Annotated in this window: 102 protein-coding genes and 2 tRNA genes (2 of these 104 only partly in view); 45 read left to right on the top strand and 59 right to left on the bottom strand. The window is 70.6% G+C overall.

What is annotated here, in order from left to right:
- A protein-coding gene (locus AB0I59_RS04255; protein ID WP_358129867.1) for a tryptophan halogenase family protein crosses the window boundary here: on the bottom strand, window positions 1-545 show its 5' end (the start). It extends 1,219 nt beyond the left edge of the window; 545 of the gene's 1,764 nt are visible here — the first part of the coding sequence; the start codon lies at window positions 543-545; its stop codon lies beyond the left edge, outside the window.
- A 226-nt stretch (window positions 546-771) separates the two neighbouring features.
- On the opposite strand from AB0I59_RS04255, the gene AB0I59_RS04250 reads away from it, so the two are divergent.
- The gene (locus AB0I59_RS04250; RefSeq protein ID WP_358129864.1) at window positions 772-993 is read left to right on the top strand and encodes a hypothetical protein; all 222 of its coding nucleotides are present in this window, start codon (window positions 772-774) and stop codon (window positions 991-993) included.
- A gap of 183 nt (window positions 994-1,176) precedes the next feature.
- Here the strand turns inward: AB0I59_RS04250 and AB0I59_RS04245 are convergent, their stop codons facing one another.
- The 3 genes from AB0I59_RS04245 to AB0I59_RS04235 are packed head-to-tail and all read right to left on the bottom strand — an operon-like array spanning window position 1,177 to window position 3,187.
- Window positions 1,177-2,430, bottom strand: a complete 1,254-nt coding sequence (locus tag AB0I59_RS04245) for a beta-ketoacyl-[acyl-carrier-protein] synthase family protein (protein WP_061257458.1) — start codon at window positions 2,428-2,430, stop codon at window positions 1,177-1,179.
- Window positions 2,430-2,855: a cupin domain-containing protein gene (locus AB0I59_RS04240; RefSeq protein WP_061257457.1), complete on the bottom strand. Its 426-nt coding sequence runs from the start codon at window positions 2,853-2,855 to the stop codon at window positions 2,430-2,432. The genes AB0I59_RS04245 and AB0I59_RS04240 overlap by 1 nt, the downstream gene beginning before the upstream one ends.
- Window positions 2,852-3,187 carry a TcmI family type II polyketide cyclase gene (locus AB0I59_RS04235; protein WP_061257456.1) on the bottom strand — a complete coding sequence of 112 codons (336 nt, stop codon included), beginning with the start codon at window positions 3,185-3,187 and terminating at the stop codon, window positions 2,852-2,854. The genes AB0I59_RS04240 and AB0I59_RS04235 overlap by 4 nt, the downstream gene beginning before the upstream one ends.
- Before the next feature lie 201 nt (window positions 3,188-3,388).
- Between AB0I59_RS04235 and AB0I59_RS04230 the strand changes: the two genes are divergently transcribed.
- Window positions 3,389-4,630 (top strand): cation:proton antiporter domain-containing protein, encoded by a 1,242-nt coding sequence (locus AB0I59_RS04230; protein WP_061257455.1) that lies wholly within the window; start codon window positions 3,389-3,391, stop codon window positions 4,628-4,630.
- Between the two features lie 75 nt (window positions 4,631-4,705).
- Here the strand turns inward: AB0I59_RS04230 and AB0I59_RS04225 are convergent, their stop codons facing one another.
- The 8 genes from AB0I59_RS04225 to AB0I59_RS04190 all read right to left on the bottom strand — a co-directional run bounded on the left by AB0I59_RS04225 (window position 4,706) and on the right by AB0I59_RS04190 (window position 16,857).
- Window positions 4,706-5,047, bottom strand: a complete 342-nt coding sequence (locus AB0I59_RS04225) for a hypothetical protein (protein ID WP_061257454.1) — start codon at window positions 5,045-5,047, stop codon at window positions 4,706-4,708.
- 15 nt (window positions 5,048-5,062) lie between these two features.
- A complete protein-coding gene (locus AB0I59_RS04220; RefSeq protein WP_358129859.1) occupies window positions 5,063-7,021 on the bottom strand; it encodes a TOMM precursor leader peptide-binding protein in 1,959 nt (652 codons plus the stop codon).
- Window positions 7,014-9,698 carry a YcaO-like family protein gene (locus AB0I59_RS04215; RefSeq protein ID WP_358129856.1) on the bottom strand — a complete coding sequence of 895 codons (2,685 nt, stop codon included), beginning with the start codon at window positions 9,696-9,698 and terminating at the stop codon, window positions 7,014-7,016. The genes AB0I59_RS04220 and AB0I59_RS04215 overlap by 8 nt, the downstream gene beginning before the upstream one ends.
- 21 nt (window positions 9,699-9,719) lie before the next feature.
- Complete coding sequence (locus tag AB0I59_RS04210) at window positions 9,720-11,363, bottom strand: SagB/ThcOx family dehydrogenase (RefSeq protein WP_358129853.1); 1,644 nt, start codon at window positions 11,361-11,363, stop codon at window positions 9,720-9,722.
- Window positions 11,360-12,667 (bottom strand): thiopeptide maturation pyridine synthase, encoded by a 1,308-nt coding sequence (locus tag AB0I59_RS04205; protein ID WP_358129850.1) that lies wholly within the window; start codon window positions 12,665-12,667, stop codon window positions 11,360-11,362. Before AB0I59_RS04205 ends, AB0I59_RS04210 begins: the two co-directional genes overlap by 4 nt.
- On the bottom strand, window positions 12,664-13,869 hold the full coding sequence (locus tag AB0I59_RS04200; protein WP_358129847.1) for a thiopeptide-type bacteriocin biosynthesis protein: 1,206 nt from the start codon (window positions 13,867-13,869) through the stop codon (window positions 12,664-12,666). Before AB0I59_RS04200 ends, AB0I59_RS04205 begins: the two co-directional genes overlap by 4 nt.
- Complete coding sequence (locus tag AB0I59_RS04195) at window positions 13,859-16,534, bottom strand: lantibiotic dehydratase (protein ID WP_358129844.1); 2,676 nt, start codon at window positions 16,532-16,534, stop codon at window positions 13,859-13,861. Before AB0I59_RS04195 ends, AB0I59_RS04200 begins: the two co-directional genes overlap by 11 nt.
- Before the next feature lie 140 nt (window positions 16,535-16,674).
- Complete coding sequence (locus AB0I59_RS04190) at window positions 16,675-16,857, bottom strand: thiomuracin/GE37468 family thiazolyl RiPP peptide (protein WP_061257447.1); 183 nt, start codon at window positions 16,855-16,857, stop codon at window positions 16,675-16,677.
- Window positions 16,858-17,408: 551 nt separating this feature from the next.
- Between AB0I59_RS04190 and AB0I59_RS04185 the strand changes: the two genes are divergently transcribed.
- The gene (locus AB0I59_RS04185) at window positions 17,409-17,804 is read left to right on the top strand and encodes a YciI family protein (RefSeq protein ID WP_061257533.1); all 396 of its coding nucleotides are present in this window, start codon (window positions 17,409-17,411) and stop codon (window positions 17,802-17,804) included.
- A 3-nt stretch (window positions 17,805-17,807) separates the two neighbouring features.
- The gene (locus AB0I59_RS04180) at window positions 17,808-19,073 is read left to right on the top strand and encodes an RNA polymerase sigma factor (protein WP_358130594.1); all 1,266 of its coding nucleotides are present in this window, start codon (window positions 17,808-17,810) and stop codon (window positions 19,071-19,073) included.
- 246 nt (window positions 19,074-19,319) lie between these two features.
- Here the strand turns inward: AB0I59_RS04180 and AB0I59_RS04175 are convergent, their stop codons facing one another.
- From AB0I59_RS04175 to AB0I59_RS04145, 7 genes are all read right to left on the bottom strand, one after another.
- Entirely contained in the window at window positions 19,320-19,991 is a 672-nt protein-coding gene (locus AB0I59_RS04175) for a response regulator (RefSeq protein WP_061257445.1), read from the bottom strand.
- Window positions 19,992-20,000: 9 nt separating this feature from the next.
- Complete coding sequence (locus AB0I59_RS04170; RefSeq protein WP_358129840.1) at window positions 20,001-21,308, bottom strand: sensor histidine kinase; 1,308 nt, start codon at window positions 21,306-21,308, stop codon at window positions 20,001-20,003.
- A gap of 10 nt (window positions 21,309-21,318) precedes the next feature.
- A complete protein-coding gene (locus tag AB0I59_RS04165; protein WP_358129837.1) occupies window positions 21,319-22,647 on the bottom strand; it encodes an acyltransferase family protein in 1,329 nt (442 codons plus the stop codon).
- Complete coding sequence (locus AB0I59_RS04160; protein WP_358129834.1) at window positions 22,637-23,614, bottom strand: alpha/beta hydrolase; 978 nt, start codon at window positions 23,612-23,614, stop codon at window positions 22,637-22,639. Before AB0I59_RS04160 ends, AB0I59_RS04165 begins: the two co-directional genes overlap by 11 nt.
- Before the next feature lie 394 nt (window positions 23,615-24,008).
- Entirely contained in the window at window positions 24,009-24,434 is a 426-nt protein-coding gene (locus AB0I59_RS04155; RefSeq protein ID WP_061257443.1) for an NUDIX hydrolase, read from the bottom strand.
- Between the two features lie 71 nt (window positions 24,435-24,505).
- A complete protein-coding gene (locus AB0I59_RS04150; RefSeq protein WP_061257442.1) occupies window positions 24,506-24,835 on the bottom strand; it encodes a cupin domain-containing protein in 330 nt (109 codons plus the stop codon).
- Window positions 24,836-25,128: 293 nt separating this feature from the next.
- On the bottom strand, window positions 25,129-25,575 hold the full coding sequence (locus AB0I59_RS04145; protein WP_061257441.1) for a hypothetical protein: 447 nt from the start codon (window positions 25,573-25,575) through the stop codon (window positions 25,129-25,131).
- Window positions 25,576-25,844: 269 nt separating this feature from the next.
- Here AB0I59_RS04145 and AB0I59_RS04140 point away from each other — a divergent pair, with 269 nt between their 5' ends.
- The 3 genes from AB0I59_RS04140 to AB0I59_RS04130 are packed head-to-tail and all read left to right on the top strand — an operon-like array spanning window position 25,845 to window position 28,719.
- Window positions 25,845-27,809: a sensor histidine kinase gene (locus AB0I59_RS04140; RefSeq protein WP_358129830.1), complete on the top strand. Its 1,965-nt coding sequence runs from the start codon at window positions 25,845-25,847 to the stop codon at window positions 27,807-27,809.
- A complete protein-coding gene (locus tag AB0I59_RS04135) occupies window positions 27,806-28,441 on the top strand; it encodes a response regulator (protein ID WP_358129827.1) in 636 nt (211 codons plus the stop codon). Before AB0I59_RS04140 ends, AB0I59_RS04135 begins: the two co-directional genes overlap by 4 nt.
- Before the next feature lie 11 nt (window positions 28,442-28,452).
- Complete coding sequence (locus AB0I59_RS04130) at window positions 28,453-28,719, top strand: hypothetical protein (protein ID WP_358129824.1); 267 nt, start codon at window positions 28,453-28,455, stop codon at window positions 28,717-28,719.
- Here AB0I59_RS04130 and AB0I59_RS04125 read toward each other — a convergent pair.
- The gene (locus AB0I59_RS04125; protein ID WP_358129821.1) at window positions 28,695-31,481 is read right to left on the bottom strand and encodes an AfsR/SARP family transcriptional regulator; all 2,787 of its coding nucleotides are present in this window, start codon (window positions 31,479-31,481) and stop codon (window positions 28,695-28,697) included. The two genes, AB0I59_RS04130 and AB0I59_RS04125, sit on opposite strands and share 25 nt — an antisense overlap.
- A 784-nt stretch (window positions 31,482-32,265) precedes the next feature.
- Here AB0I59_RS04125 and AB0I59_RS04120 point away from each other — a divergent pair.
- From AB0I59_RS04120 to AB0I59_RS04110, 3 genes are all read left to right on the top strand, one after another.
- The gene (locus tag AB0I59_RS04120; RefSeq protein WP_358129818.1) at window positions 32,266-33,168 is read left to right on the top strand and encodes a VOC family protein; all 903 of its coding nucleotides are present in this window, start codon (window positions 32,266-32,268) and stop codon (window positions 33,166-33,168) included.
- Between the two features lie 209 nt (window positions 33,169-33,377).
- Window positions 33,378-33,785 carry a site-specific integrase gene (locus tag AB0I59_RS04115; protein ID WP_358129815.1) on the top strand — a complete coding sequence of 136 codons (408 nt, stop codon included), beginning with the start codon at window positions 33,378-33,380 and terminating at the stop codon, window positions 33,783-33,785.
- A gap of 620 nt (window positions 33,786-34,405) precedes the next feature.
- The gene (locus AB0I59_RS04110) at window positions 34,406-34,738 is read left to right on the top strand and encodes a hypothetical protein (RefSeq protein ID WP_358129813.1); all 333 of its coding nucleotides are present in this window, start codon (window positions 34,406-34,408) and stop codon (window positions 34,736-34,738) included.
- A gap of 364 nt (window positions 34,739-35,102) precedes the next feature.
- On the opposite strand, the gene AB0I59_RS04105 is transcribed toward AB0I59_RS04110, so the two are convergent.
- Window positions 35,103-35,822, bottom strand: a complete 720-nt coding sequence (locus tag AB0I59_RS04105) for a 2-phosphosulfolactate phosphatase (RefSeq protein ID WP_358129810.1) — start codon at window positions 35,820-35,822, stop codon at window positions 35,103-35,105.
- 197 nt (window positions 35,823-36,019) lie between these two features.
- Between AB0I59_RS04105 and AB0I59_RS04100 the strand changes: the two genes are divergently transcribed.
- A complete protein-coding gene (locus AB0I59_RS04100; protein WP_358129807.1) occupies window positions 36,020-36,574 on the top strand; it encodes a site-specific integrase in 555 nt (184 codons plus the stop codon).
- 79 nt (window positions 36,575-36,653) lie between these two features.
- Here AB0I59_RS04100 and AB0I59_RS04095 read toward each other — a convergent pair.
- The 3 genes from AB0I59_RS04095 to AB0I59_RS04085 form a co-directional block, all read right to left on the bottom strand.
- Window positions 36,654-36,738: transfer RNA gene (locus AB0I59_RS04095), tRNA-OTHER, on the bottom strand.
- Window positions 36,739-36,815: 77 nt separating this feature from the next.
- Window positions 36,816-37,319 carry a DUF4265 domain-containing protein gene (locus AB0I59_RS04090; RefSeq protein WP_358129805.1) on the bottom strand — a complete coding sequence of 168 codons (504 nt, stop codon included), beginning with the start codon at window positions 37,317-37,319 and terminating at the stop codon, window positions 36,816-36,818.
- Window positions 37,316-37,564, bottom strand: coding sequence for a GntR family transcriptional regulator (locus tag AB0I59_RS04085; protein WP_358129802.1), 249 nt, complete (start codon window positions 37,562-37,564; stop codon window positions 37,316-37,318). The genes AB0I59_RS04090 and AB0I59_RS04085 overlap by 4 nt, the downstream gene beginning before the upstream one ends.
- A 294-nt stretch (window positions 37,565-37,858) precedes the next feature.
- On the opposite strand from AB0I59_RS04085, the gene AB0I59_RS04080 reads away from it, so the two are divergent.
- Window positions 37,859-38,257 carry a hypothetical protein gene (locus AB0I59_RS04080; protein WP_358129800.1) on the top strand — a complete coding sequence of 133 codons (399 nt, stop codon included), beginning with the start codon at window positions 37,859-37,861 and terminating at the stop codon, window positions 38,255-38,257.
- 397 nt (window positions 38,258-38,654) lie between these two features.
- Here AB0I59_RS04080 and AB0I59_RS04075 read toward each other — a convergent pair whose 3' ends face one another.
- Genes AB0I59_RS04075 through AB0I59_RS04065 form a run of 3 tightly spaced genes read right to left on the bottom strand, consistent with a single transcriptional unit; the run spans window position 38,655 to window position 40,673 of the window.
- Complete coding sequence (locus AB0I59_RS04075; RefSeq protein ID WP_358129798.1) at window positions 38,655-39,857, bottom strand: RNA polymerase sigma factor; 1,203 nt, start codon at window positions 39,855-39,857, stop codon at window positions 38,655-38,657.
- An 8-nt stretch (window positions 39,858-39,865) separates the two neighbouring features.
- Entirely contained in the window at window positions 39,866-40,207 is a 342-nt protein-coding gene (locus AB0I59_RS04070) for a YciI family protein (RefSeq protein ID WP_358129795.1), read from the bottom strand.
- Window positions 40,208-40,262: 55 nt separating this feature from the next.
- Window positions 40,263-40,673: a VOC family protein gene (locus AB0I59_RS04065; RefSeq protein ID WP_358129792.1), complete on the bottom strand. Its 411-nt coding sequence runs from the start codon at window positions 40,671-40,673 to the stop codon at window positions 40,263-40,265.
- 500 nt (window positions 40,674-41,173) lie between these two features.
- Here AB0I59_RS04065 and AB0I59_RS04060 point away from each other — a divergent pair, with 500 nt between their 5' ends.
- The 3 genes from AB0I59_RS04060 to AB0I59_RS04050 all read left to right on the top strand — a co-directional run bounded on the left by AB0I59_RS04060 (window position 41,174) and on the right by AB0I59_RS04050 (window position 42,943).
- Entirely contained in the window at window positions 41,174-41,377 is a 204-nt protein-coding gene (locus AB0I59_RS04060) for a helix-turn-helix domain-containing protein (RefSeq protein WP_358129789.1), read from the top strand.
- Complete coding sequence (locus tag AB0I59_RS04055; protein ID WP_358129786.1) at window positions 41,374-42,531, top strand: tyrosine-type recombinase/integrase; 1,158 nt, start codon at window positions 41,374-41,376, stop codon at window positions 42,529-42,531. Before AB0I59_RS04060 ends, AB0I59_RS04055 begins: the two co-directional genes overlap by 4 nt.
- A gap of 268 nt (window positions 42,532-42,799) precedes the next feature.
- Complete coding sequence (locus AB0I59_RS04050) at window positions 42,800-42,943, top strand: hypothetical protein (protein ID WP_358129783.1); 144 nt, start codon at window positions 42,800-42,802, stop codon at window positions 42,941-42,943.
- Window positions 42,944-42,999: 56 nt separating this feature from the next.
- Here AB0I59_RS04050 and AB0I59_RS04045 read toward each other — a convergent pair.
- The 7 genes from AB0I59_RS04045 to AB0I59_RS04015 all read right to left on the bottom strand — a co-directional run bounded on the left by AB0I59_RS04045 (window position 43,000) and on the right by AB0I59_RS04015 (window position 46,321).
- Window positions 43,000-43,074, bottom strand: a tRNA-Val gene (locus AB0I59_RS04045).
- 201 nt (window positions 43,075-43,275) lie between these two features.
- Window positions 43,276-44,226: an ROK family protein gene (locus tag AB0I59_RS04040; protein ID WP_358129781.1), complete on the bottom strand. Its 951-nt coding sequence runs from the start codon at window positions 44,224-44,226 to the stop codon at window positions 43,276-43,278.
- Between the two features lie 45 nt (window positions 44,227-44,271).
- On the bottom strand, window positions 44,272-44,583 hold the full coding sequence (locus AB0I59_RS04035) for a hypothetical protein (protein WP_061257428.1): 312 nt from the start codon (window positions 44,581-44,583) through the stop codon (window positions 44,272-44,274).
- 22 nt (window positions 44,584-44,605) lie between these two features.
- Window positions 44,606-45,061 (bottom strand): peroxiredoxin, encoded by a 456-nt coding sequence (locus AB0I59_RS04030; RefSeq protein WP_358129777.1) that lies wholly within the window; start codon window positions 45,059-45,061, stop codon window positions 44,606-44,608.
- An 80-nt stretch (window positions 45,062-45,141) separates the two neighbouring features.
- Window positions 45,142-45,570, bottom strand: coding sequence for a DUF3052 domain-containing protein (locus AB0I59_RS04025; RefSeq protein ID WP_061257426.1), 429 nt, complete (start codon window positions 45,568-45,570; stop codon window positions 45,142-45,144).
- 136 nt (window positions 45,571-45,706) lie between these two features.
- A complete protein-coding gene (locus AB0I59_RS04020; protein ID WP_255707514.1) occupies window positions 45,707-46,108 on the bottom strand; it encodes a secondary thiamine-phosphate synthase enzyme YjbQ in 402 nt (133 codons plus the stop codon).
- An 18-nt stretch (window positions 46,109-46,126) separates the two neighbouring features.
- The gene (locus AB0I59_RS04015) at window positions 46,127-46,321 is read right to left on the bottom strand and encodes a DUF1918 domain-containing protein (RefSeq protein WP_061257425.1); all 195 of its coding nucleotides are present in this window, start codon (window positions 46,319-46,321) and stop codon (window positions 46,127-46,129) included.
- A 556-nt stretch (window positions 46,322-46,877) separates the two neighbouring features.
- On the opposite strand from AB0I59_RS04015, the gene aceE reads away from it, so the two are divergent.
- Window positions 46,878-49,628 carry a pyruvate dehydrogenase (acetyl-transferring), homodimeric type gene (gene aceE / locus AB0I59_RS04010; protein WP_061257424.1) on the top strand — a complete coding sequence of 917 codons (2,751 nt, stop codon included), beginning with the start codon at window positions 46,878-46,880 and terminating at the stop codon, window positions 49,626-49,628.
- A 126-nt stretch (window positions 49,629-49,754) separates the two neighbouring features.
- Here the strand turns inward: aceE and AB0I59_RS04005 are convergent, their stop codons facing one another.
- Together AB0I59_RS04005 and AB0I59_RS04000 are read right to left on the bottom strand one after the other, a co-directional pair.
- Entirely contained in the window at window positions 49,755-50,600 is an 846-nt protein-coding gene (locus AB0I59_RS04005) for a hypothetical protein (protein WP_358129772.1), read from the bottom strand.
- The gene (locus tag AB0I59_RS04000; protein ID WP_358129769.1) at window positions 50,597-51,202 is read right to left on the bottom strand and encodes an RNA polymerase sigma factor; all 606 of its coding nucleotides are present in this window, start codon (window positions 51,200-51,202) and stop codon (window positions 50,597-50,599) included. The genes AB0I59_RS04005 and AB0I59_RS04000 overlap by 4 nt, the downstream gene beginning before the upstream one ends.
- 263 nt (window positions 51,203-51,465) lie before the next feature.
- Between AB0I59_RS04000 and AB0I59_RS03995 the strand changes: the two genes are divergently transcribed.
- Window positions 51,466-53,352 carry a trypsin-like peptidase domain-containing protein gene (locus tag AB0I59_RS03995; protein WP_358129766.1) on the top strand — a complete coding sequence of 629 codons (1,887 nt, stop codon included), beginning with the start codon at window positions 51,466-51,468 and terminating at the stop codon, window positions 53,350-53,352.
- A 118-nt stretch (window positions 53,353-53,470) separates the two neighbouring features.
- Here the strand turns inward: AB0I59_RS03995 and AB0I59_RS03990 are convergent, their stop codons facing one another.
- From AB0I59_RS03990 to AB0I59_RS03975, 4 genes are all read right to left on the bottom strand, one after another.
- Window positions 53,471-53,857, bottom strand: a complete 387-nt coding sequence (locus tag AB0I59_RS03990; protein WP_358129763.1) for a VOC family protein — start codon at window positions 53,855-53,857, stop codon at window positions 53,471-53,473.
- Window positions 53,858-53,944: 87 nt separating this feature from the next.
- The gene (locus AB0I59_RS03985) at window positions 53,945-54,658 is read right to left on the bottom strand and encodes a helix-turn-helix transcriptional regulator (RefSeq protein WP_061257420.1); all 714 of its coding nucleotides are present in this window, start codon (window positions 54,656-54,658) and stop codon (window positions 53,945-53,947) included.
- 174 nt (window positions 54,659-54,832) lie between these two features.
- Window positions 54,833-55,147 (bottom strand): helix-turn-helix transcriptional regulator, encoded by a 315-nt coding sequence (locus AB0I59_RS03980; RefSeq protein ID WP_061257419.1) that lies wholly within the window; start codon window positions 55,145-55,147, stop codon window positions 54,833-54,835.
- Window positions 55,148-55,205: 58 nt separating this feature from the next.
- Window positions 55,206-56,201 (bottom strand): PHP domain-containing protein, encoded by a 996-nt coding sequence (locus tag AB0I59_RS03975; RefSeq protein ID WP_358129759.1) that lies wholly within the window; start codon window positions 56,199-56,201, stop codon window positions 55,206-55,208.
- Between the two features lie 125 nt (window positions 56,202-56,326).
- On the opposite strand from AB0I59_RS03975, the gene AB0I59_RS03970 reads away from it, so the two are divergent.
- The 5 genes from AB0I59_RS03970 to AB0I59_RS03950 all read left to right on the top strand — a co-directional run bounded on the left by AB0I59_RS03970 (window position 56,327) and on the right by AB0I59_RS03950 (window position 59,727).
- The gene (locus AB0I59_RS03970) at window positions 56,327-56,776 is read left to right on the top strand and encodes a hypothetical protein (protein WP_358129755.1); all 450 of its coding nucleotides are present in this window, start codon (window positions 56,327-56,329) and stop codon (window positions 56,774-56,776) included.
- 12 nt (window positions 56,777-56,788) lie between these two features.
- Window positions 56,789-57,952 (top strand): glutathionylspermidine synthase family protein, encoded by a 1,164-nt coding sequence (locus tag AB0I59_RS03965; protein ID WP_358129752.1) that lies wholly within the window; start codon window positions 56,789-56,791, stop codon window positions 57,950-57,952.
- 88 nt (window positions 57,953-58,040) lie between these two features.
- Window positions 58,041-58,490 (top strand): DUF350 domain-containing protein, encoded by a 450-nt coding sequence (locus tag AB0I59_RS03960; RefSeq protein WP_061257415.1) that lies wholly within the window; start codon window positions 58,041-58,043, stop codon window positions 58,488-58,490.
- 218 nt (window positions 58,491-58,708) lie between these two features.
- Entirely contained in the window at window positions 58,709-59,257 is a 549-nt protein-coding gene (locus tag AB0I59_RS03955; RefSeq protein WP_358130591.1) for an ATP-dependent Clp protease proteolytic subunit, read from the top strand.
- 74 nt (window positions 59,258-59,331) lie between these two features.
- Window positions 59,332-59,727: a VOC family protein gene (locus AB0I59_RS03950; RefSeq protein ID WP_358129749.1), complete on the top strand. Its 396-nt coding sequence runs from the start codon at window positions 59,332-59,334 to the stop codon at window positions 59,725-59,727.
- A 20-nt stretch (window positions 59,728-59,747) separates the two neighbouring features.
- Here AB0I59_RS03950 and AB0I59_RS03945 read toward each other — a convergent pair whose 3' ends face one another.
- A complete protein-coding gene (locus tag AB0I59_RS03945; RefSeq protein WP_061257413.1) occupies window positions 59,748-60,437 on the bottom strand; it encodes a helix-turn-helix domain-containing protein in 690 nt (229 codons plus the stop codon).
- A gap of 218 nt (window positions 60,438-60,655) precedes the next feature.
- Here AB0I59_RS03945 and AB0I59_RS03940 point away from each other — a divergent pair, with 218 nt between their 5' ends.
- The 6 genes from AB0I59_RS03940 to AB0I59_RS03915 all read left to right on the top strand — a co-directional run bounded on the left by AB0I59_RS03940 (window position 60,656) and on the right by AB0I59_RS03915 (window position 66,809).
- Complete coding sequence (locus AB0I59_RS03940) at window positions 60,656-61,756, top strand: PucR family transcriptional regulator (protein ID WP_061257525.1); 1,101 nt, start codon at window positions 60,656-60,658, stop codon at window positions 61,754-61,756.
- A 117-nt stretch (window positions 61,757-61,873) separates the two neighbouring features.
- Complete coding sequence (locus AB0I59_RS03935) at window positions 61,874-62,776, top strand: ACP S-malonyltransferase (protein WP_358129746.1); 903 nt, start codon at window positions 61,874-61,876, stop codon at window positions 62,774-62,776.
- Window positions 62,773-63,729, top strand: coding sequence for a beta-ketoacyl-ACP synthase III (locus AB0I59_RS03930; RefSeq protein WP_061257411.1), 957 nt, complete (start codon window positions 62,773-62,775; stop codon window positions 63,727-63,729). Before AB0I59_RS03935 ends, AB0I59_RS03930 begins: the two co-directional genes overlap by 4 nt.
- Window positions 63,730-63,791: 62 nt before the next feature.
- Entirely contained in the window at window positions 63,792-64,031 is a 240-nt protein-coding gene (locus AB0I59_RS03925; protein ID WP_061257410.1) for an acyl carrier protein, read from the top strand.
- Between the two features lie 113 nt (window positions 64,032-64,144).
- Entirely contained in the window at window positions 64,145-65,377 is a 1,233-nt protein-coding gene (gene fabF / locus AB0I59_RS03920) for a beta-ketoacyl-ACP synthase II (protein WP_061257409.1), read from the top strand.
- Between the two features lie 13 nt (window positions 65,378-65,390).
- On the top strand, window positions 65,391-66,809 hold the full coding sequence (locus tag AB0I59_RS03915) for an acyl-CoA carboxylase subunit beta (protein ID WP_358129742.1): 1,419 nt from the start codon (window positions 65,391-65,393) through the stop codon (window positions 66,807-66,809).
- Window positions 66,810-67,079: 270 nt separating this feature from the next.
- Here AB0I59_RS03915 and AB0I59_RS03910 read toward each other — a convergent pair whose 3' ends face one another.
- Complete coding sequence (locus AB0I59_RS03910) at window positions 67,080-67,577, bottom strand: DUF3145 domain-containing protein (protein WP_061257407.1); 498 nt, start codon at window positions 67,575-67,577, stop codon at window positions 67,080-67,082.
- 192 nt (window positions 67,578-67,769) lie between these two features.
- On the opposite strand from AB0I59_RS03910, the gene AB0I59_RS03905 reads away from it, so the two are divergent.
- The 4 genes from AB0I59_RS03905 (at window position 67,770) to AB0I59_RS03890 (ending at window position 72,562) form a co-directional block, all read left to right on the top strand.
- Window positions 67,770-68,834, top strand: a complete 1,065-nt coding sequence (locus AB0I59_RS03905) for a S8 family peptidase (RefSeq protein ID WP_358129739.1) — start codon at window positions 67,770-67,772, stop codon at window positions 68,832-68,834.
- 76 nt (window positions 68,835-68,910) lie between these two features.
- The gene (locus AB0I59_RS03900) at window positions 68,911-69,432 is read left to right on the top strand and encodes an RNA polymerase sigma factor (protein ID WP_061257406.1); all 522 of its coding nucleotides are present in this window, start codon (window positions 68,911-68,913) and stop codon (window positions 69,430-69,432) included.
- Complete coding sequence (locus AB0I59_RS03895; protein WP_358129736.1) at window positions 69,429-69,899, top strand: carboxypeptidase-like regulatory domain-containing protein; 471 nt, start codon at window positions 69,429-69,431, stop codon at window positions 69,897-69,899. Before AB0I59_RS03900 ends, AB0I59_RS03895 begins: the two co-directional genes overlap by 4 nt.
- 5 nt (window positions 69,900-69,904) lie before the next feature.
- Entirely contained in the window at window positions 69,905-72,562 is a 2,658-nt protein-coding gene (locus tag AB0I59_RS03890; RefSeq protein WP_358130588.1) for a CHAT domain-containing protein, read from the top strand.
- Between the two features lie 96 nt (window positions 72,563-72,658).
- Here the strand turns inward: AB0I59_RS03890 and AB0I59_RS03885 are convergent, their stop codons facing one another.
- Genes AB0I59_RS03885 through AB0I59_RS03870 form a run of 4 tightly spaced genes read right to left on the bottom strand, consistent with a single transcriptional unit; the run spans window position 72,659 to window position 77,975 of the window.
- Window positions 72,659-73,477: a sulfurtransferase gene (locus AB0I59_RS03885; protein WP_358129734.1), complete on the bottom strand. Its 819-nt coding sequence runs from the start codon at window positions 73,475-73,477 to the stop codon at window positions 72,659-72,661.
- Window positions 73,474-74,613 (bottom strand): alkaline phosphatase family protein, encoded by a 1,140-nt coding sequence (locus AB0I59_RS03880; protein WP_358129731.1) that lies wholly within the window; start codon window positions 74,611-74,613, stop codon window positions 73,474-73,476. Before AB0I59_RS03880 ends, AB0I59_RS03885 begins: the two co-directional genes overlap by 4 nt.
- Window positions 74,614-74,636: 23 nt before the next feature.
- On the bottom strand, window positions 74,637-75,227 hold the full coding sequence (locus AB0I59_RS03875) for a DUF5998 family protein (protein ID WP_061257403.1): 591 nt from the start codon (window positions 75,225-75,227) through the stop codon (window positions 74,637-74,639).
- A 57-nt stretch (window positions 75,228-75,284) separates the two neighbouring features.
- Window positions 75,285-77,975, bottom strand: a complete 2,691-nt coding sequence (locus AB0I59_RS03870) for a bifunctional acetate--CoA ligase family protein/GNAT family N-acetyltransferase (protein ID WP_435830908.1) — start codon at window positions 77,973-77,975, stop codon at window positions 75,285-75,287.
- A 143-nt stretch (window positions 77,976-78,118) separates the two neighbouring features.
- Between AB0I59_RS03870 and AB0I59_RS03865 the strand changes: the two genes are divergently transcribed.
- Window positions 78,119-79,012 carry a carbohydrate kinase family protein gene (locus AB0I59_RS03865; RefSeq protein ID WP_061257401.1) on the top strand — a complete coding sequence of 298 codons (894 nt, stop codon included), beginning with the start codon at window positions 78,119-78,121 and terminating at the stop codon, window positions 79,010-79,012.
- 64 nt (window positions 79,013-79,076) lie between these two features.
- Here the strand turns inward: AB0I59_RS03865 and AB0I59_RS03860 are convergent, their stop codons facing one another.
- A complete protein-coding gene (locus AB0I59_RS03860; protein ID WP_435830907.1) occupies window positions 79,077-81,257 on the bottom strand; it encodes a RecQ family ATP-dependent DNA helicase in 2,181 nt (726 codons plus the stop codon).
- Window positions 81,258-81,274: 17 nt separating this feature from the next.
- Here AB0I59_RS03860 and AB0I59_RS03855 point away from each other — a divergent pair, with 17 nt between their 5' ends.
- The 5 genes from AB0I59_RS03855 to AB0I59_RS03835 all read left to right on the top strand — a co-directional run bounded on the left by AB0I59_RS03855 (window position 81,275) and on the right by AB0I59_RS03835 (window position 86,881).
- Window positions 81,275-81,862, top strand: coding sequence for a GNAT family N-acetyltransferase (locus AB0I59_RS03855; protein WP_061257399.1), 588 nt, complete (start codon window positions 81,275-81,277; stop codon window positions 81,860-81,862).
- A gap of 195 nt (window positions 81,863-82,057) precedes the next feature.
- The gene (locus tag AB0I59_RS03850) at window positions 82,058-84,589 is read left to right on the top strand and encodes a DNA gyrase/topoisomerase IV subunit A (RefSeq protein ID WP_358129721.1); all 2,532 of its coding nucleotides are present in this window, start codon (window positions 82,058-82,060) and stop codon (window positions 84,587-84,589) included.
- 281 nt (window positions 84,590-84,870) lie between these two features.
- Window positions 84,871-85,371: a beta-class carbonic anhydrase gene (locus AB0I59_RS03845; RefSeq protein ID WP_061257398.1), complete on the top strand. Its 501-nt coding sequence runs from the start codon at window positions 84,871-84,873 to the stop codon at window positions 85,369-85,371.
- Between the two features lie 123 nt (window positions 85,372-85,494).
- Window positions 85,495-86,493 (top strand): SPFH domain-containing protein, encoded by a 999-nt coding sequence (locus tag AB0I59_RS03840; RefSeq protein WP_358129718.1) that lies wholly within the window; start codon window positions 85,495-85,497, stop codon window positions 86,491-86,493.
- 61 nt (window positions 86,494-86,554) lie between these two features.
- Window positions 86,555-86,881: a hypothetical protein gene (locus tag AB0I59_RS03835; protein ID WP_358129715.1), complete on the top strand. Its 327-nt coding sequence runs from the start codon at window positions 86,555-86,557 to the stop codon at window positions 86,879-86,881.
- Between the two features lie 290 nt (window positions 86,882-87,171).
- Here the strand turns inward: AB0I59_RS03835 and AB0I59_RS03830 are convergent, their stop codons facing one another.
- Window positions 87,172-89,265, bottom strand: a complete 2,094-nt coding sequence (locus AB0I59_RS03830) for a DNA gyrase/topoisomerase IV subunit B (protein ID WP_358129713.1) — start codon at window positions 89,263-89,265, stop codon at window positions 87,172-87,174.
- A 232-nt stretch (window positions 89,266-89,497) separates the two neighbouring features.
- Here AB0I59_RS03830 and AB0I59_RS03825 point away from each other — a divergent pair, with 232 nt between their 5' ends.
- On the top strand, window positions 89,498-89,725 hold the full coding sequence (locus AB0I59_RS03825) for a DUF7455 domain-containing protein (protein WP_061257395.1): 228 nt from the start codon (window positions 89,498-89,500) through the stop codon (window positions 89,723-89,725).
- Window positions 89,726-89,828: 103 nt separating this feature from the next.
- Here the strand turns inward: AB0I59_RS03825 and AB0I59_RS03820 are convergent, their stop codons facing one another.
- A complete protein-coding gene (locus AB0I59_RS03820; RefSeq protein ID WP_061257394.1) occupies window positions 89,829-90,539 on the bottom strand; it encodes a GNAT family N-acetyltransferase in 711 nt (236 codons plus the stop codon).
- Between the two features lie 117 nt (window positions 90,540-90,656).
- On the opposite strand from AB0I59_RS03820, the gene AB0I59_RS03815 reads away from it, so the two are divergent.
- The gene (locus AB0I59_RS03815) at window positions 90,657-91,415 is read left to right on the top strand and encodes a YaaA family protein (RefSeq protein ID WP_358129709.1); all 759 of its coding nucleotides are present in this window, start codon (window positions 90,657-90,659) and stop codon (window positions 91,413-91,415) included.
- Here the strand turns inward: AB0I59_RS03815 and AB0I59_RS03810 are convergent.
- The 4 genes from AB0I59_RS03810 to AB0I59_RS03795 form a co-directional block, all read right to left on the bottom strand.
- The gene (locus tag AB0I59_RS03810) at window positions 91,405-92,379 is read right to left on the bottom strand and encodes a hypothetical protein (protein ID WP_061257392.1); all 975 of its coding nucleotides are present in this window, start codon (window positions 92,377-92,379) and stop codon (window positions 91,405-91,407) included. The two genes, AB0I59_RS03815 and AB0I59_RS03810, sit on opposite strands and share 11 nt — an antisense overlap.
- Before the next feature lie 119 nt (window positions 92,380-92,498).
- A complete protein-coding gene (locus AB0I59_RS03805; protein WP_061257521.1) occupies window positions 92,499-94,154 on the bottom strand; it encodes an RNA polymerase sigma factor in 1,656 nt (551 codons plus the stop codon).
- 219 nt (window positions 94,155-94,373) lie between these two features.
- Window positions 94,374-96,464: a SpoIIE family protein phosphatase gene (locus tag AB0I59_RS03800; RefSeq protein ID WP_358129707.1), complete on the bottom strand. Its 2,091-nt coding sequence runs from the start codon at window positions 96,462-96,464 to the stop codon at window positions 94,374-94,376.
- A 341-nt stretch (window positions 96,465-96,805) separates the two neighbouring features.
- On the bottom strand, window positions 96,806-97,372 hold the full coding sequence (locus AB0I59_RS03795; RefSeq protein WP_061257391.1) for an HhH-GPD-type base excision DNA repair protein: 567 nt from the start codon (window positions 97,370-97,372) through the stop codon (window positions 96,806-96,808).
- Between the two features lie 130 nt (window positions 97,373-97,502).
- Between AB0I59_RS03795 and AB0I59_RS03790 the strand changes: the two genes are divergently transcribed.
- A complete protein-coding gene (locus tag AB0I59_RS03790) occupies window positions 97,503-97,748 on the top strand; it encodes a hypothetical protein (protein WP_061257390.1) in 246 nt (81 codons plus the stop codon).
- A 207-nt stretch (window positions 97,749-97,955) separates the two neighbouring features.
- Window positions 97,956-99,455, top strand: coding sequence for a hypothetical protein (locus AB0I59_RS03785; RefSeq protein ID WP_228646735.1), 1,500 nt, complete (start codon window positions 97,956-97,958; stop codon window positions 99,453-99,455).
- 159 nt (window positions 99,456-99,614) lie between these two features.
- Here AB0I59_RS03785 and AB0I59_RS03780 read toward each other — a convergent pair whose 3' ends face one another.
- The 3 genes from AB0I59_RS03780 to AB0I59_RS03770 form a co-directional block, all read right to left on the bottom strand.
- A complete protein-coding gene (locus AB0I59_RS03780) occupies window positions 99,615-101,327 on the bottom strand; it encodes an ABC transporter family substrate-binding protein (protein ID WP_061257389.1) in 1,713 nt (570 codons plus the stop codon).
- Window positions 101,328-101,472: 145 nt separating this feature from the next.
- Window positions 101,473-103,812, bottom strand: a complete 2,340-nt coding sequence (locus AB0I59_RS03775) for an AAA family ATPase (RefSeq protein ID WP_061257388.1) — start codon at window positions 103,810-103,812, stop codon at window positions 101,473-101,475.
- 58 nt (window positions 103,813-103,870) lie between these two features.
- A complete protein-coding gene (locus tag AB0I59_RS03770) occupies window positions 103,871-105,865 on the bottom strand; it encodes a tetratricopeptide repeat protein (protein ID WP_358129702.1) in 1,995 nt (664 codons plus the stop codon).
- A gap of 152 nt (window positions 105,866-106,017) precedes the next feature.
- Here AB0I59_RS03770 and AB0I59_RS03765 point away from each other — a divergent pair, with 152 nt between their 5' ends.
- The 3 genes from AB0I59_RS03765 to AB0I59_RS03755 all read left to right on the top strand — a co-directional run bounded on the left by AB0I59_RS03765 (window position 106,018) and on the right by AB0I59_RS03755 (window position 110,323).
- Complete coding sequence (locus AB0I59_RS03765) at window positions 106,018-107,595, top strand: MFS transporter (RefSeq protein ID WP_358129700.1); 1,578 nt, start codon at window positions 106,018-106,020, stop codon at window positions 107,593-107,595.
- Between the two features lie 317 nt (window positions 107,596-107,912).
- Window positions 107,913-108,962 carry a DoxX family membrane protein gene (locus tag AB0I59_RS03760; protein WP_358129697.1) on the top strand — a complete coding sequence of 350 codons (1,050 nt, stop codon included), beginning with the start codon at window positions 107,913-107,915 and terminating at the stop codon, window positions 108,960-108,962.
- Between the two features lie 170 nt (window positions 108,963-109,132).
- A complete protein-coding gene (locus AB0I59_RS03755; RefSeq protein ID WP_061257385.1) occupies window positions 109,133-110,323 on the top strand; it encodes a low temperature requirement protein A in 1,191 nt (396 codons plus the stop codon).
- Between the two features lie 70 nt (window positions 110,324-110,393).
- On the opposite strand, the gene AB0I59_RS03750 is transcribed toward AB0I59_RS03755, so the two are convergent.
- The 3 genes in view from AB0I59_RS03750 to AB0I59_RS03740 are tightly spaced (each overlapping or abutting the next) and all read right to left on the bottom strand, a layout consistent with a single transcriptional unit that may run on beyond the window.
- The gene (locus tag AB0I59_RS03750; protein ID WP_358129694.1) at window positions 110,394-111,704 is read right to left on the bottom strand and encodes a GH1 family beta-glucosidase; all 1,311 of its coding nucleotides are present in this window, start codon (window positions 111,702-111,704) and stop codon (window positions 110,394-110,396) included.
- Window positions 111,701-112,735, bottom strand: coding sequence for a LacI family DNA-binding transcriptional regulator (locus tag AB0I59_RS03745; RefSeq protein WP_358130585.1), 1,035 nt, complete (start codon window positions 112,733-112,735; stop codon window positions 111,701-111,703). Before AB0I59_RS03745 ends, AB0I59_RS03750 begins: the two co-directional genes overlap by 4 nt.
- On the bottom strand, window positions 112,726-114,483 hold the 3' portion of the coding sequence (locus tag AB0I59_RS03740) for a glycoside hydrolase family 3 C-terminal domain-containing protein (RefSeq protein ID WP_358129691.1). The gene runs 1,080 nt beyond the window's last position; only the last 1,758 of its 2,838 coding nucleotides appear in the window; its start codon lies beyond the right edge, outside the window; its stop codon occupies window positions 112,726-112,728. Before AB0I59_RS03740 ends, AB0I59_RS03745 begins: the two co-directional genes overlap by 10 nt.

The following is a 114,483-nucleotide window of genomic DNA, read 5'->3' as shown; positions in this document are numbered from 1 at the left end:
TCCGCCTCAAGGGCTCCGAGCGCGCCGATCGAATGGTGGTGCCAGTCGAACGTGGCCATGAACCCGTCCGGGTCGGGGCCCCAGTCGAACTTGATGCCGAGCTTCCAGGTGGGCTCCACCTTGCGGTAGAGCTCCATCGGGTCGATGCCGAGGAAGTGGTGGAGGAACATCACCATGTAGGAGACGGTGGCCTCGCCCACCCCGATGATCGGGATCTCCTTGGACTCGACGAGGGTGACGTCGAGCCAGGGGCGCTTGGTCTTCAGCGCGAGCGCCGTCATGTAGCCGGCGGTCCCGCCGCCGATCACCCCGATGCTGCGGATGGCGCGGGGGTCGTCGTCGGACGGGCGGAAGCGGTCGCTCTCGACCTTCTCGTGGTGCTCGGTCAGGGCCTTCGGGGAGACCCCCGCGGGCGCGCCCGGCCAGCCGGGTGTTCCGCCCAGCCATGCCTTCACGCCGGCCGACTCCTGCTCGGTGAGCGTTTCCAGCAGCACGTCCAGCGGAGTCTGGCCCCCTGGCCCCATCGCGCCACTCCAGTGTTGCATCTTGGCACTCCTGACATCGGGAATCTCGGCCGCCCGGTCGGGACGGCCGGGGACATCGGGTGGGTGAGATGTCGCGCGTTCCTCGCCCGCGTCTCACTGTGGTCACCGGGCCTCGGATGCCGCTGGAGAGCCGCTCGGAGAAGGTTCTCGACCGGTCGTCCACTCCGCTCCGAGCGTGTACGGACATCCTTCGGGGACGCGATACCGACCGCAGGAGGCTGCCGCCGTGTCCGAAGGTGACGAGAGCCTGCCGTGGCGCCTCCTGGCCCGGGCTGCCATCGGGGTGATGAAGGCGCTGGCGGCGTACGGCAGGACGGTCTACAGCCTGCCCGTCCCCGTCCCCGTCCCCGCTGACGGCGACGGCGACGGCGACGGCGACGCGGTCACCGTGCCCGACGACCTGTCGGAGCTGGAGGAGCGCTGGCCGGAGGCATGGGTGGATGACTGACCGCCCGTGCCGGCGGTTCCGTGGAGACTCACCGGCACGGGCGGCGCTGTGGGGCAGCCGTACGGCGGGCGTCGCGGGAGCCGTACGGCGGGCGTCGGACGCTGTACGGCGGGCGTCGCGGGGGGCGTGCGGCGAGCCCGGTACGGGACGGCGGTACGGAAGGCGGTATGGGATGGCCCGGACTCAGGCCCTGGCCAGCACCATGGCGCTCTGGAACCCGCCGAAGCCGCTGCCGACGCTGAGCACCGCGTCCATCGTGTGCTCGCGGGCCGTTATCGGCACGTAGTCGAGATCGCACTCGGGGTCGGCGTTGTACAGGTTGGCCGTCGGCGGCACGGCCTGCCGGTCGAGCGCGAGCGCGCACGCCGCGACCTCGATCGAGCCGATCGCCCCGAGCGAATGGCCGATCATCGACTTGATCGAGCTCACCGGGACCTCGTACGCCCGCGCGCCCAGACTGCGCTTGAAGGCCGCGGTCTCGTGCCGGTCGTTCTGCTTGGTCCCAGAGCCGTGGGCGTTGACGTAGTCGATGTCGTGCGGCCCGATCCTGCCCTGGTCCATGGCGACCCTGATGGCCTCGGCCATCTCCCTGCCGTCGGGCTTGAGCCCCGTCATGTGGAAGGCGTTGCTGCGGCTCGCGAACCCGACGATCTCGGCGTAGATGTGCGCGCCGCGGCGACGCGCACGCTCCGCGTCCTCCAGCACCAGGACGGCGGCGCCCTCTCCGAGGACGAACCCGTTGCGCCGGGCGTCGAACGGCCTCGACGCGTGCTCCGGATCGTCGTTGTTCGGCGACGTCGCCTTGATCGCGTCGAAGCACGCGGACGTGATCGGTGAGATGGGCGCGTCGGTGGCGCCCGCGATGACGACGTCCGCCGCGCCCTCGCGGATGATCTCCACACCGTGGCCCACCGCGTCCAGGCCGGACGTGCACCCCGTGGAGATCAGCGCCGTCGGCCCCTCCGCGCCGACCTCCCAGGCGACCTCGACGGCGAGCGTGCTGGGCACCATGTATCCGTACAGATGCGGGACGCCGTGGCGGTGGTCCACCAGCCATTCGCGTCCCTCGTCGGAGAGCACGGCGTACTCGGTCTCGAGGCCCATCGTGCATCCGACCGCGCTGCCGATGCTCACCGCGATCCGGCCGGGGTCCAGCGCCGCAGGTTCCAGGCCGCTGTCCGCCACGGCCTCGCGGGTGCAGACCACGGCGAACTGCGCGGCGCGGTCCATCCGGCGGATCTCCCGTCCGGTGAGACCGGCCGCGCGCGGGTCGAAGTCCACCTCCGCCGCGATCCGCGACCGGAACCCGGAGGGGTCGAACAGCGAGATCCTTCGCGTCGCCGTACGGCCGGCGGTGAGCAGTTCCCAGAACGGCTCCCGCCCGACCCCTCCCGGTGCCACCGTGCCGATCCCCGTGACGGCGACGCTCCGTGACATCACGATCCCCCCACGACCGGATCGGCCAGGTCGGGCCGGGGCAGCGTCTCGGTGTCGACATGGCCGAGCTCGGGCCTCGGCGCCAGCGGGGACAGGTGGAACACCACGTGGGCGGTATCCGCGCCGACGTTGCGCAGCCGGTGCCTGGTGCCGATCGGCACCAGGAGCGAGTCCCCGGCGCCCAGCTTCACCGGCTCGCCGTCCAGAGCCATCTCCAGCTCCCCGGAGACGACGTGGAGGAACTCCTCCGAGTACGGGTGGTAGTGCTCGGCGACGAACTCGTCCGGCGAAAGCCGGAGCACTCCGCCGAATCCCGATGTGCAGCCGACCGTCCTGGGACTGAGCGTCACCCTGATGTCGCCGCCGCGCCGGCGGTTGGCCGCCACGCTCTCCAGATTGATCGGCAGCCCGCGTGATTCGTTCACTGGATCCTCCCCTCGTCCGCCGTCCACACGTAGAACGACGTGGCCATGGCGTCCTTCGGCTCCTTCCAGCCGGGGTCGTACGGCGAGACGAACTCCGTGAGCCTGGTGTTGATGTCCTGGTAGAGCGGGTGGCTCCGTGCCTTGTACAGACGCGGGGAGATGTCCTCGTCGGCCTCCACGAGGTGGAAGTACAGGTCGTGGAAGGCGAAGAGCGAGCGTCGCGACACGCCGATCATGTGGGGCAGCCCCGTCGCGTCCGATTCGGCGAAGACGTCCGCGATCCGGCCGGGATCATCCGTCTTCAGCCTCGCCACTATCAACGTGCGATGCACCGTGACCTCCTGTGGGTCTCTACCAGCGGTGCGGCCAGTGTCGCCACCGCCGCTGGAGACCGGCTCGAACCGGGCTAGACGGGCGATGGAGCGGCGCCGGGGCATCGCCCCACCGGCCGTCAAGCACGCCTCGAGCCGCCGACCCGACCCTCGGAGGACGCCCTCGCGCCGATCGGCGTACGCGCGACGACAGGAGATGTGATGGCCACCCATCTGGTGACGACCCTGCTCATCGGCCTCGCGGCGATCGTCGCCCTCGCCTCCGCGCTGGGCGCCGTGGCCCGGCGCGTCGACCTGCCACCGGTGATCGGCGAGGTGTTCGCCGGGATCCTGCTCGGCCCGACGCTGTTCGGCGGGGCGGTGACGGAGACCTTGTTCCCCACCGACATCCGCCCGTTCCTCGCCGCGCTCGCCAACGTCGGCGTGGTGGTGTTCATGTTCCTCGTCGGCCTCGAACTGAACCACGGCCAACTGCGCCGCGGCCTCGGGGTGGCGGCCACGGTGTCGGCCGGTTCGATCGTGGTGCCGTTCACGCTGGGCGCGGCGCTGGCGCTGGCGCTGGCCGACGGTCACCCGGTCCCCGACCGTCTGGCGTTCGTGCTCTTCATGGGCGCCGCCATGTCCGTGACCGCGTTCCCCGTGCTCGCCCGGATCCTCACCGACCGGAACATGCACCAGACCCCGACCGGCGGTCTCGCCCTGGCGTGCGCGGCCGCCGACGACGTGCTCGCCTGGTCGATCCTCGCCGTCGTCGTCACCGTCGTCGGCACGGGCGGCGAACAGTGGCGGATGCTGCTCCTGGTGCCCTATCTGGCGCTGATGTTCGGCCTGGTCCGCCCGCTGCTCAGGAAGCTGGCGGCCGCGGGCGGATCGCCCGGTCGGCTCACCCCCGCCAAGCTCGGCGCCGTACTCGTCGGCCTGCTGCTGTCCGCGTGCCTGACCGAGTGGATCGGGCTGCACTTCATCTTCGGCGCGTTCCTCTTCGGCGCCGTGATGCCGCGTGAAGCAGCCGAGCAGATGCGTGCGGAGATACTCGACGGCCTCGGGCAGTTCACCGGCGTCCTGCTTCTGCCGATCTTCTTCGTCGTCGGCGGCCTCAACGTCGACCTGTCCCGGATCGGCGCGGCGGGCGTCGGAGAGCTCGGCCTGATCCTGCTGGTCGCGATCGGCGGCAAGTTCACGGGCGCCTTCCTCGGCGCGCGCATCCACGGGCTGCGCGCCCGCCAGTCGGCGACCCTCGCCGCGCTCATGAACACCCGGGGGCTCACCGAGCTCATCATCCTGAGCGTCGGTCTCCAGCTTCACCTGCTGGACCGCACTCTCTATTCGTTGATGGTGGTCATGGCCCTGGTCACGACGGCCATGACCGGGCCGCTGCTGAGGCTGTTCCACCCCGTGCCGTCCACGCCCGAGGTGGCGGACGTCCGCCAGCCCGTGTCGTGACGGCCCTGCGTCACGAGGCCCGGTCAGCTCCCCATGACGTGAAAGCCGGCCGGGCACCCGCGTCGTGAAGGCCGGCTAGATGTCCCCCGACATCGCGCGTCCCAGGCCGGCCAGGGCCTCGTACGCGCTGCGTCCCTCCGCGACGGCCTCCAGCTCGAAGACACCCACCGATGTGGGCGGGTAGCCGATGAGCTCGACCGCCCTGCTCACCCGCGCGGGACCGTCCATGTGCGCGGCGGAGTCCCACAGGTAGATCGCCCCCCACACCTGGCGATCCGGATTGGCGAACCACAACTTCAACCTCATGCCGTCGAGCAGGGAGTACGCGTCCACCGCGTAGTCGCGCAGGTACTCGCGAAGGCTGTCCACGGTCTGGGCGGATCGGCTGAGATCCCACGCGACGATCGAGACGTACATTGCCGTGCTCCTCGCTCAGGGGAAGGGGTGCGGGTGGGGGTTGATACCGGCCGCGCCCCCTGCGGGACGCAGCCTCGGCAGGCCGTGCACCCGCCGGTACGCGTGTCCGAAGGTCATCGGCACCATGCCGGGGATGACGACCTTGACGCAGGAGAGGCCGCCGATCCGGTGCTCGGGCGTGGTCTGGTCCACGACGACCACGTCCAGGCCGCTCGCGAGATAGCGGTCGAGCAGCGCGCCCAGGTCGTCCCGGAGGTCGGCGTTGCGGAAGGCCGCGATGTCTCCCACATCGGCCGTCCGGCGTACCTCCGGCGAGTCGAGGAGGAACCCGAGCCGTGCGGCCGCCCCCGGGTCCCCGTAAAGAGTGGAATGGTGCGCCATGTCCGTCACCAGAGACGGATCGTCCGCCATCCTCCGCGCGAGGTCGCGCTGGGCCGGATGGCGGCGGATCCGGTCGGTGAGGATCGGACCGAGCTCGCTCAGCGCGTTCTCCACCGCGCGTTCGGGATCGAGATGGGCGCCCGCGGCGCACACCGCCGCCGGCCGCTTCCCGTCCCCGATCGGGTCGACCGCCATCGCCCAGACGCACGGGACGCCCTGCTCGCGTGTGGTGTCGAAGGCCATGATCCGGTAGCCGGTCTCATGCTCGATCGCCTCGGCGACCAGGGATGTGGACTGCCCGGCGGAGCCGAGGTCGATCCGGGGCGCGGGCGTGCGGAGATACCACGTCATGAGGAAGGCGTCCCGCTCGGCGACCTCCAGGACGCCGTGCAGGATCGCCTCCTCCAGGCAACCGCCGAGCGCGCACCCGTTGGAGGTCTCGTACACGAAGGGCCCGTCCGGGTCGCCCACGGGACGTGTCCGGTAGTACGCGTAGGACTCGGGGACCAGGATCGGTTCGCGGCGGGCGAAGGAGTACCCCCACACCCACGGGATGGAGGTGGTTTCCCGGAACGGCGGATGGCGAAAGCCAGGCGCCCGGTGCCATTCCTCCGGGTAGAGCCCGAGAAGCCGGGGATCGAGCGCCCGGTCCGCGATGTCGGCGTACGCGGCGCGGACGGCGGTGCGCTTCCCGCCGGGACGCATGCCGCCGTAACGCTCCAGGGCCTCAAGCAGCGCGGTCAACCGGCTGCTGCGATATCCGCGGCTGCGGCCGTAGCCGTGCTCGACCCCGCCGTCCCGCAGCCCCATGGGAGCTCCGGCGACGGGGAGACCGCCGTCGTCGCTCTCGACGACCTTCCGGATGAGGCCCGTCTCCTCGTCGACGTAGAGCGCGAGGAGGTCGTCCAGCTCGTCGGCCACGTCCCGGATCCGGTACGCCCGTGGGCCGAGTTTGGGCCGCGGCACCGACGTGATCTCCGCGAGCGCCGCCGCGTCCATGGGCAGGCCACCGCAGTCCGGGCAGAGCGGATCGGGCAGGACACGGTGCTCCCCGACCCGCAGGGTGTCCAGATCGACATAGAGCAGCGCCCCTCGGGTGCGCATACGCGCCGGATCCACGGCCAGCAACTCCAGCTCGCCCCCGACGAGGGCCGCCACGAGGAAGGCGGCCTGCGGGGTGAGCCACGAGGACGGCCGCTCCGCGAGCTCCGCGCCGTGCCGTTCCCGTACGGCCGCGTGACCGAGGGAATCGGGGCGGGCCAGCCGTCGGCGGAGCTCCGCGCAGCTCCAGCAGCCCGGTACGCCGGGGAGCTCCACGGGACCGAGGACGACCCGGCCAAGCTCGGCATGGACCCCGAGCCACGGCACTCCCACTTGGGCGCAGGCCTTGCGCAGGCCGGGGCGGCCGCCGACGTCCCAGGCGTCGCTCGCCACGACGACCGGAACGCCGACCGGAACGCCGACGCTCGCGACGTCTCCCGGCGCGAGACAGGGATATCGAAGAACCTCACCGGAACCGGACAGCACCTCGGCGATCGCGTCGGCGATGAGCCCGTCGCCGAGCAGGACGGCGCGAGGCCCGTGCTCACTCATGCCCCGGCACCTCACGCCCTGCCATCAGGTGCCCCGGTACCCCACGCCCCTGCGCCTCACGAACTGACACCGCAGGAGCCGGCATCTCAGGCCCCGGCACCACGTGCACGGCGTACGGCATGACGTCGGCGACCTCCGGATCATGGTCGAGCGGGACTGCCACGGGCCGCATGCCCCGGCGCTCCAGCGCGGCCACGATGTCCGCCACGGAGACGGGGGGACGGACCTGCCGCGTGATCCCGCTCGTCGCTCTCTCCGGGAGGCGTGCCCGCGCTCTCTCAGGGAGTCGTGCCCGTGGTGTGGGGGCGTATCCCGGACGTCCGTCGGCCTGGGACTGGGACGTGAGCACCGCCTGTTCCAGCGCGTCGCGTATGGCGTCCTCCATCGTCAACCCGGCGGCCTCGCCCGCCACGGAGCCGTCCAGACTGCACACCACGGCGGGCACCCCGAGCGGCCCGGTGATGTCGTGGAGCGCGACGGCCCGCCCCGTCGCCGCGAGGATGGCCCGATACCGGTCACCCCGCGCGTCCAGGGGCATGGCGGTGAGGTCGAGCCGCGAGCGGAAGGCGCCCAGCGCGGCATCCGGGTCGACCTCGTCCACCCCCAGCTCGCCCGAGGCGAGATGGCCCGAAGCCGATTCCTCCGAAACCAGCTCGTCCGAGGAGAGATCGGGACGGCCTGACGCTGGATCATTCAGAACGAGATGGCCCGACGTGAGGTCACCCAGAGCCAGGTCGCCCGAAATGAGGCCCCCCGGGTTCACGCCGTCCGGGTTCACGCCGTCCGGATGCGGGTCGTCCGAGCGCAGGTCAGCCGAGTGCAGGTCGTCCAGGGTCAGGTTGAGGCACAGACCCAGCAGGCCGGTCACGATCGCCTGCCGCCAGGCGTACCCGGCCGCCACTCCGGAGGTGACCGGGGCGGCGGCGCCGAGCCCAGGGAAGACGGCGAGGGCGTTCACGAGGATCGGCTCTCCGTCAACGAGGCCACTCCCCCATACGTATCCCGTGACCCGGCCGGATCTCAGGTTCGCCATGGCCTCCCAGGGGTCGTCGTCCGGCCCCACGAGCGCTTGTCCGTACGCGTCAACGAGCCGCCGTGGATCGACAGCCAGCGCGCCGTACATCGCGAACGCCTTGAGCGCGGCGGCCAGGCGTGCGGCGGGGAAGTCCACGCCCGCTCCCGTGACCACCGGCCTCGCGGACCGGGCATCCGCGCTCACCCCAGAGACCGCCGACCCCGCCGACCGGACATCCGCGCTCACCCCAGGGGCACCCGGCCTCATGGACCGTACGTCCGATGAGGCGAGGAGGCGGGCCGGGTCCGACACCTCGATCTCGCAGACGTGCAGGGGAATCTGTGCGTACTCGCGTTCGGTCGGCCGGCCGAGCACGCCCGCCCGGGGTCCCACGTAGGCCATCGTCCGGCGGGCGAGCGACTCGGCGTCGAGGGCGGGGCCCCGGACGAGGGCGCTGACGCGCTTCACGAGGTCCTCGGCCGTTGCGGGCTCGACCGGCACGGTGAACGGGTGCGGGACGAACGTGTGCGACTCGGTGCGCAGCGTCATGAGGTCCGTCCGCGTCATGCGCGCCGCCTCGTCCGCGTCGAGAAGGCCGGTGACCGCTTGGAACGCCCGGTGGACGAGCTGGGCGGCCAGGACGGCGGCGACCGGCCCCTCCAGTGCTGGGTACGAGGCGGTGCTGCCGCCCGCGAAGGCCAAACCGCCCTCAGACGAGGCGGTGCCGCCGTCCGCCACGACCGCGCCGCCATCCGCGTTGGCGTGCTGCCGGGACAGGACGCGGAGCCAGCCTGAGGTCCAGCTCGGTCCTCCGGCGGTCACCCGGCCGATGGGCCCCATCCACGCGGCCTCCCCCACGACGACCAGTTGGACCAGCCGCGCTCGCCCGCCCGTACAGATCCGGTCGATTTCCCGCGCACGATCGGGGCGATCGGAGACGTGAACGACCAGGTCGGCATCGCTCAGCCGTGCGGCAAGCGACCCACCACACAGGTCATCTGGCGGCGTCACGAACGACCCGTCACGCGGCCCGCCCAGCCGCGTCATGAACGACCCGCCACGCATGTCGCCCGGCGATGCGGCGAACGACCCGCCGGAAAGGTCGTGCGAGGGTGGCCGGTCGGCTCGCTCACCGGGCTCCGGCGGCACCACACCGGGCTCCGGCGGCACCGCACCGGGCTCGGGCGGCACATCACCGGGAGGAGGATCTCGGAGGTCGATCACCCGTATCGATCGCAGGCCGGACCGGAGCGCCGCCTGGGCCGCGGCTGCGAGCAGAGGGCCCTCACCCACCACCACAACGGACTGATCGCGATAGCCGCGCAGCGTACGGGTGCCGGAGCCGGTGAAATGGTCCAGATACCTGTGGAGCGCCGATTCCCTGTCCGGAGGCGGAGCTGACGGAGCCTCGCGCGTCCTCTCCGTGACCACGTCGCGGGAGATCAGGTCGGTCAGGAAACGCTCGACCATCTGACGCCGTTCCGGCGCCAGATCGGCCGTCAGTTCCGCCATGGTGAACCTGCCGTCCAGGTACGGCGCGAGCCGTACCAGCAGCTGATGGACGGACCCGCCGGTGAAGGAGACAGGACCCCGATGGGTGAGGACGTGGAGCCCCTCGGGAGAAGCGGCGTAGTAGACGTCGGGGCGTAGGAGCAGGCCCATGTTCTCCTCCACAAGGTGTGATCAGGTGAGGGGGCGGCTGCCGAGCGCGAACTCGCCGACGCTGCCCTCGTCAAGGTCCTCAAGCCCGGTGGCGGCGGCGAAGGCCGAGGCGTCACCGCCGCCCAGCGCGCACGCCGCCAGTCCCATGGCGGTGGCCGCGAGGTACATGGTCTGCTGCAGCACGCCGACGTGTTTGAGTACCAGCGAGTACGGCATCTCCTGGTAGGTCAGCATCAGGCGGCCGAACCGCGCCGCCATGATGATCAGCACCTGGGGCCGCGTCTCCGTCCCGGCCGCCCAGCCCGCCGCCATGAGCAGCCGGTCCACTTCAGGACCCGCGGGCCGTACCAGCCGAAGCCGATGTTCCTGCGCGTCGTAGTGGTACATCCCCGGAGTCAGACCGGAGGCCAGGCGGACGACGGGATACAGCTCCAGTTCGTGTGCCGCGCCGCCCGAAGGATAGGGGCGGTCGAGCTTCTCCTCGCCCTCCTCCATGCGGCTCCCCCGGATCCGGGCACAGCGGTAGAGCAGCTCGCCGAGCTGGGCGACCGTGATCGGGTTGTCGTCGTCGTGGACGCGCGTCGATCGGCGGTCCTCGACGACGGCCGCGAGCGGAGGGTCCAGGCGCCGCAGCGCGTCCACGTCCGGCCGGGGAAGATCGACGGAGATACCGGAGTACGCGGTACGACGAGCGGGCAACGGGTCGAAGACGCCCTTTCCCCAGGACGTGCGTCCCCAGCCCCGCTCGGGCGGCAGCCGGTCGCGCATGCGGGTCCGCTCGTGGAACCACAGCTCGTGCGGGGTCCACTGCCGGAGGTTCCTCGCGGTGTCCTCCGAACCTCCCGCCGGTATGACGAGCCCGGCCCAGCGTAGGTCCCGCAGCGTCCGTGCCACCGCCGGAGCGGGCAGCGATCCGACCGCGTCAGCGGCCGTCGGCTGCGCCAGCCCGCCCAGCAACGCCATCACGCGGGGATCGTGCACGCGGACCCGCCCCCACGCCAGCGGCGATTCCAACGTCATCTGCCGCTCATCCCTGCGGATGACCGCGAAGCGTGACAGGACGAGTTCCTCCCCGGCCGATTCCATCGACGACGGAGGCGGTGGAGGCGGGCACAGCGCGCGCAGGGTGTAAAGAGGACGGCCCCGGTAACCGACAGTCGTCTCCAGCCAGCCTCCCCTGAGCAGAACGTCAAGGAGTTCGCGAGTGGTGCCGCCGACATCGTCGAGAGCGATGACGCCGTGGCGGGCGCCCGTGACACCGTGAGCCTCACCGAGGACACCGTGAGCAGTGGAAGCAGCAGCGGAAGCGGTGGTGTCGGTGTCGGTGTCGGTGTCGGTGTCGATGTCGATGTCGATGTCGATGTCGATGTCGATGTCGGTGTCGATGACGGTGTCGATGACGGTGTCGATGACGGTGTCGATGACGGTGACGGTGTCGGTGTCGGTGTCGATGACGTCGTGCCGTGCCGCCAGGTCGAGCAGCTCCCGGAGCGTCGCCGTCTCCGCCGCGAGCCTGCGCAGCAGCGCACGCCGTCCCGCGTCCAGTCGCCCCAGTGACTGCCCGCGGCCCCAGCGCTGCACGAGGTGCACCGTCCCACGATCGTCCACGACGCTCCACACACCGGGTCGCAGTCGCAGCCTCTCCTCGCAGTCGTCTGTCGTCACGAGGACGCCTCCCGGTGAGTGTCGAATCGGGCACTGTCGCCCTGGGCGGTATCCCCGTGGCCGGAGCCGAGCCGGTCCGCGTCCACCTGGCCGGAATCGAACCGGCCAGTGTCGGACCCGGCAGAGTCGAACCCGGCAGAGTCGAAGACGGCAGAGTCGAAGACGGCAGAGTCGAAGACGGGCACCCGCTCGACCGGCACCGAGGCCACGTCGAGCGCCGAGACGCCGAAGTGGTCCTCAACCGTGCCCGCGATCAGATGGCACAGCAGATATCGCTCCACCGGCGTCACCCCCAGCCGGGTCAGGTGGAGATAGGTGTAGTTCGTCATGAGGCGGTACACCGTGAACCAGGTGGCCGAACGGGTCTCGGCCCAGGCCGGGGTGGAGTACAACTCGCGGTGGAACGGGCTGTCATCGGACGTTCCCGTCCAGGTCGACCGCCGGGACGCGCCGTCGGGATCCAGAGAGAGCCGGCCCTCCTCGATGTATCGCGCCGCCCTCGGCCGGAACGGGGCGAGCGCCTCCACCCAGGCACGCGCGTACGGCGTGGCCAGAGCGCTCCGGTCCAGTCTCGCGTCGGGTTCCGGCGCCCACCCATCGGGTGCCTTCGCGTCCAGCGCCGCGAGCACCGCGCGCAGCCGTGCCGCGAGCTGCCCCGCGTTCCTCCGCCGGTGCTCCTCCCAGCCGTGCCGCAGTCCGCGCCCTTCGGGATGCAGTTCGAGGAACGCCTCGGCGTGCGAGCGGAAGGAGACGAACCCATTGGCGACGCCGATCCCGGACAACGCGTGCGCCGTGGCCACCATGAGGTCGAAGGCGATGCCGAGCCGCTGCCCGCCCCTCCTGACGGCATCGGTCATCTGGAAGGCCAGATCCGTCGTGACGGCGTAGAAGTCAGCCAGCAACTCCGCCGCCTCGATGCCGCCCAGCGTGTGCAATCGCCGGTCATACTCGGCGCGCCGTACGGAATTGTCCTGATACCAGGGCAGGAGCGGCCCCGGCTCGTCCTCCAGGTCGGCGAGCCGCCGGTGGAGGGCCAGATATTCCTCGGGGACCAGCCGGGCCGTGGACGGCTGTCTCTTCAGGAAGCCGCCGATCACCTCCTGTACGGCCGGCCACACCAGGCGGTCCACGGTCCGTGCGTCGGCGTATACGTTGACCCGCACATGCGGTCCACGCTTCCAGTGCCGCACGTAGAAGGCGCCTTCGACCTGCCCGCGAAGCCGGGCGAGGAGCGGGCGCACGCCGTCCAGGATCAGGTCGTCCTGGACGCCGTGATAGTGGATGTGGAAGCTCTCCCAGCTCATCGCGGCACTCCATCACCTCGAACGGCCGCGTCGCCCACACTGAGCTCCAGGTCCACGGCGCGTTCTGTCATCCCGGCGGACCCCGTCTCTCCGGCGAGTTCGCTCCTCTCAGCGAACCCCGCCTCCTCGGCTGGTTCTGTTCTCTCGGCCGCCCCCGTCTCTCCGGCGAACGCCACGACGGCGCGGGCGGCCATGCCCCGTACAGCGGCTTCCTCGCCCGGGGAGACGCCGAGCCGGTTGCACACCAGATGGGCGCAGATGTCCGTCACCGCGACCGCACGTACTCGGGGGATCTCGGCCGTGACCTCCCCGGATCCCTCCCATCCGCGCTCCGGGGGGACGAACGCGCGTGCGGCGATCTGCGCCTCGAGCACGTCGGTGAGGGTCCGGACCGACCGGGACCACGAGGCGAGCGACCCACCGTCCGCCAGCTCCGGCGCGTGCCGCGCGAGCCGGGCCAGCCGGGCCATGTCCCGCGCCAGGCTGAGAAGCGGACCACGCCGCGCCTCGAAAGCCGCGTCCGGCCGCCACCCCACCTCCCCCAGCGTCTCGGCGGCACTCGTTTCGCCCGCCTCCCCGAGGCCACTGCCGCCTCCGGCGCGTCCGAAGGCGGGGACGGCGAATTCGGCGACGTCAGCGACGTCAGCGGGATCGGGCCGGCACGCGAACCACGCGAGCAGGATCATCGCGAACGCCGCCGTGGCGCGCCGGGCGGGCGACGCCTCCCTCCGCAGCACCGACATCGCGATCGCGCTGGACTCCGTGAAGTGCCGCTCCACGGCCTCCATCGAGGCTCCGTCGCCGTACCGACGGTGTTCCCGCCGGTACGGCACGAACGCGAGCGTGTCGGTGGGCCACAGGCGCGGCGAGTACGACGACAGCCCCTCCCATTCGGCCAGAGCCCGCGCGAGCCGGCCGTAGTCCGCCTGACCGACGCGCTCCGACGAGGGGTGCACCCGGACGTACGTGTCGAAGCGGGCGGTCAGCAGTCCCTCGATGTCCGAGCGGGCGCGGCCGGGAGCGGGCAGCACCCGTACGCGTACGTGCGGCCCGCCGTCCCAGTAACGCAGGAAGAACCACTGTTCGACCAGGCCGGCTGCCACGAGTTCCGTGATCAGCGGGTCGATCAGGTCCACCAGGAGGCGGTCCAGGTCGCCCTGGTAGAAGGCGTGCGCGCTGATCCAGTCCCGTTCAGGCCGCACGGCGATCCCCCCGCTCCGAGATCTCCAGCAGGAACTCCGAGACGCTGGGGTCGGCCGGATCGCCGCCGACGGCGTCCTCCGGCGCCGGCAGCGCCTCCTCGAAGATCACGGCACCGCCCGCTCCGGCCACCGCGCGCTCGAACACCATCACCAGCAGCCAGTTGGTGAAGTCCACGTAGAACGGCTTGCGCGACCGGTCGAGATACCACGCCGCCCCGGCCCCTCCGTGCTCCTGAACCCGTACGAAGCACCGTGCCGGAATCCGATGGTCCGCCAGCCACTGCGCCATCCTCAGCAGATAGCCGGCGTCGGACTCGCCCTTGCCCCGCACCGGAACCTGTTCGATCGGCGCCGTCCATCGTGCCCGGCGTACCACCAGACGGCCGATCTCGACGCGCGGGAGGGCGACGACCGGGCCGGACGGCGCCTCCGCCCCGTCAGCCAGCGGCGAGACGCTGGGGTGGAGGTAATAACTCCCGCCGAAGCCGAGTGCGAGCAACCGGGCGAGCGGCGGCAGCAGCGCCTCGGTCATCATGCCGACGTGCAGCGGCCGCACCTCGGCATCCAGCCTGTCGGAGAACAACCGCGCCAGGCCGGTCAGCGGGTCGTGCGCCACCGTGAGCTCGCCCGGCGCCACGCGTTCGGCCTCGGGCCGGGCACTGACCGTGAACGGATAGTCGATCTCGTACGGCAGGCCGGCCCGGCGCACGTTGAGCGGAGTGCCGAACAACCCGCCCAGCTCGGCGGGAACCGGCTGCTCCGCACTCCAGCCGCCCTCGGACGGCACGGCGCCGCCCGCCTGCTCAAGCAGGTGCGTCAACCGGGTACGGCCCCTGCCGTACCCGGAGTAGGCCACGTTGAGCACCAGCCGCAGCGGGTCCTCCGCCCGGACGATCTGGAGGTAGCAGGCGAGCGACCGGGTGGGCTCGATCCATTCCGGCCAGGATCGGGCGGCACCGGCCATCGCCGCCGGATCGACGCGGACGACCCCGTCCGCGTCCGGCGCTCCGTTGATCACTCGGAGAGCCTCGCGCCGGAGCCGGTCCAGTTCCCGGAGCCGCGGCAGGCGCCCCTCCGCCCGCACCGCCGTACGGGGAGACGCGTTCTGGAGCAGGCGACGCATGTCCCACGCGGCCGCGCCGAGGTCCACGCCGTCCCGCACCCCCGCGCCGAGGTCCACGCCGTCCCGCGCGGCCATCTCTTCCTGGACCACCCGGTGGAAGGTCAGGAGGGGCACCCGCGCGCCCGGGCCGAACCGCTCCTCGCAGAACGCCCCCAGGGCGACCCGCAACGGCAACATGCCGTCGAAGACGGCGAGCCAACGCCGTACGGCGTCCAGGTCCTCCAGTGCCGGCCGCCAGCGCGGTAGCGAGCACGTCACCCGAGGCCCGACGTAGACGGCGTTCTCATGAAATATGTGCTTATCGGGTTCGACGCCGGGATCGTCGATCATGCCCGTGCGAACCGCGAGGTCGCCCACGGTCCGCCGCAGTGCGCGCTGCCGGTCGTCGTGTCCCACGACGTCGTGCACCGGGACGGGCCGGCGCAGCTCCGCCCTGGCCCGGTCCACGAGACCGACGACGTCGATCCGGGCGCCGGCGCGCGCGGCCAGCCAGCCGCTCCATTCGCCGAGCGGGTCCCCGGAGAGGTCGGGCACCGGCGACTGCTGTTCCAGCAGGCCCACCCGTACCAGCCCGGCGAGGAACCGCTCGACCCGCTCGCCCGCCCCGTGCCGGGTGGTCAGGTGGTCGCGGAGGCCGGTCAACGTGCATCGGGGATTCTCCGCGACGGCGGCGAGGCACGCCTCGATGGCCGGGGTGACCGGCAGCGTCACGATCGGCTCGTCCGGTGGACGGCCGACGAAGCTCAGCGTCTCCCCCGTCACGGTGACGCTCGGGTTGACACGCAGCCGCAGCGAGGCCGCGAGCGCGGCGTCGGCCCCCACCACCCGGCCGAAGCCCTGAGTCACGAGAGCGCTGAGTTCCAGCACGCCGCTGACCTCGGTCGGCCCCTCGAACCGCAGCGGCGCGTCATCCGCCGCCCAGCCGGCCGCGCCGCTGACGGTGAAGGTGCTGTATGGGCTGGTCCTGGCGGCCGCCCGCGCCACGTACTTGGCCAGGCGGACCAACGACTGCCGGCGCGGACGGTCGTTCCCGTCCGCCAGCCACTTGGTCAGTTCCACGAACAGCGCCGGGCTGGCCTGCGACAACGCCCGGCGGAACGCGGGGCTGGCGGCGGCATCTCTGATCACGGCCATCGCGTCCGCCGCCTCGGCCGCCAGCACGTCAGGCAGTCCGGCTCTGAGCCGTTCGCTCTCGTCCAGAGCCGCCAGCCACGTGGTCACCCTCCGGCCCACGTCCTCCGGCAGACGCGCCGCCACGCTCTCGTTCCATTCACCGGCCCCGGGCCTGCGCCCCCGGTGCAGCGCCCGGCGCAGGCCGACCAGCCGGGGTTTCAGGTCGCCGTCCAGCGGCGCGCCGATGATCTCGTACAACGCCGCCGCGAGTGCCTCGCCCTCGCTCCCGGTCACTCTCCTCAACCGGATGAACCGCTCAATCCGCGTGGACAGCGCCGTGGACCGCAGCCGGGTCAGGACCGACGCCGGCAATCCCGCCGTCCGTATCACCAGCGACGGTTCCACCCGTACGCCATCGGACAGCCTCAAGTCGATGCTCATTATGTTCCGCCCAGGCCTCTCCGCTCATGCCCGCCCGCGTCGCCCCGACCGCGGGAACGGCCCCGCACGGCGTCAGGGTGCCGCACGGCGTGAACGGTGCCGCCGGATCTCCCCGGCGGCACCCACGCTCAGCTGCTGCTACTGCTGCTGCACGCGATGCTGCACGAGCAGAGAGCGCACCCGGAGGCTCCGCCCTCGACCAGGCCGTGTCCGGCCGTCAGCGACTCGATCGTGAGACCGCTGTCGGCCAGTTCGAACACGTCCATCGGCAGATTCTCGAGATCGAAGTCGAGCGCCTTGGAAGCACCCATTCCGGTTCCCCTTTCGTAGCCGGCTGCCAACGACCTGGATCGTGACCCGGCGTACTCAAGCTCCGCTCAACCCCCGCTGAACGCGGACCCCCACCTGGAAGGGCGCTTCTCGTGTCGATCAACCGGCATGACGGCGCCGCGGGCGGCTTCGTCCATTCGGTCAACGACGAGGTGGTCCTGCGGTTTACGCCGTTGGCGCGACGGCGTCGGAAGGGCGCCGACCCCGAGCGGTGGAAGGCCGTGATGAAGAAGGTCGGCCTGTGGCGTCACACGTCCGATCCTCCGATCTGTGCGCGTTCGCCCTGGCCGAGAAGATCATCGGTGTCGCCCTCTCCGAGGACGTGCTCGGCATGCGGTTCCTCGTCGCGAGGACCGTCGCGGACGAGCACCGACCGTTCTTTTTGGTGCGCGTATGCCCTCTCACCTGCGCATACGACGAGCGGGCCCGACCGATCAGAATTTTCTTTTCCGAAAGGCCGCCGGGATGTCGAGAATGGGACCACGTGCTTCGACCTGTGGGTGAAAGTGTCGAGGAACGTGAGGAGCGAGACATGAAATACATGCTGCTGATGCAGTTCAGCGAGCAGACCGACCTTCCGCCGATCCACACCTGGCCCCCGGAGGACGTCAAGGCCCACATCGAGTTCATGCAGGCCACGAACAGCAAGTTCGTCGCGGACGGCGTGTTCGTGGACGCCCAGGGACTGGCGGGTCCGGACCAGGCCAGGATCGTGCGGGCCGGCGACAACGCCCCCGTGGTCACCGACGGCCCCTTCCCCGAGACGAAGGAGTTCCTGGTCGGCTACTGGATCGTCGACTGCGAGAGCCCGGAGCGGGCGGTCGACCTCGCCGCGTACGTCTCGGCCGCGCCCGGCCCCGGCGGCAAGCCGCTGAACATGCCGATCGAGGTCCGCCAGGTGATGTCGGGCCCGCCTGAGGAGCTGTGACCCCTGGCTAGCCCCACCGTCGACGACCTGCTGCGCGAACTGGCGCCGCAGGTCGTCGGTGTGCTCACCCGCCGTTTCGGGGACTTCGACGCCGCCGAGGACGCCGTACAGGAGTCGATGCTGGACGCCGTGGCCCAGTGGCCGGAACAAGGCGTTCCCGACAATCCACGGGGCTGGCTCATCCAGGTCGCCCACCGCCGGATGGCCGATCAGGTGCGCAACGAGCAGGCGCGCCGCCGCCGGGAGGAACTGGTGGCCGCGCAGGCGCCCCCGGAACGGCGTACCGCCCCACCGGCCGAGGACGCACGCGAGGCGGAACGGGACGACACGCTGATCATGTTGTTCCTGTGCTGCCATCCCGCGCTGACCTCGGCCTCCGCGATCGCCCTCACCCTCAGGTCCGTGGGCGGCCTCACCACCGCCGAGATCGCCAAGGCGTTCATGGTGCCCGAGGCGACGATGGCCCAGCGGATCAGCCGGGCCAAGCAGCGCATCAAGGCGTCCGGCGTCCCGTTCCGGATGCCGGACCCCCAGGACCGGGCGAAGCGGCTCGGCTCGGTACTGCACGTGCTGTACCTGATCTTCAACGAGGGCTACGCCAGCAGCGTCGGTCCCGACCTGCACCGCGTGGAGCTGTCCCGCGAAGCCATCCGGCTGACCAGGATGGCCCACCACCTCCTGCCCGACGACTGCGAGGTGGCCGGCCTTCTCGCGCTGATGCTGCTCACCGACGCCCGGCGCCCCGCGCGGACCGACGCGGCAGGCACCCCCATCCCGCTCACGGAACAGGACCGGAGCCTCTGGGACGGCCAGGCCATCGCCGAGGGGATCGCACTCGTCACCCGCACTCTGGCCAGGGGCGCCGTCGGGCCGTACCAGCTGCAGGCGGCGATCGCCGCGCTCCACGACGAGGCGGCGACGGCCGAGGAGACCGACTGGCCGCAGATCCTGGCGCTGTACGGCCTGCTGGAGCGGATGTCCGACAACCCCGTGGTCACGCTCAACCGCGCCGTCGCCGCCGCCATGGTGCACGGCGCCGCGGCCGGCCTCGACATGCTCAGGGCGCTCGACGGCGACGGCCGCCTCACGGGGAACCACCGCTTCTACGCCGCACGGGCCCACCTACTGGAGATGGCCGGCGACCGCCGAGCCGCCGTCGAGGACTACCGCGCGGCGGCCGGCCGGACGACCAGCATCCCCGAACGCGACTACCTGACCACCCGCGCCGCCCAGCTCGCCCGCGACGCCGCCGCCAGCGGATCCCCTTGAGCAGGTGACACCCGCCCCCGCTTCGGCGATCGCAGACCGATCAGCGATCAGTGGGCCATGCTGACGGAGGTGGGGATGCTCCAGGGACCGCAGTCGGAACTGAAGGTGCCGCGATCACAGCTTGTCGGGGTAGCCGAACTCCTTGGTGACCGGGCGGCCGTAGACGCTGTTCTCACCGCCGTTGGAGCGCCACAGGCCGCCGATGAGGCTCCCGTTCGGCGCCACCTGGGAGGGGTCGCAGGCGGCCTACTGTCCGGACGGGCGCACCAGTCCCGTCTCGTACGCGAAGACCGCGGCCTGGGTCCGGTCACGTAGGCCCAGTTTGACCAGGATGCGGCTCACGTGTGTCTTCACTGTCTGTTCCGCCACCACCAGCCGCTCAGCGATCTCCGCATTGGACAGGCCCTGCGCGATCAGGGACAACACCTCGGACTCGCGTTCCGTCAGGTCGCCGACGCGCTCCTTGAGCGGGGCGCGGGGGGCACCGGTCATCCGCGAGAACTCGGCGATGAGGCGCTTGGTGATGTTCGGGGCGAGCAGGGCGTCGCCTGCCGCCACCACCCGTACCGCCTGGGCGAGGTCGGCGGCCGAGGCGTCCTTCAGCAGGAAACCGGACGCCCCAGCGCGCAGCGCCTCGTACACGTACTCGTCGAGGTCGAAGGTGGTCAGGACGAGGACCTTGACGGCGGTGCCGGCCGGGTCCGTGATGCGGCGGGTCGCCTCGATGCCGCCGAGTCGAGGCATCCGGATGTCCATCAGGACAACGTCGGGCGCGAGTTCGGCGACCTTGGTGACGGCGTCGAGGCCGTCCACGGCCTGGCCGACGACCTCGATGCCGGGTTCGGCGTTGAGCAGTACCGTGAAGCCTTGGCGGACCATTATCTGGTCGTCGGCGATCAGTACGCGGATGTTCCTCATGGGGAGTCCTCAACCGGGGTCGGCGGGCAGTTTGGAAGGGGTGGCGGGCATGATCGCGGTCACCTCGTAGCCTCCGTCGGGTGTGGGACCGACGGCCAGTTCGCCGCCCAGCATGGCCGTGCGTTCACGCATGCCCAACAGTCCGTGTCCGGCGACCGGGGAGGACGGCGCGGGCTCGTCCGGCGCAGTGTTGGTGACCCGGATGGTGAGGGCGTCCGGCTGGTACCCGATCTCCACCCGTGCCTCCGTTCCGGACGCATGCCGCATCACGTTGCTGAGCGCCTCCTGAACGATGCGGAACGCCGACAACTCGACGCCCGGTGACAGCGGACGCGCTTCACCGGTGGTCCGGGTGGTGACCGTCTGCCCGGCGTCGCGCACATTGCCGACCAGCTCGTCCAGCCGGTCGAGGGTGGGCTGCGGGGTGTGCCGCGCCCCTTCCGACTGGGGGTCCTCCGACCGCAGCACACCCAGCACCCGGCGCAGCTCGGTCAGCGCCTCCACCGCGTTCTCACGGATCCCCGCGAGGTTCTCCTTCAACTCCTCGGGCGGGTCCTCGACCAGGTGCGGAGCGACCTGCGCCTGGATGGAGATCAACGACATGTGGTGGGCGAGCACATCGTGCAGTTCGCGGGCGATCCGGTTGCGCTCCTCCAACAGGGTGCGCCGGGCCCGCTCCTCGGCGGTGAGCTCCTCCTGGATGACCAGTTCCGTACGGGCCACCCGGCTGCCGCGCAGCGCGGCGCCGACCACCACCACGGCGGTGAGGATCGCGGCGGCGACACCGGCGTCGTAGTTGTGCGGCCCGGACACGAACGCGCCGCAGGCCAGTCCCGCCAGGATACTGATCGTCAGCGCCTCGACCGCGGCCCGGGGGCGGACCCTCAAGGCCAGCAGGAGCAGCACCCCGGCCTGCAGCGCGAGCCCGGGGCCGGTCCATGGGAACAACCCGTCTGGGGTGCGCGGCTCCCCGACCACCGCGATGATGACCATGGCGATCGTCACCGCCCACCACGCCGGCACCGGCCGGAAGAGCGCGAGGACGAGCGCCACCCCCTGGAGCCCGCCGAGCAGCACGGCGTACGACGTGTCCAGCCCGTAGAGCGAGACGAGCTGGTTGACGGCCGGGATGACGATGGACGCCGCGGTCATCACCAGCAGCATCACGAACGCCGGCATCCAATCCAGCCAGCTGGGCCGCCCCGTACGCGGTAGCGGGTCGTTCGCCGTCGTCCACAGGTCGTCGCGCAGGTTACGCGGCACCGCCCGCAATGCCGCCACCAGCCGCGTCTTGGCGCCCATCTCCTCCTTTTGCACGGGAATCACCCTAAGCACGCCGCACCCCCAGCTCCCGGGCGGCCCGACGCTCGCGTTCGGCGCCGCCGGGACGCCCACGCTCGTGGGCGTGGAACGCGGCCCAGCACACCAGCAGGGCCAGCATGAAAGCCGGTAGCCAGGCCAGCCGGGCGAGTAGCCAGCCGTAGCCGTCGGGGACGGTGTGCAGGCCGGGCAGGGGCCTGTCCGCGAGCAGGCCGAGCGCGGTCACCGCCATCATGGCGGTCTGGTGCCAGAGGAAGATCGTCATCGCGGACAGGTTGACCATGGCCACGACCGCCCAGACGGCGGGGCGGCGCAACATCCGCCGCAGCGGCCCGGCCAGCAGCAGCGCCGCACCGCACTGGGCCAGCCCGAAGGTGACGGCGGCGAGGGTGGGCGGATTGAGGTTGGAGACGGCGGCGCCGGGCACCCCGACCATGGCGGCCGGATAGCCCGCCCACAGGACGAGCGCGGAGGTGGCTGCGGCGCCGCCGAGGAGTAGCGCCCATCCGGCCCCGCGACCCCGCGGCCCGCGCAGCCTGTGCGGGCCGCGCAGCGCTCCTCGACCGGGCAGACCGCGCAGGTCGCCGCGCCCGTTCAGGTCGCCGCGCCCGCGCAGGTCGCCGCGCCCGTTCAGGTCGTTCCGGGCCCAGGCCGCGCCCAGGCAGTACGGCACCAGCCACCCCGCCACGACATTGATCCAGCCGAGCCAGGTGGGCCCGCCCAGCCCGAACCGGGCCAGGTCCACCAGCGCGACGACGGCGAGTGGCCACAGCGGACGCAACCGGACCGCCAGCGGGGTCACCGCCGTCAACACCGCGAAGACCAGCAGGAACCACAACGGGGAGTACACCAGCTTGACGAACACCCGCACGGTCTCCAGACCGGCCCCGGAGGCGAGCATCGCCACCGCCGCCACGCTCCAGACCACCAGCACGGCCGCGACCGGTCGCGACAGGCGGGTCAGCCGCCCACCCAGCCACCGTCCGTAACTCACCCCTCGACCGCGCGCCGAGGCGTACCCCCTCGCCCCCGTCCGCCCGCCCACCAGGAAGAACACCGCCAGCGTCTGGAACACCCAGGACAGCGGAGCAAGCTGGGGCAGGTACCGCAGCGGGCTCGCCCCGTGCACCGCGCCACTGTCGACCACCAGGCCGGTCACCAGCCAATGACCCACCACCACACCACCGATGGCCAGGCCACGCAGCGCGTCCACCGCACGGTCGCGCCCGGCGGGAGTCACCGCGTCGATCCGCGCGACCAGACCGCGTAGCACCTCCACCGCACGGCCACGCCCGGCGGGAACCGCGCCCCTCCACACGACCAGGTCACGCGGCACGACCCACCCCCGACGGGAGCTGCCCGCGCACGATCCTGGCGATGTTCACCAGCGCCGGTGACCCCGCCCTCAGGTAGTCGCTGTGCCCCCCGTCACCCGCCGCGAACACCCGCGCACCGAACTCCGCGGACACCGGATCGGCCCCCAACCCGACCGTGACGAAGCCAAGCCCCACCTGGACATGCGGCACTCCCGCGATCCAGTCCCCGGCCCCCCGACCGGCCCACACGCTCGCCCGCGTACCCAACGCGGCGACACTGCCGACCCCCATCCCGGCACTGCCGTACACGACGATGTCCGCCACATCCAACCCCGGCGCCGCCCGGCCGCAGACCGCACTCCCGTAGGAGTGGCACAACAACGACACCCGCGCACCGGGCCGGGCCGCCCGCAACTCCCGCACGAACCCACGCAGCCCCGCGGCCGCCTCCTCCGCACGACCCGACGTCAACGCCTGAAGACTCACCGTGCTGGGCGTGCGATACCCCAGCCACGCGATCACCGCCGACCCCGCACCGAGCTCGCGCAGCAGCCGCAACGCACCACCACGCAGCAGCCCGTACTTGTCGAGATTGGTGCCGGAGCCGGGAACCAGCACGGCGACCCGCTCCGCCACCGACAGGTCACCGTAGACCTCGACCGTACGCCCCCCGTCACGGCCGTCGAAGGACAGGAACTGCCGCCCCGGATCGGCCATGCCCCGCAGCATCGCGGCCCGCCACCGGTCACCGTGACCGGCGGCCACCCGCTCAGCCGCCCGAATGGCCGCACGCCCGGCCGCGTACCGCCCGGCCAGCGCCGCGAACGTCACCACCCGCAAGGGAACCGAGGCGGCGGAGACGGCGGGGACAGGCGCGGGAACAGCCGCGGAACAGGCCGCACCCGACACCGGCACCGCCACCGCCCCGGCGACGAACGCGGCCAGCAGCGTACGGCGCAGGCGACTCCCGCGCAGGTTGGGCACCATGGGGGATGGTCCTTCCGTAGTGGATCTCTTTCACGCCTCGGGTACCGAAGCTATGGATCACCCCTCGTGGTCGGCGTCCTGCCAGGGAATGCACTTCTCGCGTAGCTCTGAAGTACTACGGGTAGGGGTGCCGGGTCTGGTCGGTCGCTCGCGTCGACATCCTGATCAGCGCACACCCGTGGAAAAGTCGACGCCGCTTCGCCGACGCCCGCGCTCTGAAGGCTTACGCCGGTTCAGCGCCCATCGCCCGCGCCTCCGGCGAGAACCTGTTCGTCCACCATGGCAAGGAGGTCAAAGACCAGCGCCCGGCCGCCGACGGCCATGTGTGAGGCGTCGCCTCCCTACGAGCACCCGGCCCCCGAGCACACGACGACCGCCGCCCACCGGCCCATCGTCAATCGATGCGACTCAGCCACGCGTCCTGAGCGTCGGCCAACCGCCCTGCCAGCGGCATCGGGACGAAGCGGCACGCGAACTCGAGACCGGCGTCCTCGCCGTCACCGCGAACGTGGTGGTGCCATGCATCGGCGCCATCTGTGTGGACCGTGAGCTGGAAGAACGTCGTCCGCCGCGGCTGCCCGGTATCGGGGTGAGGACTGTCATCCACCGCGATGGGTCGGACGATGGAGACGTCGGTCAAGCCGGTCTCCTCTACGACTTCTCGCAGGACGGCCTGTTCCAGGCTTTCATGTGGCAGGACCCCTCCCGCCGGCACTTGAGTGCCGGAGTCGGGCATTCCGACGTGATCGAAGACCAGGAGCTCCGGGACGGATCGGTAACGGATCACGTAGGCGGCGACGCGGATTCGCGGACGAGACATCCCTCGATCAATCCCGAATGATCTTGAAGGCATTCGCGTCCAGTGCGCCTCGCTCGCAGCGCGACGGCATATCAGGCTCGGGAGCCGTAGGCCGGGCCGAACACGACCAGCAGTGCCAGATTCTCAGAGATGTCCACGAAGCGGTGCTCCTCACCTGCCGGGACGAAGATCACCGCTCCGGGGCCGACCTCCGCCTCACCGCTCGCCGCCACGATCCGGGCTCGCCCCGCGGTCACCACGTAGATCTCGTCCTCGGTGTGGGGCCTCTGGTTGTCGACCCCGCCCGCCGGGATGCAGTACGTCCCGACGGACAGCTCGGGCACCCTGAGTTGCTCGGCCCAGTCGTTGGCGGCTCCGGCGGCGGGCTGCGCCCACTCTCCCGCCCCCTTGATGATCTCCATGACGGCCAGCGTACTGTCAGCCCGGCCCCCGGGGGCGCCGGCAGTGGTATCGCGATCCCAGATCGGGCCGGCGGGTCGCGGCACATGGGACGTTCGTTGCGGGCGCGGCCGGGTGGCGGGGGAGGCCGGCCAAGGTGGTCCCGTTGGAGGTGACCAGCACGCGGATGTCCACGGCCCCGCCCTCCCGTCCGCTCACGCGGTTCGGGCCGGCCGGAGCAGGAAGGGCCGCGGCCGTCGCGGCCACCGGCACGAGATCAGTCACGACGACCTCCAGTTCGACGAATCCGCGAATCTCACCTGCGCAGGAGCGTGACCAGGCGGAGCCCGGCGAACACGCCCATGGCCAGATGTCCCGCGACGAGCACGACCTGGAACACCCTCTGGGCGGCGGTGAGGTCGGCGGCGTAGCCGCCGTCGGAGAACCCGGACAGGAAAGCCAGGATCCCGGCGATCATCAGCAGGACGGCGGCCGGAGCGGCGACGGCGCGGCGCCGCCGGCTCACGGCGAAGGCGAGGACCACCTGGGCGATCATCATCGGGATCGGCGCCGACAGCCGCGCCTGCGGCCCGAGGGCGTCCAGGAAGGTGGGGCTGAGCCCGGCCGACAGCGATATCAGCGCGCCCGCCACGTCCATGACGAGCAGGATGCCGACGGTGGCGACGACGGCGCGGGCGAAGGGGCGGCCGGCGGACGCGGACGTGGCCGGCGGGGTCAGGGAAGGGGACGGTACCGATGACATGGGTTCTCCTCGAAGGGTCGGATCCCGGCGGAGGACGGCCGTGTACGAACACGGACGGTTCGTCCAGGGACTCGGGGACGGCGGGCACGGACGGTTCAGGCCGCCCGTCGTGCGCGGGCCGCCGCGACGACCTTCCGCAGGAGGTGTCTCGGTGGCGGCTCTTCGAGCATCCAGGCCGGGACGATCGGGCGTCGTGAGGCACCGGTCCCGACGTCGACGGGACATCTCGTCCCGTGACGTCGGGACTCGCGGATGGCACCATCACCTTCGTGGCGGACAGAACGGCCTGGCGCGTGGTCGTCCCGGTGACCGTGTTGGTGCTCCTGGTGGCGATGGCGCTCATCGTCGAGCCCCGGCTGCGGCATATCGGGGTGACGGGGATAGTGGAGCGTTTCGACGCCTTCCGATGCGTGGCCGGCTTGGCGTTCGGCGTGCCCGGCGTGCTCGTGGTGGCGCAGCGGCCGGCGAGCCGGGTCGGGTGGCTCATGGTCGTCGTCGGTGCGGCCCAGGCCATGGGCGTCGCCCTCGGGGCGTACGGGCTGCTGGGTATCAACGACGGCGGGCTGCCCGGCGACGACTGGGCGATGTGGGTGTCGAACTGGGTCTGGGTGCCGGCCTACCTCGCCGTGCCGACCGTCCTGTTGCTGTTCTTTCCTGATGGGCGGCTGCCCTCGCCTCGATGGCGGCCGGCGTTGGCGGCCGCCGTCGCCGGGATCGCGGTGGCCACGCTCGACTGGATCCTCCAGCCGGTGACCCTGATGGGCGAGGTCGGCCGGATGTATCCCCCTGGCTACAAGGGAGTCTTCGCGCACCTCACCGGAGTCCCCCCGGCGGTCCGCGTGGCCGGGACCGTGTGCTCGCTCATCGCCGTGATGGCGGCCCTCGCCTCGCTGGTGGTGCGCTACCGGCGATCCGATGAGCAGATGCGCCGTCGGTTGCAGTGGGTTGTGGCCGGGGCCCTGTTGACGGTGAGCATGCTCGGCCTGGCCCTGATGGTCCCCTGGGGGGCGCCGATCGTCGCCCTGGCCTGCGTGCCGCTGCCGGCGGGGGTGGCCGTGGCCGTGGTGGCCCACCGACTGTGGGATCTCGACCTGCTGCTGTCGCGCGCGCTGGCCTTCAGCGCCGTGAGCGTGCTGCTGCTGGCGGGCTACGCGCTGATCGCCTTCACGCTGGGTGGTGTCCTGGGAGCCGGAGCATCGGCGGTCCTGGTGGCGCTCGCGGTGCACCCGCTGTACCTGCGGGCCGGCGCGGCCGCCAACCGTCTGGTCTACGGCGACCGGGACGACCCGGCCAGGGCGCTGCGCCGTCTGGGGGCGCGGCTGTCGGACGCGGGCGCCCCCGGAGACCTGCTGGAGCGGATGGCCGCCGAGGTCGGCCGCCTCCTGCGGGTGCCGTACGTCACGGTCGAGGAGCAGGGAACGGTCGTGGCCTCCTGGGGCGCCCGCGGCGCGGTCGCTGAGCGCGTCCCTCTGCACCACCGCGGCCACGACGTCGGCACGCTGGTGGTCGGCGAGCGGCTGCGCCCCAGGGACCGGGCGTTGCTGGCGGAACTGGCCCCCCATGTGGCGGTGGCCGTCCACGCCCATCATCTCGGCGCCGACCTGGAACGCTCACACGCCCGGCTGCTGGCCGCCCGGCAGGAGGAGCGCGACCGGCTGCGGTACGAGTTGCACGACGGGGTGGGCCCCACCCTCGCCGCCCTCGCCCTGCAGATGGATCGCGGGCGGCGCCTGGTGGACACCGATCCCGGAAAGGCCAAGGAGATCATGGACGATCTGTCCGCCCGGATCCGGGCCACCGTCGGCAACATCCGGGCCATCGTCAATGACCTGCCGCCACCCCCTCTGGACGACCTCGGGCTCGCGGGCGCGCTCGCCGAGCTGGGAAAGGGGTTCGCCGGCCACCTGGCCGTCGAGGTCGAGGCCGACCTGCCGGACCTGCCGGCGCCGATCGAACTGGCCACCTACCGGATCGCCGCCGAAGCCCTGACCAACGCCGCACGCCACGCCCAGGCCTCCCACTGCACCGTCCGCGTGCGCGCCCGCGCCACCCTGGAGCTGCACATCGACGACGACGGAGTGGGGCTCTCCTCCCTCGGATCCGCCCCGGGGCAGGGGGTCGGCCTGACCTCCATGCGGCGCAGGTCCGAGGAGCTGGGCGGAACCTTCGAGCTGCGCAGCGGCGACGGGACGGGCACCCACCTGATAATCCGGCTCCCCCTGGCGACCTCATGATCCGCATCATCGTGGTCGAGGACCACCCGATCTTCGCCGACGGACTCCTGGCGCTGTTCCGCGACCTGCCCGAGGTGGAGGTCGTCGGCGTCGCCGCCACCGCCGAGGCCGCCATCGAACTGGTCGAGCGGAACGCCCCTGATGTGATCCTGATGGACCTGCAGCTGCCCGGGATGAGCGGTGTGGAGGCGACCGCCCATATCAGTGCCCGCCATCCCGCCGTGGCCGTGCTCGCCCTGACCATGCTGTCGGACGACGAGACCATCATCGCGGCCGTCCGGGCCGGTGCCCGCGGCTACCTCCTCAAGGAGGCACCACCGACCGAGATCATCCGATCGCTCCAGGCGGTGGCGGCCGGCCAGGTCGTCTTCGGCTCCTCCGCCGGCAGCCGGGTGCTGTCCGCCCTGTCCGCCGAGACCGTACGTCCCCGCCCGCTGCCCGAGCTGACCGACCGCGAACGGGAGGTACTCGACCTCGTCGCCGCCGGGCTCACCAACCACGCCATCGCACAGCGCCTGTTCCTCAGCGAGAAGACGATCCGCAACCACGTGTCGAACATCTTCGCCAAACTCGGCGTCTCCGGCCGCGCGGAGGCCGTCGCCCGGGCGCGCGACGCCGACCTCGGCGTCTGAGTCCTCACCGGGTGGCCGATTCCCCGTGCCGGGCGCCCTCGTCGTACGGCAGGGCGGCGCTGGGCGACCAGCGGTCTGATCTCGTCTTCCGCACCGGGACAGGAACCGCGCTCACCGCGCACAACGTCCGGCGCGACTTGGGCAAGGCGCTCGACGACGTCGGTCTGACCGGCATGGGATGGTCGCCGCGTGAGATGCCGCACAGCTTCGTGGCCGGCGCCCCGCAGGGCGCGGCAGAACCGCGGATCGACGCTCAAACGGCCGGCGACCGGCGCTGAACACGGTCGGCGTCCTCAGCACGGTTCTGGGTTTGGTAGAGCCGTAGCGCCTGACGCCACGCGCTGCGGGCCTGTTGCTGGTCACCGATCGTGGCGTGGACGTCTCCGAGGTGTTCCAGGGTGTTGGCTTCGTCGAAGGCGTTGCCGATCTCTTGGAGCAACCTGAGAGCTTCGTTGTAATAGCTCAGGGCTTGGTCGTACTGACCTGTGTGGTGGGCGATGTATCCCAGGCTGTCGAGCGTGTTGGCTTCTCCGTCGCGGTGCCGGTGGCGGCGGAACAGGGCCAGGGCGGCTTCGCAGTGGGCGAGGCCTTCGGTGTGCAGTCCGAGCCTGCTCGCGTACCAGCCCATGTCGTTGAGCGCGTCGGCTGTCCGCACAGGGTCGTCGAGGGCTCGGTAGCGGTGCAGGGCCTGGGTGGTGTGCTCCAGAGCCTGCCGAAGATCCTCCCGCTGCGCCCAGGACATCGCCAGACCTTGATGGATCTGGGCCTGGGCGGCGAGGTCCCCGGTGCGCTGGGCGAGGGTGAGCGCTTGCTGGAAGTGATCCATGGCCAGGCCATGCCGGCCCAGCCTGGCGCAGGCGTGGCCGAGGACCCGGTGAGCCAGCATCTGAGCCTCGGGATCGTCGAGATGGCGAGCGGCTTCCAGTCCCACCAGCCAGTCGTCGAACTGGTCCTGTATGGCTCCGCGCCGGAAGTGGAAGGTGTCCAGGCTCCAGGCAAGCTGCCATACCGCTTCGTGCCAGTTGTGCTTCGCGGCGAGGTGTTGGGTGGCCAGCAGACAGGCGTGTTCGTCGGCGAACCACGTCCAGGCGGCGGTGTGGTCGGCCGGCGGCCCCTGCCACCATCCAGGAGCGGGGTCGCCGAGCGTGATCGGTGTGCGATGCGGCGCGAGAAGCCGTTCGGCGGCGTAGGCGGTGTGCAGGTGGAAATCGACCAACCGCCGAAGCGCGGCCTGCCGAGCGGTCTCGGGCTGGTCCTCGCGGGCTTGTTCGGCGGCGTAGAGGCGGACCAGGTCGTGCATGCGCCACCGGCCCGGAGAGTGCTGATGGATCAGGGACATCCCTTCCAGTTCTCGCAGCGGTCCGCGTACTCGGGCGGGAGGGAGGCCGGTCAGGGCGGCGATGGCGCCGAGGCCGACGTCCGGGCCCGGCGCCAGGCCCAGCAGTCCGAATACCTCGGAGGCTCGCGTGGAGAGGCCGAGGTAGGAGGTGGTGAACACGGCGCGCAGGTTGGTCCGCAGGTCCCCGGAGTCCCACGCGTCCAGCCGGTCGGTGGTGTCCCGTAGTTCAACGGCGAGTTCGGCCAGCGGCAACTGCGGGCTGAGCACGGCACGGGCGGCGAGGACGGCCAGAGCCAGCGGTAGACCCGCGCAACAGGCCAGCAGGTAGGCCACGGCTTCCGGTTCCGCCGCCAACCGGTCGGCACCGAGTTGGTGGAGGAGTAGCTCGTGGGCCTCGGCGTCGTCGAGTGCGTCCAGAGCCACCGGCCGGGTGCCGTTGACCGCGGTCATTCCGGCCAGCTGATGGCGGCTGGTCACCACGACCGTACAGGTGGGGCTGCCGGGTAACAGGGGGGCGGCCTGGTCGGCGTCGCGGACGTTGTCCAGCACGATCAGCATCCGCCGTCCGGCCACCAGACTGCGGTAAAGGCCCACCTGCGCGTCCAGGTCTGTCGGCATCCCCTGGGGATCGACGCCGAGTGCCTCCAGGAAGCCGCGTACAGCGGTGGCCGGGGACGTCGGCTGCTCGATCGGATCGAAGCCCCGCAGATTGGCGAACAACTGTCCGTCGGGGAAGCGGTCGATGTTCTCGTGCGCCCAGCGCAGGGCCAGCCACGTCTTCCCGATGCCCCCGATCCCGCCGATGGAGGAGATCACCACCGTGCCTCCTGGCCGGCCGGATTCGTCCAATGCTCTGCTGAGCTGCCCGAGTTCGGCTCTTCGGCCGGTGAACCGGGCCGGCGGAGCCGGCAACTGACGCGGCACGATGCCAGGCGGCCCGGACGGTGTGGCCGGTGTGGAGGCAGGCGGTGTCGTCATGGGGTCGGCGGTCAGGATGCGGCGGTGCAGGTCCTGCAGTGACGGGCCGGGGTCGGCGCCGAGTTCCTCGACCAGGTGCAGCCGGATCCGCTGGTAGTGCTGCAGGGCCTCGGCCGGCTGGCCGCTGCGGTACAGGGCGAGCATGAGCTGGCCGGCCAGTCGCTCGTCCAGCGGATGGCGTGCCGCCCGTATCGTCAACGCGGGCACCAGTTCGGCGTGCCGCCCCGAACGGAGATGGACGTCGGTGAGGTCGAGTTCGGCGGCATGCCGCTGTTGGACCAGCCCTTCGCGCAGCGTGTTCAGCCAGGGGGTGTCCAGGTTGGCGAGGGCATCCCCGCGCCACAGGGCGAGCGCCTGCTCCAGCAGATGTCGGGCGTGGGGGTCGTCGGCGGTGCGGGCTGCTCCGACCCAGCGCTGGAACCTGTGCATATCGACCGTCACGGGATCGACGCTGATCACATAACCGCCGCTCTGCCGTGCGATCCGCACACCGTCGACCGCCTCCAGCATCCGCCGCAGGCGGGACAGATAGCTGTAGAGCGTGTCGCGACCATGCCGAGGCGGATGGTGGCCCCACACCCGGTCCAGGAGCTGGTCGATCGACACGCGCCGGCCGGCCTCGACCAGCAGTACCGCGAGTACGCACCGTTGGCGGTGATGCCCGAGTTCGACGCACCGGCCGTCCACGCGAACCTCCAGGTCACCCAGAAGTCGGAACTCCACCGGCACGCCACACCCCTATCTCTCGATCACCCGTGTGTAACGGTTCTGATCTGCCGATTCAAGGTTGTTCGCAAGGATTGTCCAGGTTCGGCCGCGCATCGTCGTCTACGAACCGGGATGCGGTCGTCGGATCCACTCCCCGGACCGAGGTGGCCGACTGTTGCCAACGAAGGAGATCCTATGAAGCGCACGTTGCTACGCCTGGCGGCCGCCATGTTGTTCGCCGTGTCCGCTACGGCCGGCGGGGTGGTCGTCGCATCGTCCGCGTCGGCCGATGCTCAGCACTGCTGCTGATGCGCACGCGGTGAAGAAAAGCGCCTTTGAGCGGGAAGCGCAGCAGGCGCCGAAGGTCCTGTCAGCTCCCCGTCAAAGGCACTTTTCCCGTTCAGGAACGGGGGCCGGCGGCAGCGGGACCACCGATGCCGCCGACTGCCATGATCGAGGGCGTGCGTATCAAGCCGGGACCCGGTGTCGCGCTCACCTTTAACAGGGCGCCTCCCTGCTGATGCCGATGGCCAGGTCCCGGCACAAGAAGCCGGAGAACGTCCGTCGCTGCTTCACACCATCCTCCGAGGCCATCGCCGAACTCCCGTCGCAGGGTGTTACGGACTCACCGCGTGATCATCGACGGAGTGCCGCGGCCAGAGTGGCATGGCGGGATTCGCAAGCGTACTCCCGCAGGCCCAGCGGACACCCGACGCCGGTGCCGCAGCAGGTACTCGGGACCTTCCCATCAGTGCCCCTGTCCGCGTCGGTCTCACTCGCCGGTGTATACAAGACGAACATGACAGCGGATACCTTTACGGATTCGACAGCATTCCTCGCCTCCAAGGGCGCCGCCGAGATCCCTCACCCCGGCGGCACGCTCCTGGAGCACCTGCACCGCGTCGCTGCCCAACTCAAGGACTGGGACGCGTCTGAAGAGGTGCGACTCGCCGGCCTGTGTCACGCGGCCTACGGGACAGACGGCTTCGACCACCGGCTCCTCGAGCTCGCCGATCGGGCCGCGCTGGCCGAGGTGATCGGGGCGCCGGCCGAGGCGCTGGTGTATCTCTACGCCTCCTGTGACCGCGCGGCCACCTATCCCACCCTGCGCTTCGTAGACCGCTTCACGAGCCGGCCGGTTGACTCCTCCGACGCCGAACTCCGGGCGTTCATCCTGATCACGGCCGCGAACGAGATCGATGTCGCACGGCACAACGCGGACATCCGCGCGAAACACGGGGCCGCGCTTCACGCGTTCTTCGCCCGTAACCGGGACCTCCTGCCACCGGTCGCCTGGGAGGCCGTCAAGGAGACCTTCGCCGTCCACATTGCGAGCCTCGATCATCTAGTCCTGACCGTGGCCGACATCCCCCAGACGATCGACTTCTATCGGGACGCCCTCGGAATGGAGCCGGTGACCTTCGGCGGCGGCCGCCACGCGCTCGCTTTCGGTTCCAGCAAGATCAACCTGCACCAGGCCGGGCACGAGATCCGGCCGCACGCCCTCCATCCCGTGCCGGGCAGCGCCGACCTCTGCCTGATCACCCACTCGCCCCTGGATCAGGTGGCCGCTCATCTGACCGCCGCGGGCGTACCGATCGAAGAAGGTCCGGTTCCCAGGACCGGCGCGCTCGGCCCGATCACCAGCCTGTACATCCGGGACCCGGACCACAACCTCATCGAGATCTCCAACTACGACTGACGAAGTATCCCTGGTTCAACCTTGGACAGCCGTACCGCGAAGTGCCGGCTCAGGTGGCGAGGGTCTAAGGCACCAGGACCCAGTGCCGCACGTACCGGTTCCTTCGCGGTGCCCGGCGAGGAGGTGTCGGAAGAGCGGCCGACCCCACCGAGGCGAACGTCTTCGAACTGGCCGACCTCGTCCCCGTACGGCTCAGCGCGCTGATCCTGGTGGCGACCTTCGCGAGCCTGCGATGGGGCGAGGTCGCGGCACTGCGGCGGATGGACCTGGACCTGAACGCGGGCCCGTCAGTGTTCGACAACAGCACGTCGAGTTGGACACGGGCGAACTGGTCGTCGGGCCTCCCAAGTCCGGTGCTGGACTACCGACGGTGGCGATCCCGGAGGCGATCATTCCGGCGCTGCGTCCAGCATCTTGACCAGTTCACCGAGTCGGACCCGACCGCGCTCGTCTTCACCGGGGCCAACGGCGGCATCCTGCGGCGCAGCAACTTCCGGCGGGCCGCCAAGTGGAGCGGGGCGACCAAGAAGCTCGGCGTCCCCGGGCTCCACTTCCACAATCTTCGCCACACCGGGAACACGATCGCGCTCAGTGCCGGGCTTCCCTCCGCGACCTGATGGCACGGATGGGACATGACAGTGTGCGCGCCGCGATGATCTACCAGCACCGCACGGCGGAGGCGGACAAGGGCATCGTCGACGCGATGAATTGCAAGATCGAAAAGGCCAAGATCCAGAACTAATGGCATGTTAATGGCACGAAGCCCCGTAGCAAGATCACTACGGGGCCTGTTTTCGCTGGTGGGCGGTACTGGGTTCGAACCAGTGACCCCTCGCTTGTAAGCCAACCCAGGAAGGGGTAGTACCAGCCCGGACACTCGCCCTGCACATACAGACCGATTCGACCTGGTGCTTCGTGTTCGTTGCCTGTTTGAATCGCCCACCGTGGGCCATGAGTGTTCAGCGGTTTTCGCTGTCGTCGTCACGCAGTTAGTCACGCAAGGTCGGCCCAGTCCTCGGTGACCGTATCGCCGCTAGCCAACTTCAGTCGGCTCCGTACCCGCCCTCCGTGAACCGTGGACCCACAGCAGGGGAGCTCTGACCGGTCCCAACGCGAGCAGGGTATCGAACTGCCCCGACCGAAGCGCCTTGGAATCCCGTCGAGCCAATGGTCCGGAGCCATGTAAAGCTCCCTGATGTACGCTCACGATCACGGCTCAATTCCGACCCTGATGTCCATGCTGACTTGGGAGGATTCCATTGGTCCGCAGCATCAAGCTCCTGCCCTTCACCTTCGGTTCCGCACCGTGACCAAGGAGAAGGGACGAGACGACCCCGACGACTTCTCGGGGATCAGCCTCGGCGGCATGGCCTTCATATTGACCGTCATGGCCCTGAGACACCCTTGGCAGTCGCTCAAGGAACTGCTCAGGGCGGTCCGTCGACTGGGCCGCTGGGCGCTCAGGCTCGCAATGGCCCCTGCCGCACTGGTGGCCGCAATCGTGTTGTCGCGCCGAAGGGATCGGCGTCCCACCTTCGAGGACTACCTGCATGGACTCGACGAGGAATGAGACCACTCGTGACCGAGATCTTCCTCCGGACCGCCTGGTACAACAACCGGCGAAGGCGCTCGGCGACCGAGAACCCACCTCAGGGCACATCAAGGTCTCCACCGAAGCCGGGGCGGTTCAGCCTACGAATATCGGCTTGTTAGGGTGACCGAACTGGCTGCGTGAAACCGGGTGTCCACGCTCCGGGGGAAAGCTCCCGCGCGCGACGCGCGAGACGGGTTTGCCGGTCTCCTTGACGATGCGCACCGCTCCAGCCCGAAACTCCGCATCAACCCGGCGCCTCGTGGTACCTGCCACGACCAAACCTCTCCCGGTTCGGTCTCCACGCTAGGAGGGGAAGCGCACAGTCGGACCTCACCAGCGATCAGATCGAAACCTCGTCGGTCAGCGAGAGCACGGCGCGCGGGCGGAGGACCATGAGCGAGTCCTCCAATGCCGCCACCATGGCAAAGGGGAATCGGTCGAGTTCAAGACAGAGTGCGACGTCATCAGGGTGGGCTCCTTGGCGCACGCCCTCCGCCAACTCGGCGGCGGCGCGTGACTCGCCGGCGCGGCGGAGGAACTCAGATGCATCCGCCCCGGCCCCGGCGGCCCGCTGGGCGATGTATTGGGCGCACGCCAGATCTTCATCGGCGCGCCCGTCGTCGCCGGTGACCACGAACGTGACGCTGCCGCACTCGCGTGTCCGCAAGAACCGAGCCGTTGCCTCCGCCACCACGAAGCTGGCGCACAGCACCAGCGACGCCTCCTTGACCGCAAGTGCGCCGACCGTCCCTGCCGTGGTCTTCTGCACAACGGTCCGTCCGCCAAGGTCGACAGACCGCAGCAGGCCCGGCGAGTTGACGGTGTCGAACCCTGTCGCCGGCGGACCGTCTTTGAGCGCCACCCAATCCGGGTGGCGAGCCTTGAGCGCCAGGGCTTCGTCCAGCGACTCGGCAAGAACGATCTTTTCCGCTCCCTGGGCGAAGACCCAGGCAGCCACTGTGAAGGCACGCATGACGTCGACTACGACCGCCGCGGACGGGGCTTCGACCAGCTCAGCGATAGCAAGGAAACGAGTCTCCATCCGGTCATGATCGCGCATGCCTGACCGAAGCACCCAGACAGTGACACGCATTACTTCGACCGTCTCGGAATGCGACATCTCCTGCTGCCTGCGTCTCGAAAGCAGAGCGCAACGATATGCCTGCTCAATTGCCGCATGCGTCACCCGCACACGGTCTCTGCGGGCACAAGGCACACCGCGCTCACGCACGACGCCGGGGCGGAACCTCCACTCCGATGATCCTGCTCGCCACCTTCGCGAGCCTGCGCTGGGGCGAGGTCGCGGCACTCCGGCGGATGGACCTGGACCTGAACACGGGCACCGTCAGCATTCGGCAACAGCATGTCGAGCTGGACACGGGAGAACTGCTCATCGGGCCGCCCAAGTCACGAGCCGGTGTCCGGACAGTCGCCATTCCTTCGGCAATCATCCCCGCGCTTCGGGATCACCTCGACGACTTCACCGATCCAGAGGACGACGCCCAGATCTTCACCGGCGCATGGGCCGGCACCCTCAGGCGAAGCAACTTCCGCCGGGCAGCCGACTGGACGAAGAACACGAAGAAGGTCGGCTTCCCCAGCCTGCGATTCCATGATCTCCGCCACACCGGCAACACGATCGCGGCCAGCTCGGGCGCGACCCTCCGGGACCTCATGGAGCGGGTGGGACACGACTCCGTCCACGCCGCGATGATCTACCAACACCGCACGGCGGAGGCCGACCACAAGACCGCGAACGCCATGAACGGCAAGATCACAGAAGCCCTGCCAAGCCACGCGAGCGATCCATGAGCAAGATCACCTGCATCGGCTAATGGCACGTTAGTGGCACGAAGCCCCGTAGCACGATCGCTACGGGGCTTGTTCTCGCTGGTGGGCGGTACTGGGTTCGAACCAGTGACCCCTCGCTTGTAAGGCAACCCAGACGGGGGCGAGATCAGCCCCGATAATCGCCCCCACCTGCGGAAATGGTCCTCAACCGTCCACCGGTGTATGCGGCCGTCCACGGCGATAGTCACCCAGTCCGCGGCGGTTACGCCGCCCGCCACTCATCCCCCACACACGCCTCCTGGTGGAACCACCAGCCGGCTGCTTCGCCTTCATCGAGGAGTGCTTTCACGGCGGATAGGTCCGCGTCAGGCGGCACGCTGAGCGCGACGAGGGGGAACTCCGCGCTGTGCTCCTCGGCTCCGATGCCCAGCGGGGCGAAGACTTCATGCACTGCCACAGCAGTGGCCTTCGGCCCACCAGGGGCAGGCAGGACCAGGATGGTGCATGTACCAGACCACTCGACTCGTTCGACGACCCAGCGGACGCCCTGCGGATCCGTGGTGAAACGGACCAAGTCCCCCTCGGCTGCGCCGTCGACAAAGAACGGCACGTTGTTCACCTGGGCAACGTCGACGTCGACCAGCGTCGCCCATACGCCTTCACGGTCGTACTGCGGCCACCCTTCACGCGGCACGAACCTGTACCAGACCTTCACCCGGTCTTCGGCCTCGGGCAGATGATTCTCGGGCGGCAACGCACCCGTCATGGGGAGACATCCTCATCGGGCTTGACCACGTAGATGCCCATGCCCTGCACGGTCTCCACGAGACCTTCATCCTTGAGGACTTGCACGGCTTTCCTGAGGGTGTCGCGGGCGACGCCGAACTCTGCCTCCAGCTCGACCAGGCTCGGAATCCTGCGACCGGGCGGGATCTTGCCGGCCTTGATGCGCTGGCGTAGCGCGTTGGCGATCTGCCTGTAAGGCGGAATCGGCGCGTCCCTGTCGATCATGTCGGAAGGCTATGTGGCCAGCCATAACAAGCCATAGCTACCCCAGACGCTAGACGGGGGGAGTACAGTACACCTCTTTTAACCTGCTTATATGCTGCCCACTTCCCCGGACATTCCCGAGTTCGAAACCTGGATCAGCGACGCAGGGCGGTTCCGCGGCCGTCATCGGTCCACAGGACGGGAGATCACTGCGGACTCGGAAGGCGGCCTCATCCTCGCGGCGTGCGCAGCCCGGATCGTGTTCGCGTGGCAACGCGCTGAGCAGGAACACGGTGGCACCCAAGGAGACCTCCGGTGACGGCAGCACCACCTTGGAAGCCCGGCACGGGCGCCGCCGAACGCCGCGATGAAGCAGTACGCCGCATCCTTGCCGGAGAACCAACCGAGATCGTGCGGAAGGAACTAAAGCTCGACACATATGACAGCCGCGTGATCGCCGACCATGTCCGAACCCTCACAGCGGACACAAGACGTGCGGCCGCTCTGGCGCGCCTACGCTCCGGCGAGATGAATGACTCCGTGCGGTCGGATCTCAGACTCGGCCCGGGGGACGTGGAAGTCGTCGCCAGCCAGCTGCGTGAGACACATCCATGGCTGGCCGCGATCATGTTCGGTGACGACGATTGGCAGGACTGCCCGGGAGTATCCCCGCATCCTGCATCGCCGCAGGCGGGGCGCGTGGCACTCTCCTAGTGCAATGACTCCCCCGGCGATGGACGCTCAATCGAGCACACCTGCATGTGCGTGATGACAGTCTACGAACTCATGTCGTACGGCGGGATCTACAGAATCCGACGCACCACCGAACGGCGAGACATCTCGTCGGTGTCATACACAGGATGGTGGAGTCGCGGCGACGCCTACATGTGGTGGGCTCGGCTCCTCGCCGGCCTCGCGCGCTAGTGACCAGACGCTGAGACTCCGGCCCGTCCTGCATGGGCGACCGCAAGCCGCCCCGAAGCGCACAAGCACGCCGCCCACCTACGCCGTGCAGGTCCGCTCCAACCCCCGGGCAACGCACCCACACGCGCCCTGGCATCTCCACGACACCTGAACTCCGGATACAAGGGCTCGGCGACTACGCCGTGAGTCATATCCAACTGAGCCGTTCCTCCAGCAGCGCCTGCTGGGCGGGATTGGCGGTCAACTTCAACGCGCGTTCGTCGGCCTGATGGGCCTCCTGGGGCCGTCCCAGGGCGCGCAACAGCTCGGCGTGAGTGGCATGCAAAAGCGGATAGCACTCCAACACGTCCGCAAGATCCTTTAACTCGCCCAATGCAGCTTCCGGTCCCTTCACGTATTGCAGAGCGATCGCGCGGTGCAAACGTGTAACCGGGGAGGGCGCCAGGTACAGCAGCATGTCGTAGAGCACGACGATCTGCGCCCAATCGGTGTCCTCCCAACGCTGCGCCTCGGCATGACAGGCCACGATCGCCGCCTGCACCTGATACGGCCCTGGCTGGCGGTGTCTGCGTCCCGCCCGGATGAGCAGAGCGGAGGCCGCCTGGATGGCTTCGTGATCCCACAAGGAGCGGTCTTGATCGGGCAGAAGAACCAGGCGTCCGCCGGTGTCAAAACGGGCCTCTCCGCGCGCCCGGTGTAATCGGATGAGGGCCAGCAGGCCGATTACCTCCGGCTCGTCGGGAGCCAGGCCCGCCAGCAGCGCGGCCAGCCATTCGGCGTCGTCGACCAGGTCCCGGGCCTGTGCGCGCTCTGCCGTGCTGGACAGGTAGCCCTCGTTGAACAGCAAGTAGATGACGGCCAGCACCTCCCTCAACCGCCCGGGTAAATCCCCAGGAGTCGGAATCCGGTAGGGAATCCCGCCTTCGGCGATCTTCTTCTTGGCTCGGGTGATCCGCTGCGCCACCGTGGTCTCCGGCACCACGAATCCGGCGGCGATCTGTGCGGTGCTCAGTCCGCACACCACCCGCAGCGTCAAAGCGATCTGCGCCGACCGCGACAGCGCCGGATGGCAGCACGTGAAGATCAGCCGGAGTCGTTCATCCGGTCTGGGTGGGACCGGCCACTGCAACTGGGCCAACTTGGCGCGGTAATTGGTTTCCCGGCGCAGAACGTCCAGGCCACGGCGGCGGGCCACAGTGAACAGCCAAGCGTCCGGACGATCCGGGACTCCCTCGACAGGCCACCGCTGCAACGCCGCCTCGATCGCGTCCTGCACCAGGTCCTCCGCGGCGGAGAAGTCGCCTAGCAGGGAGACCAGGGAAGCGGCCAGCCGGCCCGCATGCTCGCGCACCACGCGGGCCAGCACCTCATGCGACACAGGCTCGTACACCAGCTAGCTCACGAGGCGGGGCGGATCTCCACCACAGGGCAGGCTGGCCAAGACCTGGCGACCTTCAGGGCCTCATCGAGGTCGGCGACCTCGATTTCGGCGAATCCGCTGACCACCTCCTTGCCCTCCACGAACGGCCCGTCCGTGATGACCGGCTCTCCGGCGCCCTGCAACCGCATCGTGGTGGCCGTGTGCACCGGAGCCAGGTGAGTGTGGTGGGTGATCTTGTCGGCGTGCTCGGCGAACCATCGGCCCACAGCTTCGAACGCCGCGTCCCGCTCCAGCTCGCCCATGGCCTGCAACTCCTTGGCGAACTGCTCTGTCTCAACGAACATCAGCACGTACTTCACGTCGTTGGCCTCCTTGTGTCTGTCCAGCCTGGGTCTGATGAGTGGGCGGGTCGTGTCACATGGACGGCAGAGCCGCATACAGGTCGACGCCGTTTCCGTCCGGATCCAGCACCGTGGCGTACCGCATGCCCCAGAACGCATCGAACGGCTCGCCGAGCGCCCGATACCCGGCCTGGACCAGCTCGGCGTACTTGGCGTCAACTTCGGCCGGGGCAGGGAATTCGAAGCAGAGCAGGTTGCGCGGACCCCCGGTCGGACGGGTCCAGCCCGGCAGGAAGGGCGTGCGGAAGGCCTCGGTATCCAGCATTACGTGGAACCCACCCGGCAGATCGCAGGCGGCGTGTTCGGGCGAGTGGGGGTCGATCTTGAAGTCGAGCCCCAGGTGGGCGTAGAAGGCGATCGCCGCTTCCATGTCGGATACCACGATGTCGATCGTGTTCATCGTCGGGGTCACGAGGTACTCCATTTCTCCGAATCATCGGGCAGCGATCCTGTGCTCCGCAGCTATCGACTTGCGCCTGAGTCGTGCGCCAGTTGTCACCGCGTATCCCTCGTTCGACAGACCCTGCCCTTCCCGTTTACCAGCAAGACGATCGGCGGGCCGGCCGATACGACAACCCCCCGCAGAAAGTTGCGGAACCCTTCGCCAGCGCCGACATGGCCGCTCCCGTTGGCGGTACCCCAAACCTGTTCATCCTGCTCGCTGTGACGTCGGGGGTAGCTTCTACCTTTGCCCGGAGCACGCCCAAGCCCAAGCCCAACGACCTGATCACCTCGTATGCCGTCGCCCCACCGCGAAGCGGCAGCAGACCGAGGACGGAGGGTCAAGCTCGGCCTCGCGTGTACCTGGTTCCCGGTGACTTTCCACCCTTGCTGGTTGCCCTGCCTGCATGGCCGCGCTTGAGCCGGAGAACTCGGTCTACTGGGCTTGGCCGCCCGGCACATCGCGGCAGAACGCGAGCCCGAATGACCCCAACCGACCACCCCCAAGATCGGCGGCTCTACCGCGTCAGCGACGCCATGCGCCTACTCAGCCGCAGCGTGATCTACGAACAGATCCGATCGGGCCGTCTGTGCTCGGTCACCCAAGGCCGCGCCCGGCTCATCCCGGCCTCGGCCATCACCGAATACATCTCCCTACTCGAACAGGAGGCGAAGAAGGCATCATGACCACCCGACAGCAAAGGAGACGGCGGTCTGCACTGGGACGAACAGCGGGAACGCTGGATCGCTTCGGTGACGCTGGGCTACACCCCTCTGGCAAGCGCATCGTGAAGAAAGCCAGCGGTAGGACCCAGAAGGAAGCCAAAGACAAGCTCAGAGACATCATCCGCGATCACGAGGACGGCCTGGCCATCGCCCCGACCAACTACACGGTGACCAACGCCGTGCGGTACTGGCTTGAGCATGGCCTGGCCGGTCGCTCGTCGACCACTGTCCGCATGTACACCTCATTCGCCGAGACGCACGTGATTCCAGCGCTCGGGGCACGCAAGCTCCGAGATCTTTCCGTGGAAGACGTCGACAAATGGTTGGTCGGCAAGCGGGCCGAGCTCAGCACGCGCTCGCTCAAACTGATCCACGGCATCCTGAACCGCGCGGTCAAGAGCGCGATGCGGCGCGACAAGATCAAACGGAACGTCGTCGATCTCTGCGAGATCCCTGAGGGGCGTGAGGGGCGCCCATCCAAAGCGCTCACGCTGGCGCAGGCTCAGGCCATCGTGGACACCACTGCGGCTGGCGGTCCCCGAATGCGGGCGTACATCGTCCTGTCGCTATTGATCGGTGCTCGAACCGAGGAACTTCGCGCGCTCACCTGGTCGCACGTCGTGGCCTTCGGAGACGAGCGTCGGGCCTGGCTCCCTGTCCGGGAGATCGGCTGGGATCACCAAGAGTTCGCGATCTACGTCTGGCGTTCCGTCCGGCAGAAGGGCGACACCAAGACCGTGAAGTCACGGCGCTCCCTCAAGATGCCTCGATTGTGCGTAGAAGCGCTCCAAGCGCTTTGGGAGGAACAGCAGTCCACGCCTGCGGAATCCGATCTCGTCTTCCGGACCAGGAACGGGACCGCGCTCACCGCGCACAACGTACGGCGCGACTTCCGGAAGATCCTCGACGCCGCCGGCCTGTCCGGCAAAGACTGGTCCCCACGCGAAATGCGGCACAGCTTCGTCTCGCTGCTGTCAGATTCCGGCGTCCCGATCGAGGACATCTCCCGTCTCGTCGGCCACCGGAACACGGTCGTCACCGAGACCGTCTACCGCAAGCAGATCCGCCCGGTCCTCATGCAGGGAGCCGAGACCATGGATGACCTCTTCTCATGAAGCGACCTGGGATCACAGGGAGGAGGCATCATGTCGCGGTGAACATATTCCGGCGTTGGCAGGGTCGCATACGTTTCTACGGCGATTGCCCCGCATGTGGCCACGACTGGCGTGAGCATCCTGGGGGGCGCATTCGATGAAGATGATGCGTCACCCTGCGGAGAGTGCCTATATGAGATCGAGCACGGCGAGCCGGACGCGCCCTCGGAAGCATGTAGATTGCCCGCTCCTCCCCCGACCACTGGCGATCCGTGAGCAAGGCGATTCCATGCCGGGCGCTGCCATCAGATCGGCACACCTCATGCCCGCCGGCCACCAGAACACGGTGGTCACCGAGACCGTCTACAGCAAGCAGATCCGTCCGGTGCTCATGCAGGGTGCCGAGACGATGGATGACTTCTTCTCCCGATAGTCACTCAGTTCGTCACTCAGCCCGGGAAAACAAGATCAGAGAAGGTGCGTTTTGCCTGGTGGGCGGTACTGGGTTCGAACCAGTGACCCCTCGCTTGTAAGGCGAGTGCTCTACCGCTGAGCTAACCGCCCCAGACGGGATTACACCTTACGACACCGGGACGCCTTTCAGCACATCGGGAGATCCGTCCGTGTCTCCCGACGCCAGATCGGGATCCGGGTACCGCGCGCCGTTCGCGTTGTTCCGGGGCTCGCCGCCTACTTCGCGCCGTTCGCGTTCCGGGCCCCGCCTCGCCGTGGCGGGGCCACGTCCGGAGCGCGACGCCCGCGACGCTAACGACCGCCCAGCAGCGTTTCCGTGGCCCAGCCGGCGCCCGCGTCGGGCACACCGGCCGCCTGCCAGCCGAGCAGCGCGGCGCCGAGCATTCCCGCCTGTACGCCGAGAGACGCCGGACGAAGCTCCGGGGGCTCACGGAAGGTCAGCCGCGCGGCCAGCCGTTCCCTGAGGGGCTCGAACAGGGCGGGCCCCGCCTCCCCCAGCCCTCCGCCGATGACGACCAGCGACGGGTCGAGCAGCAGCGTGTACGACGCCAGCGAGATCGCCAGCGCCTCGATCGCCTCGTCGAAGACCTCCCGCGCCGCGACGTCGCCGGACAGCGCCAGCTCCACGACCTCCTTGGCGGTGGCCGTACGGCCGGAGCGTCGCTCGAAGCGCCGGGCCACGGCGGAGGCGGACGCGTAGGTCTCCAGGCAGCCGACCTGGCCGCACGCGCACTTCTCACCCGAGGGCCAGACGGGCGTGTGCCCGATCTCGCCGCCCCATCCGTGCGCCCCGCCGTACGGCTCGCCGCGGACCACGACGGCGCCCGCGATACCGGTGCCGATGGGGAGGAAGAGGAAGTCGGCGGCGTCGCGCCCGGCGCCGAACACGCTCTCGGCCAGCCCTCCGGTGCGTACGTCGTGCCCGAGCCGGGCGGGTGCGTCGCCGGGCACGAAGTCCTCGGCGGGCACGTTCCGCCAGCCGATGTTGGCGGAATAGACGGCCGTGGAGGAGGTGACGATGCCCGGTACGGCGAGACCGACACCGGAGGGCTCCTCACCGAAGCGGGAGACTCCGTGCCCGGCGAGCTCGCCCACGTAGGCGCGGATGGCCGCGACAACGGCCGCCGCCCCGCGCTCACGTTCCGTCGGGCGTCCCTCGAAAGGGGTCACCTCGCCGGAGCTCGTGACGAGCCCGCCCTTCATCGACGTACCGCCCACATCGAGCGCAACGACGTAACTCACTCGGACATCGTCGTCACCGGAGGACGATTCGCCAAATCGGGCAGATCAGGAACGTCCGAGGACACGGTTCAGCGCCGCCTCGACCTCGGCGGACAGGTCCGGCGAGCCGGCCGCGGAGACCAGCGACTCGCACGACCGCGCGAGCCGTACGGCTCCGCACGAGCGGCACTCGACCTCCCCGAGGCGGCAGATCAGCGCGGTGGAACCGCATGAGACGCACGCGTCGAGATCGAGGTCGTGCGCACGCTGGCAGTCCGGGCAGACCAGAACCTGCGCCTCGTGGCGCACCCCGCGTTTCCAGGGACTCGCGCCACGAACCGGATCGGTCTGCCGGGCCCCGCACCGGTAGCAGGGCATCTTCGCCTCCCGTAAGGCAGGGTCACAGATGTGTGAGCACCTTCTGGTACTCGGTGACGTCACGCGCCGACCCGATCGCGTTCACGATCTTCCAGCGGATGACGCCCTCGCCGTCGATGATGAAGGTCCCGCGCAGCGCGATCCCCTTCTCCTCATCGAACACACCGTACGCCCGGGCCACCTCACCGTGCGGCCAGAAGTCCGAGAGCATCGAGAACGTGTACCCCTCCCGGTCGGCCCAGGCCCGGTGGGCGAAGACGGAGTCGACCGACACGGTCAGCACCTCGACGTCGCCCTCGGCCGCGGGGACGAGCTCGTCACGGATCGCGGACAGCTCGCCATGGCACACGCTGGTGAACGCCAGGGGATAGAAGACGAGCACCACCTTGCGGCCCTGGAGGTCGGAAAGCCTGACGGGAGCGCCGTGCTGATCCTGGAGCTCGAAATCCGGAGCCCGGTCCCCGACTTCTACCGACATGCGCCGCCTCCCCTGGCCTGATCGCACATCATCCTGCCGTACGGCACCGCCGGGCCGTACGGCAGGGCGCCGGCGTCAGCTCAGCGGCGGGCCTTCGGAGCGACCAGCCGCGTTCCCGACCAGTCCCGGGCGGCGCTGATGCTGCTCGTCTGGGAAAGTCCGGCGGTCGTCGCGTCCTCACCGATGTCACTGGGCTCGACATGGCCGTCCCGGCCCGCCTTGGGGGTCAGCAGCCAGATCTGGCCTCCGTCGGCGAGTGCGGTCATGGCGTCGCTGAGGGCGTCGAACAGATCGCCGTCGCCATCGCGCCACCACAGCAGCACCACGTCGACGACGTCCTCGTATTCCTCGTCCACCAGCTCGTTGCCGGTCAGCTCCTCGATGGACTGGCGCAGTGCCTCGTCGCAGTCCTCGTCCCAGCCGACTTCCTGCACCACCTGACCGGCTTTGAGGCCGAGTCGTTCGGCCAGGCCGCGCTCGCCCTGCGCCTGACCCGCGGTCGCGCTCACGTGTATCCCTCCTGCTTGGGTGACCCCGCCTTGTAATGCGGTTGTCCGGCTCACTGAGAGCCATGCTTCGGCACAGTCCACACGCTGTGACCCACCGTCGTCAACGGTCGCCACGACCGGCGCCCCGCACCGTTATCTATGAACCCGACAAAAACGACAAACGAACACGCCGGTCGGGGTTGTCCACGTTGAGATCGACAAGGGACACCGACTGCCAGGTGCCCAGCGCGAGCCGGCCGTCCAGAACCGGAAGCGTCGCGTACGGCGGAATGATCGCGGGCAGAACATGGGATCGCCCATGCCCCCGGGAGCCGTGCGCATGCCTCCAGCGGTCATCGGCCGGAAGCAGATCCCCCAGAGCCGCGAGAAGGTCCTCGTCACTGCCCGAACCGAGCTCGATCAGCGCGACACCCGCCGTGGCGTGCGGCACGAAGACGTGCAAAAGCCCGTCTCCTCCGCACTCACGCGCGAACTCCGCGCACTCCCGAGTGATGTCGTGCACCCGCTCGCGCGTGCCGGTACGCACCTCGATCTCCATGGATCTCACAGCGCGATATTACGATCCCCGCTGAGCTGGGACGACGACCGCGTCCGGGCCGGGGAACACCAGGCCGGTGTGTCCGTCGTCGAACCTGACGACGTACGGCGGCTCGCCACCGGGCCCGCGTACCTCGATGATCTCGCCGCGCTTGTCATGCTCTCCCACGACGGTCCCATGCACCAGGAGCCGGTCACCCACCGTTGCCTGCATCTCGATTCCTCCCTCTCTCCAGAGCCTGATACGGCTTTCGCCCGCAGGGAAGGGGAGTAACCCATCCCCCGCAAGAGGGAGGAACAACGCATACCGAAACGTTACGCTCCCCCGCCGCGACGCACGGGACGGATGGCGGCCGGTTACGTCGCGGTCACCGCGGCGCGCCCCGACGGCCACCGGCGTACGCGCCGTACCGGTCACTGGAAGGAGCGGTGACCGGCGGAAGGAGCAGAGAAGAGAGGTGTGGACCGACGGGCGGGACGGAGCCGTGCGTCCGGTTCGGGGCTGTGCTTGGATGGCACATCACGCCCCGCGCGGATCCGCCTTCTCCCTCGGGAAAAGGCCCGGTCGCGCACGGGCGGTCGGCCCCGCGATCGGGGCACGCTGGGAAGTCTGTAAGAATCGTCCTACCATCGGTGGTCTAGGCCATATATCCCTGCCTGCCAGCAGGGACATCCTGGTTACCCGGCAGTAGAGATGCACTTTCCGGGGCAAGCGGCCAGGATGGAAGTGCCTAGACAAGACATAGTCCATCCTCGGAAGGCGAGACCCAGTGGCTTCCGGACGCCAGCGCTTCTCGATCATCAGTGACGGCCTACCCAGCCAGTTGCCTGATGTCGACCCGAGCGAGACCAGGGAATGGCTCGAATCGCTCGACAACGTCATCAAGACGGAGGGCCGCACCCGTGCCCGCTATCTGATGCTCCGACTCCTGGAGCGGGCCCGTGAGCACCAGGTCGGCGTGCCCGGCCTGCGGAGCACGGACTACATCAACACGATCCCACCTGAGCGGGAACCCTGGTTCCCCGGCGACGAGTACGTCGAACGCCGCATCCGGGCCTACATCCGCTGGAACGCGGCCGTCATGGTCACCCGGGCCAACGCCCGCACCAACGTCGGCGGCCACATCGCGACGTACGCCTCCGCGGCCTCTCTGTACGAGGTGGGCTTCAACCACTTCTTCCGCGGCAAGGACCACGGCGAGTCGGGCGACCAGGTGTTCATCCAGGGCCACGCGGCTCCGGGGATCTACGCCCGCGCCTTCCTGGAGGGCCGCCTGTCGGCCCCCGAGCTGGACGCGTTCCGCCAGGAGCTCTCCCACGGGATCAAGGGCCTGCCGTCCTATCCCCACCCGCGGCTCATGCCGGACTTCTGGGAGTTCCCCACGGTCTCCATGGGCCTCGGCCCGATCGGCGCGATCTACCAGGCGCGGTTCAACCGCTACCTGCTGAACCGCAAGATCAAGGACACCAGCCGCAGCCACGTGTGGTGCTTCCTCGGCGACGGCGAGATGGACGAGCCCGAGTCGCTGGGCGCGATCGGCCTGGCCGCGCGCGAGGAACTGGACAACCTCACCTTCGTCATCAACTGCAACCTGCAGCGGCTCGACGGCCCGGTGCGCGGCAACGGAAAGATCATCCAGGAGCTGGAGTCATACTTCCGCGGCGCCGGCTGGAACGTCATCAAGGTCGTCTGGGGTCGTGACTGGGACCCGCTGCTCGCGGCCGACGTGGACGGCGTCCTCGTCAACCAGATGAACACCACGCCCGACGGCCAGTTCCAGACGTACTCCGTCGAGACGGGCGAGTACATCCGGGAGCACTTCTTCGGCAGCGACCCCCGCCTGCGCAAGATGGTCGAGCACCTGTCGGACGACGACATCCGCAAGCTGTCGCGCGGCGGTCACGACTACCGCAAGGTCTACGCGGCGTTCAAGTCGGCCCGCGAGCACGTCGGCCAGCCGACCGTCATCCTCGCCCAGACCATCAAGGGCTGGACTCTCGGCAAGGACTTCGAGGCGCGCAACGCGACGCACCAGATGAAGAAGATGTCCAAGGCCGAGCTCAAGGAGTTCCGCGACCGGCTCTACCTGCCCATCCCGGACAAGGACCTCGAGGGCGACCTCCCGCCGTACTTCCACCCCGGCGAGGACAACGAAGAGATCGCCTACATGAAGGAGCGCCGCGCCGCGCTCGGCGGTTTCCTGCCCAAACGGCTGACCAGGGCCAAGGCCCTCAAACTGCCCGGCGACGACGTCTACAAGCAGCTCGCCAAGGGCTCGGGCAAGCAGAACGTCGCCACCACCATGGCCTTCGTCCGGCTGCTGAAGGACCTCATGCGGGACAAGGAGATCGGTCACCGGTTCGTGCCGATCATCCCCGACGAGGCGCGCACCTTCGGCGTGGACGCGATGTTCCCGACCGCCAAGATCTACTCGCCGCACGGGCAGACCTACGAGGCGGTCGACCGGGAGCTGCTGCTCTCCTACAAGGAGTCCACCGAGGGCCAGATCCTGCACGAGGGCATCAGCGAGGCCGGCTCGATGGGCTCGGTCCTCGCCGTCGGCTCCTCGTACGCCACGCACGGCGAGCACATGATCCCGATCTACATCTTCTACTCGATGTTCGGGTTCCAGCGCACCGCCGACCAGATGTGGCAGCTCGCCGACCAGATGGGTCGCGGTTTCCTGCTCGGCGCGACCGCCGGCCGTACGACCCTTAACGGCGAGGGCCTCCAGCACGAGGACGGCCACACGCCGCTCATCGCCTCGACGAACCCGGCCGTCGTCTCCTACGACCCGGCCTGGGCGTTCGAGATCGGGCACATCGTCAAGGACGGCCTGCGCCGGATGTACGGCGACGCCCCGGAGAACATCTTCTACTACCTGACCGTCTACAACGAGCCGTACCCGCAGCCCGCGGAGCCGGCGAACGTGGACGCCGAGGGCATCCTCAAGGGTCTGTACCTGTTCGCCCCCGCCCCCTCGACCGGGGGGCCGAAGGCCAACATCCTGGCCTCCGGCGTCGCCGGTCCGTGGGCCCTGGAGGCGCAGCGTCTCCTGGCGGAGGACTGGGGCGTCGACGCTTCGGTCTGGTCGGCCACCTCGTGGGCGGAGCTGCGCAGGGAGGCCCTCGCCGTCGAGGAGCACAACCTGCTCAACCCCGACGCCGAGCAGCGCGTGCCGTACGTCACCCGGAAGCTGTCCGAGGCGCAGGGCCCGTTCGTGGGCGTCAGCGACTACATGCGGGCCGTCCAGGACCAGATCGCCCAGTGGGTGCCCGGTGACTGGAGCTCGCTCGGCACGGACGGCTTCGGCCTGTCGGACACGCGTTCGGCCCTGCGCCGCCACTTCCACGTGGACGCCGCGTCGATCACCCTGGCGGTGCTGACCCAGCTCGTACGGCGTGGCGAGATCAAGGCCGAGGTGCTGCGCGAGGCCATCTCCCGCTACCACCTGAAGAACGGCGTGACCGAGGTCGGCGCTCCCGCGGAGAGCAACGACATCCAGTCGATGGGCGTATAACGCCTGAGCGTCTCCGGGTTCGCGTCGGCGGACCCGCCTGCCGGGCCCCCGGACTTCCTGTCCGGGGGCCCGGCGTGTTCACGGCTTCACGGCTTCACCGCTTCACCGCTTCACCGCTTCACCGCTTCACGGCTTCTCGGGGCCGACGAACAGGATGACCTGATCGTCGGTTCCGGCCAGCGCGTCGTGGACGTACCACTCCGGCTTCACCTGGTCACGGGTGAGCCCGTCGGGGTAGGGCCGGTCGGATCCCCTGAACACATAGCGGTACAGGACGTGAGTGATCTTGCGCTCCTCCAGGGCGGCCCACGCCTCGGCCACCGTGTGGCCGGGGACGTCCGGCAGCCCGACGCCCTCACCGGGCACGTCGCCCGGCCCCTCGTCGTACATCTCGCCGGGACGGGCGGCCCGGCCGAACACGATGCGTGCGTGTCCCTTGTAGTCCATCGGGACCTTGACGCCGACCCCGCAGACCTCGCTTCCGCACCTGCCCTCGGCGAGGATCGTCTCCAGGTGGCCACCCTCCGCGGTCTCCATGAAGACGAGCGTTCCCGCCCTCCGCGGCGACACGGGCGCCAGCGTGAGGTCGATGTCCATCCCGTACGCCGCGAACTCCTTCTTGTAGCGCGCCGGATCGGCGACCGGATCGTTGACCGTGACGACGAGGGAGTCGCCCTCCTTCCGGAAGGACAGCGCGGCGGCCTCGGCGCGGTTCGGGCCGACGGACACCGGGCCGACCCGCTGGTCGGGTTCCGCGACCGACACCGCGATCATCGCCGCGGTGGCCACGGTGACGGCCAGGGGGATGCCGACGAGCAGCCGCCGCCGGCCGGACCAGCCGGGCCGTACGGACGTCGGGACGTCGTCTGGCGTGGTCTTCATGACGCGCTCGGCCAGGTCGTCCCTTGTCTGGCGGCTCACCATCGCGGCGGCCTCCTCTTCAGTGATCGGGTTGAGTCGTTCGATGTTCATGCGGCGCCTCCTTTCGACGCGGGTGCGGCTCGCCCGTCGCCCTCTTTCAGGCGTTCGCCCTCTTCTTCGTGTTCGCCCTCTTTCTCGCGCCCGCCCAGTGCGCCCAGTGCGCTCAACTCGCGGGCGAAGCGACGACGCGCGCGATACATCCGGATCCGTACGGCATTGCGGGAACAGCCCAGGACGACGGCGATCTCGCCGAAGTCCAGGCCCTCCCAGCCGGCGAGCGCGAGCACCTCCCTGTCCTGTTCGGGGAGGCTCCGGAAGGCCGCGGCGACGGCGGCCTGGTCGGCGGCGCGCTCAGTGTGGCGATGGGCGTGCGCGAGCTCCCCGCGCAACCTGTCGCTCAGCGCCGTACGCCGCCGCGCGCCCCGGTGCAGGTTGGCGAGGGCGCGCCGGGCGACGCCGAACAGCCACGGCCGGGCCCGGTCGCCGTCGGGGACGTCGTCGAGGCGCCTCCAGGCGACGAGGAACGTCTCGGCGAGGACGTCGGCCGCGTCATGGCCGTTCTCCGTCCGCCGGAGGAGATAGGCGAGAACCGCGTCGTGAGACGTCCGGTAGATTTCCTCGAAGCGGTGTCTTCTCGTGTCGGGTGGCCCCAACAGCGCTCTCCTTTCGCGGCACGCCGTAGCGTCGCTCCTCGATCTGACACCCTCCACGTGTCCCGCACGCCGCGGAGCATTTCAGGGGACGGGAAGCATTTCAGGGGGAGACGGCCGGTCAGGTGACGCCGCCGGCTCCGCGCCGCTCGGCCTGCCCGGCTCGGGCGCGTTTCGGCCGGTCTTCCGCAGGCGTCCGTGTCACTTGCGCGCGCGCCAAGTCAGTCACAAGCGATGGACAAGACGGCTGCCCGACGATTACCCGCGTGAATGGATATTTCAGGACATTGATCAGGGGGTTGGCCGCATCGGCGGCGATCGCCCTGCTAGCCGTGGCGGCCGCTACGGCGCCCGCGGCCGCGGCCGACGGCGACGAGAACGTCTCCGTGGGTACGCTGCTGGCCGCCCAAACCCACCCGGCCGTCCAGCTCACCAGCCTCACCTTCGCCGGCGAGGTGGTCGTCCCCACCGCGGACGTCCGGCAGAGCGCTCTGAACGAGCTCGTGTCGCAGATCCAGGTTCTGGTGGCCGCGGGCAAGATCCCCTCGGACGAGCCCAGCATGTACAAGTACATGTTCAAGCGCATGGCCGCCGATGTGAACAAGTACCTCGTGCCGACGGCGCCCAACCGCACCGTGGAGGCACGGGTCGGCGGCATGTGCACCGGCTGGTGGGTCACTCCGGACGGCTACATGGTCACCGGCGCGCACTGCGTGGAGATGAGCGACGAGGAACTGTCCCAGACTTTCGCGCAGCAGGCGCTGCAGAAGTTCAACGAGGAGGACGCCAAGGAGGTCATCTCCGGGCTGGAGAACGTCGTCGCCGACGAGGAGCTCGTCGCCGCCGCACAGCAGGTCTACATCAACTTCAACTCCGCGCACATGAAGCTGGAGAACCTGCAGAAGAGCCTCTCGGTCCTGCAGTCGCTGCCGGGAGGCGGCGTCGACAAGACCGCCAAGGAGGTCCCCGCCGAACTCGTCTCCGTCGGAGAGAGCTACCCCGGCAAGGACTTCGCGCTCCTCAAGGTCAACAATCAGCAGAACCTCCCGACGGTCCCGCTCGGCGACGACGCCGACGTGCAGACCGGCAACACGCTGTACATCAGCGGCTTCCCCGGCCTGGTCACGAACACCCCGTTCTTCAGCATCGAGTCCAAGCTCGACCCGGCGATGACCGAGGGGCCGTACAACGCCAGGCGCACCACCACCGAGGGCGTCCCCTACATCCAGACGCAGGCGCCGTCCTACCACGGCAACTCGGGCGGCCCGGTGTTCAGCCGCGAGGGCAAGGTGATCGGCATGCTGATCGCCGGCACCGTGAGCGACGGCGGTGAGGCGTCGGAGAACGAGAGCTTCGTGCTGCCCGTCTCGATCATCAAGGAGAAGCTCAACGAGAAGAACATCAAGCCCTCGGCGTCGCTGACCACGACGAGGTACAACGAGGCGCTCGACGCCTTCTTCGCCAAGCACTACAAGGACGCGCTTCCCCTGTTCCGCGAGGTCCAGACCCTCCACCCCAACCACCCGTACGTCGCGAAGTACATCACCGACTCCCAGCAGGCGATCTCCAACGGCAAGGACGAGTCGCCGCAGCCCATCTGGCTGTGGATCGCGATCGGCGCGGGCGTGCTGATCCTCATCGGCGGCGGCTTCGTGCTGCTCGCGACGCTGCGCCGCCGCAAGCGCACCTCGGCCACCCCCGCCCCGTCCTACGACCGGGCGCACGGCGGCGCCTACCCCGCGGCGATCAGCAGGCAGGACGAGCGGCAGGCCTGGCCGCAGACGCCGCAGCATGCACCGCAGCGGTACGCGCTGCCGCAGGGCCCGTCCGCGCAGTCCTCCTCGTCCGGCCAGTCCGCGCCGTCCCAGGGGCAGTACCCGCAGCAGCAGTACGGCCGGCAGCACAACCAGCAGGGCTATGACCAGCGCGGTTACGACCAGCGCGGCTATGACCAGCGGGAGAGCGGGCGTCGCCAGTACGACCAGTACGACCAGTACGGGCAGCCGAACCAGGCGCCGGACGGGGCCACGCAGTACGTCCGGCCCGCGCCGCAGGCGGCCCCGCAGGGCCCCGAGCGCAACGTGGCCGATCTCGAGCGCGAGGTCGAAGAGCTCCGCCGCCGTCTCGGCCAGCGGCAGCCGCCCGATGCCTGAGACACGTGAGGGCCCGCCGGACGAATCGCGGCGGGCCTTTCGCTCGTTGTCCGCCCGGCCGCCGCGGCCGCGGGGAAGTGCGGGGCCGGGCGACGGGGCGGTGTTCCGGCGACGCCGGTCAGCCGGCCTTGGGGGTGAAGAGGCCGAAGAGGTTGCCCGCGGTGTCGCGTACGTAGGCGTAGTCCGGTGCCGCGGCGCTCCCGATCAGCTTGAACTCCACCTTGCCCCCGAGGCTCTCGATCGTCGCGCAGGTGGCCTCCACGTCCGAGACGGCCACGGTGAAGACGGCGTGGCCCGGGGAGCCTCCGCCGGTGCCCATCACTCCGCCACGCGGCTGGTCGTCGTCGGCGTAACCGATGAAGCGGTATTCCATGCCGCCGGCCGCGGAGTCCTCGTCGGAGGTGAACCGCCAGCCGAACAGGTCACCGTAGAACCGCTGGAGGGCGTCCGGGTCGTCACCGGCCACCTCGAACCAGGCGACGGTGTTGAAGGCGGGAATGGTCATCGTGATCTCCATGGAATCGGAATCCGGCTGGACGGATCCACCTTCCCGAGCCTTCGCGACAGCCCCCTGTCGGTGTTTCCCGAGCATTCAATCGAGAGTGGGACGGGTGACGATCATCTCGGGCACGTCGGCGTCGAAGTGCTCGATGGGACGGTGGGGAGCCCGCTCCTCCGTCAGGACGGCGGACACGATCCGGTCGAGCCGGAAGACCCGGACGGCGTCCCGCAACCGGCACCACCCCACCAGGTACCACGTGCCGCTCCGGCCGCAGGCGAACGTCCCCGGCTCGACCTCCCTGGAGGTGATGGCGCCCGACTTGTCGGCGTATCGGATCAGCAGCACGGAATGCCCGAGCACGGCCGCCTCGATGACCTTGACGATCGGCGCGGTGCCGCCCGGCTCACGCTTCACGTCGGTGAGGATCTGGACCCGCGCCGCGAGCGTCCGGGCGCGCTCCCCCTCGGCGCCCGGCATCGCCGCCACCAGCTTGCGCAGGGCACTGCGCGCCTGGTCGGCGAAGGGCTGCTCCTCGGCGCGGCTCAGCGCGATCGCCACGGCCACCGCCTCGGCCGGGGTGAAGTTGAGCGGGGGCAGCGACATGCTCTTCTCCAGGGCGTACCCGCCCCGGCGGCCCGGCTCGGCGTAGATCGGCACCCCGGCCTGCTGCAGGGCGCCGATGTCCCGCTCGATCGTGCGCGGGCTCACCTCGAAGCGCCGCGCGAGGTCGCGCGCGGAGCGGCAGCGGGGCGAGATCGCGCGCAGATCCTCCACAAGCGCGTAGAGCCGGTCGGTACGGTTCACAGCGCGAGGCTAGGCGACCCGGCCGACATTTCTCCGGACAGCGGTTCCCCGGCCGGCATTTCTCCGGACAGCGGGCAACGGACGCCCGGCATCGGCCGCGCGAGGCGCCCGCGCTCAGGAGCCGGACGCGCGAGGGGCCCGCGCTCAGGAGCCGGACGCGCGAGGGGCCCGCGCTCAGGAGTCGAACGTGTCGCCCATCCGGGTGAGCCGCTCGCGGCCCGGCTCGGGATAGCGCTCGCCGGTCGGCTCGGCCGAGACGATCCGGTTGCCCCGGAACACCCGCACGTCGTCGCGGAGCCTGCACCACGCCACCAGGTAGGACACGCCTCCCCTGCCGCTGAGGAAGACGCTCGGCTCGACCTCTCTCGTGGTGGTCTCGCCCTTGGCGCCCGCGTACTCGATGCGCAGCACCTGCCGTTCCAGCAGGGCCTGATCGATCGCGCGGCGGACCGCCTCCCGCCCCGCGGTGCGCCCGTCCCGGTGATCCATGCCTCGACGCTACGACCGCAGCCCGACATATCCCGGTATCACCGGACTGTCGCAGTGGTCACACCCTTGTCACTCCCGCGGGCCGCGTGTTGATGATCCGGTCGGGCGGGATTCCGCACTGTACGGCTCGCGCGCAGCCGTACCGCTGCCAGTCGAGCTGGCCGGGGGCGTGCGCGTCGGAGTCGACGGAGAAGACGCATCCCATCTCGTACGCGAGCCGCATCAGCCGCTTCGGCGGGTCCAGCCGGTCCGGCCGGGAGTTGATCTCGACGGCCACCTCGAACCTGCGGCACGCCTCGAACACGATCTCCGGGTCGAACCTCGACTCGGCACGCCCCTTGCCCTTGACGACCCTGCCGGTGCAGTGGCCGAGCACGTCCACGCGCGGATCGGCGATCGCCGTCACCATGCGCCGCGTCATGTCCTCCGGCTCCATCTTCAGCAGGGAGTGCACGCTGGCCACCACGACGTCGAGCCGTTCGAGCAGTTCCGGGTCCTGGTCGAGGGCGCCGTCGGCCAGGATGTCGACCTCGATGCCGGTGAGCAGGCGGAACGGATGGAGTTCCTCATTGAGTCCGGCGATCACGTCGAGCTGGCGGCGCAGCCGGTCGGCGGACAGGCCGCGCGCGATGGTGAGCCGCGGCGAGTGGTCGGTGACCGCGAGGTACTCGTGGCCGAGCGCCATGGCCGCCGCGGCCATCTCCTCGATCGGCGATCCGCCGTCCGACCAGTCCGTGTGGCTGTGCAGGTCGCCCCTGAGCGCGGCGCGCATCGCGGCGGTCGCCTCGTCCAGGTCGACGTCCTGCGCGTCCTCCAGCCGTCGGAGATACGTGGGCACCTCACCGTTCAGTGCCTCGGTGACGGCCAGGGCGGTGACCTTGCCGATGCCCTTGAGATCGGTCAGGCCACCGGTCCGCGCCAGCCGTACGAGCTCGGCGCGGGGCAGGTCGGCGACGGTGGCGGCGGCGCCGCGGAAGGCGCGGACCCGATAGGTGGGCTCGCCCGCGCGCTCCAGCAGGAACGCGATCCGTTTCAACGCCTCGACCGGGTCCACAGTACGGGTTGGTACCCGGAAAACCGAGATCGTTATGTTTCTCCCGAAAAGGAACCTCGCGAGTCCGTAGACCCGTTGGTGATACCGAACGGTACGCTGTGCCGACCCCGATCAACAGGAGCCCGATGACCGCCCCTGGGGAGAACCCCCGCACACCGCGTCATCCGATGGCGATGGACTCACCGCATCCGATGGCCGCGGACCCGCCGAAGCCGCGCGGCATGTCGTCGGGCGCCGTCAAGCTGGGCGCCGTCGCCGTGTTGTCCCTGCTCGTGGTCGGGTTCTGCGCGGCGCAACAGGACCGCTACGAGGAGGTCGGCGCCGACTGCGTGGACCTCAACAGCCAGAACCCCGACGGCTCCTACGTCGTGGTGGACGACGACTACTGCGACGAGTCCCATTACCACTACCACGGCTCACGCGGCGCGTACGGCTGGTACTACGGGGGCCAGCGCACCGGGGGCCGGGTCGGGCGGGGGACGACGCTGAAGCCGTCGGACGCGCAGATCACCACACGGTCCGGCCGTGTGGTGCAGCGTGGCGGGTTCGGGTTCCACTCCGGCGGCGGAAGCTGACCGCGCGCGCCGATGAGACGTGAACCATCGATCCCGCGCGAGAACTGGGCGGCCACGATCGAGTCCCAGGGACTCGCCTTCCATCGCTCGGCCCATCCCGGCGACCTCGACCGGCCCTACTGGGACGAGAGCGTCCACTACGTCTTCACGATGGACGAGGTCCTCGACCTGGAGAACCAGGTCGAGGAGCTCCACCGGATGTGCCTGGCCGCGGTGGAGCACGTCGTCGCCCATGACCGCCTGGCCGACTTCGCGATCCCGCCGTACTGCCGTACGGCCGTGGCGGAGTCGTGGCGGCGCCGGGACCCGCACCTGTACGGCCGGTTCGACCTGCGATACGACGGCACGGGCCCGGCGAAGCTGCTGGAGTACAACGCCGACACCCCCACGAGCCTGGTTGAGAGCTCGGTGGTGCAGTGGTTCTGGCTGAAGGACGTTTATCCGGACGGCGACCAGTGGAACTCGATCCACGAGCGGCTCGTCGACCGCTGGCGGGCCCTCGCCCCGGGGCTGCCGACCGGTCCCGCCCACTTCGCCTGGACCAGCGCGGACGAGACGGGCGAGGAGGCGATGACGCTCGGCTACCTGCAGGAGACCGCCGACCAGGCCGGGCTGAAGACGGTGGCCGTCGCCATGGAGGACATCGGCTGGGACCAGCTCAACCGGCGCTTCGTCGACACGGAGTACCGCGTGATCCGGTCGCTCTTCAAGCTCTATCCGTGGGAGTGGATGGTCGCCGAACCCTTCGGCACGCACGCCGTCGGCCAGCAGCGGACCATGACGTGGATCGAACCCCTGTGGAAGATGCTGCTGTCCAACAAGGCACTGCTGGCGATCCTCTGGGAGCTGTATCCGGGGCATCCCAACCTGCTCCCGGCGTACCTGGACGGCCCGCGCGACATATCCGGATATATCCAGAAACCGTTGCTCGGGCGCGAAGGCGCCTCCATGCGCGTCGTGGCGCCGGAGCTCGCGCTTTCGACCTCAGGGGACTACGGCTCCGAGGGGTTCGTCTACCAGGAGTTCCTGCCGTTGCCGGACTTCGACGGGTGGCGTCCGGTGCTGGGCGCCTGGATGGTCGAGGACGAGTCCGCCGGGCTCGGGATCCGCGAGACGTCGGGGCTGATCACCGATGACACCTCCTCGTTCATCCCGCACCGAATCGAGCCGGCCTGATCGTGCCGACCCATTCACCTACCCCGAAGTCCACCGAAGCACCTGAAGCCTTCCGATCACCGGAACGGCCCGCCCCCGACAAGGAGCCATGTTGACCACCCAGTCCACCCCCTTCGCCGAGGTGCTCGGCCACGGAGCGTTGGCGATCACCGCGTACGCCGTCCTCGGCGTGCTGCTGCTCGTCGCCGGGTTCTACGTGATCGACATGGCGATTCCCGGACGGCTCAGCAGGCTCATCCGCGAGGAGCGCAACCCCAACGCGACCGCGCTGACCGCCTCCGGCCTCGTCGCGGTCGGCCTGATCGTCGCCGCGTCCATCTGGTCGTCGGGCGGCGCGCTGCGGGAGGGGCTGCTCGCCACCCTGGTCTTCGGCCTGGTCGGCATCGCCGTACAGACGGTCGGGATGATCGCCTTCGACCGGATCGTCGGCATCTCGGTCCGGTCGCTGGTCAGCGAATCCGCGCTCCAGCCGGCCACGATCCTGCTCTCCGCCACGCACGTCGCGATCGGCCTGATCACCGCCGTAGCCGTCGTCTGACAATGAATCGCGGATATTCACCGTGGGCTGAATACGCCGCCAGGGGAATTGCCGACGGCGAAACCCGATCCTTTTCCGGGAAAACGCGGGTTACCGTCGGCGGAACAGCGATCTTTCCTTGGAAGCCAGGTGACACGGTGACGTCCCCTTCGCAACACTCGCCCTTCCCGTACGCGCGCCAGTCGGGCAGGACCGGAGGTGAGCACGGCCCGGTCGCGATCGACTCTCTCGACCAGAGGCTGCTGCGGAGCCGCATCGTCGTCCTCGGGCAGGAGGTGGACGACGAGATCGCCAACCGCATCTCGATGGAACTCCTCCTGCTCAGCGCCGAGGACTCCCAGGCCGACGTCCGCCTCTACATCAATTCTCCCGGCGGCTCGGTATCCGCGGGATTGGCCCTTTATGACGTGATGCACCATATTCCGAACGACGTCAGCACGGTCGCGATGGGAATCGCCGGCTCCATGGCGCAGCTCCTTCTCTGCGCCGGCGCGCCGGGAAAGCGTTACGCCCTGCCGCACGCGCGGATCATCATGCACCAGCCGCACGGCGGCATCGGCGGTACCGCGACCGACATCAGGATCCAGGCCGAGCAGATGCTCGCCACGAAGAAGCTGCTCGCCGAGCGGATCGCGCACCACACCGGCCAGTCGCTGGAGCGCATCGAGAAGGACTCCGACCGCGACCGCTGGTTCACGGCCGAGGAGGCCAGGGAGTACGGCTTCGTCGACCATGTGATCACCACCACGGCCCGGGTCGGCGCGTAGTCGCGCGAGATCCCTTCCGAGATGTCCGATTCGTTCAAGACGGACGTCGCTCCCGGCTCCTAAGGTCGGGGACCATGGCACCGACTTTCAACCTCATCGGCCTCGTCGTCGCGGACATGGGCGCGGCGCTGGCCTTCTACCGGCGGCTCGGCCTGGACGTCCCCGCGGAGGCGGACTCCGAGCCGCACGTCGAGGCGACACTCCCCGGCGGGCTCCGGATCGCCTGGGACACCGTGGACACGATCCGCTCGTTCGACCCCGGCTGGACCCCGCCCGGCGAGGGCACCCGCGTCTCCCTGGCCTTCGCCTGCGCCGATCCCGCGGAGGTCGACCGCGTGTACGACGATCTCGTCAAGGCAGGGTACGACGGGCACAAGGAGCCCTGGAACGCCTTCTGGGGCCAGCGCTACGCCATCGTCCACGACCCGGACGGCAACGGCGTGGACCTCTTCGCGCCGCTCCCCTCCTGACGGACGGGGACGGCCAAGCGCTAGGCGATCAGGACGCCGAGCGGGACGCCGGTCAGGGCCTTCACCTCACGCGCGAGGTGGGCCTGGTCGGCGTACCCCGTACCGGCCGCCACATCGGCGTGCGGCACGCCGGTCCTGGCCAGGGCGACGGCCCGGTCCATCCGCAGGATCCGCATGAGGGTCTTCGGTCCGTATCCGAACGCCGGCACGCATCGCCGGCGCAGCTGACGCTCGCTCAGACCCACCGTGTCCGCCACGGCCGCGACCGGCGTCCCCTCGCGCAGCAGGGCCACGATGCCCTGGACGGCGGGATCCGGCCGGTCGGCCCGCCCGAGCCGATCGAGGGCCGCCTCCTCCAGCACGGCGCCCGGATCCGGCGCCTCGTGGACACGCTCGGCGAGCCGCCGTACCCGCGCCTCCGGCCACAGGTCGGCCAGCGGCACCCGCCGGCCGCGCAGCTCGTCCGCGGGCACGCCGAGTACGGCGGGGGCGGTGCCCGGCGCGAACCGCAAACCCGTGTAGCCGGCCGCGTCCCGCGTCCCCGTCGTGAGGTGGGCGACCGGGTCCGGTCCGGCCACGATCAGCTCGCCCTTCACCCAGATCAGGTCCATGCAGCCGTCCGGGAGGATGCGCAGCACCGTTCCGGGGCTCGGCCCGGGGCGCCGCCAGACCACCGCCCCGGGCACGCGTGACGTCCTCTCGCGGTACATGCCCCCAGCATTCCACCCGTACGGCGTGGCACGCCCGGGTGGGGACCGCCACACCGTCCCTGGCCACAGCATCGGCGGTGACCTGGCACGCTAGAACCGTGACCGAGCGGAGCGAGCCAGCAAGCAAGAACAGCGTCCCTGTCATCCGGGCCGCCGACGAGATCGGCCAACCGGACGACAGGGCGCGCAAGGACACCGCACGACGGCTCGACCGCGCGATGGGCAGCCTGGGAACCGCTGCCATGGCGCGGATGGAGGATCAGCTCCCCTGGTACCGCGCTCTGTCGGCCGAGGACAGATCCTGGGTCGGCCTCGTCGCCCAGGCCGGGATCGCCGCGTTCGTGGACTGGTTCGGGCACGCCGGGGAGGGACGGCCGATCCCCAACATAGAGTTCTTCGGCACCGCGCCGCGCGAGCTGAAGCGCAACGTCTCGCTCCAGCAGACCGTGGACATGATCCGCATCGTCGTCGAGGTGGTCGAGGCGCAGGTCGAGGAGCTGGCCTGCCCCGGCGGCGAGGACCTACTGCGCCAGGCCATGTTGCGCTACACCAGGGACGTCGCCTTCGCCGCCGCGCAGGTGTACGCCCGGGAGGCCGAGGCGCGCGGTTCCTGGGACGCGCGGCTGGAGGCGCTCATCGTGGACGCGCTGGTCCGCGGCAAGGTGGACGACGGGCTCCACTCGTGGGCGGCGGCGCTCGGCTGGACGTCGGCTCCCGTCGTGGTCTTCGCCGGTCACACCCCGGGCGACGAACCGCAGAGCGTCATCGACGGGCTGCGCGACAGGGGCCGCCGCGTGGGCTACGACCTCCTCGCGGGCGTGCAGGGCGACCGGCTGATCGTCATCGTGGGCGGCGCCGACAGCATCAAGGACGCCGCGCGCAGCGTGGTGCCCCGGTTCGGGCCCGGACCGATCGTGATCGGTCCGGAGGTGCCCGACCTGCACGCGGCCGCCGGTTCGGCCCGCGCGGCCATCGCGGGGCTGCGCGCGGCGGCGGGCTGGCCGGACGCTCCGCGTCCCGTGCTGGCCGAGGATCTGCTGGCCGAACGCGCGATCGACGGGGACGCGGCGGCCCGGGCGCAACTCGTGGAGAACGTCTACACTCCCCTCGCCGGGACGCCTCTGCTGGACACGCTCGCGACCTACCTGGAGCAGGGGACGTCCCTGGAGGCCACCGCCCGGCTGCTCTTCGTCCACCCGAACACCGTGAGATACCGGCTGCGGAAGATCACGGAGCTCACCGGCTACCAGCCGACGGAGGGCAGGTCGGCCTTCACTTTGCAAGTCGGGCTCATTCTCGGTCGCCTGACCCTCACATAGCCGTATGGCGTTAACCATGGGGAAACCACGACTGTAGGTTCCCTACAAGGCGATCACCGCAAACTTCGTCCGGATCTCCATCTCTGTGGCGAACCCCTACAGGGCAGGGTTGGGGATGTGCTCGTCATCGTCTCTCCGGGCCAAGGCGCCCAGACCCCAGGATTCCTGAGTCCATGGCTTGAGATCCCCGGTTTCCGGGACCGGCTCTCCGCCTGGTCCGAGATCGTGAGCCTCGACCTGATCGCGTACGGGACCACGGCGAGCGCGGACGAGATCCGTGACACCGCCGTCGCGCAGCCGCTGCTCGTGGCGGCCGCGCTCGCGTCCTTCGACGCGCTCGGCGTCGCTCCGGATCTGGTCGCCGGACACAGCGTCGGGGAACTCGCCGCCGCCGCGATCGCCGGAGTGCTCCGCCCGGAGCAGGCGCTGGACCTGGTCCGGGTGCGCGGCCAGGCGATGGCCAAGGCCGCCGCCGTCACCGAGACCGGCATGACCGCGGTGCTCGGCGGCGTCGAGGACGACGTGCTCGCCGCCATCGACAAGCACGGCCTCACCCCGGCCAACATCAACGGAGCCGGTCAGATCGTCGCGGGCGGCACTCTGGAGCAGCTCGCGGCGTTCAAGGAGGAGCCGCCGCAGCGGGCCCGCCTGATCCCGCTCTCCGTGGCGGGCGCCTTCCACACGGTGCACATGGCCCCGGCGGTCGACGACCTCCGCGCGGCCGCCGCGGGCCTCACCCCCGCCGACCCGCGCACCACGCTGCTGTCCAACGCGGACGGCGCCGCCGTGGCGAGCGGCGCGGAGTACCTCCGCCGCCTGATCGACCAGGTCAGCAACCCGGTCCGGTGGGACGCCTGCATGGCGACGATGGCGGACCTCGGGGTCACGACGATGATCGAGCTGCTTCCTGGCGGTACGCTGACCGGTCTGGCCAAGCGGGGACTGAAGGGCGTGCGCACCTTCGCCCTCAAGACGCCCGAGGATCTGGAAGCCGTCCGAGAGGGGTTGAACGAGCAGTGAAGCTGTCCCAGGGGGCTCAGGGGGCCAAGATCCTCGCGTTCGGCGGCTACCAGCCGGCCGACATCGTGACCAACGACGACCTCGCCAAGCGGATCGACACCAACGATGAGTGGATCCAGAGCCGGGTCGGCATCAAGGAGCGGCGCGTCGCCGGGCCGAACGAGTCGGAGATCGACCTCGCGGTCCAGGCGGGCGGCAAGGCCTTGGCGGCGAGCGGGCTGTCCAGCGCCGACATCGACCTCGTGATCGTCGCCACCTGCACGCTGGAGGCGCAGATCCCGAACGCCTCGGCGCGGGTCGCCCACCGGCTCGGCATCGACGCCCCGGGCGCGTTCGACGTGAACGCGGCCTGCGCCGGGTTCTGCTACGCCCTGTCCGCGGCGGCCGACGCCGTACGCGCCGGGTCGGCGACGCACGTGCTGGTCGTCGGCACCGAGAAGCTCACCCAGTGGATCGACTGGGACGACCGCGCCACGTCGGTGATCTTCGCGGACGGCGCGGGCGCCGCTGTGGTGGGCCCGTCGGACACGCCCAGGGTGGGCCCGGTCGTCTGGGGCAGCGCCGGGGACAAGTTCGACGCGATCGCCGTCGCGAACCGCAACTCCTTCCTGCACCAGGAAGGCCAGACGGTGTTCCGCTGGGCCACGACCGCGCTTCACCCGGTGGCGAAGCTGGCGTGCGAGCGTGCGGGCGTGGACCCCGCCGAGCTCAGCGCCTTCGTCCCCCATCAGGCCAACCTGCGGATCATCGAGGCGATCGCCCGCAAGCTGGGCGCCGACAACGCCGTGATCGCCAGGGACATCGTGCTCGCGGGCAACACCTCCGCGGCCTCGATCCCGCTGGCGCTCTCCCGCATGATCGAGCGCGGCGAGGTGCAGTCCGGCGGGCTGGCCCTGCTGCTCGGTTTCGGTGCCGGGCTCACCTACGCCGGTCAGGTCATCGAGATCCCCTAACACTTTGTACGGCCCGCCGTACAAACACTGAAAAATCCGAAAATTCAAGGAGAAATCGCGACATGGCAGTGACCGAGCAGGAGATCCTCGCCGGCCTCGGCAAGATCATCAATGAGATCACCGGCATCCCGGCGGCCGAGGTCTCCCCGGAGAAGAACTTCGTGGACGACCTCGACATCGACTCGCTCTCCATGGTCGAGATCGCCGTCGCCGCCCAGGACGAGTTCGGCGTCGAGATCCCCGACGACCAGCTCAAGCACCTGAAGACCGTCAAGGACGTCATCAACTTCATCCAGGCCTGACCCCGGAGACCGCCGAGCGGAAGCCCGGCGGTCCCCACCATCACACGGGCTTCGTGAATGTGCCGTGTCGCGGCACATTCACATGGACGACCAATCAAGAGGAGTGCACACAAGTGAGTACGAACCGGGTACGTGTCGTTGTCACCGGGCTCGGCGCGACGACGCCCCTCGGTGGAGACGTCGCCTCGACCTGGTCGGCGCTCCTCGACGGGCGGTCGGGAATGCGCCCCATCACCGACGACTGGGTCGACACGGTGCCGGTGAGGTTCGCCGGTGTGGCGGCGGTGGATCCCAGTGAGGTGCTGCCCAGGCCGGAAGCCCGGCGGCTGGACCGCGCCGAGCAGTTCGCCCTGATCGCCGCCAGGCAGGCCTGGCAGGACGCCGGCGCGCCTGAGGTCGACGGCGAGCGCCTCGGTGTGGTGGTCGGCAGCGGCATCGGCGGCATCGGCACGATCCTCTCCGCCTACGACCTGTACCGCGAGAAGGGCTGGAACCGGCTGTCGCCGTTCACCGTGCCCATGCTCATGCCGAACGGCTCCGCCGGCTGGATCAGCATCGAGCTGGGCGCCAAGGCGGGGGCGCACTCCACGGTCAGCGCCTGCGCCACCGGCGCCGAGTCCATCGGCTACGGCGTCGACATGATCCGCTCCGGCCGCGCCGACATCGTGGTCGCGGGCGGCACCGAGGCGGCGATCCACGGCCTCAACGTGGCGTCGTTCGCCGCGGCCCGCACCATGTCCACCCGCAACGACGAGCCCGAGCGGGCCTCCCGCCCGTTCGACAAGGGCCGCGACGGCTTCGTGCTCGGCGAGGGCGCCGGCATCGTGGTGCTGGAGTCCGAGGAGCACGCCCGCGCCCGCGGCGCCCGCATCTACGCCGAGGCGGCCGGCGTCGGCTACTCCAGCGACGCCTACCACATCACCGGGCCCGAGCCGGAGGGCCGGGGTGGCCGGGAGGCCATGCTCCGCGCGCTCAAGGACGCGGGTCTCGCCCCCGCTGACGTCGCCCACGTGAACGCGCACGCCACGTCGACTCCGGTCGGCGACGAGATCGAGGCCCGGGCGATCAAGGAGGCCCTCGGGAGCCACGCGATCGTCACCGCCACCAAGTCGATGACCGGCCACCTTCTCGGCGGCGCGGGCGGCATCGAGTCGATCTTCACCATCCTGGCCCTGCACGAGCGGATCGTGCCGGCCATCGCCAACCTCGACGACCCCGCCGACGGCATCGAGATCGACCTCGTCCGCGGCGAACCCCGGAAGCTCGACGGCGGCCAGCTCGCCGCGATCAACAACTCGTTCGGGTTCGGCGGGCACAACGTCGCCGTGGCCTTCACCTCTGTGTGACTGGGAGCCCCAGATGACTGTGCTTGACAACACGGTGGGGACCGCGGCCTCCGACGGGGAGGCCGCCGACCCCCGTGATCCCCAGGTACGGCTCGGCCACCTGCTCGACGAGGGTTCCATCCGACTGATCACGCCCGAGGACAAGAGTGGCGTGCTGGCGGTCACCGGCCGCATCGAGGGCGTTCCGGTGGTCGCCTTCTGCAGCGACGCCCGGGTCCAGGGCGGCGCGATGGGCAGCGAGGGCTGCGAGCACATCGTGCACGCGTACGACGTGGCGGTGCGCGAGCGCGTCCCGGTGATCGGTGTCTGGCACTCCGGCGGCGCACGGCTGGCCGAGGGCGTCGAGTCGCTGCACGCCGTGGGCCGCGTGTTCGCCGCCATGACGAAGGCGTCGGGCGTCGTCCCGCAGATCTCCGTCGTCGTCGGCCCGGCGGCCGGAGGCGCGGCGTACGGTCCCGCCCTCACCGACATCGTGATCCTGGCCGACAACGGCCGCATCTTCGTCACCGGCCCGGACGTCGTCCGCAGCGTCACCGGCGAGGAGATCGACATGGCCTCGCTGGGCGGCCCCGAGCCGCACAGCAAGCGCAGCGGCGTCGTGCACGTGGTCACCAAGACCGAGGCCGACGCCCTGCTCAAGGCCCGCCAGCTCGCGTCGCTGCTCGGCCACCAGGGCCGGGTCCGCGACGTCGACGAGGTCGACTTCAGCACGCTGCTGCCGGACAACCCGCGCCGCGCGTACGACGTGCACCCCCTCGTCAACGGACTTCTGGACGAGGCCGGTGTCGAGCTGCACCCCAAGTGGGCGCCCAACATCGTCACCACCCTCGGCCGGCTCGGCGGTCGCACGGTCGGCGTCATCGCCAACAACCCGCTGCGGCTCGGCGGGTGCCTGGACTCCACCTCGGCGGAGAAGGCCGCCCGGTTCGTCCGGATGTGCGATGCCTTCGGGGTGCCGCTGGTGGTCCTCGTCGACGTGCCCGGCTACCTCCCCGGCGTGGGCCAGGAGCACGACGGTGTCGTACGGCGTGGCGCCAAGCTGCTGCACGCCTTCGCCGAGGCGTCGGTGCCGCGGATCACGGTGGTCACCCGCAAGGCGTACGGCGGCGCCTACATCGCGATGAACTCCCGCGCTCTCGGCGCGACCCGCGTCTTCGCCTGGCCGACCACCCAGGTGGCCGTGATGGGCGCCGTGGCGGCGGTCCGCGTCCTCAAGCGACGCGAACTCGCCGCCGCGCCCGACGAGGAGCGCGCGGAGCTGGAGGCCAGGCTGGCCGACGAACACGAGAAGATCGCGGGCGGCCTCGACCGCGCCATCGACCTGGGCGTCGTCGACGAGGTGATCGAGCCGGCGAAGACCAGGGGCGCGATCGCCAAGATCCTGGCCCAGGCCACCCCGGCGCGTGGCGCCCACGGCAACATCCCGCTCTGACCGGGGACGAGTAAGGACGACCGAGGATCCCGCGCCGCCGCCGGGTGACCGCCCGCCGGGTGACCGCCCGCCGGGTGACCGCCCGCCGGGTGACCGCCCGGCGAGGGGCCCCGTAGCGGGACGACCCCCGCCAGCGGCGCGACAGCACGGCGACGAGACAGGCGCCGGTCCAGTGACTGGACCGGCGCCTTCTGTCGTGTCCGCGGTCGGTTCTCCTGCCCGCGCCCGGGGCGCGCGGCTCCGGCGACCGCGCGGCTCCTCGAGGGTGGGTCAGACGGCGGCGTGCAGCCAGCGGACGGGAGCGCCCTCCCCGGCGTACCGGAAGGACTCGAGCTCCTCATCCCACTGCTTGCCGAGCAGGCGGTCGAGCTCGTCCTCCAGAACGGCCCGGCCCTGCGTCGCCATGAGCATGACGTTGCGTAGCCGATCTTCGGGGATCAGGATGTCGCCACTCGCGCCGACGACGGCCGTGAAGGCACCCAGCGTCGGCGTGTAGGCATGTCGGGACCCGTCGATGCCCGGCGAGGCGTCCTCGGTGATCTCAAACCGGATGCGCTGCCAGGCCATGAGCGACGAGGTGACCGCCGCCGCCGTCCCCGGACGACCTTCCCACTCGGCCTGGGCGCGCACAGCCCCGGGCGCGGCAGGCTGGGCGGTCCACGTCAGGTCGACGGGAACGCCAAGAACGCCTGCGACGGCCCACTCGATATGCGGGCACAACGCAGGCTGAGCCGAGTGGACGTACAGCACGCCACGAGCAGCTGCCACCGGACCTCCCAAATCGCATGAGGTGCGCCTTCCCCAACGGCCTCACACTGGGATGATCACAAGTGACTGAAGGAGAGACTACCGTCCGTCGCAGCCAGGCACCAGAGGGGGGTCATACCGATTCACGCTTGACAACGATTCGTATCGGGAAAACTACACCGAGTAAGATTCGCCAAGCGAAGGGCCACCCCCATGCGCCCATTCTCCAGCGGTCCCCCGCCGCACCGGCTCGTCGAACCCCGGCCCGGATGCCCCGCCCTCATCCGCCCCGGGGAACTGATCACCTCGTCGCTGAGCGCCGTCTCCCGGTGGGCCGTCGACGCGACTCCCGCCGGCCCGGTCCATCACGTACGGCTGTCTCCCGACGTCGACGTGGTCGACCTCGCGGCCGGGCTGTGCGACCGGGGGCTTCGGGCCTCGCCCAACCACGTCTTCCTCGGGCAGCCGCTGCTGTTCGGCGGCCCCGGGGGCGCACCCGTCCCCGCGCAGGCCGTGCCGTACGAGCGGGGGGAGTCGTGGGACGTCACCGTCGGCGTGCTGGACACGGGGCTCGCCCCGCACCCGTGGCTCACCGAGTGGTACCGGGACGAGATCGCGGAGACCCCCGACTCCGACGGCGACGGGACGCTCGACGAGCAGGCCGGGCACGGCACGTTCACGGCGGGGCTGATCCTGCGGGAGGCGCCCGGCGTCCGGTTGCACGCGGTACGGGTCCTCGACAGCCACGGGGTGAGCGACCAGGCCACCCTGCTTCGCGCGCTCGCCCGGCTCGAAGGCGAGCGCGTCGACGTCCTGAACCTCTCCTTCGGCGGTTACACCGTGGACGACGAGCCGCCGCTGGGGCTGGCCGAGGCGTTGCGCGCCTTCCCGGCGGTCGTCGCGTGCGCGGGGAACACCTCCTCCTCCCGCCCGTTCTGGCCGGCGGCGCTGCCGGAGGTGGTCGCCGTGGGGGCGCTCGACGGAGACGCCGTCGCCGCGTTCTCCGCGCACGGCGCATGGGTGGACGCCTGCGCCCAGGGGGTGGGCCTGACGAGCAGCTTCCTGGAGCATGCGGCCTTCCACGGCTACGCCACATGGAGCGGCACGTCCTTCGCCGCCGCGATCGTCAGCGCGACGGTGGCCCGTCTCTGCCGCGAGATGCCGCCCGCCCGCGCCGTACGGCACGCGCTTCGCGAGGGCGGGCGCGTTCCCGGCCTGGGCATCGTGGTGCGGCGGCGGCACGAGCACGAAGGGACACCGGCGGAGCCGGTCAGGTGAAAGCCACCGCCAGGAGGCGGCCCGACCGCTATGGTGATCACCATTCGAATCCTCTCCGACGCGCAGAGTCACGAAGATGCCTTCAGAGAAGACCCTCACCGGCCTGGACCAGGCGGCCTGGGAGGAGCTCGTCACCCGCTTCGGCGGCCGGATGTGGGCGGTGGCCCGCGCCTGCGGGCTCGGCCCCGCCGACGCGGCCGACGCCGTCCAGGGCGCCTGGCTGCGGATGGTCGAAAACCTGGACGGCATCCGCGATCCCGAGCGCGTCGGCGCCTGGCTGGTCACGACGACGCGGCACGAGGCGGTCCGGCTCGCCCGGCGGTCACGGGGAGAACGGCCGGGACCATCCGCGCTCACCGACGCGGTCGTCCCCGATCCGGCGGCGTCCGTGGTGAACGCCGACGTCGGCCGGCGGCTCTGGCTGCTGCTGGACGGGCTGGCCGAGCCGTGCCGGTCGCTGCTCCGCCTGTACGCGCTCAACCCCGACGCGAAGTACGCCCAGATCTCCATGCGCCTCGGCCTCCCGATAGGGAGCATCGGACCCACCCGGTCCCGCTGCATGTCCCGGTTGAGGGCGCTCATCGAGGAGGACCGGTGACCGACGACGGCCTGCCCGACGACCACCTGCCCGATTACCTGCTGGCCGCGTTGCGGATGGCCGCCGGCGTGGATCCCGTGCCCGGCCGCGTGTCAGACGCCGCCAGGGACGCCTACTCGTTGCGGCTGCCCGGAGGCGTCGTGGCGGCGCCGTACGAGATCGGGGCGGTCGTGGGCGCGCGGTCCGAGGGGGACCCCGCGATGCACCGGTTCGGCGCCGACGGCATCACCCTCGACGTCGAGGTGACCGTCACCGACGGCCGCCTCGACGTGGCCGGTCAGGTGTCCCCCGCTCCCGGTCCGGGGGCCCGGGTCGAGGTACGCACCCCCGGCGCCGGCGAGACGCGCACGCCGTCCGAGTCCGGCCACTTCGCGGTGGCCGGACTGCCCTCCGGCTGGATCAGTGTGGTCTGCCACCGGCCGGGCCTGGCTCCGGTGGCCACGCGCTGGCTCCACGTCCGCGATTGACCACCGTGGATTCCGGCCGGGCGTACGGCGTCCGCCCATGGGCGTCCGGGCAGCACGGCGGAGGCGGCGAGGACACGACCACCCTGGTGGCCAGGGCCGAGCGGGCGGTCTGGTTGTCCGGAACCGATCCCGAACTCGCCGAGTCCGAGGCGCGAACCGTCCTGGCCGAGGCGCGAGCCGTACCGTCCGGGACGCCGGACCCGCGGCACGCCGAGGCGGTGCCGGTGGCCCTGCGGGCGGCGGCCCTGGCGGCGCGTGAGCTGGGCGACATCGATCTCGCCCTGGAACGGCTGGAACAGGCCGTTTCCGAGGGAGCGGCTTTCCCCAGCCGGGTCGCGCAGGCACGGATGTCGCTGGTGACGGTGGTCGCGGAGCTCGGCGACCCCGAGGGCGGGCTGCGGCTGGCCGAGCTCGCGGAACGCGACCTCACCGGCACCGACCTCGCCAGGCTGGACGTCCAGCGCTCCGCCGCGCTCATCCTGCTCGGCCGCTTCGGTGACGCGGTACGGCACTGCGACCGCGCGCTCGGGATGCTGGACGGTGATCCGAGATTCCACGCGGGCGGGCTGCTCAACAGGGGCGTCGCCCACACCTATCTGGAGGACTTCGACAGGGCGGAGACGGACCTTTCGGCGTGCGTCCGGATCGCCAGGACCGCCGGGCTCGACCACCTCGCGATGCTCGCCGAGGGGAACCTGCCGTTCGTGGCGGCCAGGCGTGGTGACATCCCGGGAGCCTTCGAGAGGTACCGGGCCGCGGAGGGAACGCTGTTCGGGTATCCCGAGCGGCTGGCCGTGATGCGCACCGACTTCGCGCAGGCGCTGGTGGCGGCGCGGCGGCTCGGTGAGGCCAGGACGCTCCTCGCGCGGGTCGTCGCGGACCTGGCCGCCTCAGGGGCACAGGCCGGGCTGGCGGACGCCTGGCTGCTGCTCGCCCAGGTCGAACTGCTCACCGGAGCCGCCGATGCCCGCGGCTCCGCCGAGGCGGCCCGATCGGAGCTGATCCGCCAGGGCCGGACCGCCCGGGTCCCGCTCGCGACCGAGGTGGTGCTCCGTGCCCGGCTCGCGCGGGAACAGCCGAACCGTGATCTGCTGGACGAGCTGCTGGCCTGCGTGGGGGACCTCGAGAACGGCGGCTGCCTCTCCGAGGCGGCGGCGCTGCGCCTGACCGCCGCCGAGACGGCCCTGCGGCTGGGCGAGCGGCGGATGGCCCACGCCCAGCTCGGGATCCTGATCGCCTCCCCGGCCCGGACGATGGTCCGGCAGCACGCGCTGGCCACGCGGCTGCACCTCGACGGGGACGTGCGCGGCGCACTGGCCGCGGCCTGGTCCGGGCTGGCGGCGACCCTCGCGCCGGGGCCTCCTATGGGCGGCAGTCCCTCGGCGCTCGGGAGTGCCGACACCACCTCGCAAAGCACCGCCACTCAGAGCACCGCCACTCAAGGCACCACCATTCAGGGCACCACCATTCAGGGCAGCGCCGACCACGACGCGGGGGACCGCGACACCGCCTGCCACGACCCCGCCGGGCCGGCCGGCACGAGTGCTGTCGAGGCGCGCGCGTACGCCGCACGTGCCGCCGAGGATCTCGCCGGCTTCTGCGTACGGCTCGCCCTGGAGACGGGTGATCCCTGGACGGTGCTGACCTGTTCGGAACGCTGGCGGGAACTCGTACGGGAAACGCCGGGCCGCCTACGCCTGGAGGGTCTCCCGGCCGAGACGAAGGGAACGCTGGTCGAGCTGGTGCGGGACGGGGACCGGCTCGCCGCCGTGCTGGTCACGGCCGGGCACTGTGTCCTGCGGCCGTGCGGCTCGTACTCCGCGGCGGCGGAGGCCACCGTGCGGGTCCGATACGCCCTGCGCAGGCGCAACCTCCGCGACGTACAGGCGGAGAGCGGCCTCGAATGCGACCTGGCGATGCTCGACCACCAGCTGTTCGACCGGCCGCTGATCCCTGCGGACGTTCCCGGCGGCCCGGTGGTGATCGTGCCGACGGGCACGCTGCACACCCTGCCGTGGCCGTTGCTCCCGTCCCTGCGAGGCCGTCCCGTGTCCGTGGCCGAGAACGCCTCCTCCTGGCTCGCCGACCCCGAGCCATCGTCTCCCCCGGAGAACCCGGAGAACCCGGTGGTCGTGGCGGTCGCCGGTCCGGGGCTGGAGAACGCCGAGGCCGAGGTGGAGGCGGTCGTCCGGTCCCATCCTGGAGCGATCCGGGTGAACGCGGCCAAAGCCGCGGTGCTCGACGCCCTCGGCCACGCGGACGTGCTGCACGTCGCCGCGCACGGGACGTTCTCCCCCCGCAGTCCCCTGCTGTCGCGCATCACGCTCGACGACGGACCCCTCATGGCGTACGACCTGATCCGGCTGGGCCGGGCGCCACGGCTGGTGATCCTTTCGGCGTGCGACGCGGGCATGGCGCACGCACCGGTGGACGGCGCCGTCCTCGGACTGGCCGGCACGTTCCTCGACCGGGGAGCCCGGTGCGTGATCGCGGGCGTGGTGCCCGTACGCGACGACGAGGCGCTCGCGCTGATGACGGCGCTTCACCCGCTTCTGAGAGAGGGCCGCACTCCCGCCGAGGCGCTCGCCCTGGCATCCGGCACGACCGGTGTCGCGGGGTTCGTCTGCTTCGGCAGGGGGGACCTCCGCCTGTCCGCTCCCTGACGCGCAGGCGTCCGCCCAGGGAAGCGCACGGGGCTTTCCCGCTCGCAATTCCCGTATGAACGCGCGGACCCCGTGGCGACCAGGAGCCGACGGCGATCAGCCGGTGGCCACCGGACGGGCGGGGTCGGCCACCCAGTGGGACCAGGATCCGACGTAGAGCGCGGCCGGGATGCCCGCCAGGTCCAGCGCGAGCACCTCGTGGGCCGCGGTGACTCCCGACCCGCAGTAGACCCCCACGGGGACCCCGTCGACCGCGCCGAGCGTGTTGAACCGCTCACGCAGGAACTCCCGGTTGTGGAACCGCCCGCCGGGCTCGACGTTCTCGGACGTCGGAGCACTGACGGCCCCGGGGACGTGCCCCGCCACCGGGTCGATCGGCTCGACCTCTCCGCGGTAGCGCTCGGCCGCGCGCGCGTCGAGCAGGACGCCACTCGTGGCGAGGTCGGCGGCCTGGTCGGCGTCCAGCGTCGGCATGCCTCCGGGGACGGCGGTGAAGCCGCCGGGCGCGGGCTCCGCCCCGGCCCCCTCCTCGATCGGGAGCCCGGCGTGCCGCCAGGCCCGGATGCCGCCGTCGAGGACGCGCACGTCCTGGTGGCCGAAGTAGCGCAGCGTCCACCACGCCCGCGCCGCCGCCGTGGCGTCGGCCTCGTCGTACACGACCACCGTGCGGGAGCCGTCCACGCCGAGGCGGCGCATCGCCGCCTGGAAGTCGGCGGCCTCGGGCAGCGGGTGCCGCCCGCCGGCGCCGGGCGCGGCGGCGAGGTCGGTGTCGAGAGCGCAGAAGACCGCGCCCGGGATGTGACCCTCCGTATAGGACTCGCGGTCGGACGGTCCGCCGCCGAGCCGCCAGCGGACGTCCAAAATCGTGACTCCGTCGAGAGCGGCGAGCTCTTCGGGCGTGACAAGGGTGCTCATCTGGCACTCACCTCCAGCAATGGGACGTTCTGCTCGGCCGCGGTCAGGGAGCCGTGGTACCCGATCATGGCAGCCTCGACCGCCTCCGTCCGGGAGGCGACGATCACACAGTCACCGTACGGCACGGCCACGACATCGCCGATGCGGCCGAGCCACTCACGGCGTACGGCGGGGCCGAACCAGCCCTCATCCACGGCCTCCTCCTTGGAGACGACCCAGGCCCGGTCGCGCAGCGCGTCGGCCCACGTGTCCAGGACGGCCGCCGCCGCGCCCTCCTCGGTGTAGAGGTGGCGGACCCTGGCCTCCCCTCCGAGGAGGGCGACTCCCTCGCGGAGCTCGGGCCGCAGGTCCACGTCCACCTTGTCGGTGGCGTTGACCATGCCGTGATCGGCGGTGACGTACATGGCCGACCCGCGCGGGAGCGACCCGGCGATCCGCTCGGCCATCCGATCGACGACGGCCAGTTCCTCCAGCCATTGGGTGCTGCCCCATCCGGTCTCGTGGCCGGCGGCGTCCACCCCTCCGTAGTAGACCGTGACGAACGACCGGCCGCGCAACGCCTGCCGTACGCCCTCGATCCGGTCGTCGACGCTCTCGGCGGCGACGTGCCGCACGCCGCGGTAGACGGCGCGGGTGAGACCGGTCCCCCTGAACGCCCCCGGCGCGACATAGACCGGATCCACGCCGGCCGCGGACAGCCGCTGGTAGACGGTCTCGGCCGGTTGCCACCAGTCGGGATCGACGGCGTGGCCGGGCGCGGTCCAGCGCAGACAGTTGAACAGCCGCCCCTCCCCCGGGACGGCCATCACGATGCCGAGCATGCCGTGCTCGCCCGGTGGAGTCCCGGTGCCGAGCGTGGCCAGGCTCGTCGGGGTCGAGGACGGGAACCCCGCGGTGAGCGTCCACCCCTGTTGCGCGGAAAGGAACGGCGCGGCGTCGGGGTGGGCGCGCAGCAGGTCGGCGCCCATGCCGTCCACGAGGAACAGGCAGACCCGCTCGGCGGGGTCGAGCCGCAGGGTGTTCCCGGTGCCGGCCCCCAGGGACGCCAGCACGGATCCGGGCAGGTCGGCCAGCGAGGCGCCGCCGTACTCGGGGACGTACGGCACGGCGGAGCGCCCGGCGCGGGACTCGGTCACGTCACCTCCAGGGGCCGTCGGGGTCAGGTGGCGGCGAGCGCGGTGGCCTCGGAGAGCGCCTTGGCGAATTCGAGCACGTGCGTGACGGCCTCGGGGCCGTCGGCGGCCTCGCTCACCCGCAGCGACAGGTCATCGGCGGTGATCGCGCCGGTGTAGCCGTGGTCGGCCTCGCAGTTCTCGTCGCCGCAGGTCGCGGGCTCCAGGTCGACGTGGGAGATCGCCCCCCACCCGATCGTGAGGGTCACCTCGGTGGGGGGAACCCCCGGGACGTACGAGGCGGGGTCGGGAACCACCCTGGTCACGGCGACCGACTGGATGCGGCTGAGCCGTACGGCCTCGGTGGTGGTAGAGGCGTGTGAGGCGGGCATGCCCTCGGCGGGCGGGTGCTCGTCGGTGTGGCACACCAGCAGCCGGGTGGGCGAGAGCACCAGCACGGTGACGTGCCTGCGCACCTCCATCGCGGGGTCGAACGTGGCCTCGTGATGCACGACGTACGCCGTCACCTGCTCCTTGCCAAGGGCGGAGTCGACCGCGTCGGCGACCAGGTCGGGGTAGTAGCCGCTGCGGTCGATCGCCTCACGCATGCCGGCGGCGGAGACTCGGGTTTCCCTCATGGGGTCCATCCTGCCCTGTAAGGGACACCGGTTTCACACTCACGCGAAACCGGCTCCTCACCGCAGACGGCGCGGTCCGACATCGAGCCGGGGACCGACCTCGGGCCGCAGTACGGCTCTCGCCCCCAGCACGACCACCGCCGACTCCCCCACCAGGACCTCGTCCAGGTCCATCCGGCAGACCTCGGGCAGGGCGTCGGCGAGGAGGCCGACCCTCACCAGCAGGTCCTCCAGCGCTTCGACGGCGACCGGCGGGTAGCCGTACTCGCCGAAGAGCATCGGCGCGGCCCGTACCGAGCGCACGAGAACGGCGGCGTCCTCGGCGGTGAGCGGGGCGAGGCGGTAGGCGCGGTCGCCGAGCAGCCGGGCGGCGACGTCGCCCAGCCCGAAGGACACGACCGCCCCGGCGTCCCGGTCCTGCATCACGCCGACCACGGTGGCCGCGGACGGCTGCGGCGCCATGTGCTGCACGGCGATCGTCACGTCCGGGCCGAGCGTCGCCGCGAGATCGGCGTACGCCTGGCGGAGGCTGCCCGGCTCGCCCAGGCCGAGCCGTACGGTGCCGGACCTGCGGGGGGCGTCGGGATCGGCGGTGGTCACCGGCCGGAACACCGGCTTCAGGGCCACGGGCCAGCCGAGCCGGGCGGCGGCGGCCACCGCCTCCTCGGCCGAGGCGACCGGCTCGGCCGGCCAGACCTCGATGCCGTAGCAGGCGAGCAGCGAGGACGCGTCGATCTCGACCTGCTCGTCACCGGAGGCGAGGGCGGCGGCGACCAGCCGCCTGGCCCGGCGGTTGTCCACGCCCTCGACGGCCGGAGGCGTGCCCACGGGCTGCTCGCGCCAGCGGGCGTAGCCGACGACGTGAGCGAGCGCCCGGACCGCCTCCTCCGGGGCGGGATAGGACGGGATGGAGCCTCTGGACGGCCCCTCTCCGGGAACGCGCAGCTCGGCGAGCATCCCCAGCTCGCCCTGGAAAGTGGCGAGCACCGGCTTGCCGGACTCCCCGGCGACCCGGACCAGCTCGGCGGCGACCTCGTCGTGCCCGCCGGGGATCGGCGGCATGTAGATCACGACGGCGGCGTCCACGTCGGCGAGCACGCCGCTGAGCGCGTCGGCGAATTCGGCGCCTCCGGCCCGCGCTCCGAGGTTGACCGGCGGAACCGGTTCGAGGCCCCTGGCCCGGCAGGCGTCGACGGCGAGCAGCGCCAGCGCGTCGGAGTTGCTCACCACCCCCACCCGGGGGCCGGCGGGCAGCGGCTGATGGGCCAGGAGTTGCGCGACGTCGAACAGCTGGGCCAGGTCGTCCACCCGGATCACGCCCGCCTGCTGGAACAGCGCGCTCAGTGCGGTGTCGGGGAGGCGGAGGACGCGGGCGGCGTGCCCGGTGGGCACCCCCTGGCTCTTGACGACGACGACCGGCTTGGTCCGGGAGATCCGCCGGGCCAGGCGGAAGAACTTGCGGGGATTGCCCAGGGACTCCAGGTAGAGCAGGATCACGTCGGTCGCCGGATCCTCCTCCCAGTACTGCAGGAGGTCGTTGCCCGACACGTCGGCCCGGTTGCCCGCCGAGACGAACGTCGAGATGCCCATGCCGCGCTGGGCCACCCGCTGCAGCAGCGCGGTGCCGAGCGCCCCCGACTGGCTGAAGAACCCGACCCTGCCCCGGCCGGGCAGCGTCGCGGCGAGGGTCGCGTTGAGGCGGACCGAGGGATCGGTGTTCGCGATGCCGAGGCAGTTGGGGCCGACCACGCGCAGGCCGTACGCGCGGGCGATGCGGACGAGCTCGTCCTGGCGGGCGCGGCCGTCCGGGCCGGTCTCGCCGAAGCCGGACGACACCACGACCAGGCCCTTCACCCCCTTCTCCGCGCACTCCTCGACCACGTCGAGCACGCCTTCGGCGGGGATCGCCAGCACGGCGAGGTCGACGTCGCCGTCGATCGCGGACACGCTCCGGTAGGCGCGCACCCCGGCGACCGCCCTGGCCTCGCGGTGGACGGGATAGACCGGGCCGGTGAAGTCGGCGGCGAGCAGGTTGCGCAGCACGGTCTGGCCGATGCCGCCCGGCTCGCGGCTGGCGCCGATCACCGCGACGGACCCGGGCTTCAGCAGCCGCTCGATGGACCGCGCCTCGGCTCGGTGCTCGCGGGCCGCCGTCACCTGTACGGAGCTGTCCGTGGTGGCGAGATCCAGCGTCATCCGTACGACGCCGTCCTCGAAATGGCTCTGGGCGGTGTATCCCGCCTGGCGGAACATGGCCGTCATGCGGTGGTTGGCGGGCAGCACGTCGGCGATGAAGGTCCGGATCCCGCGCTCCCTGGCGGCGGCCCTGAGGTGTTCCAGGAGGACGGAGGCCATCCCCCTGCCCTGGTGGGCGTCCTCCACGAGGAACGCCACCTCGGCGTGGTCGGACGGCTCGACCCGGTCGTAGCGCACGACCGCCACCATCTCGGTGCCGATCGTGGCGATGAGGGCGACCCGGTTGTCGTAGTCGACGTTGGTGAACCAGGCGATCTCGCGGTCGCTCAGTTTCGGCCGCGGACCGAAGTATCGGAAGTAGATCGACTGCTCGGAGAGCCGGGAATAGAACGAACGCATGAGATCGGCGTCGTCCGGCCGGATCGGCCGCAGATGCGCCGTTCCGCCGTCGGAGAGCACGACGTCCGCCTCCCAGTGGGCGGGGTAGCGGGATTCCACGGTTTCGAGGGTAGTCCCGGCGCGGAATCGTCTGGCTGGGCAACGCTTGTGCATCGACTCCGACAGAGTGACGACCCAATTCCCCACGACGTGGCCGGAAGCTGTTAAGTTTCTCGGCATAGCCCTCATAGCCCGGCGAGGACGCCGACCCCTGCGGCGGACTCACCTCCACGAGCAGCTGGCAAGGTGGTGACATCATGACGCGGGTCGTCGTGGTGGGCGATCTCATGACCGATGCGGTCGCGCGCGCCCGCTTCCCCCTCGCGAGGGCGAGCGACACCCCGGCGGTCGTGACCATGCACGGTGGCGGCTCGGGGGCGAACATCTCCTCCTGGCTGGCCGTGGAGGGCAACGAGGTCGCCTTCATCGGTCGTCGCGGCGCCGACATCACCGGCCGTAACCGCGACATGGAGTTGATGGGCTACGGCGTGGACGCCCGGCTCGTGATGGACCCCGAGCGGCCGACGGGCACCTGCGTGGTGCTCGTCACCCACAAGGGCGAGCGGACCATGCTGTCCGATCCCGGTGCCAACGCGGCCCTCGCGCCCGAGGACCTGCCGCGCGACCTGTTCAGCGGCGGCGCCCACCTGCACATGTCGGGATACACACTCATCAACGAGGGTTCGCGCGACGCCGGCCTGGCCGCGCTCGACCTGGCCCGGCGGGCCGGGATGTCGATCTCCGTCGACTGCGCCTCGGCCGCTCCCGTGGAGCGCACCGGTGCCGAGCCGTTCCTGGAGTGGACCCACGGCGCCAAGCTGCTGCTCGCCAACGCCGACCAGGCCAAGGTGCTGACCGGCCGGGACGACCCCGCCGCCGCGGCGAAGGTGCTCACGGCCTGGTTCCCGCAGGTCGTGATCAAGCTCAACAAAGAGGGCGCCCTCTGGTACACCAACAGCCGGGCCGAGCCGGTCCGCGCGTCCGCCGAGACGGTCGAGCGGGTCGTGGACGGCACCGGCGCGGGTGACGCGTTCGCCGCCGGGTTCCTGCCTCCGTGGCTGGCCGGCAAGCCGCCGGCGGAGGCCCTGGCGGCGGGGAACGCCCTCGCCGCCAAGTGCATCTCCTACCTCGGCGCCCGCCCCCGCCTCTGACTCTCGGTCCGCCCGCCCCCGTCCGTACGGCCCCGTCCGTACGGTCCGGGGTGTACGGCGACGGTCAGGACGTCACCGCGAGGGCCAAGGGCAGCACAGCGGGCGCTCCCGCGTGCCGGATCTGCGCCGCGGCGAGGGTCATCGTCCAGCCGGTGTCCACCCGGTCGTCGACCAGCAGGACCGGGCCGCCCGCCGCGGCGATCCGCTCCGCGAGCTCACGCGGCATCGCCAGGGTGCCCCGGACGGCGTTGACCCGCTGGGCGCTGTTGTACTGCCGTCCCGGTGATCCGCCGCGGTATCCCAGCTCTCCCAGGTATTCCAGGCGGCCGATCCGCGCGAGCCTCTCGGCGAGGCTGCGGACGAGCAGGGGACGCGAGCCGGACGGGACGCTGACCACCGCCACCGGCCGCTCCTCCCAGTCCCACGACTTGAGCACTCCCACCACGGCGGCGAACACGTCGTCGGGAACGGGCCCGTCCTGCTGGGCGAGCAGTTCGCGCAGCCGGGTGCCCCAGCCGATGTCGGTGAGCCTGCCGAGCACCCGGCCCGTCCCGGCCGACAGCTCGGGCTTGATCCTGCCCTTCAGGTCGGCGAGGCCGGTCGGCCACTGCCGCCTGGGCTCCAGGTCCACTCCCGGCCGGACCAGGCGCTCGTGCGCGGCCTGGACGTCCTCGGCCGCGACGTCCGGTGAGCGGTGGGCTCCGGTGCAGTTGTCGCACCGGCCGCACGGGCGCGCCTCGTCGTCGTCGAGGTGGCGGCGGAGGTAGCCCTCCCGGCACTCCGTGGTGGAGATGTAGCCGAGCATGGCCTCCTGCTCGGCCTTGCGCTCTGCGGCGACCCGCTGGTAGCGGTCGGTGTCGTACTCCCAGGGCTCTCCGGTGGGCTCCCAGCCGCCCTTCACCCTGCGGACCGCGCCGTCGACGTCGAGGACCTTGAGCATCATCTCCAGCCGGCTCCGGCTGAGATCCACCCGGGTCTCCAGGGCGGCCGTGGACAGCATGCCCTCCTCGGACAGCGCCGCGAGCGTGGCCCGGACCACCTGCTCGGGCGGGAACGCCAGCGAGGCGAAGTAGGACCAGATCTCCCTGTCCTCGGCACCCGGCAGCAGGATCACCTCGGCCTTCTCCACCCCGCGGCCCGCGCGGCCGACCTGCTGGTAGTACGCCACGGGGGACGCCGGAGCGCCGACGTGGACGACGAATCCGAGGTCCGGCTTGTCGAAGCCCATGCCCAGAGCGGAGGTGGCGACCAGCGCCTTGATCCGGTTCCCCAGGAGGTCGTCCTCCGCGGCGAGCCGCTCCGCGGGGTCTGTCTGCCCGGAATAGGCGGCGACCCGGTGCCCCTGCTCGCGCAGGTACGCCGCGATCTCCTGGGCGGCGGCGACGGTCAGCGTGTAGACGATGCCCGACCCCGGCAGCTCGTGCAGCGTCCTGGCCAGCCAGGCCAGGCGTTGCTCGGCGTTGCGGACCCGTACGACGGACAGGTGCAGGCTCTCACGCTCCAGGGCACCGCGCAGGACCAGCGGGGCGGCGGGATCGTCCCACTCGGGGCTCGCCGCGAGCTGCTCGGCGACGTCCCTGGTCACCCGCGCGTTGGCGGTCGCGGTGGTGGCGAGGACGGGGATGCCGGGCGGGAGCTCGGTCAGCATCGTGCGCAGCCGGCGGTAGTCGGGCCGGAAGTCGTGTCCCCAGTCGGAGATGCAGTGGGCCTCGTCGATCACCACGAGCCCGGCGCTCTCGGCCAGCTCTGGCAGCACCTGGTCGCGGAAGTCGGGGTTGTTCAGCCGCTCGGGGCTGACCAGCAGCACGTCGATCATGCCCTCGGCGACCTGGGCGTAGATCTTCTCCCACTCCTCGGGGTTGGCCGAGTTGATCGTCGCGGCGTGGATGCCCGCGCGCTCCGCCGCCGCGATCTGGTTGCGCATCAGGGCGAGGAGCGGCGAGACGATCACGGTCGGCCCCTCGCCGAGCTCGCGCAGCAGCGCGGTCGCGACGAAGTAGACGGCCGACTTGCCCCAGCCGGTGCGCTGCACGACGAGGGCACGCCGCCGGTCCATCACCAGGGCCTTGATCGCCGACCACTGGTCGTCGCGCAACCGCGCGCCCTCTCCGGCGAGCGCCCGCAGACGCGCCTCCGCCTCGTCGCGCAGCGCCTGCTCTTCCCCTGCCACTTCTGCTGTCACAGGGTCCTTGCTATCAGTTCCCCCCGACTGTTCGTGCCCCGTCCCGGTCACAGCGCCGGACATGGTTGGATGAATCCGCTATGGACGTGACCACCTGGTACCTGGAGCAGACCGGTCCCGGCGACCTGCTCCCCGCGCGTGAGCCGAAAGTCCCCGTGGACATCGTCCGCGCGGAGATCCCCTCCCCCGAGTTCAGCCGGTTCCTCTACACGGCCGTCGGCGGCGACTGGCAGTGGACGGAACGCCTGCCGTGGACCTGGCGCCAGTGGATGGAGTGGCTGGACCGGCCGGGCACGGAGACCTGGGTCGCGTGGCGCGACGGCACCCCCGCCGGTTACGTGGAGCTGGTCGCCCAGGACGGCGGCGTCGTGGAGATCTCCAGTTTCGGGCTCCTGCCGTACGCCATCGGCCTGGGGGTGGGCGGGCACCTGCTCTCGGCCGGTACGGCACACGCGTGGGACATGGCCGACCGCTGGCCGGACCTGGAGCCCACCCGGCGCGTCTGGCTGCACACCTGCTCCCTCGACGGCCCGGCCGCCCTGGCGAACTACCGGGCGCGTGGCTTCAGGCTCTACGACACCCGGCTGAACGTCCCGGGCGACGCGGACGAGGGCGGCACGCCGGGACCGTGGCCGGGAGCCATGCGCCCGCTGCCCGACCCTCGCTGACACCCGCCCCGGTCACCGCCCCGCCACAGTCACCGCCCCCGCGATCATCGCTTCCCAGGGTCACCGCCTGTCACGGCTGCCGCTCAGGCAAGGCCGGGCACAAGGGAAGCATGACAAGCGGGATTAAATCGGACCAATGGGGCGGGAATCGCGGCCAAGTCGCGACCACTCCCTGTCATCGGCACAATGTTCGATATGGCCCGACGCACGACCACACCCCCGCCGGACGAGGACTTCGAAGAGCGGATCGTCGATATCGACGTATCCGAGGAGATGCGCGCCAGCTACCTGGAGTACGCGTACTCGGTGATCTACCAGCGCGCGCTCCCGGACGCCCGTGACGGGCTGAAGCCGGTGCAGCGCCGCATCCTCTACTCCATGAGCGAGATGGGACTGCGTCCCGATCGCGGCCATGTGAAGTCGTCACGCGTCGTCGGCGACGTCATGGGCAAGCTGCACCCCCACGGTGACAGCGCCATCTACGACGCGCTGGTGCGCATGGCCCAGCCGTTCTCGATGCGCCTGCCGCTGGTCGACGGGCACGGCAACTTCGGCTCGCCGGACGACCTGCCCGCCGCGATGCGGTACACCGAGGCCAGGCTCGCCGCCTCGGCGATGCTCATGGTGCAGTCGATCGACGAGGACACGGTCGACTTCAAGCCCAACTACGACGGGCAGGAGACCGAGCCGTCCGTCCTGCCCGCGGCCTTCCCCAACCTCCTGGTCAACGGGGCGACGGGCATCGCCGTCGGCATGGCGACCAACATGGCGCCGCACAACCTGGTCGAGGTCATCGCGGCGGCCCGGCATCTGATCAAGCGGCCGAACGCCACGCTCGACGAGCTCATGCGCTTCGTCCCCGGGCCCGACCTGCCGACCGGCGGCATGATCATCGGCCTCTCCGGCGTCCGGGACGCGTACGAGAAGGGCCGGGGCACCTTCAAGATGCGGGCCAAGGCCACGATCGAGCAGGTCACGCCGCGCCGCAAGGGCATCGTGGTCACCGAGCTGCCCTACAACGTCGGTCCCGAGCGCGTGGTCACCAAGATCAAGGAACTGGTGACCGCCAAGAAGCTCAACGGCATCTCCGACCTGAAGGACCTGACCGACCGGCACAAGGGCCTGCGCCTGGTCATCGAGATCAAGAACGGCTTCCACCCCGAGGCCGTGCTCGACGAGCTCTACCGGCTCACGCCGATGGAGGAGACCTTCGGCATCAACAACGTCGCGCTGGTCGACGGCCAGCCGCGCACGCTCGGCCTGCGCGAGCTGCTGCAGGTCTACGTCGACCACCGCCTCGACGTGGTCCGCCGCCGCTCGGCCTACCGGCGGCGCAAGCGCGAGGAGCGCCTCCACCTGGTGGACGGCCTCATCGTCGCGCTGCTGAACATCGACGAGGTCATCCGCATCATCCGTTCCTCCGACGACTCCGCCCAGGCTCGCGCGGGCCTGGTCGAGGCGTTCGAGCTGAGCGAGATCCAGGCGAACTACATCCTGGACACCCCGCTGCGCCGCATCACCCGCTACGACAAGCTGGAGCTCGACCGCGAGAAGGAGACCCTGTCCGCGGAGATCGCCGCACTCACCGAGATCCTCTCCTCGGAGGAGCGGCTCCGCCAGGTCGTCTCCAAGGAGCTCGCCGAGGTCGCCAAGACGTACGGCACGCCCCGCCGCACGATCCTGCTGGAGTCCTCCGGCGCGGCACTCACCGCCGCCGTGCCGCTCGAGGTGGCCGACGACCCGTGCCTGGTCCTGCTGTCGTCGACCGGGCTCCTGGCCCGCACGACCGACGCCTCGCCGCTCGCCATGGAGGGCGAGCGCGCCGCGCACGACGTGCTGGTGTCGGTGGTACGCGGCACGGTCAGGACCGAGGTGGGTGTGGTCACCTCGCTGGGACGACTGATCCGCGTCCCCGTGGTCGACCTGCCGACGCTGCCGCCATCGGCCAATCCGCCGTCGCTGGCCGGTGGGCATCCGGTCTCGGAGTTCGTCAAGCTGAATCCCGGCGAGACCGTGGTGGGCCTGGGCTCGCTCGATCCCGACGGCCCCGGACTCGCCCTCGGCACCGCCCAGGGCGTGGTCAAGCGGGTCGTCCCCGAATACCCGGCCAACCGCGACGAGTTCGAGGTCATCGGCCTCCGTGACGGGGACACCGTCGTCGGCGCGGCCGAGCTCACCTCCGCCGACCACGATCTGGTCTTCATCACCTCCGACGCGCAGATGCTGCGCTTCCCCGCCTCGTCCGTACGCCCGCAGGGTCGTCCGGCGGGCGGAATGGCCGGCATCCGCGTCGACGGCGACACCCGGGTGATCTGGTTCGGCGTGGTCGATCCCGCCCAGGAGGCCCGCGTCGTCACGATCGCCGGTTCCTCGACCGCCCTGCCCGGCACCCAGGTGGGAGGCGGCAAGGTCTCCGACTACGCTGAGTTCCCGCCCAAGGGGCGGGCGACCGGCGGTGTCCGGGCCCAGCGGTTCCTCAAGGGCGAGGACGTGCTCCTGCTCGCCTGGGCCGGTCCCGCTCCGGCGAAGGCCGTCTCCTCGACCGGCAAGCCGGTCCCGCTGCCCGAGGAGCTGGGCCGCCGCGACGGTTCCGGCGTCCGGCTCACCCACACGGTCGCCGCGATCGGCGGCGCGCTGGGCGGTACGGACCTGACCCCGGAGACACGCGACGGGCGGCCTGCGGGCGAGGACTCCGAGGACGGCTCCCCTGCCGGCGGGCCGGAATAGCGCCCGGTCATCCGCCGACGGCGTGACATCAGGCGGCGGCGCGGCTCCGGGACATGCCGGAGCCGCGGCCGACCCTGATGCTCATGACGAGGGTCAGCGGCGGCAACGGCACCACGGCCGGGTCCGCACGCTCCAGATCGCGAACGACGGCGCCGGAAGCCCCGCCGCGTAGCCAGGGCGGCGGAAGTCTCCTCGTCGACCGGGGCAGCGGACGGGGCGATCGGCGCCATGGAGAGACCCCGGAAAGAATCACGAAACGCGCGTGCGGGAACATCTTTCTCATGACAGGTAAGTTCGACGATCTACTCGCGGCCAACGAAGAATACGCCCGCACCTTCCCGTACTCCGATCTGACCGGTCAGGCCGCCCGCGGCCTCGCCATGGTGACCTGCATGGACTCGCGGATCGACCCGCTGGGGCTTCTGGGCCTGAAGGCGGGCGACGCGAAGATCATCAGGAACGCGGGAGCGCGGGTGACCGACGACGTCCTTCGCACGCTCGTCCTCGCCGTCTACCTGCTCGGCGTGAACCGCGTCCTCGTCATGCCGCACACCGACTGCCGGATGTCCAAGTCCACCGACGACGACGTCCACCAGCTCATCTCCGACCAGTACGGCGTGGACACCCGCAGCCTGGAGTTCAAGACGGTTCCCGACCAGGACGCCGCGCTCAGGCACGACCTGGTCCGCATCAGGACGAGTCCGTTCCTGCCGCAGGATCTCGTCGTCGGCGGCGCGATCTACGACGTGCACACGGGCCGGCTGCACCCCGTCGAGATGTGACCGGCCCGCGCGCGAACGAGCTGACTCACCGCCCGCCGATCGTTCGCGTACGGGACGCGCCGGACATGTCGGGGCTCTGCTACGTTCTTCGCAGAGCGATCAGTCGTTCGTAAGGAGCCCCCCATGCCCCGCAGCGCGCCCCGAGCCGACGACCGCAGATCCGGAAGTTTCCGGAAATGGGCAATTGTCACGGTCATCCTGGCCATCATCCTCGCGGTGCCGACCGTGATCGGCGCGTTCGGCGGATTCGAGCGCACCGGCGGCGGCGAGGTCGCGGTCGTCCGCAACGGCGGCCTCCTGGACGACAACCGGGTCCGCCAGGTCATCGATCCCGGCTCCAGCGTGACCTGGATCGGGTGGTGGTCGCAGATCCACCGCTATCCCGCGCAGCAGCGCTACTACACGATCACGTCCACCGGGGGCGGCGAGCGGTCCGGCGTCGACGTGGTCACCGTCCCGAGCAGTGACGGCGTCAACATGGGCATCGAGGGCACGCTGTACTTCAACCTCAACCTCGACCACGAGACGCTCAGGTCGTTCGACGACAAGTTCGGCACCCGCAAGTTCCGCAGCGCCGACGGCGGGACCTACTACCCGTGGGACGGCGACGAGGGCTGGTCCGCCTTCCTCGACCAGATCATCCGCCCGGTGATCGACAACGACCTGCGCACCCAGGTCAACAGCTTCCGCTGCGCCGAACTGGTCTCGTCCTGCTCCCTCGTGCAGAACTCGGGCGGCCAGCAGACCGGCCTGCAGCAGCTGGGCAACAACGCCAACATCGCCAAAATCCAGAACGCCGTGAACACCAGCCTCGCCGAGGACCTCAAAAGCACGCTCGGCGCCGAGTTCCTCACCAACATCCACTTCAACCTCTCCCGCGTCACGCTGCCGAAGCAGGTCCAGGACGCCGTCGACCAGGCGCAGGCCGCCTTCGCCAAGGTCACCGAGGCGCAGGCCAAGGTCGCCCAGGCCCGGGCCGAGGCCGACGCCAACAAGGCCAGGCAGGACGGCTACAACAGGTGCCCGACCTGCGCCGAGATCGAGAAGCTGAAGGCCCTGCCCCAGGGCATCACCGTGTACGCCCCCGGCAACACCGGAGGCGTGGCCCTGCCCACCCGCTGAACCATCTCCATGCCGAGCGCTCGCCCATGACGAGAGGCGGGCGGAGGGGAGGCGCGTCCGGATGCGGATCCTGATGTTGCCGGCGGTCCTGATCGTCGTCGCCGTGCTGGTCTACGTGCTGGTGATCCTCGTCCGGGGCGCCGTACGGGCACGGCCCGGCGGCACGACGGACCAGGTGCCGCGGTGGGAGGCTCACACGGCGATGGAGGACGGGTGGACCCTGGTGGTCATCAGGAGGATGACCCAGGGCAGGGACGGGCCGGTGGAGCTCGCCAGGCAGACCGTGCGCGCCATCCCCGACGACGACCCGCACTGGGACGAGCGCTACCGGGAGGCCATGCTCGAAGCACGCGCCCGGATCACGACGCTGGAACTGGAGTCCGGGTAGGGGCCGTCCCGTGCCACGGCGATGAGGTGCGGGACCCGCGAGGTGCGATCGCGGGGCAGCCCGACGTCCACGTATACGCGGACATCGGGGATGACCGCCTCCTCGCGGTCCACAGTGATCACGCCACACTCGTTGAGCCGTCGTCAGGATTCCTGCCGCAAACCCCTGACGGCGTCCACGCACCCGCCTCACGGCAGGCGGCCTTTGTCAGGAACGTCCTCTAGGCGTCGATGTGGTTACGGTCGACCTCGGCCGCTAGGCGTCGATGTGGTTGCGGTCGACCTCGGCCGCTAGGCGTCGATGTGGTTGCGGTCGACCTCGGCCGCGCTGCCCACGATGAACTCCCGGCGCGGGGCGACGTCGCTGCCCATGAGCAGGTCGAAGATGCGCTCGCCCGCCTCGACGTCCTCGATCCGCACCCGGCGCAGCACGCGGTGGCGGGGGTCCATGGTGGTCTCGGCCAGCTGGTCGGCGTCCATCTCGCCGAGGCCCTTGTAACGCTGGACCGGGTCCTTCCAGCGCTTGCCCCGCCGCTCGAGGTCGCGCAGGACCTTGTGCAGCTCCGCGTCGGAATAGGTGTAGACGTACTTGTCCTGACCCCTGCCGGGGTTGGTGACCTCGATGCGGTGCAGCGGCGGCACCGCGGCGAACACCCGTCCCGCCTCGACCATGGGCTTCATGTACCGGTGGAACAGCGTGAGGAGCAGACAGCGGATGTGCGCCCCGTCCACGTCGGCGTCCGCCATCAGGATGATCTTGCCGTAGCGGGCGGCCTCGATGTCGAACGACCGGCCCGACCCCGCGCCCACCACCTGGATGATCGCGGCGCACTCGGCGTTCTTCAGCATGTCGGCCACGGAGGCCTTCTGCACGTTCAGGATCTTGCCGCGGATCGGCAGGAGGGCCTGGAACTCCGAGTCGCGGGCCAGCTTCGCCGTGCCGAGCGCCGAGTCTCCCTCGACGATGAACAGCTCGCTGCGGTCCACGTCGTCGCTGCGGCAGTCGACCAGCTTCGCCGGGAGCGCCGAGTTCTCCAAGGCGGACTTGCGGCGCTGGTTGTCCCGGTGCTCCCTGGCGGCGATGCGCGCCTTGGCGGCGGCGACGATCTTCTCCAGGATCGCGCGCATTTGCAGCTTCTGCGCGCGCTTGGGCGTGGCGAACAGCTCTTTCAGGTCGCGCGAGACCACGTGGGACACGATCCGGGTCGCCGCCGAGGTGCCGAGGATCTCCTTCGTCTGCCCTTCGAACTGCGGCTCCGGCACGCGTACGGTGACCACGGCGGTCAGGCCCTCGAGGATGTCCTCCTTGGTGACCGGGTCGTCGCCGTTCTTGAGCAGCCGCGTCTCGCGCAACTGCTCGTTGACAGTGCGGACCAGCGCCCGCTCGAACCCCGTCACGTGGGTGCCGCCCTTGGGCGTGGCGATCACGTTGACGAAGGAGCGGACCGTCGTCTCGTAGCCCTTGCCCCAGCGGAGCGCGACGTCCACGGAGAGCTCGCGCTCGACCTCGGTGGGGGTCATGTGGCCCAGCTCGTCGAGCACGGGCACGGTCTCGCGGAAGTGGCCCACGCCCTGCAGCCGGAGCACGTCGCACACGGCCTCGTCACGGGACAGGAAGTCGGCGAACTCGCCGATGCCGCCGTCGAAGTGGTACGTCTCCTCGACGGGCTCCTCGCCGCGGCCGTCGCGCAGCACCAGCGTAAGCCCGGGGACCAGGAACGCCGTCTGGCGGAGCCGTACGTGGATCTCGTCGATGGACAGCTCGGCGTCGGGCAGGAAGATCTGCTTGTCGGACCACCAGCGGACGCGGGTGCCGGTGACGCCCTCGCCCTCCTGTGAGCGCCGGCGGGTCTTGCGCAGCCCCGATCGGGGTTCGAAGGCTGCGTCGGGACCGGCTCCCGAGAACACGCCGGGATTGCCGCGCTTGAAGCTGATCATGTGGGTGCGGCCGCCGAGGTCGACCTCGACGTCGAGCCGGGACGACAGGGCGTTGACCACCGAGGCGCCGACGCCGTGCAGTCCTCCGGACGCGCCATAAGAGCCGCCGCCGAACTTTCCGCCCGCGTGGAGCTTGGTATAGACGAGTTCGACTCCGGCGAGACCGCTCTTGGGATGGACGTCGACCGGGATGCCACGGCCGTTGTCGCGGACCTCGATCGAACCGTCCTCGTGGAGCTCCACCTCGATCCGCGTGCAGAAGCCCGCGAGGGCCTCGTCGACGGAGTTGTCCACGATCTCCCAGAGGCAGTGCATCAGGCCGCGGGTGTCGGTGGACCCGATGTACATCCCCGGACGCTTACGGACGGCCTCCAGGCCCTCCAGGACCGAGAGATGACGAGCCGTATAACCCGTCTCCGCGCTAACCGCCGTCACACCAGCTCCCATTTATCAATCGAACAGGCGTACGCAGCCTACCGCCCATCCTGTTTTTACGGGTACAAGCTTGCCAGGCGCACGGAGATCTCCCGCACTTCCGATGTGATCTGGACCACTTTCCAGATCATTCCGCTCTCGGCGTAGCGGCGCAGTGATTGGGAACGTCCTCATCCGGTTAGATGTTGTCCCAAGTGACTGACGCCAACGTCCCCACACCGTGGGGTGACCCGAAAGGCGATACGTGACTGGAGCTCTCGCCCCCATCAAGCCGCTGACAGCCCTGGACCGCTGCGACAGGTGTGGTGCTCAGGCCTACATCCGCGCGACCCTGCCCGTGGGCGGGGAGCTGCTCTTCTGCGCTCACCACGGACGCCAGCACGTAAGCGTGCTGCGCGACAAGGGCGCCGAGATCCAGGACGAGTCGGCCCGACTCAGTGAATCCCCCGCGTCCGCAGCGAGCGAACGCTGACCCGATAGACGGCGTGACTGGGGGCGGTCCGAAAAGGCCGCCCTCCAGCCGCGCCGCCCCTATGTCCTCCCGGGCTATGCCACCCAGGTCTCACCGGCGGTGGTCATCGGACGCGGTAGTGATAGCGTCCGGCCACGGTGAAACCCTCGCGCTCGTAGAGCGCGCGAGCCCCTTCGTTACCCTCCGTGACGACCAGATAGGCGCGGCTCGCCCCCTGGTCCCTCCCCCAGCCGAGCAGGCCGCGCAATACCGCGCCAGCCAGGCCTCTCCGCCTGGCCTCGGGGACCACCGCCATGCAGTAGATCCCGAGCCACTCCCCCTGCCGCACGCCCCTGCCCACGGCCTCCTCACCCAGCGAGGCGTACGCCGCGGGAACCCCGGTGAGAATGCGCACACCCCAGTCCTTGGCGGAGATCTCCGTCCCGGCGGGATGCCTGCCGCCGTCCACCCGCCACCAGGTGTCCACCCAGCCCTGTGACGGCTCCGGCGCGATCGTCGGATCGGACGAGCCCTCCAGCGACGAGCTGGTCATGACCAGCGTGGGGTCGACCAGACGGTAGCCACGGGACGCCAACTCCGCGTCGAGCCCGGGCGTGGCGCCCCCGCCGATGGAGAACACGCACGGACGGCCGAGGTCCGCGTAGAACCCCTCCGCGTCGTCGATCGCCTTCCCCAGGTCGGGGCACTCCCCCAGCGGCAGCACGGAGTTGGCCCGCTTGGTCACCCCGCCCGCGTGCCGGTACACCCAGTCCCCCGCGGCCACCCGGTAGGGCGCCGGCCACGCTTCATCAACAAGTCGGTCGAATTCGGACACGGGCGGACCTTATCGCAGCACCCTGATCGCGGTCGCAGCCCCTGACCGCGGCCGTCCGCGCTGGTCATCCACCGGCCGCCCACACCACCGGATGATCCCGTCGATAGGCTGGGAAGCGTGCTGATCCTGTTGCCTCCCTCCGAAGGAAAGGCGTCCCGGGGCGACGGACCCGTGCTCGACCTCGACACCCTCGGCTTCCCCGAACTGACCTCCCCACGGGAGAAGGTGCTCGACGCTCTGATCACGCTCTGTCATGCTCCCGACGCCCAGGCCGTGCTCGGCCTGTCCGAGGGGCAGCGTGACGAGATCGACAGGAACCGCGACCTGCGCACCGCCTCCACCCTCACCGCGGCCGACCTGTACACCGGCGTCCTGTACGACAATCTGGGGCTGCCCACGCTGGTTCCGGACGCGAGAAGGCGGGCGGACGAGCGCGTCATCGTCTTCTCCGGCCTGTGGGGCGCGCTCCGGCTGACCGACCGCGTGCCGCCGTACCGGCTCTCCATGGCACGCGCGCTGCCGCCGATGGGCGGCCTGGCCGCCTTCTGGCGCCCCTCATTGGCGGCGGTGCTGGGCCCGCTGCCCGGCCTGATCGTGGATATGCGGTCCTCCACGTACGCCCAGGCGTGGCCGGCCGGCGGGCGGGCGGTGGCCGTACGGGTGTTGAAGGAGGCGGCGGGAAGGCGCACGGTGGTGAGCCACATGGCCAAGGCGACCAGGGGCGCGGTGGCCAGGTCGCTGGTGGAAAGCTCCGATGAACCGGGCGGCCCTCAGGAACTGGCCGAGGTTCTCCGCGGGCTGGGGCATCACACCGAACTCGGCCCCGCCCCGCGCTCCGGCAAGCCCTGGACCCTCGATATCGTGATCAGTTCGTGATCACATTCAGTCGCCCGCATGCGCGGAGGAACTGCTGCTGGGGCTCTCCGAGATGCGACCAGGGCAGCCGGCTGAACCTCCCCCCGGTGCGCGCGAGGTGCCCCCTGGCCGGACGGCGGAGATCCGCGACGTAGAAGGCGGCGCCGAACGCGTTGTGCGCCTCGATCGAGCGCGGGTGGACCCCTCCCAGGCGCCGATCCGTCCAGTGACCGGCGACGGAGACGATCTCCCGCTGGACGTCGAAAGAGAACCAGCCGCTCCGCGACATCGGAGACCGCTCCGCGGCGACGTTCTCGAAGTGGGCGAGCGGGATCAGCGCCGGCAGCGGGCTGCCCTCGGGAGCACGGGCGGCGGTGGACCTGGCGAACGCGAACATCTCCTGCGCGGTGCCGCCCCATCCGGGCGAGAGCGTGATCAGGCGGGCGAGATGCGCGGCGAACAGCGTCGGCCAGCGGCGGACGCACTCCGACCAGACCGAATCCTTGTCCGGGCGCGGCCGGTCCAGCCCCAGTGCCAGCCACATCAGGCACTCCCAGGGAACCGGATCGGCGGGGGCCAGCGAGGCGGCGATGAGCAGCGGTCTCCGCGCGGACTCCATGGCCGCGTGGAACGCCTGCAGGCGGTGAGCCTGTACGGCCCTCGCCTTCGCGTCGGGTTTCAGCGCCCAGGCCTGCTCGATCCTGGTGCGGCCCAGCCACAACCACAGGTCGGGATTGCCCTGATCGTGGCTGATCAGCCGCTCGATGACGTGCTCGTAGCCCGCGGCGGCCCGGGACAGGGCCTCCACGCGAAGCGAACGGATCTCGGCGTCCCCCCTGGTCGCCGTGAGAGCGGGAACTCCCGCCGTGAGAACTCCCCGATGGACGGCGGCGGCCGCCTCGTCGAGTACAGGGTCCGCCCATGGACGGTCCGGGATCACTCGTGGCCCCCGAGCACGTGCCCGATCCACTTCGATCACTCCCATGAGCGGCGAGCCTAGGAGTGTCGGGGGCGTCCGGCGCTACCGGAAGGTTACGTGCACGTTAAACGGCCCCGCCCTCCGAGAGGAGGTCGGGGCCGTTCGACGTGTGGCCGGTCCTGCGGCTAGTCCAGGTAGTCGCGGAGCACCTGGGACCGCGAGGGGTGACGCAGCTTGGACATGGTCTTGGACTCGATCTGGCGGATCCGCTCGCGGGTCACGCCGTAGACCTTGCCGATCTCGTCGAGGGTCTTGGGCTGGCCGTCGGTGAGACCGAACCGCATCGACACGACGCCCGCCTCCCGCTCGGACAGCGTGTCCAGAACGGAGTGCAGCTGCTCCTGGAGCAGCGTGAAGCTGACGGCGTCGGCCGGAACGATGGCCTCGGAGTCCTCGATGAGGTCACCGAACTCGCTGTCACCCTCCTCACCGAGGGGGGTGTGCAGGGAGATCGGCTCGCGCCCGTACTTCTGGACCTCGATGACCTTCTCCGGGGTCATGTCGAGCTCGCGGGCCAGCTCCTCCGGCGTGGGCTCGCGGCCGAGGTCCTGCAGCATCTGCCGCTGGACCCGGGCCAGCTTGTTGATCACTTCGACCATGTGGACCGGGATGCGGATGGTCCGCGCCTGGTCCGCCATGGCGCGGGTGATCGCCTGCCGGATCCACCAGGTGGCGTACGTGGAGAACTTGTAGCCCTTGGTGTAGTCGAACTTCTCGACGGCGCGGATGAGACCGAGGTTGCCCTCCTGGATCAGGTCCAGGAAGAGCATGCCGCGGCCGGTGTAGCGCTTGGCCAGCGAGACCACGAGCCGAAGGTTGGCCTCCAGCAGGTGGTTCTTGGCGCGGCGGCCGTCCTCGGCGATCCACTCCAGCTCGGCGCGGACGTCGACCGGAAGCTGCTCGCCGTCGCTGGCCAGCTGCTCCTCTGCGAACAGGCCCGCCTCGATGCGCTTGGCGAGTTCCACCTCCTGCTCGGCGTTGAGCAGGGGGACCTTGCCGATCTGCTTGAGATAGTCCTTGACGGGGTCGGCGGTGGCGCCGGCGGCCGCGACCTGAGCCACGGGCGCGTCGTCGTCATCGTCGGTGAGGATGAGCACCTCGTCCTCGGAGTGGGCGACGGGCGCCGCCTTCTCCTCGCCGTCGCTCTCGGTCTCGGCGTCGGCTTCCGCCTCGCCGTCCGAGTCGGACTCGATCTCGACGTCCTCGACGTCGATGTCGAAGTCCTCGATCTCGACGTCACCCTCGAGGTCGATGTCCTCATCGTCCTCAGCGAGCTCGGACGACTTGGGCTTGGAATCGCCCTTGACGGCCTTGGACTCCGGCCCCGTGTTGGGAGCCGTGGGCTTGGGCTTGCTGGTGGGCGCCGCGGTCTTCTTGGCCGGAGCGGCCTTCTTCGCGGCGGGCCTCTTCGGCGCGGGCGCGGGCCCCGAGTCCGCCGAGCCGGTCACGACGGCGGTGACGGTCTCGGGCTGTGCCTCCTTGGCGGCGGCGGACTTGGTGGTCTTCTTGACCGGAGCGGAGGTGCGGCGCTTTGCTTGGCCACGAGACCGCTTGGGCGCCGCGGCGGAATCGGCCGCGGTGACCACGACGGTCACACCCTCCTTGCTGAGGCTGCGCAGGAATCCAGCGGCGTGCGACAGCGGGATGTCCGCTTCCTCGAAGGCCCTGCGGACATCCTCGGACTCGAGGAAACCCTGCGAGCGCCCACGCTCGAGGAGCTGCTGAATCACTGGCTCGTTCAGCTCCGACGGCTTCGAGCGAGTCGAACTTGCAGGCGACACGAACACCTCTCGAACGAACGCATGGCGAGAATGGACCCAGATGGTTGCTTCTTTTCCGATGGTGAGGCCGCGCGGACCGCGACATGCCATTGTGACACGCCACGGCAGTCCATACGGCCACCTCCGGCCGGTTGCCTTCCCACCCTAGGCCGACCGAGACAGTAGTGCGTACGGATGAGGGGCACCGATACCCGAAAGCAACCGTTATGACTGTTTCATTCAGTCACTCTTCGTGGCTGGAGGAACGTGAACCGCGAGCACGGTCACGTCATCATCCTGCTCATACCCGGACAACATCCGATCTACCAGGAAATCCAGCAACATGTGGGGACTTGCCACGACTTCGGGGGGTGCCTCGGCCACGACGTTCGACAGATCCCGCAGTCCGGCGTCCAGTCCGCGCTTCCGGTTCTCCACGAGACCGTCGGAGTACAGCACGGCGGTGTGACCCGGCGGCACGCAGAATCTGAACTGCTTGCGGCTGGTCGCCCAGCCCAGCGGCGTGCCGGGCTCGGTCTCGTGCAGCACCGCCACACCCTGCGGCGACACCAGCAGCGGTGGCGGGTGTCCCGCCAGCGCGAGCGTGCCCTCGCCGGTGTTCGGCTCGACCACCATGTAGGCGAGTGTCGTGACCTGCTCCTCCTCTTCGGTAGCCTCGAAGACCCGGTCCAGCCCGGTGAGCACCGCGGCAGGAGGCGGATTGGTCAGCGCCAGGGCCCGCATGGCGTTGCGGATCCGGCCCATGCCCGCGGCGGCCTTGACGCCCTTGCCCATGACGTCGCCGAGGACGGCCGCGACCCGGCCGTCCTGCAGGACGAACGCGTCGTACCAGTCGCCGCCGACCTGGACATGCCGAGAGCCGGAACGGAACCGCTGGGCCAGGACCAGGCCCCGCACCACGGGCAGGTTGTCGGGCAGCAGGCTCCGCTGCAGCGTCTCCGCGGTCTTGTGCTCACGCTCGAAGAGCGTCGCGCGCTCGACCGCGAGCGCGCACTGGCCTGCCAGGGCCTCCAGGAAGACGCCGTCCTCCTGCGAGATCTTCTGCGGCCGGTTGAAGGAGAACCTCAGGGCGCCCAGGGCACGGCCGGCCGCGAGCAACGGCAGCCCGACCCAGGCCCGCTCGTCGGTGCCCTCGAGGAACTCGACGATCCGCTCGTCCTCGGCGCCGGCGTCGACGAGCTGGTTGCGCAGGCTCTGCGGCGACTCGGCGAACACCGGGCGCCGGCTGTTCACCGCCATGGTCATCATGCTGGTGGTGGACAACGCGATCTCGTCGCCGGAGATCCCGGGCGCGTCGGGGACGCCCCCGCTGTTGATCACTTTCAGGCTCGCGCGGTCCTGGTCCAGCAGCGCGACGCCCGAATGGTCCGCGGCGAGGGCCGTACGCCCGACGTCGATGATGACCTGGACCACCTGCTCGACGGTGAGCGCCTCGGCCAGCTGCGCCGTGGCGCCCTGGAGCCGCGCGGTGCGCAGGGCGGCGGCGCCGAGCTGGTCGGTCAGCCTGCCGCGCATCTCCTCGGCCTCACGCTGCGGCGTGACGTCGGAGTTGGCGCCCACCCACTCGATCACGCGGCCGTGCCTGATGATCGGTACGGCGCGCACCTCGAAGTGCCGGTAGCCGCTGGCCCGGGTGCGCACCCGGTAGCTCCACTCGAACATGGTCCGGCCGCGCAGCGCCTCCCGCCACGCCTCCTCGGCTCCCGGACGGTCGTCGGGGTGCACGGCGTCGAGCCAGCCGTGGGCGAGGTACTCCTCCAGCCCCTGGCCGGTGACGGCCCGCCACTGCGGGGCGTCCTCGATCGCGGAACCGCTGGGCGAGGTGATCCACACGAGCTGCTGCTGCGACTCGACCAGGGAGCGGTAGCGCTCCTCGCTGCGGCGCAGGTCCTCCTCGGTGAGCTGACGCTCGGTCAGGTCGACGCCGAAGAGCGCGGTGCCCAGGAGCCCGCCGTCCTCCCGCATCGGGAAGAACGAGACCGCCCAGTGCCGGGTGTCGCCGTTCTCGGCGCGCGTCCTGATGCGCTGGTCGGTGATCGGGAGCCCCTCGCCGCCGATCCGGCGCAGAGCCGAGTCGATCAGGGTGGCGAGGTCGGCCGAGAGGAGGTCCGCGGGCATCATCTCCAGATGCCGCTCGACAGGGTGGCCGGTCAGCTCGGTAAAGGTCGAATTGACACGGACAAACCGCCCGGACGGGTCAAAGAACGCGAAGGCGAAGGGGGCCTCGGACATGAGGCCACGGAAGAGGCCGGAGTCTGAGATGTCCAAACCCGACTCCCGGGGACGGGGCACGGAGGTTTCGGCGCTCACGGTCGGCACCTCCGTCGCGCGCCAGGGTCTCCCACGAGGCACATCTCCATAACTGTGATTTACGGTCGTGTCCTGATCTTCTGCCTACCGCGTGACGCCGGTTCGGCGCCATACGGCCTGGTCATGCCCGCGGCCGTGCACAACTCCGTTATGCTCTCCTCCTCCGCTCCGGGATGCACCCGTCCGGCCGCCGGTCGCTACCGCAAGATCCATAAGACACTCCCTGTAGCGCAGGATCTGCCCTACATCATCGGCGATGGGCATGTGCGGACGGAAGCCCCGCCCGGCATGCGGTCAACGCATCCTGTCAAAAGGCGCCATCTCGCGCAGCAGGATCGGGCTTACTTCTTGGCGGCCCTCTTCGCTTCCTGCTTGGTGGTCCGCACCAGATCGAGGCTGACGGGGTCGACGACATCGGCGACGGACAGGTGCACGCCCTGCGCGCCGTACTTCCCGGCGGCCTCGCGCCATCCGGGCGGGCGCACCCCGAGCTGCTTGCCGAGCAGCGCGAGGAAGATCTGTGCCTTCTGCTTGCCGAACCCGGGCAGCGCCAGCAGGCGGCGTAGCAACTCGGCACCGTCGTCGACATCCTCCCACACCCTGTCGGCCGAGCCGTCGTAATGCTCGACCAGATAGGCGGCCAGCTGCTGGATCCGGCCCGCCATGGAGCTCGGGTACCGATGGACGGCGGGCTTGGCGGCCAGCAACGCCGCGAACTCGGAAGGATCATAGGAGGCGATCTCCCGCGCGTCCAGATCATGCCCGAGCCGGTCGGCGATGGTGTACGGACCGGCGAACGCCCACTCCATGGGGATCTGCTGATCAAGCAGCATGCCGACGAGCAGCGCCAGGGAACTTCGGCTGAGGAGTTCGTCGGCATCCTGCCGCTGGGCGAGCTGGATACGCATGGGGACAGCTTTGCACGGAGCTCCGTGAGGGGTTGACACGTCTGCGGAAAGTTATGGAATGAAAGCGGCCGGTCCCTCTCATATCCGGCGAGGGGGCCGCCCCGGTAGTCACTCAGCGAGGAATGCGACGATGCCAGTACTCGCACCACGGTTCGGCGGCGGCCGCGCGACGGCGCCGCTCCTCGAGCCGGTCAGCGCCCGCCTGGCCGCGGAGTTCCTCGGTGTGCCCGTGGACACAGTGAGCCGCTGCGTCGCCGACGTCTGGGCCTGCACCGAACATCTCGGGCTGCGCGCCACTCCCGCGGCCGTCGAGTGGATCGCCCGCGAGCACCTGCTCGCCCTGGTGAACTCGGCGCCGCCTTCCCGGGCCGATTAGGTCACCAGATAACGGGGAAGTCACCGGGCCGTGTTCCGGATGCCGATTGGGCCGGGAATGCGAGAAGGTGGGTTCTGTGAGCGAGCGCGCCGACAATCACCGCAGGCATGGCTCGCGCGTCTCCGAGCGCGACGAGGCGGCCCGGTGAGGGGCCGGAGGCGGCGCGACCCCCGGGAGACCCAGACCCCGGACGACGTCTTCGCCGAGATGCTGCTCGCGGCGCGCGAACTGCTCGCCGTACGGAGCCCGCTCGACGCGGAGCTCATGGTGTCGGACATGCTCGGCGCCTGGTGGGGCCGGCGGCTGCGCGGGGGCGACGTGGAGCAGATCCTCGGTGAGGGCCTGGTCGACTACGCCGCGAAGGCCGGGACGCCCGCGGCCCTCACCCTGCTGATCTCGGTCGCCTACCTCGGCACCGCGCGCCAGGCCGCCAAGGCCGAGGGTGCCGCCCTCGCCCTCATGGAGTCCGACGTGGCGCGGCCCCGCTGGGCCGACAGGGTGGGCGCGGTCAAACCGTCCGGGTGCTACGTGTCCAGGGACGTCTACGGCGACCAGGACACGGTGGTGTGCACCTTCGCCTACAACGGCGAGGACACGCACGCCCTGGTGGTGGTCGTCGACTACAACATGCGCGGCATGGCCCGCGACGCGTGGGTCTCCTCCCAGGTCGACAAGCTGCTCGAACAGGCCAGGCTGGAAGCGGCGGGCAACCCCATGCTCAGGTTCGAGGAGATCGAGCCGCAACAGGCGAGGGCGCTGCTGGAGTTCGCGATGAAGGCGGCGCGGGACTCACTGGGCCGGAACGCGCCCCGGCTCGTCAGCGACGGCTACAGCGCCTACCACGCGTTCGCCCGCTCGCGGATCAAGGCGCTCCCTCCCGGCCGCAAGCGGCCCGCGCCCCCGCACAGCGAGGCGCCGTACAGCAGGGACAGGCGCGCGATGCTCGCGGCCGAGTTCCTCGCCTCCGACGCGGCGGAGAACCTGTCGGACCCGTCGGCCGCGTCGCGGTGCGCGGACCACATCATCGACTACGGCTGCGACCAGGACCTCGGACGGCCGCTCCGGGTCAGCCCGGCCAAATGCGAGACGTTCCTGCTGGACTGGCTGCCGAGGAAGGTCATGCTGCGGCCGGCCGAGCAGGAGGCCATGCCGCACGCCCTGGCGGCCTGGGTCCGGTTCGCCGCTCCGCGCGCCGGGCTGCCGGAACAGGGGGTCCGGGCGACGCTCGACGCCGTGTGGGAGGCGACCGCCCGGTTCACCGAGGCGTACCGCGACCCGACCACCTTCGGCCTGGACCGCGCGCTCGTCGAGCGGCTGCTGCCGGACGGCGACCTGTCGGCCCTGGCTCGCCGCGCCTTCGCGTTCCCGCTGCTGCAGGGCGTGCACGGCTCGATCATCCTCGACACGCTGAACCCGGCGGACGAGGGCGACCGCCGGATCCTGCTGGAGATCGACCACGCCGCCGAGCGCGACCGGCCGGACTTCGACGAGCACCTCGCCTGGCACGAGGAGATCGCCGCCCGGCTCTGGGAGGGCGATCCCCCTCAGCTGTGGGAGGCGGCCCAGCGGCTGATGGATCTGGGCCACGACCGGCACGAGGTGCTGCACCTGCTCATCGAGATCGCCGAGCGGATGGGCGACCACCCCGACGAGCTGGCCGCCGCACTCGACGACATCGCCGACATCCCGGACGAGCCGTCCGCCTGACCGCGAGGGGCGCGGCGGTGAAGTAACCGACGAGCGAGCGGGCGAGGAACGAGCCCCGAGCGAGAAGGGCACGAGCCGACTTCGGGCGCCCCGAGCCCGCCGAGCGAAGCGAGGCCAATCAGACGCCCAGGGGCGCGGGGCCGAGCGAAGCGAGGCGATTCAGCGGGTGAAGCCGATGTCGGCGTACTTCAGGTCGTAGAACCCGGTGGCGCCGATGTTGGCCAGGGTGGACCTGACGATCACGGTCTGCGGCCGCTGGAACAGCGGCACGACCGTGGCCTGCTGCCAGATGAGCCGGTCGGCGGCGTTGAGCTCGGTGGCGGCCTTCTTCTGGTTGAGCTGCGCCCCCGCCGCGAACAGCGCGGAGTCGATCTTGGGAGTGCCGGTGCGGCCGAGGTTCGCGTCCCACTTCTTGTCGTCTTTCTTGTCGTCCCCCGAGGGGGTCGTCCCGTTGAGGTAGACCCCGTAGTTGGCCGACACGGGGTACGGCGAGGCGGCGTAGGCGAAGGCCGTAAGGTCGAACTCGCCGGGGACGATGTACTTGTCGAAGAAGTCCGCGCTCGAAACGGGCTCGATGGCGACCTTCACCCCGACGCGCTCCAGGGACGCGCGTACGGCCTCCGCCTCGGCACGCGCCACCGGCGCGTCCGAAGGGATGGGATAGCGGAGGGTGAGCTCTTTGCCGTTCTTCTTCCGGGTGCCGGCGGTCAGCGGCCAGCCGGCCTCGTCCAGCAGCTTGCCCGCGCGGACGGGGTCGTAGGCGCCGAGCCAGCCGGCGTTGTCCTGGTAGCCGCCCTGGCCGTGCACGTAGAAGTGGCTGTTGAGCGGGACCGCCGGCCAGCCGAGCCCCTCCAGGTCGGCGGCGATGACGGCCTTGCGGTCGATGCCGACGGCGATCGCCTGGCGGACCCGGACGTCGGAGAGCGGCTCCGTCTCGGCGTTGAGGGTGATCTGCCGGAAGTCTCTGCCGCCCGCCTGCCTGACTGCGGCGGTGGGCTCCCCCTTGCCCCAGTCGTACGCGGTGGCGGACAGGCCGGCGTCGAAGAAGTCCAGGTCGCCGCCGCTGTAAGCGTTGACGAGCGCGTTGCCCTGGAGCGCGCGGAACACGATGCGGTCGAGCTTCGCCCGGTTCCCCCACCACGCGTCGTCCCGTACCAGGGTGACGGTCTTGGCGTTCGTGTCGAGGGCGGACACCTTGAACGGCCCGGCGGTCGCGGGGATGTGGTCGACGCTGCCACTGTTGAAGGCGTCCGCCGAGGCGTTGGCCGAGCGTGGGTAGAGCGGCGAGAACAGCGACCGCCACTCCCCGTACGGCTCGGCGAAGGTGACCACGACCTGGTGATCGTCCGACCCCTTGGCAACGCTCCGGAGGGAGTCGTAGCCGCTCCCTGCGAAGACGCCGTAGGCCTTGTCCCGGCCGTTCATCGCCTTCCACTGGGCGGCGTAGTCCCGCCAGGTGATCGGCTTCCCGTTGGACCACCTGGCTTTGGGGTTCAGCGTGTAGGTGACGACCTCATGCGGAACCCGCTCGGTGACCTTCGCCCGGATGACGTAGTCGCGGTCGAGTGAGATCCGGCCCTTCTCGTCGGACCGGAAGGCGGTGGGCATCAGAGCGCCGATGACGGACCACGCCTCCACGGTGTCGCCGTTCATGTGGTTGACGTTCCACTGCGTGGGGAAGTTGGTCAGCCCCCAGTTGAGGGTGCCGCCGTCCTTCACCTTGTCCCGGGCGACCGGGTTGATGTCGTACGCCCTGGTGGAGGCGGCGGGGGAACCGCTTCCCGGGCCGCCGGCGGAGGGCCCGCCGGAGCAGGCCGTCGCGGTCTCCACAACGATCAACGTGATCAGCGCGGCCAGCCATCGTGCCTGCACGGCGCTCCTCCCGGAATGGTCACTATGCGCAAGCGCTTTTTAGCAGACCGTATTCAAGGGAAGCGAGGCCACGCGCCGTACGCGGGCGTAACCCGGAACCGGCGATGACCGGGCACGGCCCGCGACGCGGGCCGTGCCCGAAGGCTCAGGAGAGTTCGTCCACGGCGCTGCGGACGTCGTCGCTGGTGATCGTGGTCAGCTCGGCCGCGTTGGCCGAGCTCTGAACGGCCAGCCGCACGTCACGCCGCATGGCGGCCCTCTCGTAGAGGGACCGGGCGAACCGGCCGTTGCCGAGCCCGTCGATCAGCCCCTCGCGGCAGACCCAGTCGAAGACGTCACCGAGGTCCCTGCGCGCGGACGCGTCGAACCTGTCGCCGCTGCGGGACGCCTGCAGCTCGGCGATCTCGGCCAGCTCGTCCGGCGCGTACGAGGGGAAGGCGACGAACTGGTTGAACCGCGACGCGAGACCGGGGTTGGTGGCCAGGAAGGCGTCCATCTCCCGCTGGTATCCGGCGAGGACGATGACGAGCCGGTCGCGGTCGTCCTCGGCCCGCTTGAGCAGCGTCTGCACGGCTTCCGCGCCGAAGGCGTCGCCCCCGGCGTATCCGCTGTTGACCAGGCCGTACGCCTCGTCGACGAACAGGACGCCGCCCAGCGCCCGGTCGACCAGCTCGTTGGTCTTGATCGCCGTGGCGCCGAGGTGCTGGCCCACGAGGTCGGCGCGGGACGCCTCGACGACGTCGGGCCGGGCGAGCAGCCCGAGCGCGGAGAAGATCCGGCCGAGGATGCGCGCGACGGTCGTCTTCCCGGTGCCCGGCGGGCCGACGAAGACGAAGTGCCTCATCTGGGACTGGACGGGAAGCCCCTGCTCCTGGCGCATGCGTGCCACCTTGAGCTGGGCGGCGATCGCGTGGACCTGCCGCTTCACCGGCTCCAGCCCGGCCATCCTGTCGAGGTCGGCCAGGGCCTCCTCCAGCGTGGGGGTGGCCTGGTAGCCCCGGAACCTGGCGGTGATCTCGTTGAACGCCCTGGTCACGTCGTCGGTCGTGGTCGTCACCAGATCCTCGCCGCGCGGCGCGCCTCCGGCGCTGACCACGCGGACGTCCCTTGCCTGCGCGGCGGCCTCGGCCAGACTGCGGGCGAAACGGGCGTTGCCCAGCTCGTCGACCAGTCCGCGGCGGTGCACGTCCTCGAACAGGGCCCGCAAGACGGGACGCGCGTCGGGAGCGAGCCGGTCGCCCCGCCTGACCTGCAAGGCCTCGGTGATCTCCAGGAGTTCTGAGGGGGTGTAACCGGGGAAGCGCACCCGCGTGGCGAACCTGCTGGACAGGCCGGGGTTGGAGGAGAGGAAGGTGCCCATCTCCTTCTCGTAGCCGGCCAGCACGATGATCAGCCGGTCTCGGTCGTCCTCGGCCCGCTTGAGCAGGGTCTGCACGGCCTCGGCGCCGAACCGGTCGGGCTGGCCGTCACCCGAGTTGATCAGGCCGTACGCCTCGTCGATGAACAGCACGCCGCCCAGCGCCCGGTCGATCAGCTCGTTGGTCTTGATCGCTGTGGCTCCGAGGTATTCGCCGACCAGGTCGGCCCGCTGGCCCTCGACCACGAAGGGCGTCTCCAGCAGCCCGAACGCGTAGAAGATCTTGGCGAGGGTGCGGGCGACGCTCGTCTTGCCGGTGCCGGGCGGGCCGACGAAGACGAAGTGGCGCATCGGGGGCTCGTTGGTGAACCCGGCCTCCTTGCGTAACCGGGCCGCTTCTATGGACGCGGCGATGGCGCGTACCTGCTCCTTCACCGGCTCCAGGCCGATCATGGCCTCCAGCTCGCCCAGCGCCTGCTCGACCGTGATCGGCGGCGGCGTCCCCCCGTCGCCGGCGGAGTGCTGGTGACCGCCCGCCCTGATCCGCTGCCTTACCTGGGCGTCGCCGGCCTGGGGCGCGGCGGCGAGGAGCGCGTGGACCCTCCTGGCCAGCACGAAGCGGTAGGCCAGCACCGCGCAGGCCGTGCCGTACGCGGCCCAGAGGGCGACGGTGACGGACAGCGGGGAGATCGCGAAGGCCACGACGCCCGCGGGGGCGAGCGCGGCCAGCGTGGTCAGCCATGGGGGCACCCACCGGATGAGGTGGGCCGCGCCGGCGACCGGGAGGCCGAGGAACAGCAGGAGGTACGGCGCGCCGGACTGGCTGCCGAAGACGCCGAAGAACAGCGGGAGCAGCAGCCCCCACCCGGCGAGGACGAGCGCGGTGGCCGCGGCGCGGGGATGGCTGAGCGCGAGCGCCACGAACGCCAGGATCACGACCGTCGCGAAGAACGTGGTGAGCAGCGGCCAGCTCAGTGCCGCGGCGAGGCCGATCGAGGCGATCAGGACACCGGTGAAGATCACGCGTCGCGCGATGGGGGGAAGGTGGAAATAGCGCAGCCGCACCTGTTCGAACAGATCCCGCGCCCCGGCGTTGCCCGCCGGCTGGGCCCTGTCGGAGTCCCGCATCAACGCCTCCCCGGTTTGCCCCCCGGTTATACCGCACACGAACGCGCAATGGGTGGACCTAACGGGTGCGAGCCTGGTGGCGGCCCGGGTACTCCCGCACGAGGACCCGTTTGGGAGTGATGCGCAGAACGTCCCCGGAGGGCACGGCGATGCCCCGCACCTCGGCCCAGAACCGCGGGTCGCCCACGAAGAGGACGACCCTGGGGTCGCGCTCCACCGCCTCCCACGCCTCGTCCCCCGCGATCAGCCTGAGCTCGCCCGACGCACTCACCGAGGTCACCGCGCTGACCGCGAGCGCCCGCGGGCAGCCCCGCTGGCTGTAGGCGAGCACCACGCTCCTCGAATACGTGGCGGCGTGCCGTACCTCGTCGCTGACTCCGGCGGAGGGCGAGGCGTCGCCGGGAAGCCGCGTGCCGAACGCGTCGTACGGGATCAGCGCGGCACGCCAGGGACCGGAACCGCCGCCCCACCACGCGCGGGCCATACGCGCCGCGAACGCCCCGGCCGCCACCGCGAGCGCGGCGCACGCGCCCATTCCGGCGGGCCCGAGCATCGGCGGTGCGGGGAGGCCGGGCCCGGCGTCGGCCGGTACGGCTCCCGCCAGCGCGAGGAGGAGGGAGGCGGCGGCGATCAGGACGAACGCGAGCGCGAGCGGGCGGTCGTCGCGGAACGACGGCCGCAGGAGGGAGGTGACCCGGCCGCGGCGGAAGGTGAGGACGACGACGGCCGGCACCGCCGCGGCGCCGAGGGCCAGGCGGGGCTGGGCCGCGAGCAGGGAGATCGACAGGAGGAGGACGAGCGTCCACCATGCCCGGCTCGCGACGATCCAGAGCGTCACGTCGACGTCCCGCCTGGCCGCGGGCACCGGTCCGGCGGCGGCGAACTGGGCGAGCGCCCTCACCGGACGGCCCTGCCACGCCTCGACGAGCAGGCGCGCGCCGCCCGTGGCGGCGCCGTTGAGAAAGACGATGCCGAGCGCGCCGATCCAGACGCCGTTCACCGCGTCCGCGAGGGAACCGGGCTCCGCGACGGCTCCGGGCGCGGCGGGCGGCGTTTCGGCAAGCGGGAAAGGGAGCGGGAAAGGGAGCGGGACCGAGGCGGGAGGTGCGGCGGGCAGCGTGGCCAGGCCGGCGACGTACGCGGCGACGACCGCCACTCCCATCGCGACGCCCATGGTGAGCCAGAGGTCGCGGCCGAGCATCGCGGGCACACGCGGCCAGACGCGGACCCGCCCGGCCTGCCTGATCGTCACGACCAGCACGCCCCCGAGCACGAGCGCTCCCCCGATCTGCGCCTCCCTGTGCAGGCCGAGGAAGAAGGCGCTGAGCGTGACGGCGGCCGTCGCGACCGCGAGCATGACGCGGACCTGCCGGGACCAGACCTCCATCGCCCGCCTGGCCCGGGTCGTCTCGCGCGGGTCGGCGTCCCAGGCCGGGTCGTGGTGGTTGCGCGGCCGCTCCCACCGCATCAGGGCGAGCCCGAGGTTGACCCGCGCTCCCGGGTGGTCCTTCGCGCGCCGCAGCGCCGCCTCGTAGGACGAGACGGCGCGCTCGTGATCGCCCCGGGTCAGGGCCAGGTCCCCGGCGAGGACGTGCGGGTCGGGTTCCTCGGGCGCGAAGCTCACCGCCTTGCGTGCCTCCGCCCACGCCTCGCGCCAGCCGCCGGGCGACCGGCGCAGCGCGCCGCCCAGCCTGAGCCGCGCGGCCCAGGAGCCGGGCGCGAGCCGTACGGCTTCCCGGGCCGACGCGACCGCCTCGGAGTCGCGGCCGAGGCGTTCGAGGGCGAGACTGGCCAGGCGGTGCCCCCACTCGCCGCCGGGGTCGCGTTCGACGGCCTGGCGTGCGGCCTCCAGTGCCGCCTCCGGCTGGTCGCGGGACAGCCGCGCCGCCGCGACGACGCACCAGGCCCGGGGATCGGCCCCCGGGGAGCGATGCTGGGCGTGATCTGGCGCGTGGTCTCGGACACGATCTCGGGCAGGATCTCGGGCGCGATCTCGGGCAGGATTCGGAGCACGGTCCGGGGCATGGTCCGGGTCCTCGATATCGCTCCCCACTCCCGCATGATCTGTTGCCTGGAGGGGGTTGCCTAGATGCCGGATATATACCTATATCTCTCTAGAGAGCGCGATGCCGGAAGCTGCTGAGGGATCTACCGGGAATGGCCTAAGCTGCGACGCATGTTCCACCTGGCCGGCGGTTCCCGTCCATGATCGTCATGGGGGTCGGGGCGCAGCTCCGCGAGGGCCACGCCACCGCACGTCACGCGAGCCGCTGGGCGGTCCTCGCGTTGCTCTGTTTCAGCCTGCTGCTCATCGCGGTGGACGCGACCGTGCTCCACATCGCGGTGCCCGCGCTGACCGCCGCCCTCGAACCCTCCGCCGTCGAGCTGTTGTGGATCATCGACATCTACTCGCTCGTCGTGGCCCCGCTGCTGGTCACCTTCGGCACGCTCGGCGACCGGTACGGCAGGCGCCGCCTGGTGCTGGCCGGATACGTGGTGTTCGGGCTGGCCTCGCTCTCCGCGGCATTCTCCGCGTCGCCGCTGGCGCTGATCCTGTCCCGCGCCCTGCTCGGGGTCGGCGGCGCGATGATCATGCCGGCCACCCTCTCGATCATCCGTGAGGTCTTCACCGACCGCAGGGAGCGCGCGATCGCCCTGGGCGTCTGGAGCGCGGTCGCCGCCGCGGGCGCCGCCGTCGGCCCGCTGGTCGGCGGCGTCCTCGTCGAGCATTTCTGGTGGGGCGCGGTCTTCCTCATCAACGTGCCGCTGCTGATCGTGGCGCTGCCGCTCGCCGTGCGGCTGCTCCCTCCCTCGCGCAGCCGGTCCGGCCATCCATGGGACGGGCTGAGCGCGGCACTGTCCACCCTGGGCATCCTTGCCCTCGCGTTCGGGCTCAAGGAGGCGGGATACGGCCACATGATCGGGCGGGGTCCGGCCGTGGCCGTCGCCCTGCTCGGGATCGCACTGCTCTCCTGGTTCGTACGGCGCCAGCGGCGGCTGGACTTCCCCCTGCTCGACATCTCGCTGTTCACCCGGCGGGGGTTCGCCACCGGCGTCGCCTGCGTACTGCTGGCGATCTTCGCGCTGGTGGGGCTGGAACTGCTACTCGCCCAATACCTCCAGCTCGTCCTCGGGCTGTCCCCGCTGGCGGCGGGCATGCGCATGTTGCCGTTGATGATCGCGGCGATCGCCGGCGGGCTGGCGGCGGCCCACGTGCTCCAGCGGATCGGGCTCCGGGCCACCATGAGCGGCGGCCTCGCGCTCACCACCGTCTCGCTGGCCCCCGTGCTCACCTGGGGCGTCGAGCAGCATCCCGGCATGCTCGCCATCTGCTTCATCGGGATCGGGTTCGGCGTGGAGGTCGCGCTGCTCGCCGCGTCCGACACGATCATGGCGGCCGTCCCCGAGTCCCGCGCGGGCGGTGCCGCGTCGATCGAGGAGACGGCCTACGAGCTGGGTGCCGGCCTCGGCATCGCCGTACTCGGCACGATCACGACGATGGTCTACGCGCCGGCTCTCGGCGTGGTGCCGAACGTGCCCGCCGCCCTGATGAGCGAGGCCAGGGAGTCCCTCGCGGCGGCGGCGCACGTCGCCGCCCGGGTGGGCGGCGCCCCGGGCACGGCGCTGCTCGACGCCGCCCGGCTGGCCTTCGTCACTGCACTGCACCGCACGGTCGTGGTCAGCGTGGTCCTGCTCGGGCTCACCGCCCTGGCCGCGTGCGTGTTCATCTCCAGGGAGACCGCCGACGCCCCCGAAGCCGAACCGGAAGACGCCGCACGCTGATCCCGGCCGTTCGGCCCGTGCCCGAGGTGTCCGGCCCGGGTCCCGTCCGATCGAGCGACTCGCTGCGGGCCGTGTCTCGGGGCCGACCGCTCTCGCCGCTTCATCCGGGCAACCGCTCCGCCGTGCTTGTCCGCGAGGGTCGCTTCTTTATAAGAGAAAATTCACAACAAACCGGATTTTTACGGACTATTTTCCTCAGGTGGTTTCCGGGTGATTTCCTGGGTGATTCTCCCTGCCATTCGAACCTCAGGCATGAGGTCGGTCCTTATGGGCAGATCTCTGGGCATTCGTTCCCCGTCCCCCCACAATGAGGAATCGTGAAGCGAACCCTCCATGACGTGGCCTCGCTGGCGGCCCGGATGGGCGTCGGCGGCATCTTCTTCGCCAACGGCTGGCAGAAGCTCGAAGCCGGTCTCACCGCCACCGGCGCCCAGTTCGCCGAGTTGGGCGCTCCCATGCCGACCATCTGGGCGGCGGCCACCATGCTCATCGAGCTGGTCGGCGGCACGCTGCTGATCGCGGGCCTGGCCGTGCCGTTCGTCGGGCTGCTGCTGTTCGCCGAGGCCGTCGCCGTCTTCGTCATCACCACCGGGCAGAGCGGCATGCCGCTGACCGGCGGCGACATCAAGCTCATCGTCGCTCTCGGCGCCGCGTCGGTCCTCCTCTCGGTAGGAGGCGCCGGGCGTGTCTCGGTCGATCACATGGTCGTCATCAAGCGGCGCGAGGCCGAGGCGGCGGACGAGTTCGCCGCGGACAAGGAGGCCGACGCGGTCATCGCCGCGCTGCGCGAGCCCACGGACGCCTCCAAGGCCATCGCGCCCGGAACGGCCGGGACCGGGACCGCGCGGGACGCGGGCGCATCCGCCTCGACGGGCGGGAGCGCGGGCGGACCGGCCACTGCCGGCCCGAAGGGCCCGGTCACCTTCCCCGCCTCGACCGGCGCGCCCAGCGCGCCCGGTTCGTCCGGTGGAGCAGCCGACGCGCCCGGGTCCGCCGGCGGATCGTCGGCCTCCGGTTCGTCGAAAGCGCCGGGCGGCGCGGGGCAGACCGCGTCCGGCACATCCTCCGGCGCGTCGTCCGGCACGGCATCGAGCACGGCGTCGAGCACGCCATCGGGTACGGCCTCCGGCCGGACGACCGGCAAAGCGGCCGGCAAGGCGTCGTCGAAGGCACCCGGATCCAAGGAGTCCGGGGTCAAGGATTCCGGGGGCGCGGAGTCCGGCGAGGCGTCCGACACCGCCCCCAGGTCGAGGCTGCGCCGTACCAAGCGAGGAACGGACGAGAGCACCGAGAGCCGGAGCGAGGCTCCCACCGGGCCCGAGCCCGGTGACACCCTGGTCGCGGGCCGGCGCCCCAGTACGTCGTAGTCTCCGCGTGGGCACCCACGTACGTCATACGCACGGGCGCCCCACTACGGCGAAGTCCCCGCACGGCATGGTCCTGCACGCCCATCGCACCCTCACGGGCCAAGCTTTCACATCACCCTGCCTGTCGTAATTATGTATGCATGTAATTGAAATGCCGCGACAATGCGGGCATGCGTCTCCCCAATTGGTTCACCGAGCGAGCCGAGCCGGCGTCACCGGACGGCGAGATCCGCGTCTCCACGCTGGAGCTCTTCTTCGACCTCGTCTTCGTCTTCACGGTCACCCAGCTCACCACGCTGCTGACCGACGGCTTCGGCCAGGACCGCTTCATCGGTGAAGGCGCGCTCCGCGCCCTGCTGGTGTTCGGCGTGATCTGGTGGATGTACTCCGGGTACGCCTGGCTGACCAACACGATCCCGCCGGTCCGTGCGGCGCGGCGGGTGCTGCTCCTGCTCGGCATGGCGGGCTTCCTGATCGTCGCGCTGGCGATCCCCACCGCGTTCGGCGACGGCGGTACGGCGTTCGCGTTCGGCTATCTGCTGCTCGTCACCGTGCACGCCGGGCTCTACCTCCAGGCGACGACCTCGTTCTGGCGGGTGGTGCCGTTCAACGTGGCCGCCACCGGGCTGATCTTCCTCGCGGGCTTCGTCCCCGGCCCGCTGGAGTACCTGTTGTGGGCCGCCGCGCTGGTGACGCTGTGGGGCAGCCCGTACTTCATCGGGCAGAAGGGGTTCCCGCTGCGCGCCGGCCACATCGTGGAACGACACGGCCTGCTGATCATCGTGGTCCTCGGTGAGTCGATCATCGCGATCGGCATCGGCGCGCACGGCCACGCGGGTGCCGGGTTCCTGGTGGCCGCGGCGCTCGGGCTCGCGCTGGCCGCCTGCCTGTGGTGGACCTACTTCGGCGGCGACGACGAGTCCGGCGCCGAGCACGCCCTGGCGCGCCGGGACCCGGTGACCCGCACCCGGCTCATCCTCGCGGCCTACTTCTACGCGCACGTCCCGATGCTGCTGGGCGTGGTCGCTGCGGCGGCGGGCGTCAAGAAGGCGGTGGAGCATCCGTTCGACCCGATGAAGCCGGGTCCCGCGGTCGCCCTGGCGATGGGCGTCGCGCTGTTCCTCGTCGGCCACCGGTGGTACCGCGGCGCGCTGGGCCTGGCCCAGGCCCCGGCCAGGATGGCCGGGACGGCCGCCGCGCTGATCACCATCCCGGTGGGGCTGTGGTCCGCGACGGCACAGCTGGGCGCGCTGCTGGTGCTGCTCGTCGCCCTGCTGGCCGCCGAACACCGCCGCCGCCCGGCCGCCCATGTGGACGCGGATCACACGCCCGACGCCGTCCGTACGGGATCCCACGGATGAGGGCGCTCTTCGTGCCCGGATGGCGTCGGAGCGAGGGATGAGCCGCCCCTGGCGCCGGTGAGGCGGAGGATCACCCGAGGCCGTTGCGGGCGATCACCTCGCGGTACCAGCGCGCGCTGTCGCGCGGGGTGCGCTCCAGCGTGTCGTAGTCGACGCGGACCAGGCCGAACCTCTTGTGGTAGCCATGGGCCCACTCGAAGTTGTCCATCAGGGACCACACGAAGTATCCGCGCAGGTCCACGCCCTTGCCGATGGCGGCGTGCGCGGCGCGGAAGTGGCCGTCCAGGAAGGCGATCCTGTCGGTGTCGGCCAGGTCGTCGGCGAAGGCGGCGCCGTTCTCCGTCACCATCAGCGGCACGCCCGGGTAGTCGCGCGAGAGCCGTACGAGCAGGGCCTCGAGACCGGAGGGGATGATCTCCCAGCCCATCTCGGTGGTCGGCCCCTCTGGCGCGGTCCAGCGGATGCCCTGGCTGCCGGGGTACTCCGGATGGCCGGTGGAGCCGGGGTCGGCGGCCACCCTGTTGACGGTGTAGTAGTTGACGCCGAGCACGTCGATCGGCTGCGCGATGGTCTTCAGATCGCCGAGATCGACGTCGGTGTACCGCCTGAGGTGGTCGAGGACGTCGGCGGGATACTCCCCGCGCAGCACGGGGTCCAGGAACAACCGGTTCGCCAGGCCGTCGATCAGCCGGGCCGGCTCCGCCTCGCCCAGGACCGGTGACAGGTTCAGGGTCAGCGAGATCGACCCGGCCCCCGCCGTACGGAGTGTCTCGACGGCGAGGCCGTGGGCGAGCATGAGGTGGTGCGCGGCGGTGAAGGCGGCGCCGGGGTCGCACACCCCCGGTGCGTGCCGTCCCGACCCGTGGCCGACGAAGGCCGACACCCAGGGCTCGTTCAGCGTGGTCCAGCTGGCGACCCGGTCCCCGAGCCGCTCGTAGACGGCCGCCGCGTACTCCGCGAAGCGGTACGCGGTGTCCCTGGAGGTCCAGCCGCCCACGTCCTGGAGGACCTGCGGCAGGTCCCAGTGATAGAGCGTGGCGACCGGCGTGACGCCCTTCTCGGCGAGCGCGTCCACCAGACGGTCGTAGAAGTCCAGCCCGGCGGCGTTGATCTCGCCGGAGCCGAGCGGCTGGACCCGGGGCCAGGCGACGGAGAAGCGGTACGCCCCGAGCCCGAGATCCGCCATGATCTCGACGTCCTCGCGGTACCGGTGGTAGTGGTCGCAGGCGACGTCACCGGTGTGGCCGTCGCGGACCTCGCCCGGCGTGTGGGAGAAGGTGTCCCAGATCGACGCTCCCCGGCCGTCCTCGTGGACCGCTCCCTCGATCTGGTACGACGCGGTCGCCGCGCCCCAGAGGAACCCCTCCGGAAAAGTGGTCACTGCGAATCCTCCTGGCGGGTGAAGAGGGCCGTGCTCTGGCGGATGGTGAGCCGTGGCTCCAGCAGGGTCGACTCGGGTACGGCGGCGCCGTCCAGTTTGGCCATCAGCAGCCTGACGGCCTGGCTGCCGACCTCCTCGGCGGGGACGAGCACGGAGGTCAGCGCGGGGCTGGTCCGCTCGGCGACGTCGTCGGGACAGATCGCCACCACGGACACGTCCTCGGGCACCCGCCGGCCGAGTATCCGCAGCGCGCCGAGGACGTGTCCCACGGCGGCCTCGTTGTGCACGACCAGGCCGGTCAGGTCCGGATGCTCGTCGAGCAGGACCTTGACCGTGCCGCAGACCTCGTCGAACGATTCCTCGCAGGGGCGGGCGACCGCCTCCATGCCGCGCCGCCGCGCCGCGTCGGCGAAGCCCGAGAGCGTGCGCTCGGCGAATCCGGTGCCGCGCTCGTAGACCACGCCGGGGGCGCCGAGCAGCGCGATCTTCCGGTGCCCGCGCTCGGACAGGTGCTCGGCGCAGATGGCGCCCGCCCGGCCGAAGTCGAGGTCCACGCAGGTCAGCCCCTCGGGATCGGCGGGAAAACCGATCAGCACGCTCGGCTCGCCCAGCTCGCGCAGCAGCGGCACGCGGGGATCGTGGATCTCCACGTCCATCAGCAGGAGGCCGTCCACGAGCGCGCTCGCCGCGACCCGGCGCAGCCCGTCCGCGCCCTCGTCGGCGGTCATCAGCAGCACGTCGTGGTCGTACAGCCGGGCCGTGGTCACCACTGAGGTGGCGAACTGCATCAGGACCGGCAGGTTCATCCCCGCGCGCAGCGGCAGCACCAGCGCGATCACGTTGGCCCGCTTGCTGGCCAGCGCCCGCGCCCCCGCGTTGGGGTGGTATCCGAGGAACCGCACGCTGTCGAGGACCCGCTGCCGGGTGGTGGCGGAGATGCTCCGCTTCCCGCTCAGCACGTACGACACGGTGCTGACCGCGACCCCGGCGTGCTTGGCCACGTCGGCGATGGTCACCGTCCTCACCGGCAGAACCTCAGCGCGCGCACTGTGACCCCCTCGCTCTCGAACACCACATAAAGATCGCGTACTCCGGCGGCGCCCGCCAGAGGAGTTCCGGCCTCCACGAAGTCGTACCTCGTCGCGGCCGGGGGCACGGTGACGGTGCCGATCGTCTCGCCGAAGAGGGGGTCGTCGAGCCGCAGGATCAGCACGCCGCCCTCCGTGCTGGACACGGAGAGGTCGCAGGCGGACGCCCCCCGGCCGAGGTCGGCCCGCCGGAAGACGATCCAGGCGCCGGGTCCCGCGGAGCGGACGGCGTCGCCGGACTCGGGCGCGGCGTCGCACAGCACCACTCCGTCGTACTCGTCATGGTCGATGGCGTCCAGCGGGCGGGTGAACACATCGCGCGGCGGGACGCGCTCGCCCTTCACGGTGAACGGCGCGCACAGGAAGACACTCCGGGACGAGCGACCCACCTGGACCTTGTGCGCGGCCTCCTCCACCACGAACCGGCCGCGGGTCACGTCCCAGAACGCCAGGTCGGCGATCGGGACGGGCACCGCCACGGTACGACTCTCGCCGGGCGCGAGGCGTACCTTCTCGAAGCCGCGGAGCTGGCGCAGCGGCTGCTTGACCCGGGAGCGCTGCTGGTGGGTGTAGACCTGCACGACCTCCTCGCCCGCGCGCCAGCCGGTGTTCGTGACGGTCACCCGGACGACGAGCGTCTCGTCCGGCCCGAGGTCGTCGGAGGAGAGGACCAGGTCGGAGTAGTGGAACCGGCCGTAGCTGAGGCCGTGGCCGAACGGGTAGAGCGGGGCGCCCCGGTAGTACAGGTAGGTCGAGTCGGTCGCGATGATGTCGTAGTCGAACAGGTCGGGCAGCTCACAGGCCGACCGGTACCAGGTCTGGGTGAGCCTGCCTCCGGGGTCCTCGTCGCCGAACAGGACGTCCGCCAGCGCGTGGCCGTACTCCTGGCCTCCGTGCGCGGACCAGATGATCGCGGGGACGTGCTCGTCGGCCCAGTTCACCGCAAAGGGGTAGCCGCTGGAGATGACGAGCACGGTCGCCCGGTTGGCCTCGTGCACGGCCTTGACCAGGTTCTCCTGCGCGGCCGGCAGGGCGAGGTCGGCGCGGTCCTCGGTCTCCCTGCCGTTGACCAGCGGGTGGTCGCCCACGACGACGACCGCCACGTCCGCCTCGGCGGCGACTCGGGCCGCCTTCGCCGCGCCGCTCTCGACCAGTTCCACGGTCAGTACGGCGGCCGCCTCCGGGTCGTCGGTGATGGTGAGGACGCCGCCGTCGACGGCCACGTACCTGCCGGTGGAGATGTGCCGCAGGACGACGCCGCGCAGCCGCTCCTCCATGCGGAAGGTCTGCCTGACCTCCCAGCCGTTGGGGCCCGGCTGGTCGTTGATCAGTACGCCGTCGTCGCCGACGGAGACGTGGCGCCCGTTGGCCGCCGCCCGGAACGCGTACGCGCCGCCGCCCCAGTCGAAGAGGTCGAACGCCGACCGCTCGGGGCCGGCCTGCGGGCCGACGCGGAGCGGCCCGCCGGTCACGTCGTCGGCGGCCGTGACGTACCCGTCCTCGGTGTGGAGGGCGATCCGGTCCACACCCTCGCAATGGAGGGTCTCGCACCTCTCGGCGAGCGCGGCGCGGGCGGTGACCTGGTAGGGCAGCGTGCCGCTGTACCAGTCCTCCAGGAGGACGTCGGCGAGCGGGCCGATCACCGCGATCCTCCGGGGCGATCCGAGCGGCAGGATGCCGTCGTTCTTCAG

Source organism: Microtetraspora glauca (genome assembly GCF_040656155.1).
Lineage (GTDB): Bacteria > Actinomycetota > Actinomycetes > Streptosporangiales > Streptosporangiaceae > Microtetraspora > Microtetraspora glauca.
Note: the sequence above shows the minus strand (reverse complement) of the source record. Positions and strands in the feature narration are given on the sequence as shown.

Excerpts from the sequence above, each read along its gene's own strand:
- AB0I59_RS04215 (WP_358129856.1), bottom strand. The coding sequence starts at position 9,698 with ATGGGCCTGCTCCTACGCCCCGACGTCTACTACGCCGCTTCTCCCGAG.
- AB0I59_RS04030 (WP_358129777.1), bottom strand. The coding sequence starts at position 45,061 with ATGTCGGTAGAAGTCGGGGACCGGGCTCCGGATTTCGAGCTCCAGGAT.
- AB0I59_RS04205 (WP_358129850.1), bottom strand. The coding sequence starts at position 12,667 with ATGAGCTGGGAGAGCTTCCACATCCACTATCACGGCGTCCAGGACGAC.
- AB0I59_RS03785 (WP_228646735.1), top strand. The coding sequence starts at position 97,956 with ATGCTGCTCGCGGCGCGCGAACTGCTCGCCGTACGGAGCCCGCTCGAC.
- AB0I59_RS04135 (WP_358129827.1), top strand. The coding sequence starts at position 27,806 with ATGATCCGCATCATCGTGGTCGAGGACCACCCGATCTTCGCCGACGGA.
- AB0I59_RS03980 (WP_061257419.1), bottom strand. The coding sequence starts at position 55,147 with ATGGATCACCGGGACGGGCGCACCGCGGGGCGGGAGGCGGTCCGCCGC.
- AB0I59_RS04145 (WP_061257441.1), bottom strand. The coding sequence starts at position 25,575 with ATGTCATCGGTACCGTCCCCTTCCCTGACCCCGCCGGCCACGTCCGCG.
- AB0I59_RS04050 (WP_358129783.1), top strand. The coding sequence starts at position 42,800 with ATGCCGGGCGCTGCCATCAGATCGGCACACCTCATGCCCGCCGGCCAC.
- AB0I59_RS03830 (WP_358129713.1), bottom strand. The coding sequence starts at position 89,265 with ATGGGAGCTGGTGTGACGGCGGTTAGCGCGGAGACGGGTTATACGGCT.
- AB0I59_RS03835 (WP_358129715.1), top strand. The coding sequence starts at position 86,555 with ATGCGGATCCTGATGTTGCCGGCGGTCCTGATCGTCGTCGCCGTGCTG.
- AB0I59_RS04150 (WP_061257442.1), bottom strand. The coding sequence starts at position 24,835 with ATGGAGATCATCAAGGGGGCGGGAGAGTGGGCGCAGCCCGCCGCCGGA.
- AB0I59_RS03970 (WP_358129755.1), top strand. The coding sequence starts at position 56,327 with ATGACCGCCCCTGGGGAGAACCCCCGCACACCGCGTCATCCGATGGCG.
- AB0I59_RS03755 (WP_061257385.1), top strand. The coding sequence starts at position 109,133 with ATGCGTCTCCCCAATTGGTTCACCGAGCGAGCCGAGCCGGCGTCACCG.
- AB0I59_RS04225 (WP_061257454.1), bottom strand. The coding sequence starts at position 5,047 with ATGTACGTCTCGATCGTCGCGTGGGATCTCAGCCGATCCGCCCAGACC.
- AB0I59_RS03840 (WP_358129718.1), top strand. The coding sequence starts at position 85,495 with ATGCCCCGCAGCGCGCCCCGAGCCGACGACCGCAGATCCGGAAGTTTC.
- AB0I59_RS03900 (WP_061257406.1), top strand. The coding sequence starts at position 68,911 with ATGCCTTCAGAGAAGACCCTCACCGGCCTGGACCAGGCGGCCTGGGAG.
- AB0I59_RS03850 (WP_358129721.1), top strand. The coding sequence starts at position 82,058 with ATGGCCCGACGCACGACCACACCCCCGCCGGACGAGGACTTCGAAGAG.
- AB0I59_RS04175 (WP_061257445.1), bottom strand. The coding sequence starts at position 19,991 with ATGAGGAACATCCGCGTACTGATCGCCGACGACCAGATAATGGTCCGC.
- AB0I59_RS03885 (WP_358129734.1), bottom strand. The coding sequence starts at position 73,477 with ATGAGCACCCTTGTCACGCCCGAAGAGCTCGCCGCTCTCGACGGAGTC.
- AB0I59_RS04110 (WP_358129813.1), top strand. The coding sequence starts at position 34,406 with ATGCTGACTTGGGAGGATTCCATTGGTCCGCAGCATCAAGCTCCTGCC.
- AB0I59_RS03845 (WP_061257398.1), top strand. The coding sequence starts at position 84,871 with ATGACAGGTAAGTTCGACGATCTACTCGCGGCCAACGAAGAATACGCC.
- AB0I59_RS04155 (WP_061257443.1), bottom strand. The coding sequence starts at position 24,434 with ATGTCTCGTCCGCGAATCCGCGTCGCCGCCTACGTGATCCGTTACCGA.
- AB0I59_RS04055 (WP_358129786.1), top strand. The coding sequence starts at position 41,374 with ATGACCACCCGACAGCAAAGGAGACGGCGGTCTGCACTGGGACGAACA.
- AB0I59_RS04060 (WP_358129789.1), top strand. The coding sequence starts at position 41,174 with ATGACCCCAACCGACCACCCCCAAGATCGGCGGCTCTACCGCGTCAGC.
- AB0I59_RS03925 (WP_061257410.1), top strand. The coding sequence starts at position 63,792 with ATGGCAGTGACCGAGCAGGAGATCCTCGCCGGCCTCGGCAAGATCATC.
- AB0I59_RS03860 (WP_435830907.1), bottom strand. The coding sequence starts at position 81,257 with ATGTCCGGCGCTGTGACCGGGACGGGGCACGAACAGTCGGGGGGAACT.
- AB0I59_RS03960 (WP_061257415.1), top strand. The coding sequence starts at position 58,041 with ATGTTGACCACCCAGTCCACCCCCTTCGCCGAGGTGCTCGGCCACGGA.
- AB0I59_RS03875 (WP_061257403.1), bottom strand. The coding sequence starts at position 75,227 with ATGAGGGAAACCCGAGTCTCCGCCGCCGGCATGCGTGAGGCGATCGAC.
- AB0I59_RS04035 (WP_061257428.1), bottom strand. The coding sequence starts at position 44,583 with ATGCCCTGCTACCGGTGCGGGGCCCGGCAGACCGATCCGGTTCGTGGC.
- AB0I59_RS04120 (WP_358129818.1), top strand. The coding sequence starts at position 32,266 with ATGACAGCGGATACCTTTACGGATTCGACAGCATTCCTCGCCTCCAAG.
- AB0I59_RS03775 (WP_061257388.1), bottom strand. The coding sequence starts at position 103,812 with ATGCGGGACTCCGACAGGGCCCAGCCGGCGGGCAACGCCGGGGCGCGG.
- AB0I59_RS04090 (WP_358129805.1), bottom strand. The coding sequence starts at position 37,319 with ATGACGGGTGCGTTGCCGCCCGAGAATCATCTGCCCGAGGCCGAAGAC.
- AB0I59_RS04005 (WP_358129772.1), bottom strand. The coding sequence starts at position 50,600 with ATGAACATCGAACGACTCAACCCGATCACTGAAGAGGAGGCCGCCGCG.
- AB0I59_RS03990 (WP_358129763.1), bottom strand. The coding sequence starts at position 53,857 with ATGACCATTCCCGCCTTCAACACCGTCGCCTGGTTCGAGGTGGCCGGT.
- AB0I59_RS03795 (WP_061257391.1), bottom strand. The coding sequence starts at position 97,372 with ATGCGTATCCAGCTCGCCCAGCGGCAGGATGCCGACGAACTCCTCAGC.
- AB0I59_RS03905 (WP_358129739.1), top strand. The coding sequence starts at position 67,770 with ATGCGCCCATTCTCCAGCGGTCCCCCGCCGCACCGGCTCGTCGAACCC.
- AB0I59_RS04065 (WP_358129792.1), bottom strand. The coding sequence starts at position 40,673 with ATGGAGTACCTCGTGACCCCGACGATGAACACGATCGACATCGTGGTA.
- AB0I59_RS03790 (WP_061257390.1), top strand. The coding sequence starts at position 97,503 with ATGCCAGTACTCGCACCACGGTTCGGCGGCGGCCGCGCGACGGCGCCG.
- AB0I59_RS03865 (WP_061257401.1), top strand. The coding sequence starts at position 78,119 with ATGACGCGGGTCGTCGTGGTGGGCGATCTCATGACCGATGCGGTCGCG.
- AB0I59_RS03945 (WP_061257413.1), bottom strand. The coding sequence starts at position 60,437 with ATGTACCGCGAGAGGACGTCACGCGTGCCCGGGGCGGTGGTCTGGCGG.
- AB0I59_RS03870 (WP_435830908.1), bottom strand. The coding sequence starts at position 77,975 with ATGCACAAGCGTTGCCCAGCCAGACGATTCCGCGCCGGGACTACCCTC.
- AB0I59_RS04190 (WP_061257447.1), bottom strand. The coding sequence starts at position 16,857 with ATGGGTGCTTCCAAGGCGCTCGACTTCGATCTCGAGAATCTGCCGATG.
- AB0I59_RS04105 (WP_358129810.1), bottom strand. The coding sequence starts at position 35,822 with ATGCGCGATCATGACCGGATGGAGACTCGTTTCCTTGCTATCGCTGAG.
- AB0I59_RS04230 (WP_061257455.1), top strand. The coding sequence starts at position 3,389 with ATGGCCACCCATCTGGTGACGACCCTGCTCATCGGCCTCGCGGCGATC.
- AB0I59_RS04220 (WP_358129859.1), bottom strand. The coding sequence starts at position 7,021 with ATGAGTGAGCACGGGCCTCGCGCCGTCCTGCTCGGCGACGGGCTCATC.
- AB0I59_RS03810 (WP_061257392.1), bottom strand. The coding sequence starts at position 92,379 with ATGGGAGTGATCGAAGTGGATCGGGCACGTGCTCGGGGGCCACGAGTG.
- AB0I59_RS04245 (WP_061257458.1), bottom strand. The coding sequence starts at position 2,430 with ATGTCACGGAGCGTCGCCGTCACGGGGATCGGCACGGTGGCACCGGGA.
- AB0I59_RS04020 (WP_255707514.1), bottom strand. The coding sequence starts at position 46,108 with ATGGAGATCGAGGTGCGTACCGGCACGCGCGAGCGGGTGCACGACATC.
- AB0I59_RS03915 (WP_358129742.1), top strand. The coding sequence starts at position 65,391 with ATGACTGTGCTTGACAACACGGTGGGGACCGCGGCCTCCGACGGGGAG.
- AB0I59_RS04160 (WP_358129834.1), bottom strand. The coding sequence starts at position 23,614 with ATGGTGCCCAACCTGCGCGGGAGTCGCCTGCGCCGTACGCTGCTGGCC.
- AB0I59_RS04100 (WP_358129807.1), top strand. The coding sequence starts at position 36,020 with ATGATCCTGCTCGCCACCTTCGCGAGCCTGCGCTGGGGCGAGGTCGCG.
- AB0I59_RS03950 (WP_358129749.1), top strand. The coding sequence starts at position 59,332 with ATGGCACCGACTTTCAACCTCATCGGCCTCGTCGTCGCGGACATGGGC.
- AB0I59_RS03765 (WP_358129700.1), top strand. The coding sequence starts at position 106,018 with ATGATCGTCATGGGGGTCGGGGCGCAGCTCCGCGAGGGCCACGCCACC.
- AB0I59_RS04085 (WP_358129802.1), bottom strand. The coding sequence starts at position 37,564 with ATGATCGACAGGGACGCGCCGATTCCGCCTTACAGGCAGATCGCCAAC.
- AB0I59_RS04185 (WP_061257533.1), top strand. The coding sequence starts at position 17,409 with ATGAAATACATGCTGCTGATGCAGTTCAGCGAGCAGACCGACCTTCCG.
- AB0I59_RS03965 (WP_358129752.1), top strand. The coding sequence starts at position 56,789 with ATGAGACGTGAACCATCGATCCCGCGCGAGAACTGGGCGGCCACGATC.
- AB0I59_RS03855 (WP_061257399.1), top strand. The coding sequence starts at position 81,275 with ATGGACGTGACCACCTGGTACCTGGAGCAGACCGGTCCCGGCGACCTG.
- AB0I59_RS03940 (WP_061257525.1), top strand. The coding sequence starts at position 60,656 with ATGGGCAGCCTGGGAACCGCTGCCATGGCGCGGATGGAGGATCAGCTC.
- AB0I59_RS04015 (WP_061257425.1), bottom strand. The coding sequence starts at position 46,321 with ATGCAGGCAACGGTGGGTGACCGGCTCCTGGTGCATGGGACCGTCGTG.